Origin of the sequence: Pandoraea morbifera, assembly GCF_902459575.1 — a bacterium.
Taxonomy (GTDB): domain Bacteria; phylum Pseudomonadota; class Gammaproteobacteria; order Burkholderiales; family Burkholderiaceae; genus Pandoraea; species Pandoraea morbifera.
Map to the genome: position 1 here is coordinate 173,015 of NZ_CABPSD010000007.1, position 115,343 is coordinate 288,357.

Genomic DNA, 115,343 nt, shown 5'->3' on the forward strand with positions numbered 1-115,343 from the left:
GTGAACTCTTCCAGGAAGATCTGCATTTCCATGCGGGCGAGATTCTTGCCCATGCACTGGTGCGACCCGTAGCCAAACGTCAACTGATCGCTGGCGTTCTCGCGACGGATGTCGAACAGGTCGGCATCGGCGAAATGGGCTTCGTCATGATTGGCCGACGACGTGACGATGAGCAGCTTGGCGCCGGCGGCGATCTCGATGCCGCCGATGTTGACGTCCTTCGTCGCGAGGCGGCGCCACGCGGCGACAGAGCCGTTGTGACGCAGGCACTCCTCGACAGCGTTCGGAATGAGCGAGGGGTCTTCGCAGATCTCGCGCCACACGTCGGGGTGTTGCAGCAATAGCTTCATCGCGTTGGCGGTGGCGTTGGCGGTCGTCTCATGCGCGGCCACGATGCCTGCCATCATCATCGAGTGCAGATACGAATCGGTGACGACTTCCGGGTGTTCCTTCTGTTTGCGAATGCCATACTGCATCCAGCCCGGGCCGTCCGGGTTCTGACGCATCTTGTCGAGAATCTTGCCGGCGAGCTGCCAGAAGTTGCCTACCGCGTGCGCTACCGCCACCTGTTCTTCGGGCTTCGGACGCCCCCAGGTGTTGACCGTGTGCGCAATGGAGTACTCGCGCAGCTTGTCCATGTCTTCTTCCGGCACGCCGAGAAAGTGCAGGGCCACGGTGAGCGGCACTTCCCACAGCATCTGGTCGACGAGATCGGCGCGACCGTCGTTCACGAACCGGTCGACGTATTCGCGGGCGAGCTTCCGCACGAGGGGTTCGTGATGCCTGAGATGCTCCGGCGTGAACGGCTCCATCAGCACGCGGCGTCGCGGCATGTGCGCCGGTTCGTCTTCATTGACCAGCGTGCGATTGAGCGCGAAACCATAAGACGCGAGCACGGCGTTCGCTTCCGGCCCCGTCGGCGTGATCTTCTCCAGCGCGATCGAGGGGCTGAAGGTGATGTTGTCGCGGAAGATCGCCTTGATGTCGTCGTAGCGGGTCACCACCCAGTAGCCGAGCTTCGGGCTGTAGAACACCGGCTCCTGCTCGCGCGCCCAACGCACGTACTCGGGCGGATCCTGCTGGTAACCGTCCTCGAACGGATCGAACTCGGCGGCGCGTGCGCTGATCGGGCATCCGTTCGGGGCTTTTGCCGCCGTGGCCTGATGAAACGGGCAGGCGCCGGTATCGGCAGTGGGGGAACTCGTTTGACTCATCCGTTCACGCTCTCTCAGTCATGGGGGCGAAGTCGAGCCACGCAAACCCACGAAGGGCGCGCGGCGACACACGCGATATTTCAAGTGTAGAGGAGCGCTGCGTGGGCGGGCGGCGCGTGCGTGGCGGCACGCTCGCCCGGAAACGACACGGACGTCTCCTCGTCTCGATGGGATTCGCACGATGCATCGTCGCAGGCGTGTTCCCATTCTCTGTGGTTGTTAGGCGTAAATATAATACGCATTGCGTAAATTGGTGGACTGGGGTTAACCTTTAGAGCGAGCGGCATCGGCCAATCTCGATTTGCATCATAAAATCTCGCCGATGACGACAAGCAAACGACCCACAGCAGGCCGCCCGCGCAGCGCGGCGGCGTCTTCCCCGGTGACGAACCGTCTCGCGGCGTCGGGCAGTGAGCCCGTCGACGCGCCGCGCGAGCGCGGTCGCCGACAGCGAGTGCAGTCCGCCGAAACCGGCATGGTGGTACTCAAGGGACTGGCCCGGCTGGGCGGGCGCGCCAGCCTGACCGCCCTTGCCGCGCACGTCCAGCAAAGTCCCGCGAAGGTACATCGTTACCTGATGAGTCTGGTGGAGGAGGGGCTCGTCGCCCAGGATGCCGACTCGCAGCACTACTATCTGGGGCTCGAGGCCATGCTTATCGGCGTGGCCGCGATGCGCCAGGCGGATCCGGTGCGCGCGGCCGAACCCGGATTGGTGCGGTTGCGCGAAGCCTTCGACGTCACGTGCTTCATTGCCGTGATGGGCAACAAGGGGCCGACCATCGTGCGCTTCGAGGAGCCGGGGTTGCCGGTGACGATCAATGTGCGCATCGGCTCCGTGATGTCGGTCCTGTGGTCGGCGGCCGGACGCGTATTCCTTGGCCTGCTCGACGACCCTCAGGTGCTTGCCATGGCCGAGGCGGAACTGGCGCATGCCTCGCCGGATCAACGGGCGCTGCTCGACGCCGAGGAGCCCATCGGCGCACTGCGTGCCGCGGTGCGCGCGGCACAGGGCGCGAGCGTTCGCGATACGAACCTGACGGGCATCAGCGCACTCGCCGCACCGGTCTTCAATTACGACGGTCGGCTCGTCGGCGTGATCACGGCGCTGGGCGCGACGGGAGGATTCGATCCAAGCCTGGACGGCCCCATCGGCGAAGCCGTGCGCCGCGAAGCGCTCGCCGCCAGCCACGCGCTGGGTTACCGCCCGCCGCTGCCCGCCGGCGCCTGACGCTTCGGCGCGCGGAGGCCATGCGGCCGCCCGCGCGCCTTCGTCAGAGTTTCGGGCGGATCGCCACGATTCCCGGACGTCACCCCGTCACCCCCGCACCGCAGGTGCCCGGAAAGCATCGCACCTGACGAATCCGCCACGCTATATGGAATTTCCCACCCGGCGACCCTTCGTCTAACACGGCGTCTTGTGCTAACATTTGATAATGATTCTCATTATCAAATGAATGGCCGCCAATGACGGGAAGGCAGGACACGTCATGGGAGACCTCACCTGCGGAGGTCGCAAGTGTTGATGTTGAAACGAACCGTCGATCTGACGCCGTGCGTCGCTTCGATTCCGACGCCGTCCCTGACGTACGTGCCGTTGGGGCAGTTCGGGCAGGGCGACCGAAAGCTCACGGGCGACGCCCGTCATCGAGCGTTGGCGAGCAGCGACATGGCTGCGGCGGGCGCGGCGGGCGATGTCCGCGCGGGGGCGTCGCACTGCGAGTGTGGCGTCGACGAGCTGTGGTTGTGGCGTTTTTTGCTGGCTGGGCGTCCGTTCGGCGCTACGGGCGCGGCGGCGGGCGGCCCGGACGACGGCGCGACCTGGCTTTCGGCCGCAGAGCATTCGCTCGCACGGCGGTTGCCGCGCGCGCAAATGCGTCATCGTTTCCTGTCGGAGCGTATCGCCTTGCGATGGATCTTCGGTCGCTGGTTCCGATGCTCGCCGGCGCAGGCGCCTGTGCCGGCCGCCACGCCCGGGGTGTCGCGGCTGGCGTGCGACGGCCCGCACGGCAAGGTCTGGATCGACATGGCACATGCGGGTCTTTGGCTGTTCGTGGCAATGGGACAGGGGCCGCTCGCGCTGGCGGCGCACGCGCCGACGCCGGGCGGCCCCGACGCTGGCGAGGCCCGACCGGCGTCGCCAACGGCAGCGGCGCCGGAGACGTCGTCCGGCGGGGCCGATCCGTTGGCCGTGGCGCGCGACACGGCGCATCGTCTGTGCCTGGCAAGGCTCTCGGGCGAGGGAGATGTGTTGACGTCGAGCGCCGATGTGCCGTTGCTCGCGCATCCTTACGTGAGCGTGCCTTACGCGGGGCGCACCCGCTACCTGTATGACATGTCGGTCAGCTCGCGTCTGACCGTCGTGGCCGCGCGCGACCGCATCGTGCATCGCGTGCGGGCATTCGGTTGGCAAAACTGACGGAAATCTTTGGGAGACGACAACACCGCCGACACGGCGATGCCGGTGGAGAAAGGCAGGTGTCCTGAATTTGCGCTATTCTGGCCCGCTGTTTTGCCCAATGTCATCGACTTCCTGGAGAAGAAGCTCATGCGCCGTTGCTCGCGTCGTACGCTGGCGGCCGTTCTGGCCGCCCTTTCCCTGCCGATGGTGCCGTTCGCGGCGCATGCCAAGGCGCTCACCGTGTGCACTGAAGCGAGCCCCGAGGGCTTCGACGTCGTGCGCTACAACTCGCTGACCACCACCAACGCATCGGCCGACACGGTGTTCAACCGGCTGGTCGAGTTCGATGCGGCGCAGGCCAAGGTGGTGCCGAGCCTGGCGACGAAGTGGGAAGTGAGTCCCGACGGGCTGACCTACACGTTCACGTTGCGCCCGAACGTGAGCTTCCATAGCAACGAACACTTCAAGCCGACGCGCGCGTTCAATGCCGACGACGTCGTCTTCACCTTCGATCGCATGCTCAACGACAACGCGCCGTGGCACAAGCTCACGCCGTCCGGGTTCCCGCATGCGCAGTCGCTGTCGCTGGGCAAGCTGATCAAGTCGGTGCGCAAGGTCGACGATCACACCGTTCGCTTCACGCTCTCCGAGCCGGACGCCGTATTCCTCTCGATGCTGTCGATGGGCTTTGCGTCGATCTATTCGGCGGAGTATGCCGACAAGCTGGTGGTCCTCGACAAGACGGACGAGATTAATGCGAAGCCCATCGGGACCGGCCCGTTCATCCTGCGAAGCTATCAGAAGGACAGCGTGGTGCGCTACGACGCCAACAAGGCCTACTTCGGAGGCGCGCCCGCGTCGGAGCGTCTGATCTACACGATCGTGCCCGATCCGGCGGTGCGGGCGCAGAAGGTGAAGGTCGGCGAGTGCCAGATCGCCCTGTCGCCCAAGCCGCTCGACGTGCAGGCCGCGCGCGGCGACAAGGCCCTCAGGGTCGTGCAGTCCCCGGCATTCATGACGGCGTTCGTGGCGATCAACACGCAGCACAAGCCGCTGAACGACGTGCGCGTGCGTCAGGCGCTGAACCTGGCGTTCGACAAGCCGAACTACGTCAAGCAGGTCTTCGAGGGATCGGCCACGCCGGCGGCCAACGTCTACCCGCCGAACACATGGAGCTATGCAAGCCAGGTCGCCGATTATCCGCTGAACGTCGAGAAGGCGAAGAAGCTGCTCGCGGACGCGGGCTTCCCCAAGGGCTTCGAGACGACCATCTGGACACGTCCGGCCGGCAGCCTGCTCAACCCGAACCCGCGCGTGGGCGCCGAGATGCTGCAAAGCGATCTCGCGAAGATCGGCGTGAAGGCCCAGATCAAGACGGTGGAGTGGGGCGAGCTGATCCGACGCGGCAAGGCGGGCGAGCATGACCTGCTGTTCATGGGGTGGTCGGGGGACAACGGCGATCCGGACAATTTCCTCACGCCGCAATTCAGCTGCGCGGCCGTGACCTCGGGCACCAACTTCGCGCGCTTTTGCGACGCCAACCTCGACAAGCTGATCGCCGACGGCAAACGCACGCACGACTTGGCGGCGCGCACGGCGAAGTATCAGGCGGCACAAAAGATGATCAAGGACGACGCCCTGTGGATTCCGCTGGCGCATCCGGTCGCCGCGGTCATCACGCGTGCCGGTGTTTCGGGCTACCAGGTGAGCCCGTTCGGTCGTCAGTACTTTGCGACGGTGCAGGTGAAGTAACGGCGGGGTCGCGTGAGGCGAGCCCGAATGAAAAAGCCATGTCCGGCTACGGACATGGCTTTTTTCATGGCCGGACGTCGTGCGGCGGCGCCTGGACCGTCAGGCGTCGGGCGCGCTCTGCGCCTCGCCAATGCGATAGACCTGCGACAGATCCCACTCGCCCATGCCGCGCGCAACCGCGTCCTGGAGCAGCCGGCGTACTTCCGGCAGCACGCGCTGCACGGTCGCACTCGAATGCGCGAGTTCGGCAATCGCATCGAGGTCCTTGAGCATCACGCGTACAGTGCCGGTGGCATGCTCGGGCGGATTCACCATGCGCGGCCACAGCGTTTGAAGCAGTATCGAGTCGGCCCAGCCGCCCTGCAGCGCCATCGGCACGGCCACCGTATCGATGCCGTTGCGCCGGGCGAGCACATAGGCCTCCGCCAGCCCGGCGAGGGTGGTCGCCACAATGGCCTGATTCGCGAGCTTCGTGGTCTGTCCGGCGCCGATGTCGCCCATGCGCGTGACGCGCGAGGCAAACGCGCGCAACACGGGCGTCACGGCCTCGATCGCCTGCGCGGGCCCACCTGCCATGATGGCCAGCGTGCCCGCTTCGGCACCGCCCGTGCCCCCCGAGACCGGCGCGTCGATCCACACATTGCCGGTGGCCCTGGACCAGCGCGAGGCGAGCGTGCGCGTGAGCGCGGGCGACAACGTGGAGTGGTCGACGAGAAAGCGCGGCGGCGTGGTGGCGTGCACGAGGCCGTACTCGCCGAAGACCACGTCCTCCACGGCCTTGCCGTCACCGAGGCAGAGCAGCGCGATGTCGACGCTTTCCCCAAGCGCCCGGGGCGTGGCGCAGGCGATGGCGCCGGCATTGGTCAACGCCGGGAGTTTGCCGCTGGACCGATTCCAGACGGCGACATCGTGTCCGGCGGCGAGCAGGCGGCGCGTCATCGGTTCGCCCATGCGGCCGATGCCGCAAAATCCTACACGTAGGGTTGTCATCGTTTCGGTTCCTCCTGGGGCGACGCTTCGCCGAGCGAGGCTTCGTACGGCCAGTCGACGGCCCCCGAATGGGTCACGGCGCCGAACTTGGCCGGGCGTACGAGCGCTTCGTACTTCTCGAGTACGCCCCCCAGTCGTCCGCGCACGAACGGCTTCGCCTGCGCCGCGCGCGCTGCCAGCGCTTCGTCGGAGAGTTCGACGTCGAGCGTGCCCCGGATCGCGTCGATGTGGATGCGATCGCCGTCTCGCAGCAGGCGGATGGGACCGCCCGCCGCCGCTTCCGGGCCGACGTAGCCGATGCACATGCCGCGCGTGGCGCCCGAGAAACGGCCGTCGGTGAGCAGCGCGACTTTCTCGCCCATGCCCTGTCCGTAGATCGCCGCCGTCACGCTGAGCATCTCGCGCATTCCCGGGCCGCCTTTGGGGCCTTCGTTGCGGATCACGAGGACGTCGCCTTCGCGATAGGTGCCCGCGGACACCACCGCCATGCAGTCCTCTTCCGTCTCGAAAACACGTGCGGTGCCCGAGAACACCAGTTGCCTCAGACCGGCGGTCTTGAGCGCTGCGCCGTCGGGTGCGAGGTTGCCGCGCAGCACCACCAGCCCGGCATTGGGCGAGAGCGGCTCGGTGTGCGGTCTTACCACGCGGCCGTCGGGGCCGGGGAACGCGCGCAATGCGACCTCGAGCGTCTCGCCGCTTTGCGTAAGCGTGTCGCCATGAAGGTGTCCGCCCGCGAGCAGCGCGTTGAGCACGGCCGGCACGCCGCCGACGTGATGCAGGTCCACCGCGAGGTAGCGTCCGCCCGGCTGCATGTCGCCGATGAGCGGCGTGCGTGCGAGCACTTCGGAAACATCGTCGAGCGTGAATTCAATACCGGCTTCATGCGCGATGGCCGGGATGTGGAGCATTGCGTTGGTCGAGCCTCCGGTGGCGGCCACGGCGGCGCAGGCATTCTCGAGGCTCTTGCGCGTGACGAGGTGGCGTGGCAGCGGCCCGCCGTTGCGCAGCGCGCGCATGACGTGCTCGCCGGCGCGTCGGGCGATCGCAATGCGTTCGCTGTAGACCGCGGGCACCATCGCCGAGCCGAGCGGGGCGAGACCCAGCACCTCCGCTACCATGGCCATCGTATTGGCAGTGAACTGGCCCGGGCATGAGCCGGCGGTCGGGGTGCAACGCTTTTCGATGCCGCGCAGCGTCTGCGCGGACATGTCGCCTCGCTGCGCCGCGCCCACGGCCTCGATGGCGGTGAGGATGGTGGCTTGCGAGCCATCGGGCGCCACGCCGGGGAGCATGGCACCGCCAAACAGGAATACGCCCGGAACGTTCACACGCACCATGCCCATCAGAATGCCGGGCAGAGTCTTGTCGCAGCCCGCCACGCCCACGAGGGCGTCGTAGCAGTGGGCGCGCACGAACAGCTCGACGCTGTCGGCAATCGTCTCGCGCGAGACCAGCGAGAAGCGCATGCCCGAGTGATTCATCGAGGTACCGTCCGACACGGAAATCGCCGAGCCGCGAATCGGCACGCCGCCTCCGGCGGCTACACCCAGTCGGACGTTGTCCGAGATCTGGTTGAGCGACATTGAACAGGGCGTGTTCTCGCCGAAAGTGTCGACGATCGCGACGAACGGCCTGTCGATGGCGTCGTCGTCGAGTCCGGTAGCGCGTAGAAAGGCGCGGTGCGGCGTGCGTGTCACGCCTTCGGTGACGGTGCGCGAGCGGTGTTTGTGCAGATCTGTCATGGGGGGCTTCCTTGGGGCGCGATGCTCACGTGTTGAGCAGCAGGCCGTTTTCGATGGCGAGCACCTGGCCGGTCATCGCGGGCGCATGGGCGGCGAGGAACCAGGCCAGTTCGGCGATTTCCGACGGCTGCGACACGCGCTTGAGCGGTGCGTTGTCGCGCATGCCGTCGACCACACGGGCATAGGCGTCGTCCCCGAGCACGCGTCGCAGCAAGCCGTCGTCGACCATGCCCGGCGCGATCGCGTTCACGCGTACGTGCGGGGCGAGATTGCGGGCGAGCGAGAGCGTGAGCGAGTTCACCGCGCCCTTCGACGCCGCGTAGGCGATCGACGAACCAGTGCCGTTGAGCGACGCCAGTGACGAAATGTTGATGACGCTCGCCGACGCTGCGCTCGAGGCGCGCTCGCGCATGAGCGCAGCGGCCGCGCGCGTCATCTGGAACATACCGATGAGGTTCACGCGGTAGATGCGTTCGAACTCGGCTGCGTCGATGGCGTCGAGGTCGCCATGCGGGATCACCCGTGTGGTGCCGGCGCTGTTGACCAGGGCGTCGAGCCTGCCCCATTGTGCGGCCACCGCGTCGACCATGCGGCGGCATGCGGCGTCGTCGCCCACATCGGCGTCCACGACGAGCGTTTGCGTGCCGGCCTGGCGGCACTGGGCGGCCACGGCCTCGGCCGCCGCGCGGGTGCCGTCGTCGAAGTTGTTGATCGCCACGGCCCACCCGTCGCGCGCGAAGCGCAGGGCGGTCGCGGCGCCGATACCCGTGGCGGCACCGGTCACGAGGCAAACGGGCGCGCTCATGCCTGACCTCGTTGCGGCTTGAGCGAGAGTACGAGCAACGCGCCGGCGACGAGCGCGCAAGCCAGCACGATCATGCCTGGCAGCAGTTGCCCGGTGCTGTCCTTGAGATAGCCGATCACGTAGGGGCTGACGAAGCCGGCGAGATTGCCGGTCGAGTTGATGAGCGCGATGGCCGCGGCGGCGCCGGCACCGCTCATCATGGCCGTGGGAATGCCCCAGAACACCGGCGCGATCGAGTTGATGCCGATGGCGGCGACGATGAGCGCGGCGATCGACCACCACAGGTGTTGGGCGAGCAACACGGAGGCGAGCATGCCGGCGGCGCCCAGCAGGCAGCACACGGCCACGTGCACGCGGCGCTCGTTGCGTCGATCCGCATGGCCGGCCACGAGAATCATGGCCACCGCGCTGATGAGGGACGGTACCGCCGAGAGCAGGCCGATGTTGCCGAGATTGGCAACGCCCGCCGCGCGAATCATCGTCGGCATCCAGAACACGAGACCGTAATTGCCCATCGCGATGCAGAAATAGAGCAGGCCGAGCAGCCACACCTTGCCGTTGCCGAATACCTCGCGCACGCTGTGGCGCGCACGCGTGCCGTCGTCGGCGGCGAGATCCTGCGCGAGCATGCGCTTCTCGTCGGCGCTCAGCCACTTCACCGTCTCGATGCGATCCTGCAGCACGAAGAACGCCGCGACACCCACGGCAAGCGATGCGAGCCCTTCGATCAGAAACAGCCACTGCCAGCCCGCGAAGCCGTGCAACCCACCGAACTGCTGCATGATCCAGCCAGACAAGGGGCCGCCGATGGCGCCCGAGACCGGAATGGCCACCATGAACAGGGCAATGATCCGCGAGCGCTTGTTCGACGGAAACCACGTGGCCAGATACAGCACGATGCCGGGAAAGAATCCGGCTTCGGCCACGCCGAGCAGGAAGCGCAGCACGTAAAAAGATACCGGGCCCTGCGTGAACATCGTCAGGCACGAGATGATCGACCAGGTGACCATGATGCGCGCGATCCACATGCGCGCGCCCACGCGATGCAGGATCAGATTGCTCGGCACCTCGAAAATGAAGTAGCCCAGGAAGAACACACCCGCGCCGGCGCCATAGACGGTCTCCGAGAGAGAGAGGTCCGCGAGCATCTGCAACTTCGCGAAGCTTACGTTCACGCGGTCGATGTACGCGACGATGAACGCGAGGAACAAAAAGGGAATGATGTGCCAGGTCAGCTTGCGATACAGCGCGTCGCGCTGCATCGGGTCCAGCGCGGCGGGTGCGCCGGCGTGCGGCCGCGCGCCGCCGGAAAGGGACGTGCTCATGTAGGTTGTCTCCGAGGATGCGTGCCGTGGGGCACGTCGAATTATCTGGCAACGCGGCGTACGTTCGGTTATGCGCGAGGTCTTGGCGAGTGCCGGACAATTCACCCGGTGCCGACCGTCGTTGCTTCACGCGAATGCTGCGCGGGAATGCGGCACGACATCGCTGCTCGTTCAAAGAGTAAGGGGGTGACGGCCCCCGCGGCAAATCACACTTTGCGTGCGCGACATTACTATTTGGTTATGATTGGGGCGTCACTTCCTCTCTTCGCCGTCATGAACACGATCTCATCGGGCGCCACGCCCGGCGATTCGATGGAACGCTTTTTCCGCAGCGGCCTGAAGCTTGGGCACCTGCGCATTCTCGTCGCGCTAGGCGAACTGCGTCAGGTCACGCGCGTGGCTGCAGCGTTTCATGTCACGCAGCCCGCCATCTCCAAGCAGATCGCGGAGATCGAGGACGCCCTGGGGGCACCCGTCGTGCGGCGCGTGGGCAATGCCGTCGAATTGACCGGGATCGGGCGCGTGCTCATCGAGCGCGGCCGAGAGATCCTGCGGCAGATCGAACTTGCGAGACGCGACGTCAGCGCATTGACCGCCGGGACTGCCGGTCATGTGCGCTTCGGCGCCGTGGTCACGATCCCGCAACCGCTGATCGCGCATGCGGTCGAGCTGTTCACGCGTCGCGCCCCGAACGCTTCTTTCTCGTTCGTGGAGGCGACGCTGGATCGACTCCTGAAAATGATGGACGAAGGGAACCTCGATCTGGCGCTCGGGCGCAACCGCGTGACCGGGCACTTGCCGGTGATGCGCCATGAAGCGTTGCATCACGAGCCGTTCGTGTTCGTGGTGGGCGCTCGTCACGCGTTAGGCGGACCCGATACGCCAGTGGCATGGCACGACCTGCGGGACGTGCGCTGGATCACGCCGATGCGGGGCTCGCCGGCGTTCGCGACGATGGCGGAGATTCTGGCCGAGCACGGGGTGACCTTGCAACGCCCGGCCATCGAATCGAGCTCGCTGGCGCTCAATCTGTCGCTGCTGCGCGGCGGCGATTTCGTCTCGATACTGCCGCTCTCGCTCGCGCGCCGCTACGTGCAGCGCGGCACGATGCGCGTGCTGCCGTTGCCGCCGCTGGGACCGTTGGGCGAGGCAATTCTGTACTGGCGCGAAGACACGACAACGCCGGCCGCGCAGTTGTTCGCCGCCTGCCTGCGCGAATCGTCGGCAGAAGTGATCGACGCGAACTGATTCGCGTGAACGGGTTGCCTTGCACCGAAATGCTTGCCGGGCGTGGCGCCGAGGGACGTCGGCGCGTCGTGCATATGTCGTTGACGAGGCGTTGGCGCGGGGGCAGCGATGTCAGCGTTTCACGAACGATACATTTTCCGTACACCCTGTCCCGATGTCTCGGAAATTGAGTTATTAATTTCTTTTAAATCAATGGGTTGAGTCGTCTGGCACGGAATTCGCGTCTGTGAATCGCGTATGGCGACGCGCCAACCCGGAATTCCCGCAGGCTGTTGGCAAGGCTCCCCTGTGCATGCGAGCACGGGAGGGCTCGCTATTGCCCGCGAATTTGGCTGACGCGCCCACGCCGTAACGCTGAACCTTCTGGCGGGGTTCCGCGTGTTTCGGAATGAGATTGCGCGTGCGCGGGGAGGGGACCATGAAAGGGTTCAAGGCGACGATGGTGGGTGCGGCGGCGGTGGCCATGCTGTGCGGCATTTCGATCAATGTGTCATATGCTGCCGGAGGGGGTGGCGGACGTGGCGGCGGCGGTGGGATGGGTTTCGGCGGCGGGGGCTTCGGAGGGCTGGGAGCCTTCGGCGGACCCGGCGGACCCGGCGGCGGTGTAGGGATCGGCATCGGCGGCGCGGGCGGTTGCGGCTGCGGCGGCCACAGCGGTGGTGGTGGCGGTGGTGGTGGCGGTGGCGGTGGTGGCGGTGGTGGCGGTGGTGGCGGTGGTGGTGGCGGTGGTGGTGGCGGTGGTGGTGGTGGTGGTGGTGGTGGTGGTGGTGGTGGTGGTGGTGGTGGTGGTGGTGGCGGTGGCGGTGGCGGTGGCGGTGGCGGTGGCGGTGGTGGTGGTGGTGGCGGCGGTGGCACAGGCGGCGGCACTGGCGGTGGCACTGGTGGTGGTGGCGTCGGTGCGAGCAGCGGTGGCGGCGGTGGTGGTGTCGGCGGCCCGGGCGGTCGTGGTATCGGTGGTGCCGCGGGCGGAAACGGACTGGCCGCGTTCGGCGGTCCGAGCGGTTTCGGTGGCGGCGGGGGATGTTCGATGAACGGGCAGAACGGTGAGGAACCGTGCCCCTGAGCCAATGATTGGACGGTTGTCACGCGCAAGGCACGCGTGGGCTTCAGCCCTGTGGAAGGCATCTTGCAGGTTAATCGTCGGTTCCTGACGCGACCGGCTGGCGGCTTCGCCGCTTGCCGTGCCACCCCCCCGGCCCGTGATCAGGCTGTTCTCCCGGCGATGCGCCCCTTCGGTTGTCCGAAGGGGCGTTTTTTTGGGATGGCTTGAGCAGACCGCCGACAGCAGAGGGGATATGGAAATGCCGATTATGTATTTCGCGTAAACCCGCATCTGTGGCAGCATCGCGGGTCTGGGTGACGAAGGCGGCAGTGGGCCGCGCGTGGCCCCGTGGGCCCACCCGGCTCACACGATACTGAACGGGCGCCCATCAGGCGCCAGACAAGCAAAAGGAGAATTCGCACATGCTGTCCCGTCAACTGATCCACGCGATCCTCGGCGCCACGCTGGCCGTGGCTTCGCTCGGCGCCGCCGCCCAGACCGCCGACAAGCCCCTGAAGGTCGGCACGATGGCCGGCTCGGACGCCCAGATCTTCGAGGTCGTGAAGCAGGTCGCGCACAAGCGCGGCCTCGAAATCAAGATCATCGAGTTCAGTGACTACGCACAGCCCAACGCCGCGCTCGATGCCGGCGATCTGGACGCCAACGGCTTTCAGCACAAGCCGTTCCTCGACAGCCAGGTCAAGGATCGCGGCTACAAGATCGTGAGCGCGGGTCTCACCTACGTCTCGCCACTGGGCTTTTATTCCAGGAAGTACAAGTCGCTCAAGGATCTGCCCAACGGCGCGAAGGTCGGTATCCAGAACGACCCGTCGAACGGTAACCGCGCCCTGCTGTTGTTGCAGAAAGAGGGACTGATCAAGTTGCGCGCCGGCGCCGGCGTCGACGGCAAGAACGCCACGCCGCTCGATATTGCCGAGAATCCGAAGAAGCTGAAGATCGTCGAATTGGAAGCCGCGCAATTGCCGCGGGCATTGCCGGACCTCGACGCCGCATCCATCAACACCAACTTCGCGGCGCAGGCCGGTCTTGTGCCCAAGCGCGATGCGATTGCCATCGAGGACCTGAAGGGGCCTTATGCGAACCTGATCGCCGTGCGTGCGAAGGATGCGAACAAGCCCTGGGTCAAGCAACTGGTCGACGCGTACCACTCGGACGAAGTCAAGCAGTTCATCGACAAGCAGTTCAAGGGCGCGCTCATCGCTACGTGGTAAGCCGCGGCGCCGTGGCGTGCCGGGCACGCTGCGCGGCAGGCGTACAGAAAAACCGGGGCCCTGGCCCCGGTTTTTTCATATGCGCATCGTTTGCGACGCGTCGCGCACCACGTCGCTGGCATGAAAGCGTTTGACTAGAATGTAAGTGTCATTCCGACGCAGGGGGGAGATGGCCATGTCCATGCTCAACGTTTCGATGATGCTCGTGGCATTGCTCGTCGGCTTTGCCGTCGGCATGCTGGTCGACCATTTCTGGGTCACCCATCACGACGAGCCTGCCAATCACAAGCGACTCGACTGGCACGAGATGTGGGAGCGTATTCGTCACCAGCACTGATGCGGGCGTGTCGTCGGTCAGCCGCCGGGATGCTCGCGCAACTTTCGCCATAGTGTCGACCGGCTGATACCCAGCGCCTCGCAGGCGGCGCCCCGGTCGCCGCCGCAGGCCGCGAGCGTGGCGCGAATGCGTGCCAGTTCCTCGGCGGCGCGTCGGGCGCGCCCGGTCTGCGCCAGTGGCGCGGCGCCGGTCTGTCGCGCTCCGGGCTCGCCGATTTGCCGTCCACCGTCCGTGGGGGGAACATCGGGCGACGCCGGCATATCGATGCGCAGGGGGGCGCCACCCGCCGGATCGAGTTCCGGTGCAATCTCGACCAGCCGTGCGCGATCGATCTCACGCGCCTCCACCACATCGGCGCAGACGACCGCAATGCGCTCGAGCAGATTTTCCAGTTCGCGCACATTGCCGGGCCAGCGATACGTCGCGAGCAGCGGCAGCAGCGACACCTGCAGGGCATCGACGCTCATGCGCGCGCCAGCGCGCGCGAGCGCGCGCTCGAGAAAGAGCGGGGTAAGGCGTGGCAGGTCGTCCATGCGCTCGCGCAACGGCGGCAGCACCATGCGCAGGATGTTGAGCCGGTAATACAGGTCTTCGCGGAACAGACCGGCGGCCACCTGCTGCCGAAGGTCACGGTGCGTTGCGGCGATCACGCGCACGTCGCACGGCACCGGCTCGGTGGCGCCGAGCCGCAGCACCTCGCGCTCCTGCAGTACGCGCAGCAGGCGCGTTTGCAGCGGCATCGGCATTTCGCCGATTTCATCGAGAAAGATCGTGCCGTTGTGAGCCGTCTCGAACAGGCCGGCCTTGCCGCCGCGCCGCGCGCCGGAGAACGCTCCGTCTTCATAGCCGAAGAGCTCGCTCTCGAGCAGGGTCTCGGGAAATGCCGCGCAATTGATCGCCACGAAGGGGTAGTCGCGTCGTCGACTGGCGTTGTGAATGCCCTGCGCCAGCAATTCCTTGCCGGTGCCGCTCTCGCCATGCACGAGTACGGTCGAATCCGTTTGCGCATAGCGACGCGCCAGCGCACGTACCTGCGTCATCGCAACCGAGTCGCCGATCAGGTCGTCGAGCCGATAGCGTGCCACCAGGTGCCGCGGGCGGTGACGCGAGCGCAGCGAGCGGTCCACACGCGCAAACGCCTGCGAGTCCTGGCACGTGAGCAGTGCGCCCGTGAGCGTTCCCTGATCGAGCAGCGGGATACGGTTGACGACCCACGTCTTGCCCGCCATCGAGACGATCGCCTCGAGTTCGGCGCTCGCGCTCTCCAGGGTGCGCGAAATGTCCAGCGCGGGCGCGATGGCGTCGAGCGGGCGGCCGACGGCGTCGGTCGCGTTCACGCCTAGCATGCCGGCCATCGACGCGTTGATCGCCTCCACCCGGCCATCGAGGTCGACGGCAGCCACGCCTTCGTGCAGATGCCGGAGCACGGTGTCGAGACGCTCGCGCCGCTGCGCTTCGATACGTCCGAAGCGCGCGACTTCGAGCGACGTGTCGAACGCCGCGCGCACCGAGTCCTGCGAATACAGAAACACGCCCGTGAGCCCTGCGCGCTCGGCCAGTTCGGTCACCAGGCCGGGGCCGACGATGACCTCGACGCCTTCGTCGCGCAGTCGGTGCACGAGATCTTCGGCGTCATGCGCGTCGTGATAGGCATGCTGCGGGATGTCGAGATGAAACGCGCTCTTGAAGCGTTCGAACTCGGCGGCCGGGCGCGCGTACGACACCAGCGCGATGCGCGAGGCGGGTGACGGCGAGGGCAATGCGCGGCGCGCTCGGGCGAGCGCGTGCATGACATCGAAGCCGGTGACCTTGACAAGCACCACGGGCAGTGCGACGCGCTCGCGCAGGAACGCGCCGTTCGAGCCCGCCGCGACGATGCCGTCGACACTGCCCGCAGGCAACTGCGCCAGCGCGTCGATCACGGCTTCGTAGCCTTTATCGATGATCTGGACGTCGGCAACGGCCGCGTAATCGGGCACGATGTCGCGATAAAGTTCGCCGAGCTTGCTGATGCCCACCGCCCAGATCACCGGTTTCCTGACGGCGGTGACGGTCGACTGGGCAAGCGCGGCGCGCGGCAGCCCGCCGGGGGAGGACAGTGGGATCGGCACACGGGCGGGCAGTTCGGCGGCGTTCGGTTTCGGCATGGTGTGACTTGTGGAAAACGCTAGGACATCGCGTCAGCCTCGGCGCGTGGAATGCCGATAATCGTAGCATATTGAGATTAGGCGTTTCATTTTGTGTTTCAAATTGAAACGACATGCGACGCGATGATGACGCGGCGCACGAAGTTCGGCTTGACGCAAACGTCACATGCGCGAAGAATTTCCGTCGATAAATGAATACGTTAGGTGCTGGTGCGCCGCGTGCGGCGCCCGGCGCGATCGGCGTTCTCCGGCGCCTGGCACGCCCATTGCTTAAGAGAACCACCGCATTTCAACCCAGCGCGATCCGGCGGGCTCCGACCGATCGTCGCGCATGACACGACCGAGGGATTCAAGTGACGCAAACCATTCGTTCGGCCGGCGCCGCCTTCCGCGAGGCCGTCAAGACCGAGCAACCGTTGCAGGTTGTCGGTGCGATCAACGCCAATCACGCCCTGCTGGCCAAGGCGGCCGGCTTCAAGGCGATTTATCTGTCTGGCGGCGGCGTTGCGGCAGGCTCGCTCGGGTTGCCCGACCTGGGCATCTCCACGCTCGACGACGTGCTGACCGACGTGCGCCGCATCACGGACGTCTGCGACCTGCCGCTGCTGGTCGATGTCGACACCGGGTTCGGTCCGTCGGCGTTCAACATTGCACGTACCGTGCAGTCGCTCATCAAATTCGGCGCCGGCGCCATGCACATCGAGGATCAGGTCGGCGCGAAGCGTTGCGGCCACCGTCCGGGCAAGGCGATCGTGACGCAGCAGGAGATGGTCGATCGCATCAAGGCCGCGGTCGACGCGCGCACCGATGAGAACTTCGTCATCATGGCGCGTACGGATGCGTTGGCCGTGGAAGGCTTGCAGGCGGCCATCGATCGCGCTTGTGCCTGTGTGGAAGCCGGCGCCGACATGATCTTCCCGGAAGCGATGACGGAACTGCCGATGTATCGCCAGTTCGCTGATGCGGTGAAAGTGCCGGTGCTCGCCAACATCACCGAGTTCGGCTCGACGCCGCTCTTCACCGTGGAAGAGCTCAGGAGCGCGCAGGTCGGGCTGGTGCTGTATCCGTTGTCGGCGTTCCGCGCCATGAACAAGGCGGCCGAGAACGTGTACCACACGATTCGTCGTGACGGCACGCAAAAGGCCGTGCTCGACACCATGCAAACCCGCGCCGAGCTCTATGAGAGCATCGGCTATCACGCGTACGAGCAGAAGCTCGACGCGTTGTTCGCGCAACAGAAATAACCGAATCCCTGATCTGGAGGAATGAGCATGAGCGAGACGACTGCCACCGGCTTCAAGCCCAAGAAATCCGTCGCCCTGTCGGGCGTGACCGCCGGCAACACCGCCTTGTGTACGGTGGGCCGCTCGGGCAACGATCTGCACTATCGCGGCTATGACATCCTGGATCTGGCGCAGACCTCGGAGTTTGAGGAGATCGCCTATCTGCTGGTCTACGGCAAGCTGCCGACGGTGGCCGAACTGCGCGGCTACAAGGCCAAGCTCAAATCGCTGCGTGGCCTGCCGGCCGCAGTGAAGGAAGCCCTCGAGGCCGTGCCCGCCGCCGCGCACCCGATGGACGTGATGCGCACTGGCGTGTCCGTGCTCGGCACCGTGCTGCCCGAAAAGGACGATCACAACATTCCGGGGGCGCGCGACATCGCCGATCGCCTCATGGCGAGCCTGGGCTCGATGCTCCTGTACTGGTTCCACTACAGCCAGAATGGCGTGCGCATCGACGTCGAGACCGACGACGACAGCATCGGGGGCCACTTCCTGCATCTGCTGCACGGTCGGAAACCGTCCGACCAGTGGGTGCGCGCGATGCACACCTCGCTGATTCTGTACGCCGAGCATGAGTTCAACGCGTCGACCTTCACCGCACGCGTGATCGCGGGCACGGGTTCCGACATGCACTCGGCCATTACCGGCGCCATCGGTGCGCTACGCGGTCCGAAGCACGGCGGCGCCAACGAAGTGGCGTTCGAAGTGCAGAAGCGTTACGACTCGCCGGACGAGGCCGAGGCCGACATCCGCAAGCGCGTCGAGAACAAGGAAGTGATCATCGGCTTCGGTCACCCCGTCTATACGGTAAGCGACCCGCGCAACAAGGTCATCAAGGAAGTCGCGCATCAGTTGTCGAAAGATCAGCAGAACACGGCCATGTACGACATCGCCGAGCGTCTGGAGTCGGTCATGTGGGACGTCAAGAAGATGTTCCCGAACCTCGACTGGTTCAGCGCCGTGAGCTATCACATGATGGGCGTGCCGACCGCGATGTTCACGCCGCTGTTCGTGATCGCCCGTACGTCGGGTTGGAGCGCACACATCATCGAGCAGCGCATCGACAACAAGATCATTCGCCCGAGCGCCAACTACACCGGTCCGGAAGATCAGAAGTTCGTACCGATCGAGCAACGCTGAGCCGTCCATGAACACCGAATACCGCAAATCGCTGCCCGGCACGTCGCTTGATTACTTCGACGCCCGCGCTGCCGTCGAGGCCATCGCGCCGGGCGCCTACGACACCTTGCCCTACACGTCGCGCGTGCTCGCCGAGAACCTCGTGCGCCGGTGCGATCCGGCCACGCTGGCCGAGTCGCTCAGGCAACTGATCGAGCGACGCCGCGACCTCGACTTTCCGTGGTTTCCCGCCCGTGTGGTCTGCCACGACATTCTTGGGCAGACAGCGCTCGTCGACCTCGCCGGTCTGCGTGATGCGATTGCCGCGCAAGGGGGCGATCCGGCGCTCGTGAACCCGGTGGTGCCCACGCAACTGGTGGTCGATCACTCCCTGGCGGTGGAGTGCGGCGGTTTCGATCCGGATGCCTTCGCCAAGAACCGCGCCATCGAAGATCGCCGCAACGAAGACCGCTTCGACTTCATCAACTGGACGAAGAAGGCGTTTCGCAACGTCGACGTGATTCCGCCGGGCAACGGCATTCTTCACCAGATCAACCTGGAGCGCATGAGCCCGGTGATTCAGGTGACGGACGGCGTGGCGTATCCCGACACGCTCGTGGGCACCGATTCGCATACCCCGATGGTCGATGCCCTCGGCGTGATCGCCGTCGGCGTGGGCGGGCTCGAAGCGGAAAGCGTAATGCTCGGGCGTGCCTCGTGGATGCGTTTGCCGGACATCGTCGGCGTGGAGCTCACGGGCAAACCGCAGCCGGGCATCACCGCCACGGACATCGTGCTCGCGCTCACCGAATTCCTTCGCAAGGAAAAGGTGGTATCGACCTACCTCGAGTTCTACGGCGAGGGCGCGGCGAATCTCACCCTGGGCGATCGGGCCACGATCTCGAACATGGCCCCCGAGTTCGGTGCGACGGCGGCGATGTTCTACATCGACGCCCAGACCATCAAGTATCTGAAGCTCACCGGTCGCGATGACGCGCTCGTCGCGTTGGTCGAAACCTACGCCAGGCAGACCGGCCTGTGGGCCGACAGCCTGAAGACGGCGGTGTACGAGCGCGTGCTCCGGTTCGACTTGTCGAGCGTGGTGCGCAACATCGCGGGGCCGTCGAATCCGCACAAGCGCGTGCCCACGAGCGAGCTGGCCGCACGCGGTATCAGCGGCAAGGTGGAGAACGAGCCGGGGCGCATGCCCGATGGCGCGGTCATCATCGCCGCGATCACGAGCTGCACGAACACCAACAACCCGCGCAACATGATCGCGGCGGGGCTCTTCGCGCGCAATGCGAATCGCGCCGGCCTGGCGCGCAAGCCGTGGGTGAAAAGTTCGCTGGCCCCCGGATCGAAGGCCGTCACGCTGTATCTCGAAGCGGCGGGGCTGCTGCCTGAACTGGAGAAGCTCGGCTTCGGCGTGGTCGCGTACGCTTGCACGTCGTGCAACGGCATGTCGGGTGCGCTCGACCCGGCGATCCAGCAGGAGATCATCGAGCGCGACCTTTACGCGACCGCGGTGCTCTCGGGCAACCGCAACTTCGACGGCCGCATCCACCCGTACGCGAAGCAGGCGTTTCTCGCATCGCCGCCGCTGGTGGTGGCCTACGCCATTGCCGGCACGATCCGCTTCGACATCGAAAAAGACGTACTCGGCGTGGATGCCGACGGCAAGCCGCTGCGCCTGGCCGATCTGTGGCCGACCGACGAGGAGATCGATGCGATCGTCGCCAGCAGCGTCAAGCCGGAGCAGTTCCGACGCGTGTACGAGCCCATGTTCGCCGCATCGATGGAGCAGGGCGAGCGCGCCGAGCCGCTGTACGACTGGCGCGAGAAGAGTACCTACATTCGCCGTCCGCCCTACTGGGAAGGCGCCCTGGCCGGCGAGCGCACGCTTCGCGGCATGCGGGCGCTCGCCGTGCTGGGCGACAACATCACGACCGATCATCTCTCGCCGTCGAACGCCATCATGGCCGACAGCGCGGCGGGTGAGTATCTGGCGAAGATGGGCCTGCCGGAAGAGGACTTCAACTCGTACGCCACGCACCGCGGCGATCACCTGACGGCGCAACGCGCCACGTTCGCCAACCCGACGCTCAGAAACGAGATGGTCGTGGTCGACGGTCAGGTCAAGGCGGGCTCGCTCGCGCGCATCGAGCCCGAAGGCAAGATCACGCGCATGTGGGAAGCGATCGAGACTTACATGGCGCGCAAGCAGCCGCTCATCGTGATCGCCGGGGCCGACTACGGTCAGGGCTCGTCGCGGGACTGGGCGGCCAAGGGCGTGCGTCTGGCGGGCACCGAGGCGATCGTGGCGGAGGGCTTCGAGCGTATTCACCGCACCAACCTCGTGGGCATGGGTGTGTTGCCGCTCGAATTCAAGCCGGGCACCAACCGCAAGACGCTTGGCATCGACGGCAGCGAGACGTTCGACGTGATCGGCGAGCGCACGCCGCGCGCCGAGCTGACGCTGGTGATTCATCGGCGCAACGGCGAGCGTGTGGAGGTGCCCGTGACCTGCCGTCTCGATACGGCGGAGGAAGTCTCGATCTACGAGGCGGGCGGGGTGCTGCAGCGCTTCGCGCAGGACTTTCTGGAATCGTCGCAAGCGGCGGCCTGAGGAGAGACGTGATGGCGCATCAGCCACAAATCCGCATTCCCGCCACGTATATGCGCGGCGGCACCAGCAAGGGCGTGTTTTTCCGGCTTCAGGATCTGCCGCCCGCGGCGCAGATGCCGGGCGCGGCGCGCGACGCGCTGCTCATGCGCGTGATCGGCAGCCCCGACCCGTATGGCAAGCAGATCGACGGCATGGGCGGCGCCACGTCGAGCACGAGCAAGACGGTCATCATCGCGAAGAGCGAGCGGCCCGGGCACGATGTGGATTACCTGTTTGGGCAGGTCTCGATCGACTCGAAGTTCGTCGACTGGAGCGGCAATTGCGGCAATCTGTCGGCGGCCGTCGGCCCGTTCGCCATCAGTGGCGGACTGGTCGATCCGGCGCGGGTGCCGCGCGATGGCGTGGCCGTCGTGCGCATCTGGCAGGCGAACATCGGCAAGACGATCGTTGCGCACGTGCCGATGACCGACGGTGCCGTGCAGGAGACGGGAGATTTCGAGCTCGACGGCGTGACCTTTCCCGCCGCGGAAGTGCAACTGGAATTTCTCGACCCGGCCGCCGAGGAAGACGGTGAAGGCGGCGGGGCGATGTTCCCGACAGGCCAACTCGTCGACGACCTTGAAGTGCCCGGCGTGGGCACGTTCAAGGCCACGATGATCAATGCCGGCATTCCGACCATCTTCCTCAACGCGGAGGATATCGGCTACCGCGGCACGGAATTGCAGGACGCGATCAACGGCGACCCCAAGGCACTCGCGATGTTCGAGACGATCCGAGCGCACGGGGCGATTCGCATGGGACTGATCAAGGACGTGTCGGAGGCGGCTACCCGCCAGCACACGCCGAAGGTCGCGTTCGTGGCGAAGCCGGCGAGCTACACAGCGTCGAGCGGCAAGGTCGTCGACGCGGGCGACATCGACTTGCTGGTGCGCGCGCTGTCGATGGGCAAGCTGCATCACGCGATGATGGGCACGGCGGCGGTCTGCATCGGGGCTGCGGCCTCGATTCCTGGCACGCTCGTCAATCTGGCGGCCGGCGGCGGGGCGCGCAACGCCGTGCGCTTCGGGCATCCGTCGGGCACGCTGCGCGTGGGTGCCGAGGCGAAGGAAGTTGGCGGCGAATGGACGGTCACGAAGGCGATCATGAGCCGCAGCGCGCGCGTGTTGATGGAAGGATGGGTGCGCGTTCCCGGGGACGCGTTCTGAAGGTGAACCGCTGATGCGTTGACGGAGGTGGACAATGTCCTCAGGAATCTCGAACGTGCGCCCCGCACCCGACAAGGTTCTCACGGACATCGTCGACTACGTCCTCTCCTACGAGATCCGCAGCGATCTCGCCTTCGAGACCGCCCGCCTTTGTCTGATCGACACGCTTGGCTGTGGCTTCGAAGCGCTCTCCTATCCCGCCTGCACCAAATTGCTCGGGCCGATCGTGCCGGGCACGGTCGTGCCCAACGGCGCGAAGGTGCCCGGCACGCCGTATCAGCTCGACCCGGTACAGGCGGCGTTCAGCCTCGGGGCAATGATTCGCTGGCTCGACTTCAACGACACGTGGCTGGCGGCCGAGTGGGGTCATCCGTCCGATAACCTGGGTGGCATTCTGATGACCGCCGACTGGCTGTCGCGCACGGCCGTGGCGCAGGGGCTGCCCGCGCTCACGATGCGCCATGTGCTCGCCGCCATGATCAAGGCGCACGAAATCCAGGGCTGTCTCGCGCTGGAAAACGCGTTCAATCAGGTCGGGCTCGATCACGTGGTGCTGGTGAAGGTGGCGTCGACCGCGGTCGTTGGGGAAATGCTCGGTCTGTCGCGAGACGAAATGATCAATGCGCTATCGCTAGCGTTCGTCGACGGTCAGAGCCTGCGCACCTATAGGCATGCCCCCAACACCGGCAGCCGGAAGTCCTGGGCGGCGGGCGATGCGACCAGCCGTGCGGTGCGTCTCGCGCTCATGGCCCGCACCGGGGAAATGGGGTATCCGTCGGTACTCACGGCGAAGACGTGGGGCTTCTATGACGTGCTTTTCCACGGGCGGCCGTTTGCGTTCCAGCGACCCTATGGGACCTATGTCATGGAGAACGTGCTGTTCAAGGTCTCGTTTCCCGCCGAATTCCACGCGCAAACGGCCGCCGAGGCGGCGATGACGCTGCATGGTCGCCTGCAGGCGATGGGGCGCAGTGCGCAGGACATCGCCTCGGTCGTCATTCGCACGCATGCGGCGGCGATTCGCATCATCGACAAGCAGGGGCCGCTTGCCAATCCTGCCGACCGCGATCACTGCATCCAGTACATGGTGGCGGTGCCGCTGTTGTTCGGGCGGCTCACGGCCGACGACTACGAAGACGAGGTCGCGGCCGATCCGCGCATCGACGCGTTACGCGCGAAGATCGTCTGCCAGGAAGACCCGCAGTTCACTCGCGACTACCACGATCCGGACAAGCGCTCGATCGCCAACGGATTGACGGTGGCGCTCGCCGACGGTACCCGGCTCGACGAAGTGCTGGTGGAGTATCCGATTGGCCACAGGCGCCGTCGGGCGCAGGGCATGCCGCTGCTCGTGGAGAAATTCAAGACGAACCTCGCCCGGCGCTTCGCCGCGCGACAGCAGACGCGTATTCTGGACGTTGCGCTCGATCAGCAGCGACTCGAGGCCATGCCCGTGCACCAGTTCGTCGATTTGCTGGTGTGACGGGCGGGCGCGCCAGCGTGCCGCCGCGCCGTCGTCGAAGCGACGCGCGATGAGGAGAGACGAGACGCGGCGCGCGATGCACTCGATGTGATCGATTTGGGCAGCGGGGGCCTCACGCTTTGTGCGAGTACCGCAGGCGGGCCATCTGTTCGGCGCTGTCGGTCAGCAGTCCGGCGGCATCGGCGATGGCCTTTTCCAGCGTGGTCGGCCCGAAAGTCAGCGAGAAGCAACCGGAGAACACGCGCGAGAGGTTCTCGAGCGCACTGCGGTCGATGGCGCCGGACAGCAGGGAGGCCGTCGCCCCCGCCTTGATCGCAACTTGAGCGGCGATCATCGGGGTCTTGCCGGAGAGCGTCTGGCCGTCGCTGCGACCTTCGCCGGTGATGAGCCAGTCGGCGCCTTCCACCGCTTGCGGCAGTCCGACCCGCTCGGCCACGACCTCGGCGCCGGAACGGAACTGCGCGCCCAGCAGATGCAGGGCGAAGCCCAGTCCGCCCGCCGCACCGGCGCCAGCACGGCTGGCGGCCTCGTTGGCATTGAACGCGCGATGCGCATGTCCGGCGAAGTGCGCGATGGCGCGGTCGAGCGGTTCGATCTGCGCTTGGCTTACTCCCTTCTGCGGCCCGAAGATCGCCGTGGCGCCCTGCGTGCCGTTGAGCGGATTGTTCACATCGGACATGGCGATCAGTTCGCAGTCCTTCAGACGTGCGTCGAGACCGTTCAGATCGATGGAGGACACCCGGTGCAGGGCGGCGGGTACCGGCGGCACCACTTCGCCCGCGTCGTCGAGCAGTCGCGCACCGAGGCCGACGAGCAGGCCGGCGCCGCCGTCGTTCGTGCTGCTGCCCCCCAGGCCGATGAGCACGCGGCGCGCGCCGGTGTCGAGCAGGGCGCGCAGCAATTCGCCAAGGCCTACGGTCGTGCGCTCCGCCACGGGCGTCTGCATGCCGACCGGATCGGTGATGCTCACCACGTTGGCGCTCTCGAGCACACCGGTGCCGTCGGGCATCACGCCGTACTCGGCCGTCACCGACGCCTGACCCGCGCCGCGCACCGACAGCGGCACGCGGCGTCCGCCGGCCGAGAGCAGGGCGTCGAGCGTGCCCTCGCCGCCGTCGGCCATGGGGCGCAGTCGCAAATCGGCCTGCGGCACCGCTCGCGCGATGCCTGCGGCAATGGCGCGCGCCACTTCCGGCGCACTCAACGAACCTTTGAACGAATCGGGGGCGATGACGATGATCGGGGCTTGCGCGTTGCTGGACATGGAAATCGGGACAGTCGCAAAAATGGATACGGATTGGCGGCGCTCGCGCGCGCCACGGGTGCCAACATGCTTCGGCCCGCGTCGTTTTCGCTTGTGGCGTACCGACCGGACGGTCAATCCGGGGCCCGGTGGGCGGGGGGCGCTTCGGCTCGCGGCAGGATCGTGCGCGAGGCGCAGCGGCGCAGTGTGACAGAAACCAGCAATATACGCGATTCGGGCCAGCGCGCATTGCGCGAATTGCCATGCTATGAATAACACGAGTAAGATGAGCGCCAACTGGCGGTGCGCGGCAGACGATACGCCCGCGGTGCCAGCGCCGAATTCGGCAGGACTAACGAACATGACGGCGTGCGTTGCGGCCTGACACGGATGCATCAAGACATCGCGTGGCCGCAGCCATTGGGCGCCGCGACCAGATACCAGGTTGTCGTCACCAGGGCGCCCGCCCGCGCGGCCGGCGCCGAGCAAGCCGCGTGCGACAACCGTTTGCAAGCGTGGAGCAGGGCATGAACCGGGGAATGGACAGGATTTCCGTTACGATGCGCGGGACAACGCGCAGTGTTGCGGGGGCGCTGGCGCTGGCCATGTGGTTGGCCGGTTGCGCACCGACGGCACCCGTCGTGGCGAAGGACGAACCACCGCTGGGCAGCGTCGCCGACGTTGCACCGGAAAATGTAAAAGTCGAGACGTTGCCGGCCTATCGCGACACGGTCGAGGATGCTCGCGCGAACGGGGCGGTCTGGCAGGGGTCGTCCAAAAAGACGTATGTGCGTGTGAGCGCCTGCACGGCGCGACTGTGGAAGAAGCAACTGCCGTACGCTCGCCTGCAGCGAAGCAAGGCAGGTGCCGGCCAGACGCTGCAACTCTCTTCGTCCGAAGACGGCGTGCTCGCCATTCTCGACCTGGCGCCGCACCGACCGGGCAGCGAAGGCTCGCTCTATCTGGGTGCCACGGGCCCGCAATCGCTTGCCGACGCCGTGCGTCAGTGCCTCTGAGCCGGTCCTCGCGAATCGCCGGGGGATTCCAGCCCGGCGCGCGCGACACGCCCCTCCTCACCCGGTCGCGCGATCTCGCGCCACACTGAGCCAGCCCACCAGCCTACCGGACCAAGCGGATGGCCGCGCCGGCTGTCACGCTGCCGTCACCGACATGCCATACAACGGCGGGGTATCATGACGGCACACGCGCGGCCGCCCGGGCCGTGCGAAGGCTTTTACTGCGTGCGTTCCGATGTCCCATACCGAATCCGCCGAAACTGTCGCACCCGCCGGTGCCTCCGAGGCGCTCGCTGTCGGCGGCGACGCCGCGCCTGCTTCCCTTAACCCGCGTCAGGAAGCGCTCTTCGATGCGGTTCGACGTGACGGCTTTCTCACGGTCGACGAGCTCGCGGTGCGTTTCGACGTCACGCCGCAAACGATCCGTCGCGATATCAACTTTCTGGCCGAGCGCAAGTGGGTGCGGCGTTACCACGGCGGCGTGGGGTTGCCGGGCGGCGCGGAGAACGACGCCTACGACGCCCGCCAAACCCAGCGCGCCGACGAGAAGCGTCGTATCGCCGTGCGCCTTGCCGAGCAGATTCCCGATCACGCTTCGCTCTTCATCAACCTCGGCACCACGACCGAAGCGGTCGCGCGCGCGCTCTCGCGGCATCGCGGACTGCGCGTCATCACCAACAACCTGCACGTGGCGGCCATGATGAGCAGCTACGCGGATGCCGAGGTCATCATCACCGGCGGCGTCGTTCGCGCCCGGGACCAGGGCGTGACCGGCGAAGCGACACTCGATTTCATCCGTCAGTTCAAGGTCGATTTCGGCATCGTGGGCATCTCGGCCATCGATGCCGACGGCACGCTGCGTGACTTCGACTATCGCGAAGTGCGCGTCGCCGAGGCCATCATCGCGCATTCGCGCACCGTGTTTTTGGCCGCGGATCACAGCAAGTTCGGCCGCCCCGCGCTCGTCCGCCTGGGCCATTTGTCGCAAATCGACGCGCTTTTCACCGACCGCCCGGTGCCCCCGGGCATGGCACAGGTCATCGCCGAGGCCGGCACGCGGGTCCACGTGGCCGACGACGTCTGATCCCCGCCGCGGACTCGCGCATCAGCACCGCAAAATGCGCGAATCCGAAACTCAAATCGCGTGATATGTTAGAATTCGAACATTGATGTTCGTATGTGAACGCAATGCGGATACAAAACGAACGCCAAGCGAACATTTTCGAACTTTCACTGATTTGATGCTCATTTCCCGGGAGTGACGCCGTGCAGACACCCGCCCAATCGCCATCGGACAACCCGCTTACCCCGTACGACCTGCTGGTCGTGGGTGGGGGCATCAACGGCACGGGCATTGCGCGCGACGCGGCCGGGCGTGGCCTTCGCGTGCTGCTCGTCGAGCAGGACGACCTGGCCTCGCATACATCGTCCGCCAGCACCAAGCTGATTCACGGTGGGTTGCGCTATCTCGAGTATTACGAATTCGGTCTGGTGCGCAAGGCGTTGCAGGAGCGTGAGGTGTTGCTGCGCGCGGCACCGCACATCATGTGGCCGTTGCGCTTTGTCATGCCGCACATGCCGAATCTGCGCCCGGCGTGGCTGATTCGCGCGGGCCTGTTCCTGTACGATCATCTGGCACGACGCGAAATCCTGCCCGGCTCGCGCGGCATCGATCTGCGCCGGCATCCGGCCGGCGCGCCGCTGCGGCGCGATCTGACGCGCGGTTTCGTCTACTCCGACGGCTGGGTGCAGGACGCGCGCCTGGTCGTGCTCAATGCGCAGGATGCCGCCGAGCGCGGCGCGACGATCCTGACTCGCGCGCGGCTCATCGGCGCCGAGCGCGGCGACACGCTGTGGACCGCCCAGCTGGAAACCCCGGAAGGCACGCATCAGACCGTGCGCGCGAGGGCCATCGTCAATGCGGCGGGACCGTGGGTCGGACATTTGCTGGGTGACGTGCTCCGCCAGCAGGCAACGCACCGCGTGCGCATGGTCAAGGGCAGTCACATCGTCACGCGCAAGCTGTTCGATCACGATCACGCCTATATCTTCCAGAACCCCGACAAGCGCATCATTTTTGCGATTCCGTACGAGGGTGAGTTCACGCTGATCGGCACGACCGATATCGAATACCACGGCGACCCGGCAAAGGTGGCGATCGACGACGAAGAGATCGCCTACCTCTGCAAGTCGGCGAGCGAATATTTCACCAAGGCAATCGCGCCGGCCGACGTCGTATGGACTTACGCGGGTGTGCGTCCGCTGATGGAGGAGGATGTCTCGAATCCGTCGGCCGTCACGCGCGACTACACGCTCGAACTCGACGCCCCGGTCAGTCGCGCGCCGCTGCTCTCGGTCTTCGGGGGCAAGATCACGACCTACCGCCGCCTGGCCGAGGAGGCCATGTCGCACCTGCGAGGCCCTCTCGGGTTCACGCACGGCGACTGGACGGCGGGGGCACCGCTGCCGGGCGGCGACATGGGGCAGCCGGACGCCGGCGCCTTCGCGGCGTCGCTACAGGCGCAGCTGCCGTGGTTGCCTCCGACGCTCGCGCAGCGCTATGCGCACACGTACGGCACGCGCACGCACGTCCTCATTGGCGACGCCAATTCGCTCGACGGTCTGGGCGAGTGTGTCTGCGGCGATCTCTACGACGCCGAGCTTCGCTATCTTGTGCAGTACGAATGGGCGTGCACCCCGCAGGACGTGCTGTGGCGTCGCACCAAGCTTGGCCTGCATGTCGGTCCGCAAGGCGAGGCGCGCGTGCGGGAATGGTTCGCGCAGCATAGGGAAATGGCCGCCTGAGTGCCGTTACCAGCGAAGAGACAGGAGACAAGCACGATGGCAGGGGGCAAGTACATCCTCGCGTTCGATCAGGGCACCACCAGTTCCCGGGCGCTGCTGTTCGATCGGGACGGCCGCGTCGTGTCGACCGCGCAGAAAGAGTTTCGCCAGATTTATCCGCATCCGGGCTGGGTCGAACACGACCCGCGCGAGATCTGGGCAACCCAGGCTGGCGTTGCCGCCGAGGCGCTCACGCATGCCGGTGTCGGTGGGGGCGATATCGCCGCCATCGGGATCACCAACCAGCGAGAGACGACCCTCGTGTGGGACCGGCGGACGGGCGAGCCCGTGTACAACGCGATCGTCTGGCAGGACCGTCGCACGGCGGACTTCTGCGACGGTCTGCGCGCAGACGGCCATGAGGCGCTCGTCGCGAGCCGCACCGGTCTGCGGGTCGACGCCTACTTCTCAGGCAGCAAGGTGCGCTGGATTCTCGACAACGTCGACGGCGCGCGCGACGCGGCCGAAGCCGGGCATCTCGCGTTCGGCACGGTCGACAGCTGGCTCGTGTGGCATCTCACGGGCGGCAGGCTGCACGTGACCGACGTGTCGAATGCGTCGCGCACCATGCTTTTCAACATTCACTCGCTCCAGTGGGACGACGAACTGCTTGCGCTGCTCGGCGTGCCGCGCACCATGTTGCCGGACGTGCGTTCGTCGAGCGAAGTGTACGGTCACACGGCGACGCCGCTGTTTTCCGCGTCGGTGCCGATTGCCGGCATCGCGGGCGATCAGCAGGCGGCGCTCTTCGGCCAGATGTGTCTCGCGCCGGGCATGGTGAAGAACACGTATGGCACCGGTTGCTTCATGGTGATGAACACCGGCGACAAGCCGCAGGTGTCGAGCCACAACCTGCTCACGACCGTGGCCTGGAAGATCGGCGACCGTGTGGACTACGCGCTGGAGGGCAGCATCTTCATCGGCGGCGCGGTGGTTCAGTGGTTACGCGACGGACTGGGCATCATCCGACATTCGCGCGACGTCGAGGCGCTCGCGACCAGCGTGCCCGACGCCGACGGCGTGGTACTCGTTCCCGCCTTCGCCGGTCTTGGCGCACCGCACTGGCAGCCGCGCGCGCGCGGCACGCTGTTCGGCGCCACGCGCGGCACGACGGCCGCGCATGTGGCGCGTGCGGCACTCGACAGCATCGCCTTCCAGACGCTCGATGTGCTGCGTGCGATGGAAGCCGATGCGGGCATGCGTGTGGCCGAGCTGCGCGTCGACGGCGGGGCGGCCGCGAACGATCTGCTCATGCAGTGGCAGGCGGACCTGCTCGGCGCGGATGTCGTGCGGCCGGAGGTCATCGAAACGACGGCCGCCGGGGCTGCTTATCTGGCGGGGCTGGCGGTCGGCTTCTGGCCGGATATCGACACGCTCGAACGTCAGTGGAAACTCCAGCGACGCTTCTCTCGTCATCTGTCCGAGGACGAGATCGCGCGGGCGGTGAGCCGTTGGCAGCGCGCGGTACGGGCGGCGAAGTACTGGGCGGAAGACACCTGAGCGAGCGCCGTCGTCAGCGCAACGCCCGGCCCGGTGCGACGTGGCGGCGATCGCCGGCGGCATCGTGACGCCGGTGTCGCCAGCTCGCGCATCGTTCGCGCGGATGGCGCCGGGCCGATTTCGCCGGGCTCGCCGGTGAGAGCGAGCGGGCGCAGGGACTCAGGGCGCAAGGCCCGGTTCGGCGCATTTGCATGATCCCCTCCCTGACGGTGTCGGCCGTCGATTTCCAGCCTGAGGTGCAATCCATCCGCGCTCGGGGCGCTCCCGGCGAAGGATAGGCATCGGGCGTGCCGGGGCCATGTGGCGTTCATGGCTTGAATCCCGAGACAGTCGACTCAGCGAAGAGGCTTCCCCGAGAGCGGACGGCTTGCCCCATGCTTTATGCGAGAAGCATGCCAATCGATGCAAGCCAATGAATTCAATGGGGAATTCACCATTCGAAACGCGTGGGTCGCCAGGGTGCGCGCGAAAACGTTTCAGGATTGAAAGGCTGCCTGGGCGGCTCGCGGAAAATGTTGCATCGCAGGGATTCGATTGCCGAAGGGGCAAGCGGCGAGAAGGGCAATACCGTATCGGTGACGGCAAATTAGGCAATGGACTTGACAGTCAATGCCGGCGGGCATTTGCGCCGTCGGCAGGTGACTTATACAAAGGGTTATCAACAGATGCTGTGGATATCCTTGGGGGGCTGTCGTGCGGCAAGCCCGCCCCGGTCGAGAGACCGGAACGGGCGGGTGGGGCATCGCGGCGTCAGGCGGCCGGTGCGTTGCCGATGGTGAAGGCGATCTCGCCGACGCCCGCAACCCCTGCGCTCACCTTGTCGCCGGGCTCGAGCGGTCCCACGCCGGCCGGCGTGCCCGTGAAGATCAGGTCGCCCGGAGCCAGCCGGACGCTGCGCGAGATCTCGGCGATGAGATCGGGAACGGACCAGATCAGTTCGTTGAGGTCGCCCGTCTGACGATTCTCGCCGTTCACGTCCAGCCACACGCGGCCTTCCTTCGGATGGCCGACCTGCGCCACCGCGTGCAGGGGGCCGCACGGCGCCGAGGCGTCGAACGCCTTGCCCCAGTCCCACGGGCGGCGCGTGTCCTTGGCCTGCTGTTGCAGGTCACGACGGGTGAGGTCCACACCGACGCCATATCCCCAGACCAGCGACAGCGCCTGGCTTGCGTCGACGTTCTCGCCCGGCGCGCCGATGGCCACCACCAGCTCGATTTCGTGATGCAGCTCGCGGGTGAGCGGCGGGTAGGGCAGCGTGCCGCTGGCGGGCACCACGGCGTCGGCCGGCTTCATGAAGAAGAAGGGCGGCTCGCGGTCCGGATTGCTGCCCATCTCGCGCGCGTGGGCGGCGTAGTTACGGCCGACGCAGAATACGCGGCGCACGGGAAAGCGGGCATCGCTGCCCGCCACGGCGACGGACGCCTGGGGCGGCGCCGAAATGACGAATTGGCTCATGAGAAGACTCGGGTCCGGTATGCAACAAAAGCGGAAACAACAACCAATCAAACGGCATGGGCGCTGCCGATCGACAGCGCCTCGAATTACTTGGCAAAAACCTGCGACATGTCTGCAAACGCCTTGAACTCCAACGCGTTGCCCGCCGGATCGTAAAAGAACAGCGTGGCTTGCTCGCCCACCTGGCCGGCGAAGCGGATGTGAGGCTCGATCACGAAGCGCGTGCCCGCCGCGCGAAGCCGGTCGGCGAGCCCGTGCCATGCGGGCATGTCAAGGATAACGCCGAAATGCGGCACCGGTACTTCGTCCCCGTCGACCGGATTGGTGATGCGCCTGCCGGCATCGTCCGGCGAGAGGTGGGCGACCAGTTGATGGCCGAAGAAGTCGAAGTCGATCCAGTGGTCCGAGCTACGGCCTTCCGCACAGCCCATCACGCCACCATAGAAGCGGCGCGCGGCTTCGAGGTCGTCGACCGGAAACGCAAGGTGAAAGAGTGGTGTTGCCATGCAGGACTCCCGTGCAATGTGGGGTTGGATCGCAAACGCGCCCGGGGGGCGAAGCGGGTCATCCCCGCTGGCTTCGTCGCGCGACGTAGTTTTGCGGTAAATTCTATCCATCGATAAAAATAATAAGAAACGAATAATTCGGCGACTCAGTCACAAAATTTTCGATCAATGATCCGATATCTCAAAACCTTCGTCACGGCAGCCGAAACCGCGTCGTTTTCGGCGGCGGGGGCGCGTCTCGGGTTGACGCAGTCGGCGGTCAGCGCCCAGATCCAGCGCCTGGAAGACGATCTCGGCGTTGCGCTGTTCGAGCGCACCGGTCGTGCCGTGTCGCTGTCCGACGACGGCCGCCGTTTGCTCGCACAGGCGCAAGGCGTGATCGCGGGGTATCAGGCCATGCGTGGTGAGGCGGGCGCGCGCGACGCACAGGCGGCGCTCGCGCCGATCCACGTCGGCGCGATCCTGACGGTACAACTGGGGTTGTTGCCGGGCGCCGTGCAACGATGGACGGCACTGGGCGCGATGCCGCACCTGAACATCGTGCCGGGCATGTCGGTACAGTTGCTCGCGCAACTCGACGCCCGGGAGCTCGATCTGGCGGTCATGATCCGGCCGCGTATCGGCGTGCCCGCCGACATGAAGTGGCTCACGCTGATGCAAGAGCCCTACGTGGCGATCGCCCCGAAGGGCACGCGCGGCGACGTCGCGCATTGGGCCGGGTCGTTGCCGTTCGTGCGCTACAACCGGCGCTCGTATGGTGGCGACCTTGTGGAGCGTTACCTGAAGCGTCACCGGCTGTGGGTGCGTGAGGGGGTAGAGCTCGACGAGCCTGAAGTGATTCTTCGCATGGTGCGTGCGCGACTCGGGTGGTCGATCGTGCCGGCCACGCTCATTGGCTTGCCCTCGCACGGCAACGCGGCGGACAAGCCGACGCGAACCGGCGTTCAGGTATTGCCGCTCGTGGGTGAGCCGCTCACGCGAGAACTGGGGGTGCTCGCGCGTCAGTCGGCACTCAAGCGCGCGCCGGTCGCCACGCTGATGAAATGCCTCACCGAGGCGGCGCACTCGCTGGGTTAGACGGGCGGACGAGCTCGGGCGCGGCGACTACCGCATCGCCGGGTGCCGCGGTGATCGGTGCGCCGCCCAGGGCCTGCCACAACGCCGCCGTGTCGCTCAGGCGTGCGCCCTGGGCGTCGAGCCGGGCGCGTGTGGCATCGAGCGCCTGACGCTGGGCGTCGAGCAGTGCGAGATGGCTGATGCCGCCGGCCCGGTAGCGCTCGCGTGCGATCCGGTAGGCGGTCTCCGCGCGCTGTGCCGCGTCTGCGCGTGCGGCGAGCGTGGCCGCATCGGCTTCGAGCGCCCGCATCGCGTCGGCCACCTGCGCGAGGCCGAGTAGCACGGTGTCCTGATACGACGCGAGCGCGGCATCGTAAGCCGCCACGGCCGCGCGCCGCTGGGCGCGCAACTCGCCGCCGCGAAAGAGCGGCTGCAGCAGGTTCATGCCGATACTCCAGATGTTGATGCCGTCGCCCAGATCGGCCGTGCGCATGCGCTGCGTGCCGAAGCTGCCCGATAGCGTGAACTGAGGATACAGGTTGGCGGTGGCCACGCCGACATCGGCGCTGGCCTTGTGCAGCATCGCCTCGGATGCCCGGATGTCGGGCCGTCGCCGCGCGAGCGTCGAAGGCAGGCCAACGGGCACCGTCCGCGGCAACTGCAGCGTTGCGAGGTCGATGGTGGGTGAGGTGAATGCCCCTGGCGGCTGGCCGAGCCACCGAGCGAGTTGATGATCGTACTGGGCGATCTGCGCGCTCAGGGCGGGGAGTTGCGCTTCCGTTTGCGCGACGAGCGCCGCTTGATTCTGCACGTCGAGCGTGGCGACGCCGCCGGCGCGCTCACGCGCTTGCGTGATGTCGAGCTGGACCCGTTGCGCGGCCAGCATGCCTTCGAGCGCGGCGCGTTGCGCACGGACGCTGGCCTGCCGCAATGCGGTGGTGACCACGTTGCCGGCGAGCGAGAGGCGCGCCGCATCGAGTTCGAAACGCTGATAGTCGACCTGCGCGGCGAGCGATTCGAGGGCGCGTCGGTTGCCGCCGAAGACATCGAGCGTATACGAGATGTTCACGCTCGCGTTGTAAAGCGTGAATGGGCCGGGGCTCGGTACGCTTGTGATGCCGAATGACGCAAGATCGACCTGTTCGCGCGTGCCGGAGAGTTTCAGGTCCGCCGACGGCAGCAAGCGCGCTCCCGCCTGCGCGCGATAGTTCTCCTGCGCCTCGCGCAGCTTCGCCTCGGCCTGCCGGAGCGTGGGACTGTCGGCAAGCGCCTGCGCGACGAGTGCGTTCAGCGGGGGCGAGCCGAAGCGCGTCCACCAGTCTGCCGGCACGTCGACATCGGTGGCGAACGTCTGCGCCTCTCCCTGGGAGGTGGGCAGGGCACGCGCCTGCGCCGTCGCCGTGGGTTGCCTCTCGCTCGTGTATTGCGCGGTGGCGGGCGCGTTGGGCGCACGGAAGTCGGGGCCTACCGCGCAGGCTGACAGGGCGGCAGTCAATCCGAGCGCGAAGGTGCCGATGCGCGGGCGGCGCGGCACGGGCCATCGGCAAGCGCGTGTGACTCGCATAGGGGCCTCAGTCGAGCGTTCGTTTGTAGAACTTCACGGCCACCGCCATGAGCACGGCGGAGAACACCAGCAGCGGCCACAGGTCGTGCCAGGCGTCGCCCCAGCCATTCCCTTTGAGCAAAATGCCGCGAACGAGCCGATTGAAGTAGGTGAGCGGCAGCAGGTTGCCGATCGCTTGCGCCCAGGCCGGCATGCCGCCGAACGGGAACATGAAGCCCGAGAGCAGCATGCTGGGCAGGAAGTAGAACACGGTGAGCTGCATGGCCTGCAGCTGGTTGTCGGCGAACGACGAGAGGGCGATGCCGACGGTCAGATTCGCCGCGATGAACACGAGCGCGGACAGGTAGATCGCGACGACGCTGCCTTGGAACGGTACATGAAAGACGAAGCGCGCGGCAATGAGGATGATGCTCGCCTGAATCAGCCCGATGGCGACGTACGGCACGATCTTGCCCGTGATGACCTCGATGGGGAGCACCGGCGTGGCGAGCAGGTTCTCCATGGTGCCGCGCTCGCGCTCGCGCACGATGGCCAGGCCGGTCATCATCGCGAGTGTCATCGTGAGGATCACGCCCATCAGGCCCGGAATGATGTTGTACTGGGTGATGCCCTCGGCGTTGTACATGCGGTGCACCTGCACGTCGAACCCGCCCGGCGTGCCGGCCAGCGGCGCCAGCGCGCCGGTCAGGTCTTTCTGCGCGACGGATTGCGCGATCGCCGGCAGCGCGCCGAGCGCGGAGGCCATGGCCATCGGATCGGTCGCGTCGGCTTCGACGAGCACCGCGGGCCGCTCGCCTCGTAGCAGACGCCGCGTAAAGTCGGCCGGAACATTGAGCACGAATTGCACGCGGCCCTGCGCCAGCGCCGTACGTCCGGCGGCCTCGTCGGTCAGCGTCTCGGTGAAGCGGAAATACCCCGAGTGCTCCATCGCGGCCACGAGGCTGCGCGTGAATTCGCTCTGATCCTGAAGGATGACGGCCGTGGGCATGTGTTTCGGATCGGAGTTGATGGCAAAGCCAAACAACGCCAGTTGCACGAGCGGCACGCCCACGATCATGGCGAACGTGACGCGGTCGCGCCGCAATTGCAGGAACTCCTTGCACACGATGCTCCACCAGCGCGCGATCGAAAAGCCCAGCGGCGTGCTCATGCCCCGTCTCCGAAGTTGTCCCTCGCGTGACTCATCAGATAGATGAATACATCCTCCAGACTCGTGTCGATCGGGGCGGCGTAAAGGCCGCGCTCACGCGCCAGACGCTGCAGCAACTGCGCCAGCGCGTCGGCGTCCGGTCCGCTCACGTGCAGGGCGTTGCCGAAGGCAACGGTCTGTGCAACGGCGGGCTGCTCGCGCAGTTCGCGTGACAAGTCGACGAGGTTCTCGCCATGCACTGTCCACGTGGCCAGACGCTGGGCGGCGATGACCTCGTCGGCGGTGCCCTGCGCGAGCAGTTCCCCGTATGAGATGTAGGCAAGTTTGTGACAGCGCTCGGCCTCGTCCATGTAGTGAGTGCTGACGAGTACCGAGATCCCTCGCGCGGCGAGCGCGTGGAGTTCTTCCCAGAAGTCGCGTCGCGCGGTGGGATCCACGCCCGCGGTCGGCTCGTCGAGCAGCAGCACGCGCGGCTCGTGCAACATGCATGCGGCCAGGGCCAGGCGTTGCTTCCATCCGCCCGAGAGCGAACCGGTCAACTGTTTTGCGCGCGCCTTGAGCCCGAGCCCTTCGATGGCGCGATCGACGGCTTCGCGGCGGTTTGCCATACCGTAGACGCGCGCGACGAAGTCGAGATTCTCGCGAATCGTCAAATCTTCCCAATACGAGAAACGTTGCGTCATGTAGCCCACGTGCCGCTTGATCTGTGCGCTCTCGCGCACGATGTCGTAGCCGAGACACGTGCCGGAGCCGCCGTCGGGCGTGAGCAGGCCGCACATCATGCGGATGCAGGTCGTCTTGCCGCTGCCGTTTGGCCCGAGAAAGCCGAAGATCTCTCCGCGCCGGACTTGCAGCGAGACGTTTTTCACGACGTGCTTGTCCCCGAAATGCTTGTCCAGGCCGCGAACGTCGATGGCGAGGTCGTGCCCGCCATGCCCGTCCGGCGATTCGCGCATGTCCGGCATGCCCGGCGAGGTGGCGCCCGGATTCATGGGCGGCTCACCTGCACGGGCTGGCCGGGGTTGAGCTTCGCGGCGTCGGCCACGGCGGGACGGGCTTCGATCATGTACACGAGCTTGTCGCGCGTGTCGTTGCTGTAGATGACGGGCGGCGTGTATTCGGCCTGCGCGGCGATATAAGTGATGCGTGCGTCGATGCCGGCGCCGCATCCGTCGCAGGCGATGTGAACTGTCTGTCCGGCCCGTAGCGTGCCGAGCGAGGGTTCGGGCACGAAGAATCGCACCTTGATGTTGCCTGGCGGCAGCAGGCGCACGACGGGGCTGCCGGCGCCAACCCATTCGCCCACACGATACATCGTGTCGTACACGCGCGCCGCTGCGCCGGCGACCGGGTGCTTCTGCGCGAGCTGCCAGTCGGCCTGCGCGAGCGAGGCGCGTGCGGCGTCGACCTGTGCCGCTTGCGCCTGGCGCTGGGCCGCGCGCCCGGGCAGGTGTGCCACGGCCAGGCTGCTCTGCAATTCCTGTACGCGCGCGATGCTGCTGCGCGCTTCGGCGCGGCTCGCGTCGAGTTGTTCGCGGGAAATGCCGCCCGCGGCATATTGCGCCTGATCGCGGTCGAATTGCGCGACCGACTTGTCGCGCGTGGCGACGGCCTGTTTGAGTTGCGCGTTCGAGACGGCGATTTCGTCGGGCCGCTTGCCGGTCTCGAGATCGCGTAACTGTGCTTCGGCGTTGGCGAGCGTATCGCGCGCATGGGCTTGCGCGGCTCGTTCATAGGTGGATTCGAGCGCGAAGAGCGCATCGCCGGCTTTCACCTGCTGGCCGCGCGCCACCGAAAGGGTTTGCAAGGTGCCGGCCTGCGACGAGGCGACATTGACAAACTCGCCTTCGACGTAACCCTGCCATGGCTTGACGGCGCGATCGCCGCAGCCGGCAAGCAAGGCGAGCGTGGACAGGGTGGCAAGGCGGATCGCGAGATTGCCCGGGATAGTGCACATGCGGGGGATGGCCGGCATGACGCGCCTCGTGCGTTGCGGTTCGTTGCGAAGTGGGGGTGCAGGGTTGCGACGGCTTGCTGTCACATTAGCGCATAATCGGCGGCCACGGCAATCGGTGGCGACGCAGGCATGCCGCAGCGAGTGCCTTGCGCACCGTGGGGGCATCGATGCGCATGCGGGGACTCTCTGCTATTGTGCGCACATGTCCGGCAGCGCACGGGGCGCGCGAGCGGCACCGGCGCAGCGCACCGGACCTCATGCAAGGAGCTTGATTCATATGTCTCACGACACGTTCGACGAAAACGACTGGAAGCGATTCCTCAAACATATCGGCGAAGACCCGAACCGCCCCGGCCTTCACGAAACCCCGGCGCGGGTGCAGAAGGCGTGGCGTCAATGGACCGCGGGCTACGATCAGGATCCGGCCGAAGTGCTCAAGGTCTTCGAGGACGGCGCTGAACAGTACAACGAGCTGATCGTCGTGCGCGGCATTCCCGTGTACAGCCACTGCGAACATCACCTCGCGCCGTTCTTCGGCAAGGCGACCATTGGCTACCTGCCCAACGGCAAGATCGTCGGACTCTCCAAGCTCACGCGTCTGGTCGACTGCTTCGCCCGCCGTCTGCAAGTGCAGGAGCGCCTGACCACGCAGGTCGCCGAAGCGCTCATGACCCACTTGCAACCCAAGGCGGTGGGCGTGGTGGTGTCGTGCCGTCACATGTGCATGGAAAGCCGGGGCATTCGCACGGCGGGCGAGGAAACGGTGACTTCGGCCATGCTTGGCGAGTTGCAGCCGAACCTCGCATTGCGCACCGAATTTCTCGCGCTCGCCCGCGACAAGTAATCGCGCCGCGCGCCGACGTCCCCTGAAAGACAAGGCGCCGGACGCATGCTTGCGCCGGCGCTTTGTTTCAGTTGTCGAAGTGATTCGACCGTGTCCGGCTATCGGCCATAACGCGCGACGATGGTCGAGCCGTTGAGGGTGTGCCCGGCGAGCGCCACGGCGAGTCCGGAAGCGTCCAGTCCTGGCGGGAGGCGTCCCGGATCGAGATCGGTCGCCGTCACGGTGATGATGTAGTGATGCGGCGAATCGCCGACCGGCGGGCAGGCCCCGCGATACAACGTCGCACCGCTCACGTTCTTGCCCACGGTAATGTGATCGCCCGACTGGTTGCCCGCACCGGCGGCGAGCGACGAGGCGGTCGCCGGAATGTTGTACGCAAGCCAATGCACGACGCCGCCACCTTTTGCCCCGTCGGGGTCTTTCATCGTGACGACTACGCTCCGGGTGGCTTGCGGAAGGTTTTTCCACTCGATCGGCGGGCTGACGTTCTGACCGCCGCAATCCCCGAGGCCCGCATGAATCGCCGGCAGCATGCCGCCGTCGGCGAACGCGGGTGAGGAAACACTCATTCCCTCGGCACGTGCCACGCCGGCGCCCGAGGCGAACGTCGCGGCCAGGACCGCGGCGGCGACGACGTTCAGGCGCCGTATACCGCGCGTCGGATGCGCAGAGCAAAGTCCATTCATTAGCATGCCTCCTATTTGGCAGATGCGATGATGAGCTTGAATGGTAGTGCAAGCAGGGCGGTCCCGGCCACCCCCGCGCACCACAGGACAACGAACCATCCCCAGCGAATCATGGCGAGTTGCCAGGCGCCGCGCGCGACGCTTCGCTCGCGCTGCCTGCGCACGCCGGGGCGCACGAGATCAGTGATAGTGCGCATCGTGAGCCACCTTGCCGCGAAAGACCCAGTACGCCAGCATCGTATAGCCAAGGATCACGGGAATGATGAACGCCGCACCCCACATCGTGAACGACAGACTCGAGTGCGGGGCCGCCGCATCCCACAGGGTGACGCCCGGCAGGATCGCGTACGGATAGGCGCTGATAAGCAACCCGCTGTAGCCGAGAAACACCAGCCCGATCGCGAGCCAGAAGGGCGTGGCGTCGTGCGCGCGGCGCAGTACGCGTCGCATCATGAGCGCGGTACCCGCCACGAGGAACGGCACCGGCAGGCAACGCCAGAACCAAGCGTCGTCGAACCAGCGTTGCGCGACCATGGGTACCCGCAGCGGCGTCCACAGCGAGACGACGGCCATGACGGCGACCAACGTCATCGTCAGCGGCCACGCAAGCTGGCGCAGTCGGCGTTGCAGGTCGCCTTCGGTCTTGCCGATGAGCCAGCATGCACCGAGCAGCGCGTACGTCACCAGCAGGCCGAGACCCGTGAAGAGGTTGAATGCGGTGAGCCATCCGAAGGCGTCGCCTGAAAACTGGCCGTTCTCCACCGGGATACCGGACAGATAGGCGCCGAGCGCGACACCCTGAAAGAACGTGGCGCCGGCCGACCCGCCGATGAACGCCAGATCCCACCACTGTCGGGTGCGGCGTGACTTGCCGCGAATCTCGAACGCCACGCCCCGGAAGATCAGGCACACCAGCATGAGCACGAGCGGCAAGTACAGGGCGGAGAGCAGCACCGAATACACCATGGGAAACGCGGCGAGCAGGCCGGCGCCGCCCAGTACGAGCCAGGTTTCGTTGCCGTCCCACACTGGCGCGACCGAATTCATCATCGTGTCGCGCTCGCGTGCGTCGGGGAAGAATGGGAAGAGAATGCCGATGCCGAGGTCGAAGCCGTCGAGCACGACATAGAGAAAGAGGCCGAGCGCGATGATGGCGGCCCAGGCTAAGGTCAGATCCATGAGAGGTCTCGCAAGGTTCAGTGTCGTCGGTGGTGCGAAGCGCGGTCAGAGCGCGCGGGCCGTGTCGGTATCCATGCGTGCGGACAAGCCTGACATCGCCGGCGCGGCCAGCACGGCCTGCGGCACGCGGCGCTCGTCGTGCGCGGCGCCGGACTCGCTCGATTCGTTCGATGCGTCGCCGGACAGTGCCGGGCCGCCACGCAGAATCTTCAGCAGGTAGTACACGCCGGTGCCGAACACGAGGAAGTACGCGAGCACAAGCACGAGCAACGAGACTTGCACCTGCTGAGCGCTCACCGGCGACATGGCGTTTGCGGTGCGCATCACGCCATACACGACCCATGGCTGGCGTCCGGCCTCAGTGGTGACCCAGCCCGCGAGCAGGGCGACGAAGCCGGTGGGCGAGAGCAGCAGCATGGTGCGGGCGAAGCCGCGCGAGGTGAAGAGCATGCCGCGACGGCGTAGCCACAGGGCAGCCAGCGCCGCGGCGATCATGGCCACGCCCAGGCCGACCATGATTCGGAAGCTCCAGAACACGAGCGGTACGTTGGGGCGTTCGTCCTTCGGGAATTCCTTCAGGCCGCGAATTTCGCCATCCCAACTATGCGTGAGGATCAAGCTGGCCAGATGCGGTACCTCGATGGCGTAGCGGGTGGTCTCGGCCTGCATGTCGGGCCAGCCGAACAGGTTGAGCGGCGTGCCGCCGGACTTCGTTTCCCAGAGGCCTTCCATCGCGGCGAGCTTCGCGGGCTGGTGTTCTCGGGTGTTGAGCCCGTGCAGGTCGCCGACGAAAGCCTGCAGCGGCGCGAAGATCAACAGCAGCCACATGGCCATCGAGAACATGGTCTTCACGGCAGGATCGCGGCGTCCGCGCAGCAGATGCCAGGCGCCCGTGCCCGCCACGACGAGGGCGGCAACCACGAACGCGGCGATGCTCATGTGCGCAAGACGGTAAGGAAAGGACGGATTGAAAATCACCTCCCACCAGGAGAGCACCACGACACGACCGTTGACGATCTCGAAGCCTTGCGGCGTTTGCATCCAGCTGTTCGACGCCAGGATCCAGAACGTGGAAATCAGCGTGCCGAGTGCCACGCACAGGGTCGCGGCGAAGTGCGCCCGAGGACTCACGCGGTTCCAGCCGAACAGCATGATGCCGAGAAAGCCCGCTTCGAGGAAGAACGCGGTCATGACCTCATAGGTCAGCAGCGGACCGGTCACCGCGCCCGCGAAGCTCGAGAAGCCCGACCAGTTGGTGCCGAACTGATACGCCATGACCACGCCCGAGACCACCCCCATGCCGAAGCACACCGCGAAGGCCTTCGACCAGAAGCGGCACAGATTGAGATAGTGCTGTCGACGTGTTTTCAGCCAAAGCCCTTCGAGCACCGCGATGAAGCTGGCAAGGCCAATGGAGACGGCGGGGAAAACGATGTGAAACGAGACCGTGAACGCGAATTGCAGGCGCGCGAGGTCGAGGGCTTCCGAAACGGCAGTCATGTTGCGCTCTATATATGCAAATAAACCCTGTCTTGTATGGTGTCGATGACATCCAAACACCATTTGTTTGCCTGCATATTAGGCGTTGCTGCAGCGCAGTACGCGTGACAAGTCGTCACATGTGGCGCATTGACGCGCCACCGCCTGCGACGATCGGTGGCGATACATGTATGTTTTCGAAAGGAATTTTGTGCGCGTCAGATGCGACGCCATGTCGCATGGTGGCGAACAAGGCCTGGCATGGCTTCAGCTGAGCAATCCGGCGGCGATATTGATCGACAGGCCCAGCACGGCGAGATTGAAGAAAAACGAGAGGATGGCCTGCGCGAGCGCCGCGCGTCGCATGCGGCGCGACTTGAGCGAGACGTCGGCAGTTTGCGACGCGACCGCGATGGTGAACGAGAAGTACAGGAAGTCCCAGTAATCCGGATCGCAGTCGCGGTCGGGCCAGCCCAGCGCGTAAGGCGTTTCGGTGTCCGTGAAGTACAGGCGTGCGTAATGCAGCGTGTAGATCGTGGGCACCAGGAACCATCCGGCGACGAGGGTGCCTGCGGCAAACAGCACGTGCTCGGAAGCGTGTTGCGAGCCGCCTGCCTTGGCGCTCGCAAGAATATGGACGATCGCCGCCACACTGGCGATGGCCGACAGGCTCACCAGCGTTAGCACGAGGGCGGCGCTCTGGTCTTCCTGCTCGGCAAAGCGCTCGATGCTGCGTCTGGGCGACGTGACCATCATGAACCAGATCATCGCGAGATAAGACCAGGCGCCGGCGTTCCATCCGATCAGGGTGCGCGTGATGGGCGTGAATTCGCCGCTCACGGCCACCTGGACGAACAGTCCGGCGATCACGCCGATGGCGATGGCGATCAGCAGGCGGGGATGAAAGCGCAGCAAATGCGGAAAGAACTTGGCGTTCATGGGCAGCGCCGGAGCGAAAAGGTGCGAACGTTTCGATTATCCACGAAGGTCACGTCGAGCAGGACTTGCGACGGTACTTTCGTGAGTCAGAAGGCTGCATGGATCGTCGCGTGGGGCGCGATGGCGGCGGACAGCCAGCGCGCCACGAGATCGCGCAGACGCCGAAATCCGGCATGAAAGATAGGCATCGATGGCGCACGCAATTGGTGCGCCGCCGCATCGAGATGCGGCACGACACCCTCAAGCGGAACACGAATGCCGCCTTGCCCCGTGCCCCGGGACGCGCGGCGGCCGGTCCGGCTCAGGGGCGTCCATGTCGCGAAGACCGGCGTCGACAGGGCCGCAACGCCATTCGGGACGCCCGCCCGTCGCAGCGCTGGCACGCCACTTGCTAGTCCCTGTGCAAGGCCAAAGGCGGCCGAGTGAAGACAAGCGAATTTTCTGCACCGCACGCATGACCCTGCGAGAGCGGGGATTTCGGGGCAACGGCGTCCCGAAGCCAAAGGCCTGTTCGTCAGGTACTCGGCTTCGGGGCGCTTTTTTTTGGCATACGAACACGAGGGTTCCCATGAGCACGCTCACGCAATCGTTGAAAAGTGGCAACTGGCGCGCGCTGGTTGCGTGTTTTCTGTACTTCGACACCGGCTTCACGGTCTGGGTGATGCTCGGCCCTCTGGCCCCGTTCATCGGCAAGGACATTGCGATGACCCCGGCGCAAACCGGCTTTCTCGTGGCGGTGCCGGTGCTGGGCGCGGCGATTCTGCGCGTCACGCTCGGCAACCTCTACCAGGCGTGCGACGGTCGCAAGATCGCCCTGATGGGCCTGACGCTTTCGGCGATTCCGTCGGTGGTGCTGCTGCTCATGCCGGGTACGCCGTCGTACACGCTGCTGCTCGTACTCGGCGTGTTCCTCGGCGTGGGGGGCGCTAGCTTCGCGGTGGCGCTGCCAATGGCCGGAAGCAACTATCCCCCCAAGGTACAGGGGCTGGTGCTGGGGCTCGCCGCCGCCGGCAACGTGGGCGCCGTGCTCGACGGATTCATGTTCCCCGGACTGGCTGAGCACTTCGGTTGGGCGCGCGCCGCCGGCGCCGCGCTGCCGCTGCTCGCGCTCGCCGCGGTGGCGCTGGTGTTCTGGGCGAAGGATCTGGGGATGAAGTCGGGGAGCGCTCCGCGTGCGTTCACCAGCTTCTTCATCACGGTATTCGGCCTGATCGCGCTCGTGCTCTGCGTGCACGCGGGCGCGTTCGGCGAAGGCAAGGCCGGCGTGCTGCTGCTGCCCGTGCTCGGGGCGCTGCTCGCCATCGCCGTGCTGCCGCGCCACTATCGCGGCGTGCTGGCCGAGCGCGACACGTGGGTGATCATGCTCGTCTACAGCATCACGTTCGGCGGCTTCGTGGGCATGTCCTCGTACGTCACGACACTGCTCATCTCGCTGTACGGCATGCCGCGCATCGAAGCCGGCCTGTTCATGTCGCTGCTGGCCTTCCTCGGTGCCCTGGTGCGTCCGATCGGTGGACTCGTCGCCGACCGGATCTCCGGCGTGCGCGCGCTCGTGCTGCTGCTCGCGGCGATCTCCGCGATCGACTTTGTGTTTGCCGCATGGATGCCGCCGCAAGGCGCCGGGATCGCGCTGCTCGTGCTCGTCTACCTGTGCTTCGGGCTGGGCAACGGCGCGACGTTCCAGCTCGTGCCGCAACGCTGGCAAGGCAAGACGGGGCTCATGTCGGGCATCATCGGCGCGGCCGGTGGCATCGGCGGTTTCTACCTGCCGGTCATCATGGGCATTGCCAAGGAATCGACGGGCAGCTACCAGATGGGCTTTGCGACCTTTGGCGCGCTGGCGGCGCTTGCCTTCGTACTGGTCGCGGCACTTCGCACGCACTGGCTGTCGTGGGCACTTCCGAAGGACGTCGCCGGCGGCGCGGTGCTCGCGGGGGGCGTCGCGCACGTGGAGTGAGGTGCACGCCTGGCGACTACACGGCCCGTCGATGCCCGCTCGGGGGGCGACGGTCCAAGCCACGCGCGACGGACGGGTTCTGGATGGCGCGGGGCGCTTCGCATAGACTGTCGGGCAACATCGAAATCCCGCAGGAGTCATCATGCGTCTGGGCGTCCCCAGCCTCTCGGCGTTGCAGGCCTTCGAGGCCAGCGCCCGTCATCAGAATTTCGCTCAGGCCGCACTGGAACTCGCGCTCACGCACGGCGCGGTTTGCAAGCGCGTGGGAGAACTGGAGAAGCATCTGGGTGTGGCGCTGTTCGAGCGTGTCAAGCAGCGGCTCGTGCTCACGCCCGCCGGCGCCGAATACGCCAAGCGCATTCGCGTGCACCTCGACCAGATCCGGCGCGACACGCTCGACGTGGTGCGGCAGGGCCGAGAGACGGCGCTGGAAATCGCCGTCGGGGTGACGTTCGCCGCGCAGTGGCTCATTCCCCGGCTCGACGATTTTTACGCGAACACGCGCGACGTCCGCCTGCATATCCTCGGACGCGATCAACCTGTGTTCTTCGACGACTGCGCGTTCGACGCGACGATCTACTTCAGCACACGCCTGTGGCCCGGCATGCCCGGCAAGGCCCTCGTCACCGACGATTCGCTACTGCTCGTGGCCGCGCCGCGTCTGCTCGACGGCCGCTCGTCGCTATCGCTCGAGGACATTGCCGCCGCGTCGTGGATCTGTGCGCGCGACCTGCCGCGCGTATGGGATGACTGGCTCGCGTCGCTATGCCTGCCGCCCTCCGCCGAGATTCGGCCACAACGCAGTGCGCAGCGCTACGACATGTTCATCATGGCGATCAACGCGGCGGTTGCCGGTCTCGGCGTGGCGTTACTCCCGCGCGTGCTGATCGAGCGGGAACTGGCCAGCGGCGCGTTGGTGCAGGCCCATGCGCATACGTTGGCCAATCCGCAGACAATCTACTTTTCCCATCCCGCGCAGCGCAGCGACTGGGCGCCGCTACGCCAGTTCGATGCGTGGCTGCGTCGCGCGGTCGAGGCCTATCGCGCCAGTCGCGTTGCGTATGCCGACAATTCGGGGCTTTCGCGCAACACCTGTTCATAGAGCCCCTGAAAGCCGAGCCATGCCACGTAGTCCGAGCCGAGCAGACGGAAGACTTCGCGGGCCTCGGCATCGGGCAGCACTTCCAGCGGTCCCGCGGCTTCCGCGAGCAACTGTACCTGCGCGCATCGCTCCATCGCGAGAAAGCGATAGGCCGCGGCATCGACAGACGAACCGACGGTGAGCAGCCCATGGTTGAGCAGCACCGCGGCGCGCTTGTGTCCCATGGTCCGCGCAATGCGACGCCCTTCCTCGGCGCCCAGCACGAGCACGTCGCCGCGAAACAGCACATGGTCGTCGTGGAACAGGCAGGCCTCCTGATTGATCGGCGCCAGTTCGCGAGCGCGCGCGGAGAATGCGCGGCCGTGGGTCGTGTGCGTATGGGCAGCCGCGGTGACATGGGGCAGCGTGGCGTGAATGCCCGCGTGGATCGCCATGGCGGCGGCATTGACGGGACCGTCGCCATGGTGCAAGCCGCCGGCTTCGTCGACCAGGATCAGGTCGTCCGGGTGGATCGAGGAGAAGTGCTGCGCGTAGCGATTGACCCAGAAGCGGTCGGCGAACTCGGGGTCTCGCACGGTGATGTGTCCCGCGATGCCCTCGGCCAGGCCAAAGCGGGCGAAGATCCGAAACGCGACGGCCAGACGCAGTTTCCGGTCGGCGCGCGCCTCGTCGAATGTCTCGAAGATGCGCGGCTTGGGCAGGGCGGCACCGAGCGGCGTGGGAATGGCAAAGGCATCGTGCGGCGAGGTCATGATCGCTCCGTGTGGCAGGGCGCCGGGCGTGCCGCATGCGCCATCGATGGCGACGCGGTGCATCGGCAGGGCAACCCATTGTCTCCGGGCGATGAACACGCCGTCCATCGACGAAAAGTCACGGGTCATGCACCGCGCGCCAGACCGTGCGTCCGCGCCCTTAACGGTCCGGCTGGAACAATCCGTTGAGCGTGGCCCCACTGGCCGCACCGTCGAACCCGTCGAAGCGACCTTCGGCGAGCGCCTGTGCCGCGTGCATGAAGCCTCCCCAGGCCGCACGGGCAAGGGCGCCGCCTACGCTGACACGCCTCACGCCGAGATCGGCCAGGTCCTGCAACGTGAACGGCGAGGTCGCGCCCACCAGGACATTGACCGGTTTGGGCGCGACGGCCGTCACCACCGTGCGAATCTGTTCGGCCGACTGAATACCTGGCGCATAAAGACAGTCGGCGCCCGCGTCGGCATAGGCCTTCAGGCGGGCGACGGTATCGTCCAGGTCCGGCACGCCGGCGAAGAAATTCTCCGCGCGTCCGACGAGCAGCGTGTCGCCGCCGGTCTCGTCGATCGCCTGTCGCGCGGCCCTCAGTCGTGCCACCGCCTCGTCGATGGGGAACAGCGGGGCGTTGATGTCGCCGGTCGAGTCTTCGATTGACAAGCCTGCGACGCCGGTCGCCACGGCCATCTTCACGCTGTGCGCCACCTCGTCGGGCGTGCTGCCGAAGCCGCTCTCGAAGTCCGCGTTTACCGGCAGGTCGGTGGCATCCACGAGCGTGCGCAAATGCGCCAGCACGCTGTCGCGCGTCACCCCATTGTCGGGACGGCCTGTCGACCAGGCGAATCCGGAGCTGGTCGAGGCGATGGCCCGGAAGCCGGCGCGTTCAAGATACCGGGCACTGCCGACGTCCCACGGATTGGGGATGACAAAGCAACCGGCCAGATGAAGTTCGCGAAACGCGGCGCGTTTTTCGGCAATGCTGCGGGGCATGATTCGTCTCCTTGGAGGGGCGCAATGCCGTTCGGGCTGCGCTCGAGATGCCCGATCATCGCGGTTTTGCGGCGCACTCGCAAGGCACCCCCCGAATGCGACTCCGACATTGACGACTGATAGACGGTATTCGTGGGGCGCGGCGGGCGACGCTTGGGCGAGGTCTGTGTAACTTCCGGTAACAGTCTGTTGAACCAACGATGGAATAACCGCGCTTAAATTGGCGTTATGCCAACATCAGCCTCTGTCTTTTCAGGATGTCCGACGTGAATTCCCCCACTCCAACCGCACCTTCCACGTCCGTGCCGAAGTCCGGCATCGCGTTGTACGAGGACGAGAAGTACACGCGTGTCGCCATGGTGCTGCATTGGGCGGTGGCGTTGCTCATGCTGGGCAATGTCGCCATCGGCCAGACGATTGCGCTGCTCTCCGACGCTACCCTCGAAAAGATCGACGTGCGTTTCTGGATCGACCTCCATAAATCCATCGGCATTACCGTGCTCGGCCTGGCGATGTTGCGCGTCGTCTGGCGCCTGACGCACCGTCCGCCGCCACTGTCGCAAGTCTTTGCCTCGTGGGAGCGCGCATCGGCGCATGCGGTGCACTGGATGCTCTACCTGTTGATCCTCGCGCTGCCGTTCACCGGCTGGGCTCACGACTCCGCCTGGGTGGCGGCGTCCACGCACCCGCTGGTGCTGTTCGGCGTGGTGCCGTTTCCCCGCATGGGGTGGCTCATGAGCATGAACGAGGCGAGCAAGAACTATTGGCACGATTTGCTGGGGAACGTACATGCGTATTGCGCATATGCGCTGTACGCACTGCTGGCATTGCACGTCGGCGCGGCGCTGAAGCATCAATGGATCGACCGTCATTCCGTGCTTCGCAGGATGTTGCCGTGAGCGTCTGCGAGCCGAACGACGCGGCGACCGGCGCAGCGATGGGCGTGCCGCATGCCGTCGACACCGCGCGTCTGGACGCGGCCCGTGCGCGATGCTCGCCACGTTTCGCGCGCTTTCGTACACCGCTGGCCAGCGGTGTCATGCATGTCGGCGTGGGCGCGCTGTGGTGCCTGCTGTTCGCGCAGGCCTTCTTCCTCAGGGGGGTGTTGGCATGGGGAACGGGGGTAGCCTACGTGGTGTACGACACGGTGTTGCTGGCGTTCGTGTTCCTTCAGGCGTGGCGCCTGATGCGCCCCGATCCCGATGCTGCCGCGATGGCAATGCCGACCTTCAGCGGCACTGACGCGCGACTCACGCTCGGGGTCGTGATCGCGGCGCATAACGAGGCGGCGGCGCTGCCAGTCATGTTGCGCGCGCTCATGGCGGGGCGGCGTGTTCCGGACGCGATCGTCATTGCCGACGACGGCTCGCGCGACGGCACGCCCGCGTTGCTCGCGGAGCACTACGGGCTGACCGATCCGGGCGAAGGTCGTCTGAGCGCCCCCAGCGCCACATTTCCGAACCTGCGCTGGCTTCGCCTGCCGCACGGCGGCAAGGCGCGGGCGCTGAACGCCGCATGGGTGGGCATGACGACCGACATTGTGATGACGGTCGACGCTGACACGTTGCTTGCGCCCGGCGCTTGCGCGGCGATGTACGATGCATTCGCACGGCGTGGGCACCTGGTTGCCGCCACCGGCGTGCTCACGCCGGTTTGCGGGACTTCGCCCGGTGCCCGTGTCCTGCAGTTCTTCCAGACGTATGAGTACATTCGCAACTTCATTTCCCGTTTCGCGTGGATGCGCGTCGATGGCTTGCTGCTGATCTCGGGCGCGTTCGCGTGTTTTCGCCGTGACGCGGTCCTGGCAGTGGGCGGGTTCGACCCGGCGTGCCTGGTCGAAGACTACGAACTCATCCACCGGCTGCGTCGCTATTCGGCCGATCATGATCTGGGCTGGGATGTGCGCGTCGTGGGCGCCGCTCAGGCGATCAGCGACGCGCCCGGTACGCTCGCGAGCTTCCTGCGCCAGCGTCGCCGGTGGTTCGCGGGGTTCCTGCAAACGCAGTACTGGTACCGCGACATGGTGGGCAACGGGCGCTACGGCAATCTGGGACGCCTGATGCTGCCGGTCAAGGCCTTCGACACGTTGCAGCCCATCTATGGGCTGAGTGCCTTCGCGCTGCTCGTGGCGTTCGTCTTTCGTGGGCACGCGAACGTGGTGTTGCCGGTCTCGGGCATCATTCTCGGCAAGATCGGCATCGATCTCGGCTTTCATCTGTGGTCTGTCCACGCTTACCGGCGCTGGACCGGAAGCCGCACCGGCACAAGCTTCGGGCTGGCCTTCGTGGCGGCCCTGCTCGAGCCGTTCTCGTTCCAGTTGATGCGCCATGCCGGCGCGGCGCTCGGGTGGGGGCACTTTCTCACCGGGCGCCGGCGGTGGGGCGTTCAGGTGCGACGAGGTATCCTGTCGGGCGAACGCGAGGCAACGGTGTCTCGCGACAACTCAATTCCCGATTAGCGCCTCGAGCGTGCATTTCCCGATGATTGGAACCTTCAAGCGGTGGACGGCGGTGGGCGTGCTTGGCGGCCTGTTGAGCGTGGCCGGGTGCAGCACGCCCCTGCGCACGCCATCCGGGCCGGATTACGCGGCCATGGGCGGCGCGGCGGAAGTGCGCGGCGACTGGGACACCGCGCGACGCGACTTTGGGCAGGCTGTGCTCGTGGCCGATCAATCCGGATGGCCTGCCTCGCAGCGCGCCGCCATGCATTACGACTACGGGCGCGCGCTGGGCGTGACGTGTTACTACGCGGAAGCCGAGCGCGAACTGAGTCTCGCCTACGATCTCGACATTCTCACGAACCGCTATCGCTATCCGGCGCTCATCGAGCTGGCGCGTTTGTCACTGACTCAGCGCCAGTTTGCGCAGTCCGCGAAATATTTCGGACGGGCACTCGCAACGCTCGATCGCATCGACGCGTCTCGCCATGCACCGTTCGCATACGTGGAACTGCTCGACGACTACGCGCTGGCGCTCGGTGGCGCGGGCGACCCGGAGGGTGCGGCGCACATGATCGACCGCGCCGCGAAGGTTCGTGCGAGGCTCGACGTCGCGGACCAGCGGCAGGCGACTTCGCGCACGCCATACGGTACGCGGTGCGCGAAGGTGGCCGGGGCGGACGAATCGACGTCGGCGGCGGGGCGGACACGATGAACCATTTGCGTGTTTCCCTTGAGCACCTGAACGATTTCGACGAGATCGTCGACGTGCGCACGCCGCTCGAGTTCGACGATGACCACATTCCTGGCGCGATCAACACGCCAGTGCTCAGCAACGAGGAGCGCGTCACCGTCGGCACCCTGTACAAGCAGGTTTCGCCGTTCGACGCCTCGCGGGTCGGCGCGGCCATGGTCGCGCGCAACATCGCCCATCATCTCGATACGACGTTCTCGGGCCGGCCGCGCAACTGGCGGCCGCTTGTCTATTGCTGGCGCGGCGGCACGCGCTCGGCGTCGATGACGTTGATGATGAACATGATCGGCTGGCGCGCCCGTCAGCTCGAAGGCGGCTATAAGACGTACCGGCGCGACGTGGTGGCCGCGCTCGATGCGCTGCCCCCCAGGCTCGACTACGTTGTGCTTGCCGGGCACACCGGCAGCGGCAAGACGCGTCTGCTGCATGCACTGGCCGATGCCGGGGCGCAGGCGCTCGATCTCGAAGGGCTGGCGCGGCATCGCGGTTCGCTGCTGGGTGCGGTGCCCGACCGGCCGCAGCCGTCGCAGAAATCGTTCGATACGGCGTTGGTGTCGGTGTTGCGGGGCTTCGATCCCGCGCGGCCGGTATTCGTCGAGGCGGAAAGCCGCCGCATCGGTCTGATTTCGCTGCCGGAATCGCTGATGACCTCGCTGCGCACCACGGCGGCGTGCGTCGAGGTGAACGTCGCGCGCGACGAACGCGTGGATCTGTTGATGGAGGAATATGGCCATCTGCTCGCGCAGCCGGACGACTTTCGCGCGAAGTTGCTGAGGCTGGTGCCGTTGCATGGGCGTGCCGTGATCGACCAGTGGCTGACGTTGCTCGAGCGGGGGGATCACCGGGCACTGTCGGAGGCGCTCATTGTGAGGCACTACGACCCGGCATATTCCCGCAGCTCGCGCAAGATGTTGCAGGGGCTCGCAAAAGCCGTAACGTTTACGTTTCACCCATTGGCGCAAGACCTGCGCGCGCAGGCGCAGGCGTTGCTCGCGATCGCTTTGCCGGCAGGCAGGTCCGAGTCTGCAGCGGCGCCGGCGGCGTCGGGCGGGGATGGTTGAGAGACGGCTCGGCGGCACCGAAATACACGCCGGCTCCGACCGCGTCGGAGCCGGCGAGGCCGTGAGCGGCGGCCGATGTACCGGTGCGTGCCTTGCCGAGTTTGCGGTCGTTGGCGCTGACCGGGCACGCAGCCTGCCTAATCGCGGAACATCCCTTTGCGAATGATGGCGTGCACGCCCCAGTTCCCGTTCACGACCTGCGTCACGCCGAAATCGACGGAGATCGAGAGGATCGCGGTAGCTTCGTCTTCGGTGAGGTGCTTGACCTGCATGAGAAATCGGCGGGCCTTCAGGAAGGCGTCGCGAAGCGCGCTGTCGAGCGTCGATTTCATGTAGATCTGGCTCTGGGCCTTCTGGCCGAGTTCGGCCAGGTGGTTGGGCGAGCTGAAGCCGTGAATGATCCACTCCGTGGGCGTTTCGACGAGCGGGTAGGTCAGATCGGCATACGGCGCGCACGCCTCGATGGCGGCCTTCTTGTGGAGGATCAACTGGACGTTGCCGGTCAATGAGCATTCGATGGCGGTGCCACCCAGTTCGGCGTCGCCCTGCGACGCATGCGGGTCGCCGATCGACAGCAGCGCGCCGGGCACGGCGACCTTGAGGAACACGCTCGCGCCGCGCGTCACGCGCCAATTGTCGAGATTGCCCGCGTAACTCGAGGGCGGGATCGAATCGATCAGGCCGTCCTGCGCCGGTGCCACGGCCAGCACGCCGAAGTGCGGGCGCAGCGGAATCTCCACGTTCCTGAGTGTGCGGTAGTTCTTCGTGATGCGGGTGTGATCGACCGGTACCCCCGGGTAGTCGATGGTCGGATGCACAACGCCAAACGGGTCTTGCTGCGGTGTCCAGCGAAAGCTGTAGAGGGCGCGGGCCACATCGCGGTCGCCGTCTTCGTGACAGTCGATCTCGAACACGGTCACGACTTCGCGCTCGCGCGGCAGCGTGAGCATGTCCTGATAGTGAAAGCCCCACCATGTCGACGCATGACTGCCGAACGCCTTGCCCGCGTAGTCGGGGTTGGCACTCGGCCGCGGGCGCAGATCGAGGATGCGGACCTCCAGCACGTCGCCGGGCATGGCGTCCTCCACGGCGATCGGGCCGGTGCAGATGTGCACGCCGAACCCCTCGCCGGCGCCGCGTCCGTACACGGAGGCATCCATCGGGCCGGCGCCGCGACGATCCACATTCTTCTGCGTGGCGGTCCAGTGGAACACGCTCTGCGCGCCCGGATCACCCTGGATCATGCGCTCCCAGTCGTCGGTCGCGTGCTGCGTCAACGTTTCGACGGTCACCGTGTCCCCTGAGCGCACGGTCAAGGCCGGCGGCAGGTCGTGGCTCAAATAGCCCCAATGCACGGTATCGCATGTGGCGCGCAGGTAATGGTGCCGGCCGTCGTCGTGCGGCACGGCACGGTACGGATCGACATCGCCCGCGCCGGGTACTTCGACGTCTTGGTTCTCGTCGTTGCCCACACGTTGTGCGGCGCGCGCGACAGCCTGCGCGCGTTGGGCGATTCCGGCCGGCACGTCGGGATGTCCGCGTGAGATGCGCGCACGTTCCGGCAGCGCCCTCGCGCGCATTGCCTGGTCGCGGCTGGCTTTCGGCGACAGCCCGAACCGCTCGCGAAACGCCTGGCTGAAATACGACGGATCGTTGAAGCCCCATCGGTAGCAGATATCGGAGACCGACAACCGGTCGTAGGCCGGATTGTGCAAGTCGGCAAAACAGCGCTGCAACCGGCTGTGTCGCAGATACGACGAGAAGCTGTGACCGGACCCTTCGAACAGCTTGCGCAGATACCGTTCCGAGACGTGTTCGTCCCGAGCGATGGCACACAGGGAGAGGTCGGGCTCGGCAAGGCGAGCCTGAATGCGATGGCAGATGCGCTCGAACGCAATGGCGCGGGAGGTTGACAGTCCCGCGGCGGCCGGCGGTTTGACGGCGGCCAGCGCCGACGCAAGGCATTCGAGGATAACGCTCTCCACCGGCGCGAGCGCATGCGGGTCGGCGCCCTGCACCGATTCGAGCCTGGCAGCCAGGCCGCCGAGCAGTCCGCCGAAGAGCGCCGCGACGCTCGCGGGCAGCTTGCACGTGTGCACGGGTGGCGCACTGCCAAGGCGCGGCGCGATCAGCGCGTGCCGCACGTGCACGCAGACGAGACGAAATGGGGTGTTCGCCACCAGGTCGGCGCTGTCCGTGCCGGGAATGCAGGTGATGTCGCCTGCCGCAAGCCGCTCGCAGGCGGCGGTGCCCGGTCCGGACAACTCGGCCTGACCGTCGAGCAGCATGATGAGCAGGAAGCCCCGCTCGCCGCCTGCGCGCGCGGTGACGATCTGCGGCGTCGACGCAACGACGGACAGTTCGATACCTGCCGGTGTGCGATGCGTGAGCAACGTGCCATGCAATGGCTGCCCTGGCGAGGGCGAGCGAAAGTGCAGGCGCGCGTCCAGCAGACGCGCCTGCCAGGCCGGCCCGCGCTGATCGTGGGCGTATGACTCGGTGGAAAAGTGCGCGCGATCCAAAACCCGGCCTCCTTCGGAAAGTGCCTGCGACGCAGCCCCGGCACCGATGTCCTGCGCAAACACATTCGGCGCCGGGGGACGCCATTCAGGCGTCAATAGTGCAAGGGTGTCAGCCGATCTGCAACTGCCCTCGCATGGCGGCGACGAAGACGAAGCCGATGAACGTGCCGACGATGGCGAAGATGCCACCCAGCACGTTTGGCGCCGGAATCGGTGCGCGCACGCTCGTGTAGAGCACACCCGTCACCAGTCCCACGGCCGCGGCTTGCAGTTCGGTGGCGCCCAGCGTGATTTCGACCATGGCAACCTCCTCACGAAGCACGGGCCGGACCCACGCCGGGCGAGCCGTCGGCCGGTGGACGTCCGAAGGTGACCGAGCGGCGCCAGGCATTGACTACCAGATAACCCAGGTACGTGAAGATGATGGCAAAAATGCCGCCGAGCACGTTCGGGGCGGGAATCGGCAAATCGAGCCAGGAATAGAGCGTGCCGGTCACCAGACCGACGATCAGGGCGACAAGCTCGTTGCGCCCGACATAGACATATTGCATGGAAGGACCTCCTGTTGACGCGGGCGGGGACGGCCCGCCAGCGACCTTCAAGACTTCGACGATTTGGGCGGGAACATGCTGCGCGGCATGGTGCAGTGCACGCCTTGGGTGCCGTCGACCACCTGCGTGACCCCGAAGTCCGCGGCCACGCTCATGAGCGAGTAGGCGTCGTCACGCGACAGGCCCTGCTGCTCCGTGAGCAGATGGATCATGTCGCGCGCGGCATTCTTGCCCGCTTCGTCCAGATCCTGATGGAAGCCGTGCACGATCCAGGCGTCGGGCGTTTCCAGCAGTGGCGACGGGAATTCGAAGTCCTTGCGCAGCACGATCTGGAACAACACGTTGAGCGACGCCTCGATGGCGGTGCCGCTGATCTCGCCGTCGCCCTGCGAGATGTGGGGGTCGCCGATGGAGAAGAGGCCGCCGTCGACCTGAACCCTGTAATACATGGTCGCGCCGGCGCCGATACGCCAGTTGTCGATGTTGCCGCCATGCAGGCCGGGCTCGACCGTCGACACGCGGCCCTGGGCGTCAGGGGCGACGCCCGCCGTTCCCAGGTGCGGCCGCACCGGTACGCGCACGCCGGCGAGTGCCGGTTCCTTGCAGCATTCGCGATGATCGACGAGCTTGCCCGGCGTGGTCAGCTTGCCCGGATAGTCGAATGCGAACAGGGCGTGGGCCGTGTTCGAACGGTTGTCCAGCTCGTAGATCGTTACGCGCTCCTTCTTGAAATCCTCATACAACTGCCCCCAGTGCGCGGCAACGTTGGCACCGAAGCGAAAGCGCGGAATCATCTGGAGGTAGCGCACTTCGAGCATGTCGCCCGGCTTGGCACCTTCCACATGGATCGGGCCGGTCATGATGTGCACGCCGGGATTGCGATCCTCGTGGGGAATCTTTTCGTAGATGGCGCGAACGGCGTCGTCCATCATGAGATCGGGCGCGTCGCCCGCATGATGGGTGACCGCCTCGGCGCGGATGAAGTCTCCGCTCTTGATGGTCAGAGCCGGTTTCTGGGTCGCGTTGAAGTAGCCCCAGTGCACTGTCTCGGGCGTTGCGCGAAGGTCGTGAAGCATGCCGTGTCTCCTGAGAATTTTTGTCTGACTGCCGCAAACCGTGTTCACGGTGAAGTCATGGTAGTGCCCGACAAAAATGCATAATTAGGAGCGTTTGACACCTTCTCTATTGCTGGGAGGAACTAACGTTTACCCCCGATGCCACCGATGTCCCGATCGGCAGCGAGCGGCCGTGCGCCACCTGGGCGCCCGCCACCCGCCACCCGCAAATTCCCATCGGTGCCCATCGGTACCCATCGGTTCCCGCCGCTGCGCCGGCACCATGCGCGGCTCAGTCCTGCCCGATGTGGGCGGGGGCGTCCGGATCGTACACGGCGTAGAGCTTGGTGTAGCCCTTCGATTCGAACACGCCGCTCCAGCCCTTGGGGAGCGTAACGGCATCGCCCGGGCCGGCTTCGACCACGGTGCCGTCGCGCGACGTGAACCGGGCGCCGCCCGAGAGGAAGACGAGCAGTTCGGTGTATGGATACCCGGGCGTGGCGCGAACCTCCTCGCGCACCGGCCCCGACTGGAACACACCCGTCTGGAAGACCCGGTCGCCGGAGGTGTAGGACGTGACGTCCACGGTGTCGTTGCCGTCTTCGCTGTCGTGCACGGCGTCTTCCCGTTCGAAGATCGGGCCCACGAGTGCCTGCCGGCTCAGTTTGACGGGATGCAGCGGCTCGGCGCCGGCAGGGGGTGTCAATACCGAGCACAGCGCCAACATGGACAGCGCGGCAGCGCTCAGGCGCGCCGCTTTACGGGTACTGCGTTGCAACATAGGGTTGTCTCTCTTGTTTCTCTTGTTTCTCTTGTCTGTCGAAGTCCCGGCGACGCGGGCCGGGCGAGAGCTTATCAATCGGGCGGCGCGACAGGCAAGGGCTGTTTGGCGAGCGCTTGCGTGCGCGCTTCGGATGGGGGGCGTGGCGCCGGTGCCGGGGGCGGATCGACCCTGGGTTTCAGGCGCCGAATTGGGCGATCATCCGCTGCTTCGTATACGCCACGAAGGCCGTCGCCAGTTGCGACGGCGGGTGCTGGTTCGACGTGACGAGCGAGAAGCTCGAGTGCACCGTCGGCTCGAACGGCTTGACGACTACGCGCTGCGCCGCATAAGTGGCGGTGATCTGGTCGATGATCGCCACGCCGGCGCCGTGCTCCACAAGCACGCAGATCGCCGCCGACAACTGCGACTCCGCCGTCATGATCCGGTCGATCTGGCGCTCGGCGAAGATCCGGTCGATGTACATGCGCCCGTCGAACTCCTTCGGATAGGACACGAACGACTCGTTGAGCAGGTCTTCCGGGTAAATCACATCGCGAGAGGCCAACCGGTGCCCGCGCGGCAGGATGCAGCGCATGGGCGCGCGATGCAGCGGTTCGATGTCCACGCCCGCGTGCGTGAGCGGATGGGCGATGAAGCCCACGTCGCACCGCCGCCCGACCACCATGTCCACCACGATGCTCGACGCATGGATGAGCAGCGTGGTGCTGATGCCGGGGTGCTCGCGCATGAACCCGGTGAGCGCGGTCGGCAGAAACTCGAGCGCGAGCGCGGGCGCTCCGGCGATGTGCAGCGAGCCGCGCCGCAACGATTTGATTTGCTCGGCCGTCTGCGCAATGCGATCGATCCCGGCGAACGAACGCTCCACCTCTTCGAATAGCACCATCGCCTCGGGTGTTGGGTTCAACCGGCCGTTGATCCGATCGAATAAGGAAAACCCTACGTCGGTCTCCAGGTCGTTGATCAGGCGCGTGACCGCCGGCTGCGAGATATGAAGCATGTCCGCCGCGCGCGTGACCGTCTGGCGCAGGATCAGCGCACGAAATGCCTCCAGTTGCCGAATCTTCATCGAATCCTCGCAACGCACCCCCATAACATTTGCGTATGGATGGGTAAAAAAATGTGATTTGACCGTGGGCGAGTCGAAAACGACCCTACGAAAACAACGCAATAGTTCGAGTTTTTTTGTAATGCCGGCCCATAACATCACATAACACCGCTTCACGCAAGGAGCCTCTCGATGAAGACTGTCGTTCCCCAAACCCTTCGCAAACTCGGTCGCGCCGCCGCCCTGTCGGCTGGCGTGGCTGCATTCATGTTCGGCGCTTGCCCCGCCCAGGCCGACACCACGCTTTATGTCGGCGCCTACGGCGGCTCGTTCGAGCAGATGCTCAAGAAAGACGTCATTCCGGGCTTTGAAAAGGCGAACCCCGGCACGAAGGTGGTGATCGTGCCCGGCGATTCGACCACGACGCTCGCGAAGCTTCAGGCACAGAAGGGCAAGGCCGGCATGGACGTGGTTTTCCTCGATGACGGCCCGATGTACCAGGCGATCCAGATGGGGTTCTGCGGCAAGCTCGCCGACGCGCCCGTCTATCACGATCTGTACGACATCGCGAAGTTCAAGAGCGGCAACGCGGTGGCCGCGGGGCTGATCGCCACGGGCATCGCCTACAACACGCGTCTGTTCCAGGCCAAGGGCTGGCCCGCGCCGACCTCGTGGAAGGAACTGTCGGACCCGAAGTACAAGGGCAAGCTCGTGATGCCGAGCATCAAGAACACCTATGGCCTTCATGCGCTGATCGTCGAGTCGAAGCTCAACGGCGGCAGCGATGCCAACGTCGAGCCGGGCTTCCGCGAGATGGAAAAGATCGCACCGAACGTGCTGTCGTTCGATCCGTCGCCGGGCAAGATCGCCGAGCTGTTCCAGTCTGACGAGGTTGCGATCGCCGTATGGGGCAACGGCCGCGTCCAGGCCTTGCGCCAGCAGGGCATTCCGGTGGAGTTCGTCTACCCGAAGGAGGGCGCCGTTGCGCTCGCCATGGGCATGTGCGTGGTGGACAAGTCGGCCAACGACGCGCTCGCGCAGAAGTTCGTGCAGATGATTCTCACCCCGCAGACCCAGGCGCTGCTCGCCGAGAGCCAGGGCGTGGCGCCGTCCAACAAGAAGACGCAGTTGTCGATGGCGGTGGCCGCGCGCGTGCCTTCGCCGGCGCAGATCGACAAGCTCGTGCGCGTCGACTGGGACGTCGTGAACGCCAAGCGCGCGGAATGGACGCAGCGCTGGAACCGCCAGATCGAGCGCTGAGCGCAAGGAGACCCCAGGCGTCATGAGCACCCGCACCCCATATTTGCGTCTCGAGCAACTCGGCAAGCGTTACGCTGAAACGACGGCGGTCGAAGGCGTCGACCTGTCGATCGCGCAGGGGGAGTTCGTCTCCCTGCTCGGTCCGTCCGGCTGTGGCAAGACGACCACCCTGCAGATGATCGCCGGCTTCGTGGCACCGAGCACCGGTCGCATTCTGCTCGAAGGTCGCGATCTCACGCCGGTGCCGCCGGAAAAGCGCGGGCTCGGCATCGTGTTTCAGAGCTACGCGCTGTTCCCGCACATGACCGTGGCGCAGAACGTGGCGTTCGGTCTGGACATGCGCCGCGTGGATCCGGGCGAGAAGCGGCGTCGCGTGCAGGACGCGCTGGAGCTGGTGCATCTCGGTGCGCACGCTGGCCGCTACCCGCGCGAGCTCTCGGGTGGGCAGCGTCAGCGTGTGGCGCTGGCTCGGGCGCTGGTCATCGCACCACCGGTGCTGCTGCTCGACGAGCCCCTGTCCAACCTCGACGCGAAGTTGCGCGAGCAGATGCAGGACGAGTTGCGCGCGATTCAGCGCCAGGTCGGCACGACGACCATCATGGTCACGCACGATCAGGCCGAGGCGCTCGCGATCAGCGATCGGGTGGTGTTGCTCAATGCCGGCCGGGTGGTTCGCATCGACACGCCGCATGAGGTCTACGAAGACCCGCGCGCCACGTTTGCCGCGCATTTCATCGGGCAGACCAATCTCATCACCGGTCAACTCGACGTGCGCGGCGACGTGGCGGTGCTCGACGCTCAGGGGCATCGACTCGCCATCCCGGCCGCGCATGTGACGGCAGCGGGCGGACCGGCCACGTTCAGCCTGCGGCCCGAGCGCATCCGTCTCACGCCGGCGACGGCGGGTCGGGTGGCCGGGCGGGTGGGGCAGCGCAGCTTCCATGGCAATCACTGGGTAATCACGGTGTCGACGGCGCTTGGTGAGTTGCGTGTGCTCGTGTCCAACGACGGCGTGGCGGCCGCCAACGATGGCGACGCCGTCGGGCTCGACTGGGCCGACGACGCGCTGCGTCTCGTGCGGGAGGGCGCATGAACGCCGCAACCTCCACGCCTCCGGGCACGCCCGCCGTGCGCCAAGGAAAGGCGACGCCGACGGTCTCGCCCGAGGCTGCCGGCCAGCGTCGCGCCGCATGGGCACTGGTCATGCCCGCCACCCTGTACTTTCTCGTGCTGCTGGCGGTGCCGCTGGTGCTCACGTTCGTGCTGAGCCTGCACGGCTTCGATCCGAACAGCGGCGGCATCCTGCCCACGGTGTCGCTGCAGCATTACGTCGACATTCTCACCGACAGCTACTTTTACGAAATCTTCCTGCGCACGTTGCTCCTTTCGGCAGGCGTGACGCTGCTTTGCGTGCTGATCGGCGTGCCGGAGGCGTACTTCCTCTTTCGCATGCGCGATCCGTGGCGCTCGCTGTGCCTCGTGCTGGTGCTCGGGCCGCTGCTGATCTCCGTCGTGGTGCGCACGCTGGGCTGGTCGATCCTGCTGGGCCGCGAGGGGTTGGTGAACCTGGTACTCACCAAGCTCGGACTGACCGCGCATCCCATGCAGATGCTGTTCACGATGGGCGCGGTCACGGTGGCACTCGTGCATGTGCTCGTGCCGCTCATGGTGTTGTCGGTGTGGACCTCGCTCACGCGGCTCGACCCCGCGGTCTCGCACGCGGCGCGCTCGCTGGGCGCGGGGCGGGCGACCGTGATGTGGCGCGTCGTGTTGCCGCAGATCACGCCGGGCATCCTGTCGGGCAGTCTCATCGTGTTCGCCCTGACGGCCAGCGCGTTTGCCACGCCGGCACTTATCGGTGGCCGCCGCCTGAAGGTCGTGGCGACCACGGCGTACGACGAGTTCCTCGGCACGCTGAACTGGCCGCTTGGGGCCGCCATCGCCATCGTGCTGCTGATTGTCAATGTGGCGATCATCAGCGGGTACAACCGTGCGCTCGAAAAGCGCTTCACGCGCCGGCTCGGCTGAGGGAGGGACGATGAGCCGACAAGATCCTCAGTACGACCGCAATGGTCTCGGGGCCATGGTGTTCCATGGACTCTTCCTGCTATTCATCCTGGCGCCGCTGGTCGTGGTCTGCCTGGTCGCCTTCACGCCCGACAACTTCCTGTCGATCCCGACACATCGTTTCTCGCTGCGCTGGTTCGCTTCGCTCATGGACGACGAGGACTTCCAGTCGGCGTTGCGCACCAGCCTGTGGCTCGGGGTGGCGTCGGCGAGCGTGTCGACCGCGCTGGCCGTACCTGCGGCGATGGGGCTTGCGCGCTACCGCTTCCCGGGGCGCGACGCGATCAATTCGTTCCTGCTCTCGCCGCTGATGATTCCGCCGGTGGTGCTGGGCATTGCGTTCCTGCGACTGTTCACTTTGCTCGACATGGGCGGATCGTTCGCGAGTCTGGTGGCGTGCCATGCGTTGCTGATCTTCCCTTACGCGTTGCGCCTGGTCATGGCGGCGCTGGTGGGGCAGGCGGACGAAGCCGAACGCGCGGCGCGCTCGCTCGGGGCGGGGCGCTGGACCACATTTCGTCGCATCACGCTGCCGGCGATCCTGCCGGGGGTCGCGGGCGGGTGGGTACTGGCGTTCATCAACAGCTTCGACGAGTTGACGGCCACGATCTTCGTGACATCGCCCACGACGATCACGCTGCCGGTGCGCATCTACATGAACATGAGCGAGACGGTCGATCCGAGCGTGGCGGCGATCTCCACGTTGCTCATCGGGTTGACGCTGGCGGTGATGCTGGTGCTCGACCGCATCTACGGATTGAACAAGGTTCTGGTTGGAAATCACTAAAACATGCAAAAGACATACGATATCGCCGTCATTGGCGGCGGCCTCGTCGGCATGGCGATTGCCTACGGGCTCGCCAAGCGCGGACAACGCGTGATCGTGTGCGATGGCGAAGACAATTCGCTGCGCGCCGCGCGAGGCAACTTCGGGCTTGTCTGGGTGCAGGGCAAGGGTGCCACGTGCACCGATTACGCCCGCTGGTCGCTGCACTCGGCCAACACCTGGCAGGGGTTCGCCGACGAGTTGTTCGCCCGCACCGGCGTGTCCGTCGGGTTCGAGCGGCCCGGCGGCTTCAATATCGCGCAAACGCCCGAAGAACTGGCGATCAAGGTCGAGAGCATGCGCAAGCTGCAGGAGGCGGAGCCCGCGCTCGCGTACGACGTGCTCGATCACGATGCGCTGGCCGAGCGGCTTCCGGCGATCGGCGCCGACGTGGCCGGCGCCATCTATTCGCCCAACGACGGCCATGTAAGCCCGCTCTATACGCTGCGAGCACTGTTCGACGCATTCGAGCGGGCCGGCGGCGAGTATGCGCCGAACGTGCGCGTGACCGACATTCGTCAGATCGGCAGTGCGTTTCGCGTGAGCATGGGCGACATGTCGCTCGAGGCCGGGCGTGTGGTGCTCGCCGCCGGCCTCGGCAATCGCGAGCTCGCCCCGATGGTGGGGCTCTCGGCGCCCGTCAAGCCGCTGCGCGGACAGATTCTCGTCACCGAACGGGTCAGGCGATTTCTCGACTACCCCACGATCTATGTGCGGCAGACGGTCGAGGGTTCGGTCATGTTGGGCGACTCGGCCGAAGACGTCGGCTTCAACGACGGCGTAACACCGGATGTGCTCGCCGATATCGCCCGTCGCGGCATTGCGCCCTTTCCGATTCTCAAGAACGTGCGCGTGGTGCGCGCGTGGGGAGCCCTGCGTGTGATGACGGCCGACGGTCTGCCGATCTACGAGGCATCCGAGGCTTGCCCCGGTGCCTATCTCGCGACCTGCCATAGCGGCGTGACGCTTGCCGCCGCGCACTGTGAAACCATCGCGCCCTGGATTCTCGGCGCCGAGCGTCCCGCGCTTCTGGATCATTTCTATGCCAAACGTTTCGCTGCTTAAGTCGCTGGCGCGCAAGGATCGCGCGACCGTGCGAATGTATATCGAAGGCACGCCGATCGACGTGCCGGCCGATTTGAACGTGGCCGCCGCATTGCTGTTCTCCGGCGTGACGGCGTGCCGGACCACCCCGGTGAGCGGTAGCGATCGTGCACCGTTCTGCATGATGGGCGTGTGCTTCGACTGTCTCGTCGAGATCGATGGCGTGCCGAACCGGCAGGGTTGCATGACGCCCGTGCGTGAAGGCATGCAGGTGCGCCGCATGGATGGCGCGAGGAGCGTGGCATGAGCGTGAAACCTGTGGATTTGTTGGTAATCGGGGCCGGACCGGCAGGGTTGGCGGCTGCGCTCGAGGCGAAGCGTCACGGACTCTCGCCGCTCGTCGTCGATGAGAACGCGCTGCCCGGTGGGCAGATCTACCGCAGCGTCAGCCGCTCGCCGCTGGCCGACCCCGGGGTGCTCGGGCCCGACTATCTGCATGGGCGTGCGCTCGTCGATGCGTTCACGTCGGCAGGCATCGACTATTGGCCGCAGACGCTCGCCTGGCAGATCGGCGCCGACAAGCGCGTGTCAGTCACGCGACAGAGCGCGGGCGGCGGCACGTTGCAGATCCAGGCGGGTGCCATTGTGCTCGCCGGTGGCGCCCAGGAGCGGCCGTTCCCGATTCCCGGCTGGACGCTGCCCGGCGTGATGGGGGTGGGGGCGGCGCAAACGCTGCTCAAGGCATCGGCACTTGTGCCGGACACGCCTGCCGTGCTGGCGGGATGCGGGCCGCTCCTTTACCTGTTCGCATGGCAACTGATCAACGCGGGCGTGCCCGTGCGGGCCATTCTCGACACGGCGCAGGCCGGCGGCCGACGCGAGGCCTTGCGTCATGCCGGCGGGGCGCTCAAGGCGCCGTCGTACCTCATGAAAGGATTCAAACTGCTGCGCGCGATCCGTGCGGCGGGCGTGCAGCACGTGAAGCACGTCGAGTCGCTGCGCGTGAACGGAACGCAGCGGGCCGAGAGCATCGAGTATGTCGCGGGCGGGCGAACGCTGCGAATCGAGACGTCACTGGTGCTGTTGCATCAGGGCGTGATCCCGAACACGCAGGTCACACGCTCCATCGGTTGCGAGCACCTGTGGGACGAAGCGCAGTTGTGCTGGCGACCGATGACGGACGCCTGGGGCGAGACCAGCCTGCCGGGCATATTCGTGGCGGGCGACGGCGCGGGCATCTCGGGGGCGCTGGCTGCGGAACCGTCCGGGCGACTGGCCGCGATCCAGGCCGCTGTGAAGCTCGGCAGGCTCGACGGGGCAAAGCGCGACTCGCGGGCGCTCACCTTGCGTCGTGAACTGGCCTCGCACACTGCCATTCGCCCGTTCCTCGATGCACTCTATCGTCCGGCGGACACCTTCCGCGCCCCGCCCGACGACAGCACGATCGTGTGCCGATGCGAGGAGGTGACGGCGGGCGACGTGCGGCGGATGGCGAAGCTCGGTTGCGTTGGTCCGAATCAGACGAAGATATTCTCGCGGTGCGGCATGGGGCCATGCCAGGGCCGCTTCTGCGGGCTGACAGTGGCAGAATTGCTGGCGCAGTCGCAGGGACGTGCGGTGCCCGACGTGGGCTATTACCGCATTCGTCCACCGATCAAGCCGGTCACGCTCGGCGAGCTCGCCGTGGCGGTCGACGCGCCCGAACTGCTGAGCGAGCGGGCAGGTTTCCCCAAGTGAGCGAGGCGGCGTGGCCGCCGCGCGCTTACGCTTTTCATTCCTTTTGGAGATGTGGTCAATGAGCGATATTCAGCGCCATCATACGAACGCACGGATGAGCCGTGTCGTGGTGCATAACGGTACGGTATACATCGGCGGCCAGACGGCGGACGATCGCAGCCAGGACATCACGGGCCAGACGCAACAGGTGCTGGCGAAGATCGACGGCTATCTCAAGGATGCGGGCATCGACAAGTCGCGTCTGCTCTCGGCGCAGGTCTGGCTCAAGGACATCGAATCGGACTTCGCGGGCATGAACGCCGTGTGGGATGCGTGGACCAGCCCCGGCAATGCGCCCACGCGTGCGACAGTGGAGTCGCGTCTCGCAGCACCGGACCTGCTGGTCGAGATTGCCGTGATCGCCGCGGCGAAGTAATGGCGCAGACGCATCTTCGATGCGTTGCCGGGCCCGCAGCGTGCTGCGGGCTTTTTTTCGCCTAATGGGTCTGCATGGGGCTGCATGGCGCCGGGACGAGCCCACCGTCGACTCCGCCGGAGGGAGGCGAGAAGCGGCAGGGGCGTGGAGGGCGTGGGGGGGCGGAGAGGGCATCGAGGGCGCGCCCGCTACATCCCGAATTCACGAAGTCCTTCGAGGTCGAGAATCGTCAGGACACCGTAATCCACCTTCACGAGTCCGGCCTGCTCCAGTACCTTGAGCGCGAGGTTCACCCGCTGGCGCGACACCCCCGCCAGATAGCTCAGTTCCTCCTGTGAAATCTGGACCGTGTTGTCGTCGGACGGATAGAGGTTCGGGTTGAACATCGACGACAGTGAGCGCGCGACGCGCGCGTCGGTATCGAGCAGGCGCTCGTGTTCCACGGCCGCGATGAACTGGCCGAGGCGCTCGTTGAGTTGAAGCGTCAGGAACCGGTTGAACGGGATGCTCGTGTCGAGCAGCCAGTCGAACGTGGCAATCGGCATGTGCGCGACGACCGAGTCGCGTAACGCCATCACGTCGTACTTGCGATTCTCGCGCTTGAGCACGGATCCCTCACCGAACCACGCGCCGGCCGGCACGCCGGTAAACGTCACGGACTTGCCGCTCGCCGAGGCCGTCGCAATCTTCACCAGTCCTTCGATGACACCGAACCAGGCGTGCGACGGGTCACCCTTGCGACACACATACGCACCGCTCTCCACCGGCCGCACCTGAATTTCGGCGACCACGCGACGGCGCTGCTCCGGTGTCAGTCCTTGCGCCCATGCGCTGCGCTGCAGCAGGGTTTCGAGTGACATATAGGGACTTTCCCTTGATTGTCGTCCTGGTGACAAATCCGCCGTGGGTCATGAGGTATCTTCGCCTTGCCTGACGACGGCCGGGCCCACTCTCAAGGCGCTGCCGCACGGCGCCGAAGCACCAGTATAGAAGCTGCCCGCGGCCGGGCAAAGCCGTCGCCGAATCGCAGTCTGCGTCAGATCAATTCGAATCGAAGAGGCGTCGACCACAGACGCCCATAGCGTTAGGGATGCGTGCCGGAAAGCCTCACGTGCACGCGCGCCGACCGAGCCACGCCACTCCCCCTCGACAAGCGTCGAATGGTGGCGAGACACAGGAGACAGGCATGCAGGAGCGGACCACCTTCCCGCGGTTGTTGCTGGCGCACGCCGCAACGCGCGGCACCCGCACGGCGTATCGGGAGAAAGATCTGGGGATCTGGCAGTGCTGGAGCTGGCAGGAAGCCGCACAGGAAGTTCGCATGCTGGCGTGCGCGCTGGCCGCCGCCGGCTTTCGGCGGGGTGACAATCTCGCCATCGTGGGCAACAATCGTGTGCGTTTGTACTGGGCCATGACAGCCGCGCAAGCGCTTGGCGGCGTGGCCGTGCCGTTGTACCAGGATGCGGTCGCCGCGGAAATGGCGCACGTGCTCCAGGATGCCGAAATCGATTTCGCCGTCGTGGAAGACCAGGAGCAGGTCGACAAGTTGCTGGAACTGCGCGATCAGTTGCCGCGACTGTCGAACATCATCTACGAAGATCCGCGAGGCCTGCGCGGCTACGACGCCCCGGGTCTGCGCGCTTACGAAGCCGCGCTCGAGCAGGGGCGCGAGTTCAACGCCCGGCATCCCCGCTTTTTCGACGATGCGGTGGCCGCCGGCGACCCCGACGATACCGCCACCATCCTTTACACCTCGGGCACGACGGGCAAGCCCAAGGGGGTGTGCCATTCGCATGCCGGGCTTATCGGCGCGGCGTATCACGGCAGCACCTTCGATCGGCTTGGCCCGGGCGACGAAGTGTTGTCCTATCTGCCGATGGCATGGGTCGGGGACCATCTCTTCTCTTACGCGCAGGCGCTCGTGGCGGGTTTCACGGTCAATTGCCCGGAGTCGCCCGACACCATCGCCACCGACATGCGCGAGATTGGCCCGACCTACTACTTCGCGCCGCCGCGGGTCTATGAGAACGTGCTCACGCAAGTGATGATCCGCATGGAGGACGCGAGTCGCCTCAAGCGAAAGATGTTCTTGCACTTCATGGACGTGGCCAACCGTTGCGGCGCGGCAGTGCTCGACCGCCGTCCGGTCGCGCTGCTTGATCGCATGCAGTACGCGATCGGCAATCTCTGCGTGTACGGCCCGCTTCGCAACACGCTCGGCATGAGCCGGATTCGCACCGCCTACACGGCGGGCGAGGCCATCGGCCCCGACCTGTTTCGCTTCTATCGCGCCATCGGCGTGAACCTCAAGCAGTTCTACGGGCAGACGGAGACGTGCGCTTACGTTTGCCTGCAGCCGGATCGCCAGGTGCGATTCGATAGCGTCGGGCCGGTTGCCCCGGGCATGGAAATCAAGATCGGGGAAAGCGGCGAGGTGCTGGTGCGCGGCGTGGGACTGCTCAAGGAGTACTACAAGCGCCCCGACGCCACGCGCGAGGCCCTGGACGACGCAGGCTACTTCCGCACGGGCGACGCCGGCATCATCGATGACGACGGCCACCTGCGCATCATCGATCGCGCGAAGGACGTCGGCAGGCTCGCCTGCGGCTCGCTCTTCGCACCGAAGTACATCGAGAACAAGCTCAAGTTCTTCTCCTACATCAAGGAGGCGGTGGCGTTCGGCGACGGACGCGACGGCGTGTGTGCCTTCATCAATATCGACTTTGACGCCGTGGGCAACTGGGCGGAGCGGCAGAACCTCGCTTATGCCGGCTACATCGACCTGGCCACCCATGCCCGCGTGGCCGAATTGATCCTCGGTTGCGTGGAATCCGTGAACGCGGATCTTGCCCGGGAAGCCGCCTTTTCGTCCGCGCAGATTCGGCGCTTCGTGATCCTGCACAAGGAACTCGATCCCGATGACGACGAGCTCACTCGCACGCGCAAGGTGCGACGCGCATTCATCGCCCAGAAGTACGAGGTATTGGTCGATGCGTTCTATTCCGGCAAGTCGACGCAGTTCATCGAAACGCGCGTGAAGTTCGAGGACGGGCGCGAGGGCAGCGTGAGCGCCACGCTGGCGATTCATCCGGCGCGCGTGATCGGCGCCCGAGCCCCCGCCGACGATCCTGCGCCTGAGAAGTTGCGCTGCGCGGCCTGACGCTCTCGCGCGTCGCCCCGACCGAACCCGCTCCGGTTTCATCCCGGCACACTGCAGGAGATGGCATGAATGACAACCGCAAGACCGGCGACGTACTGCTTGATTTGCAGCACATCAGCCTGTCGTTTGGTGGCGTCAAGGCGCTCACGGACATTTCGTTCGACGTTCGCGAGCACGAGATCCGCGCGATCATCGGCCCGAACGGCGCAGGCAAGAGTTCCATGCTCAATGTGATCAACGGCGTGTATCACCCGCAACAAGGCGCGATCGTCTTTCGCGGACAGCCGCGCCAGCGCATGCATCCGACCTCGGCGGCCCGCCACGGCGTGGCCCGCACGTTCCAGAACATCGCCTTGTTCAAGGGCATGACGGTGCTCGACAACATCATGACGGGGCGAAACACCCGCATGCGCGCCGGGTTGCTCGCCAGCGCCATCTGGTGGGGCAAGGCGCGCGAGGAAGAAATGGCGAACCGCGCCAAGGTCGAGGAGATCATCGACTTCCTCGAGATTCAGCACATCCGCAAGACCCCGGTGGGACGTTTGCCGTACGGCCTGCAAAAGCGTGTCGAACTGGCGCGCGCGTTGGCCGCCGAGCCCGAGTTGCTTCTGCTCGACGAGCCCATGGCGGGCATGAACCTCGAGGAGAAGCGCGACATGTGCCGCTTCATTCTGGAAGTCAATGAAGAGTTCGGCACCACCATCGTGCTGATCGAGCACGACATGGGCGTAGTGATGGATATCTCCGATCGCGTGGTGGTGCTCGACTACGGGAAGAAGATCGGCGACGGCTCGCCCGACGAGGTGCGGTCCGATCCGGAAGTCGTTCGCGCCTATCTCGGCGCCGCGCATGGCCTGCCGGCCGCGGCCTGAGACGGATCGGGAAACGTGTCGGCCCGCGCAAGCAGATCGAATCCGGGCGAAACAACGCAGAAGCCGAGCGGAAGCCAGGCGGGTAGCCCACGCATTGGATGACGGCGCCGGGCGTGGGTAAATGGGGAGACATCGATGCAGTTCTTTCTGGAAATTCTGATCGGCGGGTTGCTCTCCGGGGTGATGTACTCCCTGGTGGCGCTCGGCTTCGTGCTGATCTTCAAGGCGTCGGGCGTATTCAACTTCGCGCAGGGCGCGATGGTGTACTTCGCGGCGCTGTCCGTGGTCGGCCTAATGGAGCACGGGCTGCCGCTGTGGGCCGCGGCCGTCGGGGCGTTCGCGGTGATGGTTCTGATGAGCGTTGCGACAGAGCGCTTCGTGCTGCGCAAGCTGGTGAACCAGTCGCCCATCACGCTCTTCATGGCCACCATTGGCCTGTCGTTCTTCCTCGAGGGGCTCGCACCGCTGCTGTGGGGCAACGAGGTGCGTCCGCTCTCGCTGGGCATCGTGGACGAGCCGATCGCGTCGATCCTGGATTCGACCGGCATCCTCGTGAGCCGCTTCGATCTGGCGGCCGCCGCGATCGCGGCGGTGCTGGTGGCGCTACTCGCACTGTTTTTCCGGGCCACCAGCATTGGCCGGGCGCTGCGCGCGGTGGCCGACGATCACCAGGCGGCGCTCTCGCTCGGCATTCCGCTGCAACGCATCTGGGTCGTGGTGTGGAGCGTGTCGGGTTTCGTCGCACTGGTCGCCGGCATGCTCTGGGGGTCGCGCAACGGCGTGCAGTTCGCGCTTACGATGACGGCGCTCAAGGCCCTGCCTGTCCTGATTCTTGGCGGATTCACGTCGATTCCGGGCGCGATTGTCGGCGGGTTGATCATCGGTGCGGCCGAGAAGCTTGCCGAGATTTACGTGCCGCAACTGCTGCAGAGCCAGTTCGGCGGGAACTTCGGCGGCATCGAAGGCTGGTTCCCGTACGTCTTCGCGCTGCTGTTCCTGCTCGTTCGCCCGGAAGGGTTGTTCGGGGAGCGGCACATCGATCGCGTTTGATTGTCGACATCGACCACGCATCAACCAACATCGCAGGGGCCAGACATGTTTTATCGCGAAGCGGGGCAGTTCAAGACCACATACGAGGCGGACAGCCAGATCTTCCCGATCCGCCAGGACCGGCTGACAATTGGCGCGGTGCTGGCCGTGGCGTTCGGCGTGCTGCCGTGGATCGCCTCGGAATATTGGCTCACGGCCATTCTCGTGCCCTTCCTCGTGTTCTCGCTCGCGGCGCTGGGGCTGAACATCCTCACCGGGTATGCGGGACAGTTGTCGCTCGGTACGGCGGCGTTCATGGCGGTGGGGGCCTACGCGTCGTATAACTTCCAGTTGCGCATCGAGGGCATGCCGATCCTGGGGTCGTTCGCGCTCGGCGGGGTCTGCGCGGCGCTGGTGGGCATTGCGTTCGGTCTGCCGTCGCTGCGCATCAAGGGTTTCTATCTTGCCGTCGCCACGCTCGCCGCGCAGTTCTTCGTGCTCTGGGTGCTGACGAAATTCCCCTGGCTTTCCAACAACAGCTCGTCGGGGGTGATCACCGCGCAGAAGATCTCGATGTTCGGGTTCGACGTCGACACGCCGGTGCGCAAATACCTCTTCGTGCTGGGCGTGGTCACGCTCATGGCGCTCGTGGCGAAGAATCTGGTGCGCTCGCACATCGGCCGCGCCTGGATGGCGGTGCGCGACATGGACGTGGCGGCCGAGGTCATTGGCATTCCGCTCATGCGGGTGAAGCTGCTCGCGTTCGCCGTGAGCTCGTTCTACTGCGGTGTGGCCGGTGCGCTCTACGCCTATTGCTATCTGGGCTCGGTCGAACCGGATGGCTTTTCGCTCGACCTGTCGTTTCGCATCCTGTTCATGATCATCATCGGCGGGGTGGGGAGCATTCTCGGCAGCTTTCTTGGCGCGGCCTTCATTCTGCTGCTGCCCATTCTGCTCGACAGCACCTTGCCTCCCGTTGCCGCTTTCCTGCACTTGCCCTTTACCAACGCCACCGTCTCGCACATTCAGTTGATGGTGTTCGGCGGTCTCATCATCTTTTTCCTGATCGTCGAGCCGCACGGGCTGGCGCGGCTTTGGCAAATCGCCAAGGAGAAGCTGCGCATCTGGCCTTTTCCGCACTGAAGTCCGCCCGGACGGCGCGCGAGACATCGCGCGTTGCCGGCGCACGTTTTGCCACAGATAAAACCACAGACGGAGACACAGCATGAACACGAAACAGTTGACGGCATCGTTGGGCATGGCGCTCGTGCTCGGCATGGGCGCGGCGGGGACGTCGTTTGCCCAGTCAAATGACCAGTTCATTGCACTCGCGGATTACCGCGTCGGTCCTTATGGCGCAAACGGTCAGTCGTTCTACGGAGGGTTCATCGACTATTTGCAGTACGTGAACATGAAGAACGGCGGTGTGAACGGTGTGAAGCTCACGTGGGAAGAGTGCGAGACCGAGTACAACAACGCCAAGGGCGTGGAGTGCTACGAGCGCCTCAAGGGCAAGAATCCGGTGACCAAGGGGACCGCCTATCACACGATGGCCACCGGGATCTCGTATGCGCTGATCGACAAGACGGCCACCGACCAGGTGCCGCTCGTGATGATGGGCTACGGCCGTACCGACGCCGTGGACGGCTCCGTGTTTCCGTGGGCTTTCCCGCTGGTCACGACCTATCAGATGCAGGCGTCGGCCATCATCAAGTTCCTCGCCGACAAGAATGGCGGCTCGCTCGCCGGCAAGAAGATTGTCTACCTCTATCACGACTCGGCTTACGGCAAGGAGCCGATCGTGGCGATGCAGGCCGAATCGAAGATTCATAAATTTACATTGGTGGAGATTCCGGTGGCGCATCCGGGCAACGAGCAGGGGGCGCAGTGGCTGCGCATTCGTCAGGAGAACCCCGACTACGTGGTCTTTTGGGGGTGGGGTGTGATGAACCAGACGGCGCTCAAGGCCGCGCAGAAGGTTGGCTATCCGCGCGAGAAGATCATCGGCAGCTGGTGGGCCGGCTCGGAGGAAGACACGATTCCCGCCGGTCCGGCCGCCAAGGGCTACATGAGCGCCACGTGGAACGTGGCGGGCAAGCAGGTGCCGTTGATCGCCGACATCGAGAAGGTGGTCTACGGCGCGGGCAAGGGCAACATGCAGGACCCGTCGAAGGTCGGCTCGGTACTCTATAACCGGGGCGTGTCCGCCGCGGTTGCCACCGTCGAGGCGCTGAACACTGCGCAGAACAAGTTCGGCAAAGGCAAGGTGATGACGCCCGTTCAAGTGCGCTGGGCATTCGAAAACCTGAATATCGACGCCACCCGGCTCAAGGCGATCGGCGCGACCGGCCTGCTGCCCGACATCAAGACGAGCTGCGAGGATCACGAGGGGTCCGGCAAGGTTCGTATCCAGCAATGGGACGGCGCCAAGTGGGTCATGGTGTCCGACTGGATCGAGGGCAATCGCCGTCTGATTCACCCGCTGTTCGAGGCGTCGGCCAAGCAATATGCCAAGGAGAAGGGCATTACGCCGGCCTGCTACAAGATGTGACCGACGCCGTCGCCCGCACCGGCAGCGGGGCCGAGCACCACGGCGTGGGCGACGTGCGCGCGACAGGCAGGGTCGCCATCATCGGGACCCGGTGGCAACGATTTCGGAGTCAGGCATGGAAGCGAGTTTGCGCGTCAACAATATCGAAGTCATCTACGACCACGTGATTCTGGTGCTCAAGGGCGTGTCGCTGACCGTGCCCGAGGGCAAGATCGTGGCGCTGCTCGGCGCCAACGGCGCGGGCAAAAGCACGACGCTCAAGGCGATTTCCAACCTGCTGCATGCCGAGCGCGGCGAGGTGACGAAGGGCACCATCGACTATCGCGGTGAACGGGTCGAGAAGCTCTCGCCCAACGGGCTGGTCAAGCGCGGCGTGATTCAGGTGATGGAGGGGCGTCACTGCTTCGGGCATTTGACGATCGAGGAAAACCTGCTCACGGGCGCCTATGTCAGGCACGCGTCGCGCGGTGCGCAGCAACAGGCGCTGGAGCGCATCTACGCGTACTTTCCGCGTCTCAAGACGCGCCGCAAGTCGCAGGCCGGTTACACGTCGGGCGGGGAACAGCAGATGTGCGCGATCGGGCGCGCCATGATGGCTCAGCCGTCGATGATTCTGCTCGATGAGCCATCGATGGGACTCGCGCCGCAGATCGTGGAAGAGATCTTCACGATCGTGCGCGACCTGAATCAGCGCGAACGCGTGAGCTTCCTGTTGGCCGAGCAGAACACCATGGCGGCGCTGCGTTATGCGGACTACGGATACATCCTCGAGAACGGGCGCGTGGTGATGGACGGCGACGCAGCGTCGCTGCGCGACAACGAAGACGTGAAGGAATTCTATCTGGGCATTGCCAAGGACGGCGCCAGCAGCGCGGGCAGCTTCCGCAACGTCAAGAGCTACCGTCGACGCAAGCGCTGGATTGCCTAGGCGCCCTGGCAAGCGGCGCGATGCACACGACAGACCGTTAATCCCCAACGAATTTCCGTCTCTATGAACGACTACTTCGACACGCTGGAAACCCGTGCGCCGGAGGTTCGCGAGAAGGCGCTGCTGGCGGCGTTGCCCGCACAGGTCTCGCACGCGCGCGCGCACGCGGCCTATTTTTCGCAAGTGCTCGGCGATGTCGATCCGGCGGCGGTCGTCTCTCGCGCCGCGCTCGCCGCGCTGCCCGTCACACGTAAATCGGATTTGTCGGCGTTCCAGCGACGTCATCCGCCGCTGGGTGGACTGAATGCGACCCCGATCGGCGCGCTCGCGCACGTCTACCAATCGCCGGGCCCGATCTACGAACCGGACGGTCGGGGCAGCGACTGGTGGCGCTTCGCGCGTGCCATGTTTGCTGCGGGGCTGCGCCCGGGGGATCTCGTCTACAACACCTATTCCTATCACTTCACCCCTGCGGGCATGATGATCGAGACGGGGGCGGCGAGGCTGGGATGCTGTGTATTTCCGGCCGGCGTAGGGCAGACGGAGTTGCAGCTCGAGGCGATACGCCATCTGATGCCGGTGGCCTATGCGGGCACACCGTCGTTCCTGAAGATCCTGATCGAGAAGAGCGAGGCTGCCGGCGTCGACATCGGTTGCATCCGTCGCGCGACCCTCTCGGGCGAGGCATTGCCGCCGTCGTTGCGCGCGTGGTTCAACGGCCGCGGCATTACCGCGCGTCAGTTGTACGGCACGGCGGATCTGGGGCTGATCGCTTTCGAGAGTGACGCGCAGGCGGGGTTGATCGTCGACGAGAACGTGTTGGTAGAGCTGGTCGAGCCGGGCGGAACGACGCCGGTGCCGGATGGCGAGATCGGCGAAGTGGTCGTGACGAACTTCAATCCCGACTACCCGCTGATCCGGTTTGCCACCGGCGATCTCTCGGCGATAGCGCCTGGTGTCAGCCCGTGTGGGCGCACGAATATGCGTTTGAAGGGATGGTTGGGACGGGCCGACCAGACGGTCAAGGTGCGAGGCATGTTCGTGCACCCCGGCCAGATCGGCGAGATCGGGAAGCGGTACCCGGAGCTGGCGCGCGTTCGCTTGCGCGTGGAGGGACGCGTCGGCGAGGATCGCATGCGGCTGCTGTGCGAGATGAGCGAGGCCCCGCCGGATGGGTTGGCGGCGCGCGTTCAGGAGACGCTGCGCGACGTGACCCGCCTGCGCGGCGAAGTCGACTTCGTGGCGTTGGGCTCGCTGCCGGCCGACGGCAAGCTCGTGGAGGACGCCCGAGCCTACGATTGACTCGCCCCCCGGTGGGCCGCCGAATGATACTCGGGCGCTCGCGCGGGATCCGTTAGGGCGGCGTTTCGTGGATCCGCATGATTGGCTGTGCGCCGGAGGGGATTTCGTTAGAATCTGCTTTCGATGTTCGTATTCGCCAATTATCGGAGGCTGATGTGCCAGGACTACTTCCCGATGTCGACCGCGAGGGACTCCTCGAATATTCCGTCGTGTACACCGACCGGTCGATCAACCACATGTCGCAGCGCTTTCAGGGCGTCATGCGCGACATTTCCGATGGCCTGAAACGGGTCTACAACGCGAATTCGGTCATCGTCGTGCCGGGCAGTGGGACTTTCGGCATGGAGGCCGTTGCCCGCCAATTTGCGACGAACAAGAAGTGCCTCGTCATTCGAAACGGCTGGTTCAGCTTCCGCTGGTCGCAGATTTTCGACATGGGCGGTATTCCGTCCGAGACCGTCGTGCTCAAGGCGCGGCCGGTCGAGTCGGGCAGGCAGGCGGCCTATGCGCCCGCGCCGATCGACGAGGTCGTGGCCGCGATCAAGGCGAACAAGCCGGACCTGGTGTTCGCCCCGCACGTGGAAACCGCCTCGGGCATGATGTTGCCCGACGACTATCTGCGCGCCGTCGCCGATGCCGTGCATGCCGTTGGCGGCATGTTCGTCCTCGATTGCATTGCATCGGGCACCGTGTGGGTCGACATGAAAGCGGTTGGTGTGGACGTGCTGATCAGTGCGCCGCAAAAGGGGTGGAGTGCTTCGCCCTGTTGCGCGCTGGTGATGCTCGGTGCCCTGGCGCGCGAGCGCATCGAGGGCACGACGAGCACGAGTTTCGCCTGCGATCTTCGCCAGTGGCTGCAGATCATGGAAGCCTACGAGAAGGGCGGCTTCGCCTATCACGCCACCATGCCCACGGACAGCCTCGCGGTATTGCGCGACGTCATCAAGGAAACCGAAGCTTACGGACTGGAGAAGGTGCGGGCCGAGCAGTTGGAACTCGGCAAGCGCATTCGCGCATTGCTCGCGGCCAGGGGGTTCCGCAGCGTGGCCGCCGAAGGTTTTCAGGCGCCGGGGGTCGTGGTGAGCTACACCGACGACGATGGCATCCGCACCGGCAAGAAATTCGCCGACGCCGGCTTGCAGATTGCAGCGGGCGTACCGCTTCGCGTCGACGAGCCGGAGGACTTCAAGACGTTCCGCATCGGCCTGTTCGGTCTGGACAAGCTCCATGACGTGGAGGGCGCGGTGGCGCGATTCGCCAAGGCATTGGACAGCGTCGCCTAATTGCCGCCGGACGCGCAAATCCTTGAGCTTGCGCGGCCGGTCCATGGTTGCTCTTCCCGTGAAAGGGATGTCCGCCAAACCGACGGCGGGCATCCCTTTTTTCATGTCTCGGCCCTTTTTGGCAAGCGAACCGGGGCGACGGTCGTGCAGGCGCTGCCGCGCAAGCGGGAAGACGACGACCTTCGTGACGGTGTTCACGACGTCTCGGGCGCCCCCTGGTGGATCGCTTCGCAGGCATGACAGCACTGCCTTCGAGCGCCCCCCCCCGATCCCTTTGTCCAGCTCCTACCATGCCCGCCGATTGGCGGGCATTTTCATTGGCGCGGCGCTGACGCATTATTTTTTTCCTTTGACACTTTATTTTCGTTTACATAGTTTACTGAAACATAAGTTCCAAAAAAGCAGGATGCCCTCGTGAAACGCGCGACGCAAACAGCGCAAGCGGCGCAGACGATGGCAGCATGCTGGGACCCGCAACTTTGCGCCCGCCGGAAACGGATGGGCCGATTGGAAAACACCATGAACGGCACGCTTCAAGACCGCATCCTGCAACTGCAAGACGACTTCACGCCAAGCGAGAAACGTCTTGCGGATGTGACGCTGGCGCACTTGTCGCAATTGGCGTCGTATTCCGCGACCGAGCTCGCGGAGATGGCGGAAGTCTCGAAGGCCTCGGCGGCGCGCTTCTTCAAGCGCTTGGGCTACGAGACGTTCAACGAATTGCGCACCCGCATGCGCGAGGACGCCGACCACGGGTCGCCGCTCTTCGCGCTGGCGGGCATCTCCACGCCCGAGACGGCGGGCGATACGCCGGAAGGCGCCATGGGCGCGCATCTGGCGGCCGACCTTCAGAACCTTGCGCATACGTTCGAGCGCATTGCCGCGACCGACCTGGACCGTGCCGTGGAGATCGGCGCGAATGCCCGGCGCGTATTCATCGCGGGCTTTCGCAACGGCCGCGTGCTCGCCCAGTACATGTGGGCATTGCTCACGCAGGTGCGAGACGGCGTGCTGCTGGTGCCCGGCGCTGGCCTGAACCTGGCGGAAGACCTGGCCGACATGTGCGCCGATGACGTGCTCGTCGTCATGGATTTCCGTCGCCGCGTCACGCTGCTGCGTCCCATGGTCGAACACGCCAATCGCATCGGCGCCCGCGTGGTGATCCTCACCGATCCGACTGCCACCGAACTGCCGGCGCGCAGCGACATCGTGCTGCGCTGCGTGAACCGCACCTCGGGCATGTTCGATTCCTACGTTGCGGCGATGAGCGTCATCAACCACTTTTGCACACGCCTTGGGCTGGCCCTTGGCGATGCGGCGCGCGAGCGGCTTGCCCACATCGAGCGCCTGCACGACGACTACGGCGACTTGCGCCGCTAGCCGGTATCGATACCGACAGATCCACTCAGAAACCGAGGAGCACGTATGACCCACCCCCTTCCCGATCTGCGCCTGCAGTGTTTCGCGAACCCGGCCGTTGAGCCCGGGGCGCGCTATGACGACGCGCGTCGCGCCATTCTGGGCGGCGACGCGTTTGCCACCGCCGCGCGTGAAATCACTCGCTGGCCGGGCTATGCCGAGACGCCGCTCGTCGCACTCGACGGGCTGGCGCGCGCGGCGGGCGTGGCGCAGATTCGTTACAAGGACGAGGCGGGACGCTTCGGCCTGGGAAGCTTCAAGGCGCTGGGTGGGGCATATGCCGTGAGTCGCCTGCTGATCCGCGAAATCGAAGCCCGCACGGGGCAACAGGGCGTGAGCGTGGCCGACCTGCTCTCGGGACGCTTCGCCGATCTGACCGGCACGCTGTGCGTGACGTGCGCCACCGATGGAAACCACGGGCGCTCGGTGGCATGGGGGGCGCAGCGCTTCGGCTGCCAGTGCGTGATCTACGTGCATGCGACCGTCAGCCAGGGGCGCGTCGATGCCATTGCGCATTACGGTGCCGAGGTCGTGCGCACGACGGGCAACTACGACGATGCGGTGCGCCAGGCCGCCGACGATGCTTCGCGCCTGGGCCGCTTCGTGGTGTCGGACACGTCGTACCCCGGCTACATGGAGGTACCCAAGGACGTGATGCAGGGCTACGCCGTCATGGCTGACGAAGCGCTGCGTCAATTCCGCGACGCGACGGGGCAACTGCCGACGCACGTATTTCTGCAAGGCGGCGTGGGCGGCCTGGCTGCTGCCGTGCTCGCCCATTTCTGGGAAACGCTCGAAGCGCGCGGCGAGGCGCGTCCGCGATTCGTTGTGGTCGAGCCGGACAAGGCTGCATGTCTTTACGAGAGCGCGCGCGCCGGGGAGCCGGTGGCGGTGCACGGCGAGCTCGATACCGTGATGGCCGGGTTGGCCTGTGGCGAGGTGTCGTTGCTGGCGTGGGAGATCCTGCGTCCGGGCGCGCACGCGTTTCTGACCATCGACGATGCCTCTGCGCTCGAGACGATGCGCATGCTCGCGCAAGGCCGCTTTGGCGACGCGCCGATGGTCGCCGGCGAATCGGCCGTGGCCGGGCTGGCCGGGTGCCTGGGCGCTGCCGCCGACGCGCACGCGCGGGCCGAACTGGGTCTCGATGCCTCGAGCCGCGTGCTGGTCTTCGGCAGCGAAGGCGCCACGGATCCGGTGTTGTTCGAGACGATCGTCGGCATGCCTGCCGAAGCCGTGACGGCCGCGGCCGTCAAGCGGGCCGCGTAAGCGATCAAGCGATCAAGCGATCACGCGCACCAACGCACGAATGCATTAGCGAATTCAGGGCACGAACGCATCATGAGCATGCTTTTCAACACTTCCGGGGCCGGCGCAGTGGCGGTGGACCCGAATACGGCGCCGGTCCCCCGTATCGACTTGCCGCGCCTGCTCGGGCGTATCGCCGCGCTGGCGCAAGTCGGCGCGATCGATGGAGGCGGTTGCTGCCGCCTGGCGCTGAGCGATGCCGACGGCGAAGGTCGCCGTCTCGTCGAGGGCTGGATGCGCGAGCTCGGGCTCGCGGTGAGCGTGGACGCCATCGGCAATGTCGTGGGTGTGCGCGCGGGAAGCGAGGCCGGCCCGCCTGTGATGACCGGCTCGCACATCGACACGGTTCGAACCGGCGGGCGATACGACGGCAACCTCGGCGTGCTCGCCGGCCTGGAGGTCATTGCGGCGCTCAACGATGCAGGCATCGTCACGCGTCGCCCGCTCGCGGTGGCCTTCTTCACGAACGAGGAGGGTGCCCGCTTCTCGCCGGACATGATGGGCAGTCTCGTCTACGTGGGCGGCATGCCGCTCAACGAAGCGCTCGATACGGTGGGGATCGACGGCACGTCCGTGCGCGAGAACCTCACGCGCATCGGGTTCGACGGCACGCATCCGGTCGGTGCTCCCGACGTCCACGCGTTCGTCGAACTGCATGTGGAACAGGGGCCGGTGCTGGAGCATGAGGGCATCACGATCGGCGCGGTCACGGGCGTGCAGGGCATTCACTGGACCGAGTTCACGGTCGAGGGCGTCTCGAATCATGCCGGTACCACGCCCATGCGCATGCGTCATGACGCGGGCCATGCCGCCTACGCGATCGCCGCGTACGCACGCGACGTGGCGCGCGAACTGGGGGGCGCACAGTTGGCGACCGTTGGCCATGTCTCGGTATCGCCCAATCTGGTGAACGTGATTCCGAACCGCGCCGTCTTCACCGTCGACCTGCGCAACACCGACGCCGACGCGCTCGCCGAGGCCGTGCGCCGTGTCTTCGCGAAGGCCGACGCGGTGGCCGAGGCCGAGGGCGTTCGCATCAAACGACGCTCGCTCGCCGATTTCGCCCCGGTGCGGTTCGACGAGCGCATCGTCGACCGGGTGGAGGCGCTCGCGCGCGAGCGCGGGCACTCGGTGCGCCGCATGCCCAGTGGCGCGGGGCACGACGCGCAGATGCTCGCGCGGGTTTGCCCGGCCGGGATGATTTTCGTGCCGAGCGTGAAGGGCCTGTCGCACAACGTTGCCGAATTCACCCACGACGCCGATATCGACGCCGGGGCCAATCTGCTGCTTGCGCTCATGACGGAACTCGCCGCCTGAACCCGTCGCAGTCGCAACACCCCTGGAGGAGGCGTCCGGAGCGCCGGACGCACAGGGTTTCAATGAGATTCATCAAGGAGATAACGTCATGTCCCGTATCGTCAACGTCGCCGCCGCGCAGCTCGGACCGATCCAGCGCGCCGATTCCCGCGCCGACGTGATGGAGCGCTTGCTCGCTCACCTGCACAACGCACACGCGATGGGCTGCCATCTCGTCGTTTTCCCCGAACTGGCGCTCACGACCTTCTTTCCGCGCTGGTACATGGAAGATCCGGCCGAGATCGATGCCTTTTACGAGCGCGAGATGCCCGGCCCGCAGACGCAGGTGCTGTTCGACACGGCCAGACGCCTGGGCATCGGGTTCTATCTCGGCTATGCGGAAATCGCGCTCGACGACGCCGGTTGTCCGCATCGCTTCAATACCTCGATTCTGGTCGGCGCCGACGGTGGCATCATCGGCAAGTATCGCAAGGTGCACCTGCCGGGCCATGCGGAAAACGAACCATGGCGCGCGTTCCAGCACCTGGAGAAGTACTACTTCGAACCTGGCGATGCGTTCGGCGTGTGGCGCGGCTTCGGCGGCGTGATGGGCATGGCCCTGTGCAATGACCGTCGCTGGTCGGAGACCTATCGCGTGATGGGCCTGCAGGGCGTCGAGATGATCCTGCTCGGCTACAACACGCCGGTTCACAATCCGCCCGCGCCGGAGCACGACGATCTGTCGATGTTCCACAACCAGTTGGTCATGCAGGCCGGGGCGTACCAGAACGGCACGTGGGTGGTCGGTGTGGCCAAGGCGGGCAAGGAAGAGGGCTGCGAGATGATCGGCGGGAGCTGCATCATCGCGCCGTCAGGCGAAGTGGTGGCCGCCTGTTCGACCAAGGGCGACGAGCTCGCCATCGCGCGCTGCGACCTCGATCTGTGCAACTCGTACAAGAGCACGACCTTCAATTTTGCAAAACACCGCCGTCCGGAGGCGTATCGCATGATCGTCGAACGACGCGGCGCCGTGGTTCCGCAGGCGTGAGCGCCCGCGCCCAGGGCGCAGGACGCGCAGGCGTCTGAGACGGAGGCACGCGGCAGGCACCGCGCGGCCTCCCGGTTCATCCCAACCCCCATCACAGCCATGCAGGCCGCGAGGCCCGCAGGGGAACGTGTTGCCCGAAGCTTATGCCGAAGTCTTCGTGCGCATCACGTCTGGCCAACAGTTCGTCACGATATTCTTTCGCGCTGGAGCCTATGATGAAAAACGCACCGTCCCCTGCATCACTTGCGGGCAACTCGCCCGGCCAACCCATGCAAGCCGATTCCCGTGTCCTGAGCGACGCCGCCGACACTGCCCTGTACCGCCGCGTGGCATGGCGGCTGGTGCCGTTCCTGATGCTCTGCTACGTCGCCGCGTTCCTCGACCGGGTCAACGTCGGCTTCGCCAAGCTGCAGATGCTCGACGATCTCGGCTTCTCCGAGACGGTGTACGGCCTCGGCGCCGGCATCTTCTTCATCGGCTACTTCCTGTTCGAAGTGCCGAGCAACGTGCTGATGCATCGCATCGGCGCCAAGAAGACCCTTGCACGCATCATGATCCTGTGGGGCCTCATTTCCGCGGCCATGGCTTTCACGCAGACGCCGACCCAGTTCTACGTGCTGCGCTTCCTGCTCGGCGCGGCCGAAGCGGGCTTCTATCCCGGCATCATCCTGTACCTCACGTACTGGTTTCCGTCGGCCCGTCGCGGCCAGATCGTGGCGATCTTCATGACTGCCGTGCCGTTCGCGGGCATTCTCGGCGGGCCGCTCTCGGGCTGGATCATGCAGTCGTTCCATATGGGCCATGGCTTTGCGGGCTGGCAGTGGATGTTCGTCATCGAAGCCGTGCCCTCCATGGTGCTGGGCGCCGCGGTCTTGTTCTACCTGGATGACCGCATTGCCGATGCACGTTGGCTCACCGACGCGGAGAAAGCGCGCCTGGCGCACAACGTTGCCGCAGAGACGCGCGAGAAGACCGAACACGTGTCGCTGTGGAAGCTGCTGCAGGATCGTCGCGTGCTGCACATGGCGCTGATCTGCTACTGCACGGTGTCGAGCCTGTCGGGCCTGGCATTCTGGATTCCCTCGGTGATCAAGTCGACCGGCGTGAAGTCTCTGCTCGAAATCGGTCTTCTGACCGCGGTGCCCAACGCGTGCGCGGTTGTGTCGATGGTGCTGGTGTGCCGTCATTCGGACAAGACGCGCGAGCGCCGCTGGCACATGGTGATTCCGTTCGTCGTGGGCGGCGTCGGGCTCATCCTGTCGACACTGTTCGGCCATAACCCGCCGGTCGCCGTGGCGATGCTCTCGGTGGCCGCGGCCGGTTGCATGGTCTGCTCGCCGCTCTTCTGGAGTCTGCCGACGGCCTTCCTCGAGGGGCGCAGTGCGGCCGCGGGCATTGCCGGCATCAACGCCTTCGCCGGACTGGCCGCCTTTGTCAGCCCTTACGTCATCGGGTGGATCAAGGACACGACCGGCTCGACCGACTGGGGCATGTACTTCCTTGCGAGCTTCGCCTTCATCGGCGCCATTCTGGTGCTGCGCGTGCCGGCCCGTCTGGTCAATCGCTGAGCCGAAGGAGAGGCAACGTCATGACGATCGATGTCATTGCGCTGACGCAGGAAATGGTGCGCACGCCGAGTCTCTCGGGCGACGAGGCTGGCATGGCGGCGCTGGTCGAAGCGCGCATGCGCGAGCTCGGCTTCGACGAGATACATCGCGACGGGAACGGGTCGGTGCTGGGCCTGATCGGGCCGGCGGGCACGGATGTCGCCGTGCTCTTCGACGGCCACATGGACGTGGTGCCGGTGGTCGGCGACTGGTCGGTCTCGCCGTTCGGCGGCGAGATCCGCGATGGCCGCCTTCATGGGCGCGGCAGCACCGACATGAAGGGTGGCATCGCGGCCGCCATGTGCGGCGCGGCGCAAGCGGCGGCGACCGGGCGGCTCACCCGCCGCGTGGCGGTGTCGGCGAGTGTGATGGAGGAGGTGATCGAAGGCTTCGCGCTGGCGCCGGTGCTCGACCGGTGCGCGCCTGCCGCCGTGATCATTTGCGAGCCGTCGAAGCTCCAGATCAAGTCGGGGCAGAAGGGGCGCATGGAGATGCTTCTGACGTTCGAGGGCACGCCCGCACATGCGGCGTCGCCCGAGGTCGGCGTCAATCCGTTGCACGCGGCGGCACGCGCCCTGATCGCCTTGCAGGATCTGCCGTTGCCAACGCACGCGTCGCTGGGCGACGCCCTGCTGGTGCCCACGGACATCGTTTCCACGCCGTACCCGTCGATATCGATGATACCGACGGCGACGACGATTCGCTTCGACCGCCGCACGCTCCCGGGCGAAACGTCGCAGGACGTGATCTCGGCGATCGAGGCGCGCTTGCGCGCTGAAGGCCTGACGCGCTTCACGCTCGCGGTCACGGGCGACAAGGTGAGGACGTTCACGGGGTGCTGCGCGAGACCATTTCGCTGGTTGCCGGCGTGGCAGATCGCCGACGACCATGCGTTGGTCTCGGCGGCCGGGCGCGCGGCGCAGGCGGCGGGGCGAGTGGCAACACTCGGGACGTGGCGCTTTTGTACCAACGGATCGGAATCGGCCGGGCGACGCGGTATTCCCACCATCGGGCTCGGGCCGGGCAACGAGGAGGATGCGCACACCATCGACGAGTCGATCGCCCTGGAGCAACTCGAAGGGGCGCGCGACATTTACCGAGAGCTCGTGCTCGAGCTGGCGACGGGGTGAGGTCGCGCTAATGTGTGACGTCGGTTCCGCCGGCAGGCGGACCGGATTGCCGCCACGAACACAGGCTGAAACGAAAATGGCGCCGCGAACAGAACGTTCGCGGCGCCATTTGCTTTGGCTACGGGGTGGCAGCGGCCTGACGCGACGGCGTGGAACCCACGCCGCGCCTCAGCCGGGTGCTCAGGCCTGCACCGTGTCGGCGACGGCCTTGAAGTCCTCGATCTGATCGAAGTTCATGTACTTGTAAATCTTGTCGCCGTTGGTGTTGATCACGCCGATGTCCGCCATGTACTCCTCCTTGGACGGGATCTTGCCAAGTCGCGAGCAGATCGCCGCCAGTTCCGCCGAGCCGAGATACACATTCGTGTTCTTGCCCAGACGGTTGGGGAAGTTACGGGTCGACGTCGACATGACGGTCGCGCCTTCGCGCACTTGAGCCTGGTTACCCATGCACAGCGAGCAGCCCGGCATTTCCGTGCGGGCACCAGCCGTACCGAACACACCGTAGTGACCTTCTTCCGTCAGTTGCTTCTGGTCCATCTTCGTCGGCGGCGCGACCCAGAGCTTGACCGGAATGTCGCGCTTGCCTTCGAGCAGCTTCGACGCGGCCCGGAAGTGACCAATGTTGGTCATGCACGAGCCAATGAACACTTCGTCGATCTTGGCGCCAGCGACGTCGGACAACGTCTTCACGTCGTCCGGGTCGTTCGGGCAGGCCACGATCGGCTCATGGATGTCGGCCAGATCGATCTCGATCACGGCAGCATACTCGGCGTCGGCATCCGGCGAGAGCAGCTTCGGATCGGCCAGCCACTGCTCCATTGCCGTGATACGGCGTTGCAGGCTGCGCGGATCCTGGTAGCCCTGCGCGATCATCCACTTCAGCAGCGTGACGTTGCTGTTGAGGTACTCGATGATCGGCTCCTTGTTCAGATGCACCGTGCAACCGGCGGCCGAGCGCTCTGCCGAGGCATCCGACAGCTCGAACGCTTGCTCGACCTTCAGGTCGGGCAGGCCCTCGATCTCGAGGATGCGGCCCGAGAAGATGTTCTTCTTGCCTTGCTTGGCAACGGTCAGCAGCCCCTGCTTGATGGCATACAGCGGAATCGCGTTGACGAGATCGCGCAGCGTGACGCCCGGCTGCATCTTGCCCTTGAAGCGCACCAGTACCGATTCCGGCATGTCCAGCGGCATGGTGCCGGTGGCGGCCGCGAAGGCAACCAGGCCCGAACCGGCCGGGAAGCTGATGCCGATCGGGAAGCGGGTGTGCGAGTCGCCGCCCGTGCCGACGGTGTCGGGCAGCAGCATGCGGTTCAGCCACGAGTGAATCACGCCATCGCCCGGGCGCAGCGCGATACCGCCGCGCGTGGCAATGAAGTTCGGCAGCGTCTGATGCGTCTTCACGTCGACCGGCTTCGGATACGCGGCGGTGTGGCAGAACGACTGCATCACGAGGTCGGCCGAGAAGCCGAGGCACGCCAGATCCTTGAGTTCGTCGCGGGTCATCGGACCCGTGGTGTCCTGCGAGCCCACCGACGTCATCTTCGGCTCACAATAGGTCCCCGGACGGACCCCTTGTCCTTCGGGCAGACCGCAGGCACGGCCGACCATCTTTTGCGCGAGCGAGAAACCCTTGCCGCTATCGGCCGGTTGCTGCGCCAGGCGGAACAGCGTGGACGGCGGCAGACCCAGCGCTTCGCGGGCCTTGGCCGTCAGGCCGCGACCGATGATCAGCGGGATACGGCCGCCGGCGCGCACTTCGTCGAACAGCACGTCGGACTTGACCTGGAATTCGGCGATCACTTCGCCGTTCTTCAGGGCCTTGCCCTCGTACGGACGCAGCTCGACCACATCGCCCATTTCCATCTTCGACACGTCGAGCTCGATCGGCAGCGCGCCGGCGTCTTCCATCGTGTTGTAGAAGATCGGAGCGATCTTGCTGCCCAGGCACACACCACCGAAGCGCTTGTTCGGAATGAACGGGATGTCCTGGCCCGTGAACCACAGCACCGAGTTGGTGGCGGACTTGCGCGAGGAACCCGTGCCCACCACATCACCCACATAGGCGACGAGATGGCCCTTTTCCTTGAGCGATTCGATGAACTTGACCGGGCCGCGCTTGCCGTCTTCTTCCGGGGTGATGCCCGGACGCGCGTTCTTGAGCATGGCGAGCGCGTGCAGCGGGATGTCCGGGCGGGTCGTGGCGTCCGGGGCCGGCGAGAGGTCGTCGGTGTTGGTTTCGCCCGGCACCTTGAACACGGTGATGGTCAGGCTTTGCGGCACTTCCGGGCGGCTCGTGAACCACTCGGCGTCGGCCCAGCTTTGCAGCACGGCGCGGGCGTTGGCATTGCCCTTGTCAGCCAGTTCCTTCACGTCGTGGAACTGATCGAACATCAGCAGGGTGTTCTTCAGCGCGTCGGCCGCGACCGTGCCGACTTCGGCATCGGACAGCAGTTCGATCAGCGGCTGGATGTTGTAGCCGCCCAGCATGGTGCCGAGCAGTTCGGTGGCGCGGGCGCGCGAGATGAGCGAGCAGGCGGTTTCGCCCTTGGCCACGGCGGCCAGGAAACCGGCCTTCACGCGGGCGGCTTCGTCCACGCCCGCGGGCACGCGATGCGTGATGAGGTCGAGCAGCGTTTGCGCTTCGCCGGCAGGCGGGTTGATCAGCAACTCGACCAGTTCAGCGGTCTGCTGCGCCGTCAGCGGCAGGGGGGGAATACCAAGCGCGGCGCGGGCGGCCACGTGAGCACGATAGTTTTCGAGCATGAGAAGACCTGCAGGTGGTGCGTTTCGGGGGAGGGTGTCAGACCTCCAAGGCTTTTTCCAATACTGCTTTTGCCCGAGATTTTAGTCCCTATGCCAGGTGCGGTCAAATGTCTTATGTCTTATATAAGAGTTGAGGCTGTAGTGGAAGGCGCGATGAGCTGTGACAGAAACCGCTCGCATCGGGCGATTTCGGCCAGCGCCACGAATTCGTCGGGCTGATGAGCCTGTTCGATGCTGCCGGGGCCGCAGACCACCGTCGGGATGCCGGCGCGCTGGAAGAAGCCGGCCTCCGTGCCGTAGGAGACCTTGCGGGCGGCGGTGTCGCGCGTGAGGGCGTGCATCAACTGCACGAAGGGTGCCGACGCGGTCGCCTGCATCGACGGCGGAGCGGCGATCTTCGTGAACCGGATGGTGGCGTGCGGGTGCGCGCGTGCCATTTCCGGAATGAGGGTCTGCGCGGCGAACGCCTCGATCCGGGCGAACACGGCGTCGGCATCGACACCGGGCAGGTTCCGGTATTCGAAGACAAATTCGCACGCGGCGGGAATCGTGTTCAGGGCGATCCCCCCTGAGATCGTGCCGGTCTGCGCCGTGCTGAACGGGACATCGAAACCGTCGTCGTAGGGGCCGCTGGCCGCAAAGGCGTCCGCAATATCGCGAATATAGCAAATCAGGCGCGCCGCATACTCGATGGCATTGACCCCGCGCGGCGTGAGCGACGAATGCGCCGCATGCCCGTGAACGCAGCAACGGTAGATGTTGATGCCCTTGTGCGCGACGATCACGCGCATGTCGGTCGGTTCGCCGACGACGCAGCCCTGCGGCCGGATATCGCGGCGCGCCATGGCGGCGAGCATGGGGGAGACCCCGAGGCACCCGACTTCCTCGTCGTAAGAGAAGGCGAGATGGACCGGTACCCCGGGCGGCGTGGCGCACCACGTCGGCACCCGACTCATGACCGTGCCGATGAATCCCTTCATGTCGCACGCCCCGCGCCCATACAGGCGGCCGTCTCGTACCGTCGGCGCGAACGGCGGACTCTGCCAGTCCTGGCCATCGACCGGCACCACGTCGGTATGCCCGGACAGCACGATGCCGCCTTGCGTGCGGCCGTCGCTCGCCGGCAGGGTGGCGAAGAGGTTGGCCTTGGCGCCGCTCGCGTCGTAGTCGAGCCAGGCATGCACCCCGTGGGAGCGGAGGTCGTCGCGAAGCACTTCGATCAGGCCGAGATTTGACCGGCGGCTTGTCGTATCGATCGCGATGAGGCGCGAGATCCATTCGACGGCGGCGCTCGACGCCGGTTGCGCCCGTTCGTCGCGACGCGGAGCGGTGTCGGTGTCGGCGAAAGGTGGGATGGGTCTGGACGATGGCATGGGGTGTTCCCTTGGCGGGCCTCAGATCAATGCCGAGTGCGCTGTCTCGCGCGAGAGCCGCGATGCGACGAAGCTTGCGAGCGCCCCGGCGGCGATGTACCAGGTGAGCGAGAGCACGTTGCCCGTGGTTCCGATGAGCCATGTCGCGACGAAAGGGGCGAAGCCGCCGAAGATCGTGACGGAAACGTTGTAACTCAGCGAGATGGAGGTGGTGCGCACCGCGGCGGGATACAGCTCGACCTGCCAGGCAGGGGCGGGTCCCGTCATCATGGCCATGAAGGTGGCGAGCAGGCAGAGCGCACCGAGTACCGGCAGCGTGTGCGGATAAGCGGACATGAGGGCGAACAGCGGATACGTGCCGACGAGAACGCACAGTGCACCGGCGCTCATGAGCGGACGACGGCCCCAGCGATCGGACAGTCGCCCCATCACCGGTGACAGAACCATGAAGCAGGCGATCTGCAGGCTTACGGCGGCGAGCGCCTCGCTCGCGGGCAGCCCCAACGTGCGCGTCAGGTAGATCGGCATGTACAACAGGTAGAGATAGTTGGTGACGGTCCAGCCGACCGTGAAGAGGCTGCCGATGCCAAGGGCGCGGCGCTGCTCGCGCAGTGCGGTGCGAATGGGCGACGACGGAGGCGTCCTGGCTCGCGCGTCGCCGCGAGGCGGCTCTTCGACGTTGCGCCGCAGCCAGAAACCGAAGGTGCCGATGACGACTGCACCCAGCACGAACGGCATGCGCCATCCCCAGTCGTTCAGGGCTTGCGTCGACATGAACCAGGTCATGACGCCGGCGGTGAGCGAGCCCAGCAGCAGCGCGACGGCAAGGCTGGCCTGCTGCCAGCTGCCGTACAGTCCGCGGCGGTTTGCGGGCGCGTATTCGACGATGAAACTCGTGGCACCTCCCCATTCGCCGCCGGACGCGAAGCCCTGCAATACGCGCGCGATCACGATCGATATCGATGCGTACACGCCCGCCGTGTCGAACGCGGGCGTCAGGCCGATCATCGCCGTGCCGATCGCCATGAGCAGGATCACGACGAGCAGGGCGGCCTTGCGGCCCGCACGATCGCCGTATGCGCCGAGAACGGCCGCTCCCACGGGGCGCGCAACGAAGCCCACGCCGAACGTGGCGATCGCGACGAGAAACGACGTCGATTCGCTGGCCGCCGGGAAAAAGTGATGGGCGATTTGCGGCGAGAAGTAGGCATAGAGCACGAAGTCGTACCACTCGAGGATGTTGCCGAGCGAGGCGGCCACGACCGCCCGTCTGGCCTGTGCGCGCGTTGCGCGGCGTGTATCCGTCGGGCATGGCATATCGGCGGCGCCGGCGTGGCCCGCGATGTCGGCGATACCGGCGGGAGGAGGGGGGTCGGCCGGCGCGGCGCCGTGTGGCCAGTTGTCATGCGCATGCGAAGGGTTCGAGTTCATGAGGCAACCTGATGAGTGGACAGGGAGGTACGCCCGTGAAGGGACAGGCCGTCTCCGAGGCTCGGACCGGCGCTGGCGATACGGGTAGGGGAATTCGGCCGGCGTTTTCGCCTGCTCTGCCGCGCGAGGGGCCCAAGGCTCAATGGCGGCCGACGGCTGCCGATGGCAACGGATGGCGCGCGACGACCTCGGCGGTGCTAATGGCGCATCGATCGGAACGCGTCGACGACCCGGTCGAGATCGGCGTCGGTCAGCGCGAGGGACGCCTGCAGCCGCAAACGGGCCTGCCCCTCGGGAACGACCGGGTACGAGAACGCCTGCGCCAGAATGCCGCGCTGCGCGAGCGCCGACGCGGCTGCCTGGGCACGTGCCGAAGTGCCGAAGCGAACCGGCACGATCGGATGGTCGCCAGGGATGACATCGAAGCCCGCCGCTGTCAGGCGCTCGCGCAAATGGACGCTCATCGCGCGCAGGCGCGCGAAGTCGATCTGACCTCGTTCGATCAGCTCCAGGGCGCGAAGCGCGGCGGCGGCGATCGCCGGCATCAAGGCATTGGAGAACAGGTAGGGGCGTCCGAACTGGCGCAGCGTGTCGATCACGGCATTCGGGCCCGCCACGAATCCGCCTGCCGCGCCACCCAGCGCCTTGCCGAGCGTACCGACGAAAACGTCGACGGCGGTGGTTTGCGCCTGCGCCTGGGCGGTTCCGCGGCCTGTCTCGCCGATGACGCCGATGCCGTGCGAGTCGTCCACGACGAAGAGCGCCTGGCGTTCGCGACACAGCGCGGCCAGGGCCTGGAGCGGTGCCTGCGTGCCGTCCATGGAGAACACGCCGTCGCTCACCAGCAGCCGCGCGCTGGCGTCGTTCGCGTCGTCGAAGGCTTGCGTGGCGCTGTCGATGTCGCGATGCGCGTAACGAAAGCGGGCGGCCCGGCTCAGGCGTATGCCGTCGATGATGCTCGCATGATTGAGCGCGTCGGAGAGCACGGCGTCCTCATCGCACAACAGCGCCTCGAACAGCGCGCCGTTGGCGTCGAAGGCCGAAGGGAACAGCGCGCACGCCTGGGTGCCGAGAAAGTCTGCCAGCCGTTGCTCCAGTTCCCAATGGAGCGCATGCGTGCCGCTGATGAAGCGAACCGAGGCCATGCCCAGGCCAAAGCGCGAGACGGCTTCCTTCGCTGCCTCGACAATGCGGGCGTCGCCAGCCAACCCGAGGTAATTGTTGGCGCACAGATTGAGATACCCGCGCGGTGCCTCGGCGGCGCTCGTGTGCGCGGTGATGCGACCGCCCTGCGGCGAGCCGATCGCGATCTCGCGCTTGAGGGCGTGCCGCTCGACGAGCGCTTGCCGGCGTGCTTCGAGACGGGAGCGCAGCGCCTCAGCGAACACGATCCGCCCCGTCGTAGTCGACCGCCAGCGTCCAGGCCGGATCGTCGTGCCAATCCCAGTAGGTGCGAAAGATCTTCCGGGTCAGCTCGCCCGGCATGCCATCGCCGACGGCGACGTCGTTCAGGCGCGTGACCGGCATGATGCCGCCTGCGGTCGACGTAATGAAGATCTCGTCGGCGTGACGCAGTTGCGCTTCGCTCACGTTGCCCGCGTGCACTTCGATACCGAGTCGTTCGGCAATGTCGAACACCGTGCGGCGGGTGATGCCATGCAGAACGCCGCGCTCGGGCGTATACAGGGCGCCTTCCTTGACTGCGAAGATGTTGAAGCCCGGGCCTTCGGCAACATTGCCGTCCATGTCCTTGATGACGACGGTCTCCGCGCCGGCGTCGAACCCCTGGAATTGGGCGGTGACCAGATCGAGCCAGTGGTAGTTCTTGATCTGCGGGTCCACCGACTCCGGCGGGATCCGACGTACGGTATCGATCAGGTGCAGATGCAATCCTTCCTTGAGTTGCCGGGCGTTGGCCACCGAACCGTAGGGCACGGCGAACGCGACGAACTGGTTCGCGGCGTCGCGCGGGTCGCGGCTGAATGTCGGCGACAGGCCGCGCGTGCACAGCATCTCGACATAGGCGTTACGCAGCCCCGAGCGCCGGACGCACTCGACGAGGATGTCGCGCAGCGCGTCGTCGTCGTACGCCACTCGCAAGCGCAGCTTCTCGAGCGAGCGCCGGAATCTCGCAATATGCAAATCCAGTCGGAAGAACCTGCCATTCCATACGTGCACGGTGTCGTAGGTCACGTCGGAGTGCAGCAACCCCCAGTCGAGCACGGAGATGCGGGCCTCGGACATGGGAAGGTACTGGCCGGCCATGAAAGCCGTGCCGGCGGGGTAGGTCAGACCGTCGATGCGGCCAACGTCGGGGCGGGTCATCACGTCTCTCACAGAGGTTGAGGAAAGTAGTCGACCTGTGCGGCGAAGGCCGCGCGGTGCGACTCGAAGACCGTGCGGTGCACGACGGCGTTTTCGCCGACGGCGCGATCGAACGAGAGCTTGCCGTCGAGATGGTCGATCTCGTGTTGCAGCAGTTCGGATTCCGGGCGGCCGAGCGCCTCCCGGAGATGCCGCTCGCCACGCATGTCCAGAAAGCGAACGGAGATCGACGCGAAGCGCGCCACCCGCACGAGCATGTCCGGAAAGCACATGCAGTCGTCCCAGAGCGTCATGCGTTCGCTGCTGGTCCACACGATCTCCGGGTTGACGATGACCTCGGGCCATCCCGGCATGGCCAGTCCGATCATGCGTTTGCGGATGCCGATTTGCGGCGCGGCAATGGCGCGACCGAAACCGTGTTCGGCCCGGAACGCCCGGATCGCCTCGCCCAGCGCGCTCGCTTCGCGTACCACGACGGGGTCGTCGAGACAGGTGACCTCGGCGGCCACTTCGCGTAGCGCGGGCGATCCGACGCGCAGAATGTCGAGACTCATTTCGATACCTCGGTCAAAGCCATTTTCTTGCCTTCCTTGTAAGTGGAGATGGTCGCGGCCGGCTGGCGCAGATCGCCGTGCTCGTCAAATGCGATCTGACCCGTGACACCGCTGAACGACACGTGGTGCAGCGCTTGCACGATTTTGTCGGGGGCCGTCGATTGCGCGGCGACGGCGGCGCGATAAATCGCGGTCATGGCGTCGTAGGCGTAGGGAGCATAGAGCTGGACCGGTTCGCCGTACTTCTGGCGGAACTTCGCGGCGAACGCCGCGCCGCCCGGCATCTTGGCGAGGCTGCGTCCCCCGTCGGCACAGAAGAGATTGCCGTCGAGCGCGGGGCCCGCCAGCCGGATCATCTCGGCGGTGCAAAGTCCGTCGCCGCCGACCAGTGGCGCGGCAATCGAATATTGACGCATTTGCTTGAGCATCGGCCCGCCCTGGGCATCCATGCCGCCGAAGAAAATGGCGTCCGGGTTTTCACGTTTGACGCGGGTCAGCACGGCCGAGAAGTCGAACGCCTTGTCGGTGGAGTACTCGCGCGCCACGATCTTCGCCCCGGCCTTTTCCGCCTGGCGGGCAAAGACTTCGGCGATGCCCTGTCCGTAGGCGGTACGGTCGTCGATGACGGCGATGCGCCGCGCACGCAACTGCGTGGCGACGTATTGCGAGAGGGCCTGCCCAAGGTAATCGTCATTGGCCAGCATGCGGAACGTGGTGTCGAAACCCAGGCGCGTGAATTCGGGGTTGGTGGCGGACGGCGTGAGCTCGGCGATGTGTTGCTGAGCGTAGATGCGTGCCACCGCGATGGAGGTACCGGAGTTCTGATGGCCGATCACGGCACTCACGCGGTTGTCGGCGAAGCGCTGCGCCACGGTGGTGGCGATGCGCGGGTCGGCGCCGTCGTCCTGCGCGTCGAGCGCGAACTGGACCGGCTTGCCGCCGATGACGGGGTGCGTGGCATTGATCTCGTCCATCGCCAGGCGAATGCCGCGCTCGCTGTCCTTGCCGAAGTGCGCCTGAGCGCCCGTGAGCGCGCCGGCATAGCCGATGGTCACCACCGTTTGCGCGTGGGCGCTCAGGGTGCAAAGCATGGCCGCGGCGGCGGCAGCAAGGGCTTTCGGGAACATGATTTTCTCCATGGAATCGATCGGGTGGCGATGCTACGATTCTAGGGACCGGTCACGAAATTCAATTTTCGCGCGGACCATGTTTGCTTAACCGGATTTCTTTTTTCAGGGTGTTTGCGAAATATGAGCCAGAACCCCGCCACGCCACTCGACGAGTACGACCTGCGCATTCTTTCGCTGCTGCAAGTCGATAACCAGATCAGCAATCAGGCGCTGGCCGCCGAGGTGAATCTGAGTCCGCCAGCCTGCCTGAGGCGGGTGAGGCGGCTGCGCGAAGAGAAGTACATCCAGAAGGACATTTCGGTCGTGGATCCCAACAAGGTGGGGCTGCCTATCATGATGTGGGTGTTGGTCCAGGTCGAGCGCGAGCGGATCGACCTGCTCGATGATTTCAAGCGGTTCCTTCAGTCCGTGCCGGAAGTGATGCAGTGTTATGTCGTCACGGGGCGCGCGGATTTCGCGATGATGATCGCCGTGCGCGACATCGACCATTACGAAGCCTTTGCGACGCGCGTCTTTCGTCAGAATCCGAATATTCGGCACTTCGAGACAATGGTCGTGATGTCACGCGTGAAGTTCGGCATGTCGCTGCCGCTTGACGAAGCGCGCGAGTGAGCGGCACGTCGGGCCACGCTCGGGCGTGTGTCGATCGCGGCCTGCGCGGGGCGGGCGTGGATTAGTACGGTTTTCTGGATGATCCATCCAGATTCACGTTGTTTATGCCGGAACACCGAGTGTCTACATTGGAGTCTCCCCTTTATCAAGGAGCATTTCATGGCAGACCACGCAATTCAGGGCAAGGTGGTATTGATCGCCGGTGGCGCGAAGAATCTCGGTGGGCTGATCGCCCGCGATCTGGCACGGCACGGCGCCAAGGCCATTGCGATCCATTACAACAGCGCGGCGAGCGCGGCGTCGGCACAGGAGACGGTTGCCGCGGTCCAGGCCCTGGGGGCCAGGGCGGTGGCGTTTCAGGCGGATTTGAGTGCGGCGTCGGCCGTCGAGGCCCTCTTTCGCGATGCCACCGATGCGGTCGGACGTCCGGATATCGCGATCAACACCGTGGGCAAGGTGCTCAAGAAGCCCCTTGTTGAGATCACCGAAGCGGAATACGACGAGATGAGCGCGGTCAACGCGAAGGCCGCCTTCTTCTTCCTGAAGGAAGCGGGCAAGCATGTGAACGATCATGGCAAGATCGTCACGTTGGTGACCTCGCTGCTCGGCGCATTCACGCCGTTCTATGCGTCGTATGCCGGAACCAAGGCGCCGGTGGAGCATTTCACCCGCGCGGCGGCCAAGGAGTTCGGTGCGCGCGGCATCTCGGTGACTGCCGTGGGACCGGGGCCGATGGACACGCCGTTCTTCTACCCCGCCGAGGGCGAGGATGCCGTGGCGTATCACAAGACGGCAGCCGCGTTGTCACCGTTCAGCAAGACAGGACTGACCGACATCGAGGACGTCGTGCCGTTCATTCGCCACCTGGTAAGCGATGGATGGTGGATCACCGGTCAGACGATCCTCATCAATGGCGGCTACACGACCAAGTGAGTGCGTGCCCGGTCCGTGATCGCGGGACGCACACGACGGCGGCGCGAACTGAGGTTCGGGCACGGGCCGTCGTGCCGGCGCTCATTCGGGGCCGGGGCGGATCGATTGGGGCGTGATAAAAGGCGGACATGGATAGATTCGATCGATACCGGATCTTCGTGAAAGTGGCGGAGATGGGCAGCTTCATCAAGGCGGCGCACGCATTGGAGGTGCCGCGCGCGTCCGTGTCCGCCGCGATTGCGCAGTTGGAAGCGCAGGTCGGCACACGCGTGCTGCATCGAACCACTCGGCGGGTCACGCTCACCGCCGACGGCACGCAACTGCTCGAGCGCGTACGGGGATTGCTGGCCGACGCCGAGGAAATCGACCTGTTGTTTCACGCCAGCCAGCGCCAGGTATCCGGCCAGTTGCAGATCGACGTTCCCAGCCGGATCGCGCGTCGGCTCATCGCGCCGGCGCTGCCGACGCTGCTGCGCCGGCATCCGCGCCTGCGCCTGATGCTGCGATCGAGCGATCGTGCCGTCGATCTGGTCCAGGAGGGCGTGGACTGTGCGGTACGCGTGGGCCTGTTGCACGACAGCAGTCTGGTCGTGCGGGCGCTGGGCGCGATTTCGCTGATCAACTGTGCAAGTCCCGGCTATCTCGAGGAATTCGGCACCCCCCGTCGCCCGGAGGACCTGCTCGCCGGGCATTGGGCCGTCGGGTACGCGTCGCCGACAACCGGGCGCGAGTTGCCCTGGGAGTATCGCGACGAAGGCGGCGTGGCGCGTGCCCTCGACGTTCCCAGCCAGGTGGTGACCAACAATGCCGAAAACTACATCGCATGTTGTCGCGCGGGCCTGGGGCTGATCCAGATTCCGCGTTTCGATGTGCAATATCTGCTCGATTCCGGCGAACTGGTCGAGGTCATGCCCGAAGCTCGCGCGGCGCCCATGCCGGTCTCGTTGCTTTACCCGCACCGCCGCCAACGCTCGCGGCGCCTGACCGTCTTTCTCGACTGGTTCGAGGCGCTGATGCAGCCGCATCTGGAGGCGTGACTTTCTCGCCCGTCAAGGGGGCGGCGAGCCCGGCGAACCCGGGCGAACGAGGGTGGCGAATTACCTTCCTTTGTATTACATTCGGTGTCCGATGCGCCCGACTATGCGGTCGCGTCGTCCCAGCGCTCGACAATTTCAATTCGAACGGCATCTCAGAGCACTGGTGTTCGAGAACTGCCGTACTGCGGGGGAAAGGCCGAATCTTCTCGGTCGCCGGTCGCCATGCACGGCGCGAAACGAGAGGATACCCGTGGTCTCACGCAAGCTCAGGCGCGCATCGCGCCGTGTCAACTCCGTCCAGCCCCCGTCCCCGACGCCCGCACCGCATGACATCCGCCATCCATTGCCGTGGCCGACGTGGCATCCCATGGGGGCCCGAATCGTTCGCACTGCAACCAGTACGGCGGTCGCACTGGCGCTCGCGGGGACCGCGCCGTCCCTATGGGCCGCCGGGACTTGTACCGTCAGCGACATCAGCGGCTGTGGTGCGGCGGGCGGCGACGGTGCCTCGGGGCGCGGCGGTCCGGGCGGCGCCGGCAACGGCCAGGGCGGCGGTTCAAGTACGCTTGATTCGAGCAGCGTGACGGTGCAGGTCCCCGGGGGGTGGGCGACACAGGGTACCGGCGGCACCGGGGCGGCCGGCGACGGCGGCGCGTCATCGGGCGCAGCGCCTGCGCTGGTCGAGGTCTCCGACAACGTTGGGATCAACGCGCCGCTTCTCGGCACCGCCGGCGCCGCCGGGGCCGGCGGCACCAATTTTGCGTCCGGCGGGAACGGCGGCAACGCAGGACTCTATTACACGGGCAACAACATCACCGTCTCGTCGGGAGGCGGGATCTTCGGCGGCGCGGGTGGGCAGGGCGGTAACGCCTCGGCAGGCGTCGGCAACGGCGGCGGCGGCGGCGGTGGCGGGGCCGGGATGATCTCTGCCGGTGTCGTGGCATCGATCAGCAATTCGGGGACGATTTCTGGCGGCGATGGCGGTACCGGAGGCTCGGGCGGCTTCAGCGGCGGCGGTGGCGCTGGCGGGGATGGGATATTGTCGCTCGGGGGATACGCCAACATTGTCAACGTCGGCACGATCTCGGGCGGTGCCGGAGGTGCGGCCGGTAGCGCGACTCTCGCTGGTGGCACGGCTGGCAGCGGTGGCATCGGCGTCAATCTCGCAGGAACACACAACTCGGTCGCCAACGTCGGGACGATCTCGGGCGGTGCGGGTCTGGTGGGCGGCGTTGGCGTGCGCACGCGCGGCATGGACTTCATCACCAACGCCGGCCTGATCACCGGTGGGGCCTCCACCGGCGGCGCGCCGCGAGCCGCGGCGATCGAGTTCGGCGGCCTGAACAACGGCCTGAATCTGCTTACCGGCTCGGCGATTCTCGGCGACCTGCTGTTCGATGCGGGTGCGAGCGCGACCATCAGCGCCAGAAACGCGGGGCTGACGTTGAACAATGCCGTCGTGCTCAGCGACGCGGCGTCGAATGTGATCTTCTCCACCGCGACGAACAGCCTGACGATGTCGGGCGTGGTCTCCGGCGCGGGCGCGCTGACGCTCGGGGGGATCGCCTCGACGACGTTGACGCTCACGTCGGCCAACACTTACACCGGCGCCACCACGATCAACAGCGGCACGCTGGCCCTGTCGGGCAGCGGCAGTGTCGCCGCTTCGTCCGGGGTCACCGTCGTCGGCGTGGGCGGCGTGGGGGGCGTGTTCGACATTTCGGGCGTGAGCGCCGGTGCGTCGATCCAGGCGCTTTCCGGGGGTGGCGCCGTGCAGCTCGGCAGCCAGACGCTATCGCTTACCAACGCGGCTGGAACCTTCGACGGTGTCATCGGCGGCACCGGTGGCATACGTCTTGCCGGCGGCACACAGACGCTCACTGGCGTGAACACCTACTCGGGTGCCACCATGATCAACAACGGGGCGGTGCTGGCACTGAGCGGTGGCGCGAGCATCGCGTCGTCGAGCGGTGTGGCGAACAGCGGCACGCTCGATATTTCCGCCACGACGAATGGCGCCTCGCTGACGGCGCTGACCGGGCCTGGCTCGGTCGCGCTCGGGGCGCGCACGCTGACGCTCACGAATGCGTCGGGTGTATTCTCCGGCGCGATCGGCGGCACGGGCGGTTTGACGCTGAACGGCGGCACGCAGACGCTGGCCGGCGCCAACAGCTACACCGGCGCGACCACGATCAACGGCGGCACGCTGGCACTGGCGGCGGGCGGACAGTTGTCGTCGGCCACGACCCTCTCCCTGGTCGGCAGCGGCGCGACATTCGATGCGTCCGGCGCGGGCGCGCAGACGCTCTCCGGCCTGTCCGGAGGGGCAGGCACAAGCGTCGCCATTGGCACGAGCACCCTGACGCTCGATACAGGCACCAATACAACGTATGCCGGCGCACTCACCGGCAGCGGCGCCTTCGTCAAACAGGGGGCCGGCATGCTCGTGCTCAATGGCGCGAGCAATGGATTCACCGGGGCGACCACCGTGGGTGCGGGCACGCTCGAGGTCGGCGATGCCGGTCACGAGAGCGCGGTGCTGGGCGGCAACGTGGCAGTCGGTTCGCAGGGCACGCTGCGCGGTCACGGCACGATTCTGGGCAGCGTGACCAACGGCGGGATCGTGGCGCCGGGCGGTTCCATCGGTACGCTGAGTGTTGGCGGCAACTACACGCAGGCGTCGAACGCGACGCTGGCCATCGAGGTGAGTCCGACAGTGGCGTCGTTGCTCAAGGTGTCGGGCAGCGCGACGTTGAATGGCGTGCTCGCCATCACATACGATCCGGGCACCTACCGGTCGACGCGCTACACCGTGCTGAGCGCCGCGAACGGTGTGAGCGGACGCTTCTCTTCGGTAACCGAAGCGTTGTCCGCCGGTGCCGACCTCGGCAATCTGCGTTCCGCCCTGAGCTACGGCGCGAACGACGTGACGCTCGCGCTCAACGCGCCGGGGACAGCGGATCCCGGGGCCATCGACCCGTCCGGAGGCGTTGTCATCGCGCCGAAGAACACCAGCATTTTCACGGCCTTGGGGACCGCTTCGCTGATGAACGCCCAGTCGGCGACGGCGGCGGTCCTCGACCAGGCCACGCGACGCACTGTGGGGACTGGACTGGCTACCGGCGACGCAGCCTCTGGCGGCCCTTCGGTCTGGGCGAGTGCGACGGGACTTCACGGCCGTCTGTCAGGTTCCGACGGTCAGCCCGGTTTTCAGGAGAACCGTTACGGCTTCCTTGCGGGCGCGCAAAAGCGCGTGGAGCGCAACACGTTCGGGCTGGCCGGCGGCTATTCTCACGCCGATCTCTCGGAGACCGGCACGGCGAACTCGGGCACGATCGACACGCTGCGGCTAGCCGCGTACGCCAGTCGCGAAATGGGGCCGATCGACGTTGCGGCAACGGTAGGCTACGGGCTCGATTTCCTGTCGCAAAAACGCCCCTTCGCGGGCATCGGAACCGCGCAAGGGGATCATGTCGGACAGGAGTTCACGGCGGCGGCGCAGATGAGCGCGCCGATGTCGATTGCCGGGATGGTCGTCACGCCGCGCGCCGGCCTGCGCTACGCCTATTTTCATGCGAACGGTTTCGACGAAAGCGATGCGGGCGGGCAGAATCTTCGCGTAGGCACGGACAATACCCGCAGCCTTCAGCCGTTCGTGGGCGTGACGCTCGACAAGGCGTTCGGAGATGCGCTGCGGCCGATGCACGTGCAGGTTCGCGCGGCCTATGCACATGAGTTGCTCGATGCCGGACGGGCTATTACCGTCGCGTCGCAGGACGGCACGATCTTCGTTGCACCGGGTACGCATCTGGCGCGCGGCTATCTGACGCTCGGTGCCAGCTTCGGTATAACGCTCGCCAGGCACCTGGACGTCTCGCTCGCGTACGACGCCCTCGTCAACACCGCACGGGCGTCAGCGCAGGCGGGAAGCCTGAAGGTGACCTACCGGTTCTGAGCGCAACCGGTCGGTCAAGGGGCGGCGAACCCACGGCCGGTGTCGCCCCGGTGTCGCGGCTCAGAGCGACAGACTTTCCATGATCGGCGGGAAGATCGCCTTGCCGGCGGCGTCGTCGTTGGCATGTTGCATCTGCGCAATCAGCCGGCGCTTGTTTTCCTTGCTCCGGTACGTGTGTTCAAGCACCAGCGCCGACGCGCGCGCCGCTTCGCGGCGCTTGATGGCGGTACAGATGTCCTCGTGGTCGGCCTGCGCGCGCACGACCAAGGCGGTTTCCACCGCCGAGCGCTCCGGCGGCAGAATCACGGACCCGGGACCGACGAACGGCGTCGCATTGTTCTTGTCCATCGCATTCGACAACGCACGGCTGCCAGCGCCCTCGGCAATCGCTTCATGAAACCGGCGGTTGACCTCCGCCCACGCGTGCGCATCGATCGAAGTGCACCCGTCGCGGCCATCAGGCGCCTGCGCGCCAAGTCCGGCGTCTATCAATCTACGACCGTCCTCGACGATCGCTTCGAGCGCGCGCACCCGTGCTTCCGACCAGTGGCGCTCGATCAATAACCGAACCGCCATCGCCTCCAGCGTGCCGCGCACCTCTACGGCGTCGAGAATTTCCTCCAACGAGAACCCGCGTACGCGAAACCCGCGCGATGGCAACCGTTCCAGGATGCCCTCACGCTCGAGTTCGGCCAGCGCCAGACGCAGCGGCGTGCGCGAGACATTCAGCCGCTCGGTGAACTGCAATTCGACGATGCGCTCTCCCGCGCGTAACTCGCCGGACAGAATCAGATCCCGCATTTGCGAGATCACGCGGTCGATCTGGGTGCTCATGTTGGCATCTGGAATCAGGTTATCCGCATTCTAATGCATGCAATCAGGCTGTGTCATTGCATGCATTAAGGTAAACACCAAGCCTAAAACTGCAATATTTTGCTTATATTGCATGCAAAGAGGTTTTCAACAGCATGCAATGCCGCGTGGCGACGCAGGCACGTCGAGAAGCCGCCCGCGGGGCGACACCGCATGCCGGACCCGTCGGTCAAGCTCGGGACGCACTGAAGCGCCGTACTCGCGGCGACACGGGGCGACGGCAGTCAAGACAACAGAATGGGACAGGAGATACGTCATGCAACAGCTCAGCACGCTCGCCACCGAAGCTGCGCGCCCCGTGGGTGGGCCCGCCGGGAAGGCCCGAAGGCGGGCGTTGGTCGCCGGTATCGCGGGTAACGTACTCGAGTGGTACGACTTCGGTGTCTACGGATTTCTTGCCGCCACGCTGGGCAGGCATTTCTTCCCGTCGACCGATCAATACGCCGCGCTGCTAGCGACGTTCGGCGTGTTTGGCGTGGGTTTCGTCGCGCGTCCGGTCGGAAGTGTGGTGCTCGGCCGCATTGCGGACATCAAAGGCCGCAAATCCGTGCTCACGCTTACGGTGATGCTCATGGCGATGAGTACCGTCGCCATCGGATTGCTGCCGTCGTATGCGTCCATTGGACTTTGGGCGCCGGTAATGCTGGTGGTGGCGCGATTCGTGCAGGGCTTCTCGGCCGGCGGGGAGTGGGGCAGTGCGTCGACGTTTCTGTATGAATGGGCCGGCAAGGGCCGTCAGGGATTCGTGGGCGCGTTTCAGCAATCGACCATCGGCGCGGGGCTGTTGCTTGCCGCTGCCGTGGCCGGACTGCTGAGCGTTGTGCTCTCGCCTACGGACATGAGCAATTGGGGCTGGCGCATTCCTTTCCTGCTGGGGGCGATACTGGGACCCGTGGGTGCGTTCATGCGTCGCAATGTCGATGAATCGCCCGACTTCGAGAAGTCGGGCGCGAGCGAAGCGCCCGCCATGCCGACGGCCACCTTCGTGCGTCGCGTGATCCAGACGTTCGCCTTCGGCGTGTTCTGGGGGGGCGGTGCTTACATGGTGCTCGTCTACATGGCGTCGTTCGCGCACACCTATGCGTCGATCGGCCATGTCCAGGCGCTGTGGAGCAGTTCGCTGGCGCTATTCATTTTTGCCGTGTTCTCGCCGGTGATGGGGGCGGTGTCCGATCGCATCGGGCGCAAGCCGCTTGTCATCGTCAGTTGTCTTCTGTTCGCGTTTGCCGCCTATCCGGCGTATGGGTTGCTGCTTGGCCGGCCGTCCCTCGTCAGCCTGATGCTGGTGCAGGGGTTGATGGCGCTGGCCTACACGTTGTTCACCGGGCCGGGCCCTGCGCTGGTCTCCGAAATGTTCCCAACGCGCGTGCGGGCGACCGGCGTATCGATCGGCATCGGACTCTCCGCGGTCATGGGTGGTTTTGCACCGATGATCGCGACCTGGCTGATCCGGAACACCGGCAATCCGCAAAGCGCCGGGTGGTTGCTTTCCGGCTTTGCGGCGATCTCCTTCGTCGCGATTCTCACGATACCCGCGTCGCGTCGCGCCTGACGTCGACGCCGGCCGAATTCCTCATTGGAGCCTTCATGACCGACTTTTCCGATCTCCGTCATTCCGTACCCGACGGTGTTCCTCACTATGACCAACCGCCGCTCAAACAAACGCGACCGCCTCGTTGCCCGCCCTTCGTGGACGTGACCCAAAGCGATCAGTTGCTGCCTTACCTGGAGCACGTGGCGCGCCGCCCGTACAACCACGGACTGAACGCGTGCTGGGACCTGAAGGCGGGCGAACGCGTCTTGCTGCGTGTCGACAACTGGCACAGCGAACTGACGATCCAGGCGTGTCAGAAGATTCTCGAGAAGTACAAGGTCAAGTACGAAATTCAGAAGATCGACCGCGGCCCCATCAAGGAATGGGTGGGCGCGGACGAGGTCGAGTATTACCTGTTCCGCACCCGGGAGCTGGCCGAATGGATGGACATGTGGGAGACGGAGGAGAAGAACCAGAAGTACGACAAGATCCTCATGGGTTACGGCGGGCCGGTGCTCGCGGAACGGCTGATCAAGATTCAGCGCATGCCGTTCATCACGCCCGAGATTCTCGCGTCGCCGGCGCATGCGATGCCGATCGAAGTCATCAACGCCATCGATCGATGGACCTGGGAGCGCATTCGATCGGCGCGGCGTGCGCGCATCACGGACCCGGAAGGCACCGACATCTCCTTCACGAACCACGACGAGTACTGGGACAGGAACCGCGAGTTCTACTCGCCGGAGCTGACGGCGCGCACATGGCAGGGCAACGAGCACTTCGGCAAGACGTACCTGCCGGGTCACATTTGCGGGCGTCCGTGGATGTTTCATCCGTTCAAGGAAGACGGCACGGGGGTGATTGCCGGTACCACCAATCACATCGCGCCGTGCGACTGGACGCAACTCATCGTGGAGCGCTCCAGGATCGTGCAGATCAATGCCGGCGGGCAGTTCGGCGACAAGTTACGCGACGTGATGGAGCGCACGAAGGATATTCAGTATCCCGGCTTTCCCGACAAGGGAATCATGCATTGGTGGGAAGCGTCGATCGGCACCAATCCGCACGTGCATCGTCCGCGCAAGGACTTTCCGTCCGGCTTCGTCAATTGTCTGTACGAGCGCGTTCGCTCCGGCGTGATTCACATGGGGTTCGGCACGATCATCTCGTCGATGACGGAGCGTGAGGCCGCGCGCATGGGGCATCTGGTTGGACACTGGCATTTGCATCTCTATTTCCCGACGTACACCACCGAGCGCTCGGGCGATAACGAGACGATCATCGAGAACGGACGCCTTCTGGCACTCGACGACCCGAAGATTCGCGCGTTGTGTTCGAAGTATGGCGATCCGGACCTGTGGCTCGACGAGAGCTGGAATCCGGCGGTACCCGGCATCAACATGCGGGGTGACTTTTGGCAGCACTACGCCAGGGCCCCGTTGCATTGGGTGAAGACGGAGCTCGAGGTATGTCGTCACTACCATCCGCAGTTCATGGCGATGGTGGAGGCCGACGGGAAGTACTGCCAGGGCGAAGGCGCCCGCTGGTGGAAGGGGGGCTGCTGCGAACACAGCGGCGTTTCGGCACCGGTGCTGCCGGGCAATTGCTGCGATACCGGGCTTGTCACGCAACCGGATGCGGGGGCGCATGGGGCACGGGCACGTGAGGCTGTTGCGCTCGAGACGGCCACCTCGTCGCATGGCTGCTGTGGCGGGCACGATTGAGACCGAGCGACGCGCGAGGGGCGGTCGGCGGGGGCTGTTCGTCGTATCCCGGGCCACGCTGACACTCGTGACAGTGGCGCTCTGTGCCGCGGAATTGCGGGGCGTCGGCGCGGCGCTTTATCTCGCGCAGTGCCCGCACGACGTTCCCACGAATGCGGTCGGGTGGTTGGCGATCTGGCTCGACCACTGGCGGGCATTGCCGGTGGGCATGTCGGCCATGGCGGTGCAGTGTCTGTGCCACGCGGTGTGGCACCGTCGCGAAGGTGCGTGGCTCGCGGGTCTGCGTACGGTGGCGATGTTGATCCCGATGCCGCTGGTGTGCGAGGTCGCCGCGGCCGTTATGGGGGGCGGTTCGTCGTGGCCCGGCACGCTCGGTTATGTGCTGTCGATGCAGATCGCCATGCTGGCAAGCGATGCCGCCATCGGCATGGCCCGTGCTGACGCGTGAGGACCGTGCGACGTCGCTCTCACGATGCGCACAGCCCGGATCACATGAATCGCCGGGAGGGTAAACGGGGCTGGAAGGGCCGGCTCAATCGACGATGAATAGCCTTGCGCCCGATTTCGTATAAGACTGATGCGCTTCCGCCCCGTCTCCTACCTGGTAGCTCATGCCTGGCGTCAGGACGAACTTGCGCCCGTCCTCGAGCGTGGTTTCCAGTTCGCCCTCGAGGCAAAAGAGAATGTGACCCTTGTGGCACCAATGATCCGCCAGATAGCCGGGCGAGTATTCCACCATCCGCACGCGGATTTGATTCGGCGCCTCACCAAAATGACGGGTGCGCCAGTAGGCGACGCCGGTTTCCCCACGGTGTTCGGTTTTCTCGACGTCCGCCCATTGCGTCGTGCCGAACGCAAATGCATCCATTTTCATTCTGTAGCCTCCGGTTGATATCGCGAGCGCGTGCGTTCGTGCCTGAGCGAACGCGTCGCGCGGACGTCACGCTGCGTTTCATTCGATCGATTCGCGACGACAGAGATTACTACACGAATGCTGCGCCGGCTCTCGGCCGGTCGGAGAATACGCACGATCTTGCGAGATGACGATGTTGCGTTGTCCGTCGGTCTTGCCAATGGGCGAATGTCGTAGCGCGTAGTCGGTGAGTGCCCGCCGAGGATGTCGTCGAACGGCGGGCGCTCACGCAAACTCAGACGTACGGTGCCAGGCCGTTGCCGAGCGACCAATTGGCTTTTTCCACCTCGATCAGACTGACGAAAACGTCCTCCGGCCGAATGCCGGGGCTTTGGCTGAGCAACTCCGCGGTCCGTTTGAACAGCGCCAACTTCTGGTCGAGGGTTCTCGTGTTGTTGGCGGTGATCTGGATGAAGACGAGATCGTCGCTTCGGGCGATGCCGAGATACGATGGGCTGTAGCGGAAGTTTGCGGCATCGTGCTCAGTGATCGTCATGAATTGATCGTCTTCGGGCACGTTGAACGTTTCGTGCATTGCGCGACAAACGTTGTCGAGGATGGCCTGTCTGTAGGCTTCCGACTTTCCGGCGCGTAATGCGACATGGGCGAGTGGCATCGGGGGCTCCTTTTTGCGTGAGGGGTCAGCGGGAAGCCAAAGATTAAGGGCTATCTGTTATATTGAAAATCTATTAATATGAATTTCAAAGATAAGAATTTGAAATGATTCAACGTCCTCTCGATCTTGATGCCGTCCAGGCTTTTGTTCACATTGCGGAGCTCGGCAGCTTTACGCGTGCGGCGGAAGCGATGGGGGCGACGCAGGCCGCTGTCAGTTTGAAGCTGCAACGACTGGAGGAAAGGCTCGGCTGCCGGTTGGTCGAGCGCACGCCGCGGCATGTCGAGTTGTCGTCGCAGGGGCTTTCGTTCCTCGAAAATGCCCGAGAACTGCTGGAGGTTCACAATCGCGCGCTTGCCGGGTTTGCGCAGCGTCGGCAGCGTCTTGTTATCGGGATCAGCGACCATGTCGCGGGGCCGGATCTTCCGTCGTTGATCGCGCGCATGAATGCGCAGAATCCGCAGTTGCTGATTGAGATTCGGATTGGTTCGTCCGGTGATTTGCTTCAACGGTTCGACCGGCGGGAGCTCGACGCGGTGATCGTTCGTTTTCACGCGGATCGAAGCGACGGAGAAACGTTGGCGGACGAGACATTCGGATGGTTCGCTGCGCCGACGTGGGAGCCTCGTGCAGGCGAGCCCTTGCCGCTCGTCACGCTGGCCGAGCCGTGCGGCGTGCGCGCGATGGCAGGTCAGGCGCTCGATGCGGCGGGGGTGCCGTGGACCGAGGCGTTCGTTGGCGGCGGCGTTGCAGCCGCTGCGGCGGCCGTCGTGGCCGGGCTTGGCGTTGCGGCATTGGCGCCTCGGATGTTGCCTATGGGCGCCGTGGACGTTGGCGCGAGGCTTGGGCTTCCGGATCTGCCGCGGTTGCCGGTGGTGCTTCACTCCCGGGTGAGCGACAGCCGACAGCGCGACGCCCTCGCCACGCTCGCCGCGGCGTTCAGGAGCGTGGTGCGGAGGTGAGGGACGGGGCGGCGCGCACGCCGTTCGGACCGAAACCGGTGGTGGCGCAAACGTATGCGACGATCAATGACCGCGAATGCCAGTGAGGGCTACCGAGAAAACCTGGCGGAGGCGGTGTCCGTCCGGAAGCCGTCTGCTGCTATCTCACTGAATAATTTGTACTTTAACTTCGCGGAAGTTTGCTACGGCTCATCGATTCGCAACAAATTTGGATAACCAATTGATTGCCGAATTGATAAAACGGGGGGATGCTGATCTCTGGTTGTGATGCGCTCGTCACGCGCAATCAGAATTGGGCGGTCAGCGAGAATCCGACCGTAGTTCGAGCGGTCTGAAAGTGCGTTGGCTTATAGATTGGGGTGCCGGCAAAGATTTCGCCGGCGACGAAACCGAAGGGGAGCTTGGTATTGCCGCGAACGCCAATAACTGCGCCCGCAAGCTGTGTCCCTGCCAAGTATTGCGCGTTGGGGCCGCTGACACGCCCATAATCCGCACCGACGAAGAGCGATACGCCGGACGCCGCAAGCGCCCACTGTAATTCGTTGCGCCAGTAAAAGCCCTTTTCCGCAGCAAGAGACGATTCACCGTCAAACCCGCGAACGGTATAGCGGCTGCCGATACTCATGTCGTCAATGTAATGCAGCACATCGCTAGTGAATTGCCCGTGAAATGTCGTGACGTAGCGAAGTGGCAATTGACCGAGCGGAAGTGACAGGTTGGCATCGAGTACGGCCATGTTAAAGCGGTACGTCGGCATGCCGGGCAAGGCAAAGTCCGGTGCTGCGCCCAGCCCTGCGACGCTTTGTCGATATGAAATGCTGCCGTCGAATTGCCCGACACCGATGTAGTGCCGGTCCACGAGTGCGAACTCGATGAACGTATTGTTCCGGTACTGCTGTTCGATTTCAGTGTCTTCGAGAAAACTTCGTCCAAAGCGCTTGCTAAGGCGGACTTGCGCGCTCAACACGTTGCTTTGGCTACGCTGAATCACGCGGGACAGTTTGAAGTCGAGGTTCTGCGACTGTCCGCGAGTTAAGAAGATGTCGTTCACGCCGGAGATCTGCTGGCTGTACCGGTTGGCATATGCTGCCAGCGTGGCAGTCCAATATCCCCACGGTATCGAGTAGAAGGCACTCCACCCATTCGAGCCGAAGCGCTTGTCGGCGAAGGCAAGGTCGTGCGTTGCTCCCAGGCTCAGGATGTCGTTTAGTCCCAGCGGATTGTCGATGCCGAGTGCCAGGCTTCCTTGCAGTTTACCGGTATCGCGAGAGCCCGAATTGTCGATCGATGCCACTACGCTCCATCGCTTCGAACGTTTCACCTCAATGACGACGTCGCTTTCACCGGGTGACTCCGTCGGCACGATCTGCATGGTCACGTCCTGACTGGCGACGCGTTTCATTTGCTCGAGTCCCTGTTCGAGATCGCGCAGTTCGAGGAGATCGCCGGGGCGTGCCGGGAACGCCGATCGCCAGGTGCCATATTGCGACGCATCGGAAAACCGAATGCCTCCGATGGTGCCGGGAACGAGCACGAGCTGAAACTCGCCGCTTGTCAGGTCCTGCTCGGGGACGAGAACGCGCGTTGTCACATAGCCCTTGGCCAAGATCGCTTTGGTAAGACCTGCGGTTATCGCAGCGACGCCTTCGCGGCCAACACACTCACCCCGGTAGTGCGCGAGCCAGTTCGTCGCGAAGGCAAACGGATCGAGTGGAAGTGATGACGCGCCGGCGGTTTTTGCACGCTGCGGGAGCGTCTCTGGAACGTGCAGAGAAAACGTCTTCACCGGGAAGCAAGGGGACTCCACAGGAAGTGCCGGAAATCCGTCTGTCGCGGGGAGCGCCGAGCGCACCGTTGGTGTGTTGACTGCCGCAGCGCGCTCCTGCGCCTGACGTTGCTGCTCGAGAAGTTGTTGCTGGCGCGCATTCGAAGCAGCCGCATCGATGGCCGGCGCAGGCGGTGTTTGTGCCGGTGCTTCGAAAGACAGCGGGAGGTAAAGCAGAGCCAAAGCCAGACGACAGAGCTTTGCGGGCGACCAACGTGATGCGAAGTTCATTAGCAGGCAGCTGAAGAGGAATCACTGACACAAGACGAGCGTCGACCCGACCCGAAGTTGTGGGACGAACATCGATATCAGAGGCAGGGGAGGGTGTGTCCAACCGGTCGACCTTGGATCAGGTGTCGATGTGCATTGGATTCCCCGGCGAAACTAGTTCGAATTATTAGTTTTTTCCGATTCTACCGATATTGGGTAATTTTCGAAAGATAGTTTTGCATAACGAAATAATATCGAAAAATTTAGTAATATTCGGCATGCGAAGTTTGTAACGATAGAAGTGGGACACCGGGCAAAGACCCTAACAAAAAGCAGTCGTACAAAGATCAGATGGAAATTCACGCGAATCGGCGCGCGAGGGGCGCGCTTCGGGGAAACTCATTCGAATTTGGGCTTCAGCATAGCCTGGTACGTGCGCTGGTGCTTGCGCAAATCATTGCTCCGATTTCGGTTCGAGCGCAGGTTGTCGCGGCACCGGGTGGCCCGAATGTTTTGCAAACCTCTAATGGTCTGCAGCAGATCAATATCACCACGCCCACCGCTGCGGGCGTATCAAAAAACGTCTATTCGCAGTTCGATGTGCCGCGTCAGGGCGTTATCCTGAACAACTCGCCGACAATTGTGAACACGCAGCAGGCGGGCTACGTCAACGGCAACCCCAATCTCGCTCGCGATCAGGCGGCGCGTGTGATTCTGAATCAGGTCAACAGTAATTCGCCGAGTCAACTGCGTGGTTATCTCGAGGTCGCCGGCAAGGCGGCGCAGGTCGTTGTGGCCAACAGCGCTGGCATCATGGTGGACGGCGGGGGCTTCATTAACACCACACGAGCAGTGCTCACGACCGGCGCTCCGATCATGGGCGCTGACGGCAACCTCTCCGGGTATCAGGTCAACGGCGGTCGATTGACGATTCAAGGTGACGGGTTGAATGCAGGCAATGTCGATCAGGTAGATCTCATCGCACGTGCCGTGCAGGTCAACGCAGCCTTACACGCGAAGCAACTCAATGTGGTGACGGGCACGAATCGCGTCGATCACGAAAGTCTTGCCGTCCAGAAGATAGCGGGCGACGGTGCGGCTCCGGACGTTTCCATTGACGTCGGCCAGTTGGGCGGCATGTATGCGCAACGCATTTTCCTTGTCGGGACAGAGAACGGCGTCGGCGTTTCGAACAAGGGCGTGATCGCGGCACAAGCCGGTGATTTGACGCTGACGACGCAGGGCAAACTCGTCAATAGCGGCAAGACTGAGACCAGTGGCAGTCTCTCCATCGACGCTCGGGACGGTGTCGATAACCCCGGCACCTTGTATGCTGCTGGGAATGCCGAGTTGCGCACGGGTGGAGCGCTCCAGAACGGCGGTCAGTTGAGCGCCGCAGGCAACGTTTCGGCGCAGGCCGCGAGCGTCGCGTCGAATGGCACGTTGGGTGCCGGTATCGACGCGAATGGTCAGGCGACGCTCGCGGGCAGTCTGAGCGTCACCGCCTCCGGCAAGGTGGTGGCAACGGGCCGTAATGTCGCCCGAGGGGATCTGATCGTGACCGGTGGTGCGCTGGATCTGTCGGGCAGCCGGACAGACGCCACCGGGGGGCTCACGCTCCTGTCGCAGGCGGGGGATGTCGACATTCAACGCGCCATCGTCTCGGCGGCGACGGCGTTGAAGATCACCTCCGCACAGCATCTGCTGAACGCGATTGGCAATCTGAGCGCTGACACCATCACGCTGGCGGCGATCGGTCGGATCGACAACCGCGACGCGCAGTCAGTCGCTACATCCCGACTCGATGTCACGGGCACGGATATCGACAACGCTCGCGGATTGTTGCAATCGGGCGGGAAGCTGAAGATCAAGGGCACCTCGCTGGACAACTCGGCGGGTCGGGTTGTTTCGCTGGCGGGCGATGACTCGAGCATCGAGGTCGACGGCGAACTTCGCAATGGAGGCGGCACCACAGCGAACGGCAATACGGGCGGCGTGATCGGGGGCAACGGCGATCTCAGAATCCATGCCGATTCGATGGTCAATTCGGCACAGATCGTCGCAGGCAAAGCACTGAGCCTGACCGGACGACAGTTGGACAACACAGGAGGGACCGTTTCCGGTGAGCGCATGGACGCTACGCTGAGCGGCGCGCTGATCAACCGTCAAGGGACGGTTTCGGCGGCGACATCCACGCTCCAGGTCGGCAGCCTGAACAATAAGGACGGGCTGGTTGAAGCCGATACGCTATCGCTCACGGCCACGGGCAACGTCTCGAATGCCGGTGGTCAGATCAAGCAGTATGGTCAGACAGGGCAGACGATAAAGGTCGGCGGCATCTTCGATAACACCGCTGGCAACGTGGTGTCGAATGCAGGCAACCTGACGCTCGACGTCGTCGATCTGACAAACGATGGCGGCAAGGTCAGTCATCTCGGGAATGGTGCGCTGAACGTCCTCGCGAGCGGCGGGTTCACCAACGCTTCGGGCATTCTCGGCAGCCTCGGCGCGCTGACCATGGCGGCGGCGCGCATCGACAACACGGCTGGCGAGCTGAGTGCAGTCGACACCGCGACGCTCACGTCGTCGTCAGACATCCGCAACCGGGACGGTGCAAAGATCTACGGAGCGAAGGGCCTGACTGTCACGGCGACGCGCGACGTCGACAACGCGGCAGGTTCAATGCAAGCCGCGGGCAATGTGAAGGTAGACACCAAGGGAACGCTGACGAACACCGGCGGGCGCGTCAGTGCCAATGGCGCACACGACACGCTGACCGTGACAGCGGGTAGCGTCGCCAACGCTTCAGGGCAGATCACGAACGCTGGCGACGGAGACACTACGCTCACCGCCGTGGGCAGCGTCGGCAACGCTGGCGGAACGCTGGGTGGCAATGGCGGGCTGGCGGTAACGGCGGCGTCGCTGAGCAACGTGTCCGGCGGGAAGGTGATTGGTGGCGGTGCGCTGATGCTCGGTGTTAGCGGCTTGATCGACAACACGGGTGGACGTGTGTTCGGCGGTGCGTCGCTGACGGTGACGAAGGCGAGCGCCAGCGTGGTCAATACGGGCGGTACCCTCGAGAGTGCGGGCGACGTCGCCCTTCAGGTCGCATCGTTGAGCAATGCCGGTGGCGTCATCCGTTCGAATCAAGATGTCGGTTTGAGCGGCGTGATGAGCGGCGCGGGCCAGATGACGGCCGGACGTAACCTGACGCTGGCGGCGATTGGCGATTATGTGAACTCGTCGGCCAACCTTTTGCGTGCCGATGGCGTGCTAACGCTGACGTCCACGGGCCGATTGACCAACACCGGTGCATTCAGCGCCCCCGGAACACTGGACATTCACGCGGCCGAGATCGTCAACGCAGCAGGCGGCGGCTTCAATGCGACGACGACGCGCCTGAGTGCAGACGGCCTGTTCTCCAATTTGGGCAGCATTAGTGGAGACACGGTTCGGCTTCAGGCGGGCAGCTTCGTCAACACCAATGCGGTGCTGGGCAACGACGTACAGATCAATGCGGCCGATATAGAGAACAACGGCGTGGCCGCCGTCATGGGCGGCGCGCGGCGACTCGCGCTGTATGCGACGAACACCGTATCGAACTACGATGGCGCAATGCTGTACAGCATGGGTGATATCGAAATCGGGCGCGACGGCACACGCGACGGCGCCGGTCTGCTTGCCAATCAAATTGCGGTGCTGAACAACCGTTCGGCGAACATCATCGCCGACGGCAATCTCGACATTGCGGCGCGTGCAGTGAACAACATGCGTACGAGCATCGTGACGCAGCCGGGAACGCCGGAAACCACCACGAAGAGTTACAGCTTGTACACCGCGGGGCTGATCGGCGGAACAGAAACGCAATCGCACACCAGCCTGACCTTCAAAGAGTGGAACTGGGGGGCGGGCGCAGCCCCTATCTCATCGGCGCTCCTGCAACACCTTGCCGTGCCAATCACGGTCGACGTGCCGAAGTCGCAAGTGACGAACCTGAACGCGACCGCTCAGACGTTTAGTTTGACAACGCCGCTCGAAGAGTCGTACCAGGACCTCACGACTGCGGGTCAGGGGCCTTGCGATGACCACGGTCAATGCCAGTCGACGACCAAAACGCGGGAAGTGGGTAAGAATCCCACGCAGTACTACAACAATATCGTCGACAACGGGGCGACATATCGCATCACGTTCTGGCCGGACTGGGATCCGAATACGATGATCCGTCCGGATCAGGCGATCTCGCGTGGCGATCTGGGCATCGATCAGCGTGACTACAACGAGATCGTGCGCAACGTGACCACGACGCGCACGCGGGATCAGCTTATCAGTGCGTCGCCGGAAGCCAAGTTGCAGGCGCAAGGCGCGATTCGGATCAATGCCGATGGCGGCGCTATCAATAACCAATCGTCGACGATGACGGCTGGCCGTGATCTGATTCGCCGTGCGCAGGGTGGCACGGTCAACGATGTGGGCATTCTTCTGCAGGAGACGGTGACGCAAACTCAGACGTCGACCTTCTACTGGCATCAAAAGTCCGGCGGAGACAGCGAACAGCTTGACGTCGCGTACCCGGTCACGCCGCTGCCGCCGATCACGCTGGCATCGTTGCCAGCGATTGCGCTCGGCGGGCAGTCGGTACAGTCGTCGGGGCAGAGCATCACCGTTTCGAGCGTCGATCGCTCAGGCAACACCGTCGGCAGTGCGGGCGTGACGGGTGGTAACGCCACGGGCACACAGCTCGGCAATTTGTCGGGCGGTGTGGTGAACCGCCAGACGCTGGGTTCGTCTGCGCAGGCGATTCCCGGCCTGACGCTCCCTCGTAACGGACTCTTCCAGTTGCACACGACGCCGGGGCAGACCTTCCTGGTCGCGACGGATCCTCGCTTCACCAACTACGGAAAGTTCATCTCCAGCGACTACATGCTCACTGGACTGAATCTCGATCCTCAGACAACGCAAAAGCGCATCGGTGATGGATTCTACGAAACGCAGCTGGTGCGCGATCAGATCACGGCGTTGACCGGCAAGACGCTGCTGGCTGGCTACACCAACTATCTCGACGAGTACACCGCACTACTCAACAACGGCGTGACCTACGGCAAGCAGTTTGGGTTGAGCGTGGGCGTAGGGCTGTCAGATGCGCAAATGAAGCAACTGACCAGCGACATGGTGTGGCTGGTCTCTCAGGACGTCACGTTACCCGACGGCTCGGTGCAATCCGTGCTCGTGCCGCAGGTGTATCTGGCGCAGGCCAATACCATCGATCTCACGAACACGGGTGCGTTGGTCTCGGGCGGCAGCGTGAAGCTCGCTGCGACTGGCGACATCAAGAACAGTGGCCAGATCGTCAGCGACACGGCGACGACGATTCTTGGTGATGCCATCGTCAACCTCGGCGTCATTGGCAGCGGTGGCACGACGGCGCTGTCGTCGCTCGGTGATATCCGCAACACCGGTGGGCGCATCGGCGGCAAGGACGTCGTGGTGCAGGCCGGTCGTGACCTCATCAACGAGTCCACCACGTTGACCCAGAAGGCAGGGACGGACAACGGCGGTAGTTTTACATCGTCGGCGTCGGCCACAGGTATCGGTGCGGTGGGCATTATCTCCGGATCGAACAGCGTCACGGCAGTGGCTGCGCGCGACGTCACCCTCAATGCGGGCGCGATCGCCAGCGATGGCGGTGTGGTGGTCGCGGCGGGGCGCGACATCAACGTCAACACGTTGACGGTCGGCCAGTCGCAGACCGTCGGCACGACCGACGGACAGAACGGAGGGAACGACGTCATCGTGCAGAACGTCGGAAGTGCGATCTCCGCTGGCGGCAATCTGACGACGGTGTCAGGGCGCGACACCAAGTTGAGCGGGACGACTGTTGCCGCAGGCGGCAATGCGACGGTACTCGCGGGCAATGATG

General features: G+C 65.4%; 94 protein-coding genes (2 of these 94 running past the window's edge). 54 read left to right on the plus strand and 40 right to left on the minus strand.

Annotated features, from left to right (window positions below):
- Positions 1–1,214 carry the 5' portion of a cytochrome P450/oxidoreductase gene (locus PMO31116_RS13715; protein ID WP_150567200.1) on the minus strand. It extends 1,132 nt beyond the left edge of the window, so the window shows 1,214 of its 2,346 coding nt (coding positions 1–1,214); its start codon is at positions 1,212–1,214; its stop codon lies beyond the left edge, outside the window.
- 322 nt (positions 1,215–1,536) lie between these two features.
- On the opposite strand from PMO31116_RS13715, the gene PMO31116_RS13720 reads away from it, so the two are divergent.
- The 3 genes from PMO31116_RS13720 to PMO31116_RS13730 all read left to right on the plus strand — a co-directional run bounded on the left by PMO31116_RS13720 (position 1,537) and on the right by PMO31116_RS13730 (position 5,364).
- Positions 1,537–2,442: an IclR family transcriptional regulator gene (locus PMO31116_RS13720; RefSeq protein ID WP_150567201.1), complete on the plus strand. Its 906-nt coding sequence runs from the start codon at positions 1,537–1,539 to the stop codon at positions 2,440–2,442.
- A 294-nt stretch (positions 2,443–2,736) separates the two neighbouring features.
- Positions 2,737–3,630, plus strand: coding sequence for a 4'-phosphopantetheinyl transferase family protein (locus PMO31116_RS13725; RefSeq protein ID WP_150567202.1), 894 nt, complete (start codon positions 2,737–2,739; stop codon positions 3,628–3,630).
- A 129-nt stretch (positions 3,631–3,759) separates the two neighbouring features.
- Positions 3,760–5,364: an ABC transporter substrate-binding protein gene (locus PMO31116_RS13730; protein ID WP_150567282.1), complete on the plus strand. Its 1,605-nt coding sequence runs from the start codon at positions 3,760–3,762 to the stop codon at positions 5,362–5,364.
- Positions 5,365–5,463: 99 nt separating this feature from the next.
- Here the strand turns inward: PMO31116_RS13730 and PMO31116_RS13735 are convergent, their stop codons facing one another.
- From PMO31116_RS13735 to PMO31116_RS13750, 4 genes are read right to left on the minus strand one after another with little or no spacing between them, the layout of a single operon-like run.
- A complete protein-coding gene (locus tag PMO31116_RS13735) occupies positions 5,464–6,354 on the minus strand; it encodes an NAD(P)-dependent oxidoreductase (RefSeq protein ID WP_150567203.1) in 891 nt (296 codons plus the stop codon).
- Positions 6,351–8,096 (minus strand): dihydroxy-acid dehydratase, encoded by a 1,746-nt coding sequence (ilvD, locus tag PMO31116_RS13740; RefSeq protein ID WP_150567204.1) that lies wholly within the window; start codon positions 8,094–8,096, stop codon positions 6,351–6,353. The genes PMO31116_RS13735 and ilvD overlap by 4 nt, the downstream gene beginning before the upstream one ends.
- 25 nt (positions 8,097–8,121) lie before the next feature.
- Complete coding sequence (locus PMO31116_RS13745; protein ID WP_150567205.1) at positions 8,122–8,901, minus strand: SDR family NAD(P)-dependent oxidoreductase; 780 nt, start codon at positions 8,899–8,901, stop codon at positions 8,122–8,124.
- A complete protein-coding gene (locus tag PMO31116_RS13750) occupies positions 8,898–10,226 on the minus strand; it encodes an MFS transporter (protein ID WP_150567206.1) in 1,329 nt (442 codons plus the stop codon). Before PMO31116_RS13750 ends, PMO31116_RS13745 begins: the two co-directional genes overlap by 4 nt.
- A 312-nt stretch (positions 10,227–10,538) precedes the next feature.
- Between PMO31116_RS13750 and PMO31116_RS13755 the strand changes: the two genes are divergently transcribed.
- Positions 10,539–11,474, plus strand: a complete 936-nt coding sequence (locus PMO31116_RS13755; RefSeq protein ID WP_246185282.1) for a LysR family transcriptional regulator — start codon at positions 10,539–10,541, stop codon at positions 11,472–11,474.
- Positions 11,475–11,964: 490 nt separating this feature from the next.
- On the opposite strand, the gene PMO31116_RS23720 is transcribed toward PMO31116_RS13755, so the two are convergent.
- Positions 11,965–12,819 (minus strand): hypothetical protein, encoded by an 855-nt coding sequence (locus PMO31116_RS23720; RefSeq protein ID WP_174971294.1) that lies wholly within the window; start codon positions 12,817–12,819, stop codon positions 11,965–11,967.
- Positions 12,820–12,938: 119 nt separating this feature from the next.
- On the opposite strand from PMO31116_RS23720, the gene PMO31116_RS13765 reads away from it, so the two are divergent.
- Positions 12,939–13,748: a MetQ/NlpA family ABC transporter substrate-binding protein gene (locus PMO31116_RS13765; RefSeq protein ID WP_023595338.1), complete on the plus strand. Its 810-nt coding sequence runs from the start codon at positions 12,939–12,941 to the stop codon at positions 13,746–13,748.
- A gap of 175 nt (positions 13,749–13,923) precedes the next feature.
- Positions 13,924–14,085 (plus strand): hypothetical protein, encoded by a 162-nt coding sequence (locus tag PMO31116_RS23725; RefSeq protein WP_023595339.1) that lies wholly within the window; start codon positions 13,924–13,926, stop codon positions 14,083–14,085.
- Between the two features lie 17 nt (positions 14,086–14,102).
- Here PMO31116_RS23725 and prpR read toward each other — a convergent pair whose 3' ends face one another.
- The gene (gene prpR, locus PMO31116_RS13770) at positions 14,103–16,232 is read right to left on the minus strand and encodes a propionate catabolism operon regulatory protein PrpR (protein WP_174971298.1); all 2,130 of its coding nucleotides are present in this window, start codon (positions 16,230–16,232) and stop codon (positions 14,103–14,105) included.
- A gap of 353 nt (positions 16,233–16,585) precedes the next feature.
- Between prpR and prpB the strand changes: the two genes are divergently transcribed.
- From prpB to PMO31116_RS13795, 5 genes are read left to right on the plus strand one after another with little or no spacing between them, the layout of a single operon-like run.
- On the plus strand, positions 16,586–17,476 hold the full coding sequence (gene prpB, locus PMO31116_RS13775; protein WP_023595342.1) for a methylisocitrate lyase: 891 nt from the start codon (positions 16,586–16,588) through the stop codon (positions 17,474–17,476).
- A 27-nt stretch (positions 17,477–17,503) separates the two neighbouring features.
- Positions 17,504–18,655, plus strand: a complete 1,152-nt coding sequence (gene prpC / locus PMO31116_RS13780; protein WP_023595343.1) for a bifunctional 2-methylcitrate synthase/citrate synthase — start codon at positions 17,504–17,506, stop codon at positions 18,653–18,655.
- Positions 18,656–18,662: 7 nt separating this feature from the next.
- Entirely contained in the window at positions 18,663–21,260 is a 2,598-nt protein-coding gene (gene acnD, locus PMO31116_RS13785; protein ID WP_150567207.1) for a Fe/S-dependent 2-methylisocitrate dehydratase AcnD, read from the plus strand.
- Positions 21,261–21,271: 11 nt separating this feature from the next.
- Positions 21,272–22,465 (plus strand): 2-methylaconitate cis-trans isomerase PrpF, encoded by a 1,194-nt coding sequence (gene prpF / locus PMO31116_RS13790; protein ID WP_150567208.1) that lies wholly within the window; start codon positions 21,272–21,274, stop codon positions 22,463–22,465.
- A gap of 34 nt (positions 22,466–22,499) precedes the next feature.
- On the plus strand, positions 22,500–23,948 hold the full coding sequence (locus tag PMO31116_RS13795) for a bifunctional 2-methylcitrate dehydratase/aconitate hydratase (protein ID WP_150567209.1): 1,449 nt from the start codon (positions 22,500–22,502) through the stop codon (positions 23,946–23,948).
- A gap of 112 nt (positions 23,949–24,060) precedes the next feature.
- Here PMO31116_RS13795 and PMO31116_RS13800 read toward each other — a convergent pair whose 3' ends face one another.
- A complete protein-coding gene (locus PMO31116_RS13800; RefSeq protein ID WP_150567210.1) occupies positions 24,061–25,212 on the minus strand; it encodes a glycerate kinase in 1,152 nt (383 codons plus the stop codon).
- A gap of 473 nt (positions 25,213–25,685) precedes the next feature.
- Here PMO31116_RS13800 and PMO31116_RS13805 point away from each other — a divergent pair, with 473 nt between their 5' ends.
- The 4 genes from PMO31116_RS13805 (at position 25,686) to glpK (ending at position 30,551) form a co-directional block, all read left to right on the plus strand.
- On the plus strand, positions 25,686–26,207 hold the full coding sequence (locus PMO31116_RS13805; RefSeq protein WP_150567211.1) for a hypothetical protein: 522 nt from the start codon (positions 25,686–25,688) through the stop codon (positions 26,205–26,207).
- Positions 26,208–26,442: 235 nt separating this feature from the next.
- Entirely contained in the window at positions 26,443–27,291 is an 849-nt protein-coding gene (locus PMO31116_RS13810) for a DeoR/GlpR family DNA-binding transcription regulator (protein WP_246185283.1), read from the plus strand.
- 182 nt (positions 27,292–27,473) lie between these two features.
- Positions 27,474–29,012, plus strand: coding sequence for a glycerol-3-phosphate dehydrogenase (gene glpD / locus PMO31116_RS13815; protein WP_150567212.1), 1,539 nt, complete (start codon positions 27,474–27,476; stop codon positions 29,010–29,012).
- 36 nt (positions 29,013–29,048) lie between these two features.
- A complete protein-coding gene (gene glpK, locus PMO31116_RS13820) occupies positions 29,049–30,551 on the plus strand; it encodes a glycerol kinase GlpK (protein WP_150567213.1) in 1,503 nt (500 codons plus the stop codon).
- 750 nt (positions 30,552–31,301) lie between these two features.
- Here the strand turns inward: glpK and PMO31116_RS13825 are convergent.
- Together PMO31116_RS13825 and PMO31116_RS13830 are read right to left on the minus strand one after the other, a co-directional pair.
- Entirely contained in the window at positions 31,302–32,006 is a 705-nt protein-coding gene (locus PMO31116_RS13825; protein ID WP_150567214.1) for a fumarylacetoacetate hydrolase family protein, read from the minus strand.
- An 86-nt stretch (positions 32,007–32,092) separates the two neighbouring features.
- A complete protein-coding gene (locus PMO31116_RS13830; RefSeq protein ID WP_150567215.1) occupies positions 32,093–32,512 on the minus strand; it encodes a VOC family protein in 420 nt (139 codons plus the stop codon).
- Positions 32,513–32,680: 168 nt separating this feature from the next.
- Between PMO31116_RS13830 and PMO31116_RS13835 the strand changes: the two genes are divergently transcribed.
- Positions 32,681–33,589 carry a LysR family transcriptional regulator gene (locus tag PMO31116_RS13835; protein WP_150567216.1) on the plus strand — a complete coding sequence of 303 codons (909 nt, stop codon included), beginning with the start codon at positions 32,681–32,683 and terminating at the stop codon, positions 33,587–33,589.
- Here the strand turns inward: PMO31116_RS13835 and PMO31116_RS13840 are convergent.
- From PMO31116_RS13840 to PMO31116_RS13855, 4 genes are read right to left on the minus strand one after another with little or no spacing between them, the layout of a single operon-like run.
- Positions 33,561–35,132 (minus strand): efflux transporter outer membrane subunit, encoded by a 1,572-nt coding sequence (locus PMO31116_RS13840; protein ID WP_150567217.1) that lies wholly within the window; start codon positions 35,130–35,132, stop codon positions 33,561–33,563. The genes PMO31116_RS13835 and PMO31116_RS13840 overlap by 29 nt on opposite strands.
- 7 nt (positions 35,133–35,139) lie before the next feature.
- On the minus strand, positions 35,140–36,282 hold the full coding sequence (locus tag PMO31116_RS13845; RefSeq protein WP_150567218.1) for an ABC transporter permease: 1,143 nt from the start codon (positions 36,280–36,282) through the stop codon (positions 35,140–35,142).
- Positions 36,279–37,238 (minus strand): ABC transporter ATP-binding protein, encoded by a 960-nt coding sequence (locus PMO31116_RS13850; protein ID WP_174971318.1) that lies wholly within the window; start codon positions 37,236–37,238, stop codon positions 36,279–36,281. The genes PMO31116_RS13845 and PMO31116_RS13850 overlap by 4 nt, the downstream gene beginning before the upstream one ends.
- Positions 37,239–37,270: 32 nt before the next feature.
- Positions 37,271–38,257: an HlyD family secretion protein gene (locus PMO31116_RS13855; protein WP_425494793.1), complete on the minus strand. Its 987-nt coding sequence runs from the start codon at positions 38,255–38,257 to the stop codon at positions 37,271–37,273.
- A 259-nt stretch (positions 38,258–38,516) separates the two neighbouring features.
- Here PMO31116_RS13855 and folE point away from each other — a divergent pair, with 259 nt between their 5' ends.
- Complete coding sequence (gene folE, locus PMO31116_RS13860; protein WP_044458260.1) at positions 38,517–39,083, plus strand: GTP cyclohydrolase I FolE; 567 nt, start codon at positions 38,517–38,519, stop codon at positions 39,081–39,083.
- Between the two features lie 98 nt (positions 39,084–39,181).
- Here the strand turns inward: folE and PMO31116_RS13865 are convergent, their stop codons facing one another.
- From PMO31116_RS13865 to PMO31116_RS23730, 6 genes are all read right to left on the minus strand, one after another.
- Positions 39,182–39,769: a YbhB/YbcL family Raf kinase inhibitor-like protein gene (locus PMO31116_RS13865; RefSeq protein WP_150567219.1), complete on the minus strand. Its 588-nt coding sequence runs from the start codon at positions 39,767–39,769 to the stop codon at positions 39,182–39,184.
- Positions 39,770–39,780: 11 nt separating this feature from the next.
- Entirely contained in the window at positions 39,781–39,966 is a 186-nt protein-coding gene (locus tag PMO31116_RS13870; protein ID WP_150567220.1) for a hypothetical protein, read from the minus strand.
- Entirely contained in the window at positions 39,950–40,948 is a 999-nt protein-coding gene (gene cydB / locus PMO31116_RS13875; protein ID WP_150567221.1) for a cytochrome d ubiquinol oxidase subunit II, read from the minus strand. Before cydB ends, PMO31116_RS13870 begins: the two co-directional genes overlap by 17 nt.
- Positions 40,949–40,993: 45 nt before the next feature.
- Complete coding sequence (locus PMO31116_RS13880) at positions 40,994–42,448, minus strand: cytochrome ubiquinol oxidase subunit I (RefSeq protein ID WP_150567222.1); 1,455 nt, start codon at positions 42,446–42,448, stop codon at positions 40,994–40,996.
- Between the two features lie 246 nt (positions 42,449–42,694).
- Positions 42,695–43,366, minus strand: coding sequence for a DUF1345 domain-containing protein (locus PMO31116_RS13885; protein WP_150567223.1), 672 nt, complete (start codon positions 43,364–43,366; stop codon positions 42,695–42,697).
- Positions 43,367–43,452: 86 nt separating this feature from the next.
- Positions 43,453–43,599: a hypothetical protein gene (locus PMO31116_RS23730; protein WP_023871690.1), complete on the minus strand. Its 147-nt coding sequence runs from the start codon at positions 43,597–43,599 to the stop codon at positions 43,453–43,455.
- Between the two features lie 335 nt (positions 43,600–43,934).
- Here PMO31116_RS23730 and PMO31116_RS13890 point away from each other — a divergent pair, with 335 nt between their 5' ends.
- Positions 43,935–45,323 (plus strand): MFS transporter, encoded by a 1,389-nt coding sequence (locus PMO31116_RS13890; protein WP_150567224.1) that lies wholly within the window; start codon positions 43,935–43,937, stop codon positions 45,321–45,323.
- A gap of 142 nt (positions 45,324–45,465) precedes the next feature.
- Positions 45,466–46,425 (plus strand): LysR substrate-binding domain-containing protein, encoded by a 960-nt coding sequence (locus tag PMO31116_RS13895; RefSeq protein WP_150567225.1) that lies wholly within the window; start codon positions 45,466–45,468, stop codon positions 46,423–46,425.
- Here PMO31116_RS13895 and PMO31116_RS13900 read toward each other — a convergent pair.
- Both PMO31116_RS13900 and PMO31116_RS13905 read right to left on the minus strand, forming a co-directional pair.
- Complete coding sequence (locus PMO31116_RS13900; RefSeq protein WP_246185284.1) at positions 46,362–47,306, minus strand: class II aldolase/adducin family protein; 945 nt, start codon at positions 47,304–47,306, stop codon at positions 46,362–46,364. The two genes, PMO31116_RS13895 and PMO31116_RS13900, sit on opposite strands and share 64 nt — an antisense overlap.
- 31 nt (positions 47,307–47,337) lie before the next feature.
- Positions 47,338–48,162 (minus strand): isocitrate lyase/PEP mutase family protein, encoded by an 825-nt coding sequence (locus tag PMO31116_RS13905; RefSeq protein ID WP_150567226.1) that lies wholly within the window; start codon positions 48,160–48,162, stop codon positions 47,338–47,340.
- 356 nt (positions 48,163–48,518) lie between these two features.
- Here PMO31116_RS13905 and PMO31116_RS13910 point away from each other — a divergent pair, with 356 nt between their 5' ends.
- From PMO31116_RS13910 to mnmH, 4 genes are read left to right on the plus strand one after another with little or no spacing between them, the layout of a single operon-like run.
- The gene (locus PMO31116_RS13910; protein WP_246185293.1) at positions 48,519–49,061 is read left to right on the plus strand and encodes a cytochrome b; all 543 of its coding nucleotides are present in this window, start codon (positions 48,519–48,521) and stop codon (positions 49,059–49,061) included.
- A gap of 38 nt (positions 49,062–49,099) precedes the next feature.
- Positions 49,100–50,620, plus strand: a complete 1,521-nt coding sequence (locus tag PMO31116_RS13915) for a glycosyltransferase family 2 protein (protein WP_150567287.1) — start codon at positions 49,100–49,102, stop codon at positions 50,618–50,620.
- A 22-nt stretch (positions 50,621–50,642) separates the two neighbouring features.
- Positions 50,643–51,314, plus strand: coding sequence for a hypothetical protein (locus PMO31116_RS13920; RefSeq protein WP_150567228.1), 672 nt, complete (start codon positions 50,643–50,645; stop codon positions 51,312–51,314).
- Positions 51,311–52,414 carry a tRNA 2-selenouridine(34) synthase MnmH gene (gene mnmH, locus PMO31116_RS13925; protein ID WP_150567229.1) on the plus strand — a complete coding sequence of 368 codons (1,104 nt, stop codon included), beginning with the start codon at positions 51,311–51,313 and terminating at the stop codon, positions 52,412–52,414. Before PMO31116_RS13920 ends, mnmH begins: the two co-directional genes overlap by 4 nt.
- Before the next feature lie 137 nt (positions 52,415–52,551).
- Here mnmH and PMO31116_RS13930 read toward each other — a convergent pair whose 3' ends face one another.
- From PMO31116_RS13930 to PMO31116_RS13955, 6 genes are all read right to left on the minus strand, one after another.
- Positions 52,552–54,936 carry an acetamidase/formamidase family protein gene (locus PMO31116_RS13930; RefSeq protein WP_150567230.1) on the minus strand — a complete coding sequence of 795 codons (2,385 nt, stop codon included), beginning with the start codon at positions 54,934–54,936 and terminating at the stop codon, positions 52,552–52,554.
- Positions 54,937–55,045: 109 nt separating this feature from the next.
- Positions 55,046–55,237, minus strand: a complete 192-nt coding sequence (locus PMO31116_RS13935; protein WP_150567231.1) for a DUF1427 family protein — start codon at positions 55,235–55,237, stop codon at positions 55,046–55,048.
- Between the two features lie 10 nt (positions 55,238–55,247).
- Entirely contained in the window at positions 55,248–55,487 is a 240-nt protein-coding gene (locus tag PMO31116_RS13940; protein ID WP_150567232.1) for a XapX domain-containing protein, read from the minus strand.
- Positions 55,488–55,534: 47 nt separating this feature from the next.
- Positions 55,535–56,563: an acetamidase/formamidase family protein gene (locus PMO31116_RS13945; protein WP_150567233.1), complete on the minus strand. Its 1,029-nt coding sequence runs from the start codon at positions 56,561–56,563 to the stop codon at positions 55,535–55,537.
- A 271-nt stretch (positions 56,564–56,834) separates the two neighbouring features.
- Positions 56,835–57,323, minus strand: coding sequence for a cupin domain-containing protein (locus tag PMO31116_RS13950; RefSeq protein ID WP_150567234.1), 489 nt, complete (start codon positions 57,321–57,323; stop codon positions 56,835–56,837).
- Between the two features lie 178 nt (positions 57,324–57,501).
- A complete protein-coding gene (locus PMO31116_RS13955; RefSeq protein WP_174971302.1) occupies positions 57,502–58,392 on the minus strand; it encodes a LysR substrate-binding domain-containing protein in 891 nt (296 codons plus the stop codon).
- Positions 58,393–58,563: 171 nt separating this feature from the next.
- Here PMO31116_RS13955 and PMO31116_RS13960 point away from each other — a divergent pair, with 171 nt between their 5' ends.
- Genes PMO31116_RS13960 through PMO31116_RS13995 form a run of 8 tightly spaced genes read left to right on the plus strand, consistent with a single transcriptional unit; the run spans position 58,564 to position 65,720 of the window.
- A complete protein-coding gene (locus tag PMO31116_RS13960; RefSeq protein WP_150567236.1) occupies positions 58,564–59,631 on the plus strand; it encodes an ABC transporter substrate-binding protein in 1,068 nt (355 codons plus the stop codon).
- 22 nt (positions 59,632–59,653) lie between these two features.
- Entirely contained in the window at positions 59,654–60,724 is a 1,071-nt protein-coding gene (locus tag PMO31116_RS13965; protein ID WP_150567237.1) for an ABC transporter ATP-binding protein, read from the plus strand.
- Positions 60,721–61,659, plus strand: a complete 939-nt coding sequence (locus tag PMO31116_RS13970) for an ABC transporter permease (protein ID WP_425494794.1) — start codon at positions 60,721–60,723, stop codon at positions 61,657–61,659. The genes PMO31116_RS13965 and PMO31116_RS13970 overlap by 4 nt, the downstream gene beginning before the upstream one ends.
- Positions 61,660–61,669: 10 nt before the next feature.
- Positions 61,670–62,485: an ABC transporter permease gene (locus tag PMO31116_RS13975; protein ID WP_150567238.1), complete on the plus strand. Its 816-nt coding sequence runs from the start codon at positions 61,670–61,672 to the stop codon at positions 62,483–62,485.
- A gap of 3 nt (positions 62,486–62,488) precedes the next feature.
- Positions 62,489–63,589, plus strand: a complete 1,101-nt coding sequence (locus PMO31116_RS13980; protein ID WP_150567239.1) for an NAD(P)/FAD-dependent oxidoreductase — start codon at positions 62,489–62,491, stop codon at positions 63,587–63,589.
- Positions 63,567–63,875: a (2Fe-2S)-binding protein gene (locus tag PMO31116_RS13985; protein ID WP_150567240.1), complete on the plus strand. Its 309-nt coding sequence runs from the start codon at positions 63,567–63,569 to the stop codon at positions 63,873–63,875. Before PMO31116_RS13980 ends, PMO31116_RS13985 begins: the two co-directional genes overlap by 23 nt.
- Complete coding sequence (locus tag PMO31116_RS13990) at positions 63,872–65,305, plus strand: FAD/NAD(P)-dependent oxidoreductase (RefSeq protein ID WP_150567241.1); 1,434 nt, start codon at positions 63,872–63,874, stop codon at positions 65,303–65,305. The genes PMO31116_RS13985 and PMO31116_RS13990 overlap by 4 nt, the downstream gene beginning before the upstream one ends.
- A 58-nt stretch (positions 65,306–65,363) precedes the next feature.
- Positions 65,364–65,720: a RidA family protein gene (locus PMO31116_RS13995; protein WP_150567242.1), complete on the plus strand. Its 357-nt coding sequence runs from the start codon at positions 65,364–65,366 to the stop codon at positions 65,718–65,720.
- 188 nt (positions 65,721–65,908) lie between these two features.
- On the opposite strand, the gene panV is transcribed toward PMO31116_RS13995, so the two are convergent.
- Positions 65,909–66,580, minus strand: a complete 672-nt coding sequence (gene panV / locus PMO31116_RS14000) for a pandorabactin biosynthesis transcriptional regulator PanV (protein WP_023595389.1) — start codon at positions 66,578–66,580, stop codon at positions 65,909–65,911.
- 326 nt (positions 66,581–66,906) lie between these two features.
- Between panV and PMO31116_RS14005 the strand changes: the two genes are divergently transcribed.
- From PMO31116_RS14005 to PMO31116_RS14070, 14 genes are all read left to right on the plus strand, one after another.
- Entirely contained in the window at positions 66,907–68,880 is a 1,974-nt protein-coding gene (locus PMO31116_RS14005; RefSeq protein WP_150567243.1) for an AMP-dependent synthetase/ligase, read from the plus strand.
- Positions 68,881–68,945: 65 nt separating this feature from the next.
- A complete protein-coding gene (locus PMO31116_RS14010) occupies positions 68,946–69,752 on the plus strand; it encodes an ABC transporter ATP-binding protein (protein ID WP_150567244.1) in 807 nt (268 codons plus the stop codon).
- Between the two features lie 135 nt (positions 69,753–69,887).
- On the plus strand, positions 69,888–70,802 hold the full coding sequence (locus tag PMO31116_RS14015; RefSeq protein WP_150567245.1) for a branched-chain amino acid ABC transporter permease: 915 nt from the start codon (positions 69,888–69,890) through the stop codon (positions 70,800–70,802).
- A 45-nt stretch (positions 70,803–70,847) separates the two neighbouring features.
- Positions 70,848–71,924, plus strand: coding sequence for a branched-chain amino acid ABC transporter permease (locus tag PMO31116_RS14020; RefSeq protein WP_150567246.1), 1,077 nt, complete (start codon positions 70,848–70,850; stop codon positions 71,922–71,924).
- Positions 71,925–72,039: 115 nt separating this feature from the next.
- Positions 72,040–73,332: an ABC transporter substrate-binding protein gene (locus PMO31116_RS14025; RefSeq protein ID WP_246185294.1), complete on the plus strand. Its 1,293-nt coding sequence runs from the start codon at positions 72,040–72,042 to the stop codon at positions 73,330–73,332.
- A gap of 115 nt (positions 73,333–73,447) precedes the next feature.
- Entirely contained in the window at positions 73,448–74,260 is an 813-nt protein-coding gene (locus PMO31116_RS14030) for an ABC transporter ATP-binding protein (protein WP_150567248.1), read from the plus strand.
- 63 nt (positions 74,261–74,323) lie between these two features.
- Complete coding sequence (locus tag PMO31116_RS14035) at positions 74,324–75,562, plus strand: phenylacetate--CoA ligase family protein (RefSeq protein WP_150567249.1); 1,239 nt, start codon at positions 74,324–74,326, stop codon at positions 75,560–75,562.
- Positions 75,563–75,717: 155 nt separating this feature from the next.
- Positions 75,718–76,845, plus strand: a complete 1,128-nt coding sequence (locus PMO31116_RS14040) for an aminotransferase class V-fold PLP-dependent enzyme (protein WP_150567250.1) — start codon at positions 75,718–75,720, stop codon at positions 76,843–76,845.
- Between the two features lie 519 nt (positions 76,846–77,364).
- Positions 77,365–78,225, plus strand: a complete 861-nt coding sequence (locus PMO31116_RS14045) for a MurR/RpiR family transcriptional regulator (protein WP_150567251.1) — start codon at positions 77,365–77,367, stop codon at positions 78,223–78,225.
- A gap of 45 nt (positions 78,226–78,270) precedes the next feature.
- Positions 78,271–79,533, plus strand: a complete 1,263-nt coding sequence (locus PMO31116_RS14050) for a diaminopropionate ammonia-lyase (protein WP_150567252.1) — start codon at positions 78,271–78,273, stop codon at positions 79,531–79,533.
- 78 nt (positions 79,534–79,611) lie between these two features.
- Positions 79,612–80,889, plus strand: a complete 1,278-nt coding sequence (locus PMO31116_RS14055) for a Zn-dependent hydrolase (protein ID WP_150567289.1) — start codon at positions 79,612–79,614, stop codon at positions 80,887–80,889.
- Between the two features lie 88 nt (positions 80,890–80,977).
- Positions 80,978–81,916, plus strand: coding sequence for an N-carbamoyl-D-amino-acid hydrolase (locus PMO31116_RS14060; RefSeq protein WP_023595402.1), 939 nt, complete (start codon positions 80,978–80,980; stop codon positions 81,914–81,916).
- Between the two features lie 269 nt (positions 81,917–82,185).
- Positions 82,186–83,484, plus strand: coding sequence for an MFS transporter (locus PMO31116_RS14065; protein ID WP_246185286.1), 1,299 nt, complete (start codon positions 82,186–82,188; stop codon positions 83,482–83,484).
- 20 nt (positions 83,485–83,504) lie between these two features.
- Positions 83,505–84,653, plus strand: coding sequence for a YgeY family selenium metabolism-linked hydrolase (locus PMO31116_RS14070; RefSeq protein ID WP_150567253.1), 1,149 nt, complete (start codon positions 83,505–83,507; stop codon positions 84,651–84,653).
- A 180-nt stretch (positions 84,654–84,833) separates the two neighbouring features.
- On the opposite strand, the gene acnB is transcribed toward PMO31116_RS14070, so the two are convergent.
- From acnB to PMO31116_RS14105, 7 genes are all read right to left on the minus strand, one after another.
- Positions 84,834–87,419 carry a bifunctional aconitate hydratase 2/2-methylisocitrate dehydratase gene (gene acnB, locus PMO31116_RS14075; protein ID WP_150567254.1) on the minus strand — a complete coding sequence of 862 codons (2,586 nt, stop codon included), beginning with the start codon at positions 87,417–87,419 and terminating at the stop codon, positions 84,834–84,836.
- Between the two features lie 119 nt (positions 87,420–87,538).
- Positions 87,539–88,792, minus strand: coding sequence for an acetylornithine deacetylase (argE, locus tag PMO31116_RS14080; RefSeq protein ID WP_150567255.1), 1,254 nt, complete (start codon positions 88,790–88,792; stop codon positions 87,539–87,541).
- A 21-nt stretch (positions 88,793–88,813) separates the two neighbouring features.
- On the minus strand, positions 88,814–90,223 hold the full coding sequence (locus PMO31116_RS14085) for an MFS transporter (RefSeq protein WP_150567256.1): 1,410 nt from the start codon (positions 90,221–90,223) through the stop codon (positions 88,814–88,816).
- 197 nt (positions 90,224–90,420) lie between these two features.
- Positions 90,421–91,611 carry a glycine C-acetyltransferase gene (locus PMO31116_RS14090; RefSeq protein WP_174971305.1) on the minus strand — a complete coding sequence of 397 codons (1,191 nt, stop codon included), beginning with the start codon at positions 91,609–91,611 and terminating at the stop codon, positions 90,421–90,423.
- Entirely contained in the window at positions 91,601–92,548 is a 948-nt protein-coding gene (locus PMO31116_RS24095; RefSeq protein WP_150567258.1) for an aminotransferase class IV, read from the minus strand. Before PMO31116_RS24095 ends, PMO31116_RS14090 begins: the two co-directional genes overlap by 11 nt.
- An 8-nt stretch (positions 92,549–92,556) precedes the next feature.
- Positions 92,557–93,102, minus strand: coding sequence for a peptide deformylase (locus tag PMO31116_RS24100; protein WP_150567259.1), 546 nt, complete (start codon positions 93,100–93,102; stop codon positions 92,557–92,559).
- Complete coding sequence (locus PMO31116_RS14105) at positions 93,099–94,229, minus strand: branched-chain amino acid ABC transporter substrate-binding protein (protein ID WP_217424748.1); 1,131 nt, start codon at positions 94,227–94,229, stop codon at positions 93,099–93,101. Before PMO31116_RS14105 ends, PMO31116_RS24100 begins: the two co-directional genes overlap by 4 nt.
- A gap of 123 nt (positions 94,230–94,352) precedes the next feature.
- Here PMO31116_RS14105 and PMO31116_RS14110 point away from each other — a divergent pair, with 123 nt between their 5' ends.
- From PMO31116_RS14110 to PMO31116_RS14125, 4 genes are all read left to right on the plus strand, one after another.
- Positions 94,353–94,844, plus strand: a complete 492-nt coding sequence (locus PMO31116_RS14110) for an Lrp/AsnC family transcriptional regulator (RefSeq protein WP_150567261.1) — start codon at positions 94,353–94,355, stop codon at positions 94,842–94,844.
- 159 nt (positions 94,845–95,003) lie between these two features.
- Positions 95,004–95,777 (plus strand): SDR family oxidoreductase, encoded by a 774-nt coding sequence (locus PMO31116_RS14115; protein ID WP_150567262.1) that lies wholly within the window; start codon positions 95,004–95,006, stop codon positions 95,775–95,777.
- Between the two features lie 128 nt (positions 95,778–95,905).
- Positions 95,906–96,814, plus strand: coding sequence for a LysR family transcriptional regulator (locus tag PMO31116_RS14120; protein WP_150567263.1), 909 nt, complete (start codon positions 95,906–95,908; stop codon positions 96,812–96,814).
- Positions 96,815–97,181: 367 nt separating this feature from the next.
- Positions 97,182–100,769 (plus strand): autotransporter outer membrane beta-barrel domain-containing protein, encoded by a 3,588-nt coding sequence (locus PMO31116_RS14125; RefSeq protein WP_150567264.1) that lies wholly within the window; start codon positions 97,182–97,184, stop codon positions 100,767–100,769.
- Positions 100,770–100,829: 60 nt separating this feature from the next.
- On the opposite strand, the gene PMO31116_RS14130 is transcribed toward PMO31116_RS14125, so the two are convergent.
- Positions 100,830–101,603 carry a GntR family transcriptional regulator gene (locus PMO31116_RS14130; RefSeq protein WP_150567265.1) on the minus strand — a complete coding sequence of 258 codons (774 nt, stop codon included), beginning with the start codon at positions 101,601–101,603 and terminating at the stop codon, positions 100,830–100,832.
- A gap of 295 nt (positions 101,604–101,898) precedes the next feature.
- Between PMO31116_RS14130 and PMO31116_RS14135 the strand changes: the two genes are divergently transcribed.
- Genes PMO31116_RS14135 through PMO31116_RS14145 form a run of 3 tightly spaced genes read left to right on the plus strand, consistent with a single transcriptional unit; the run spans position 101,899 to position 105,348 of the window.
- Positions 101,899–103,194 (plus strand): MFS transporter, encoded by a 1,296-nt coding sequence (locus PMO31116_RS14135; RefSeq protein WP_174971308.1) that lies wholly within the window; start codon positions 101,899–101,901, stop codon positions 103,192–103,194.
- 35 nt (positions 103,195–103,229) lie between these two features.
- Positions 103,230–104,900, plus strand: a complete 1,671-nt coding sequence (locus tag PMO31116_RS14140; protein ID WP_246185287.1) for a hypothetical protein — start codon at positions 103,230–103,232, stop codon at positions 104,898–104,900.
- Complete coding sequence (locus PMO31116_RS14145; RefSeq protein ID WP_150567267.1) at positions 104,875–105,348, plus strand: hypothetical protein; 474 nt, start codon at positions 104,875–104,877, stop codon at positions 105,346–105,348. The genes PMO31116_RS14140 and PMO31116_RS14145 overlap by 26 nt, the downstream gene beginning before the upstream one ends.
- A gap of 84 nt (positions 105,349–105,432) precedes the next feature.
- On the opposite strand, the gene PMO31116_RS14150 is transcribed toward PMO31116_RS14145, so the two are convergent.
- On the minus strand, positions 105,433–105,774 hold the full coding sequence (locus tag PMO31116_RS14150) for a DHCW motif cupin fold protein (protein ID WP_023595414.1): 342 nt from the start codon (positions 105,772–105,774) through the stop codon (positions 105,433–105,435).
- Between the two features lie 274 nt (positions 105,775–106,048).
- Positions 106,049–106,429 carry a tautomerase family protein gene (locus PMO31116_RS14155; RefSeq protein ID WP_063598264.1) on the minus strand — a complete coding sequence of 127 codons (381 nt, stop codon included), beginning with the start codon at positions 106,427–106,429 and terminating at the stop codon, positions 106,049–106,051.
- Between the two features lie 104 nt (positions 106,430–106,533).
- On the opposite strand from PMO31116_RS14155, the gene PMO31116_RS14160 reads away from it, so the two are divergent.
- On the plus strand, positions 106,534–107,391 hold the full coding sequence (locus PMO31116_RS14160; protein ID WP_141571912.1) for a LysR family transcriptional regulator: 858 nt from the start codon (positions 106,534–106,536) through the stop codon (positions 107,389–107,391).
- A 286-nt stretch (positions 107,392–107,677) separates the two neighbouring features.
- Here PMO31116_RS14160 and PMO31116_RS14165 read toward each other — a convergent pair whose 3' ends face one another.
- Positions 107,678–109,447, minus strand: coding sequence for a ShlB/FhaC/HecB family hemolysin secretion/activation protein (locus PMO31116_RS14165; protein ID WP_150567268.1), 1,770 nt, complete (start codon positions 109,445–109,447; stop codon positions 107,678–107,680).
- 330 nt (positions 109,448–109,777) lie between these two features.
- Between PMO31116_RS14165 and PMO31116_RS14170 the strand changes: the two genes are divergently transcribed.
- Positions 109,778–115,343, plus strand: the 5' portion of a protein-coding gene (locus PMO31116_RS14170; RefSeq protein ID WP_150567269.1) for a hemagglutinin repeat-containing protein. 3,467 nt of this gene lie beyond the right edge of the window; the window shows 5,566 of its 9,033 coding nt (coding positions 1–5,566); it begins with the start codon at positions 109,778–109,780; its stop codon lies off the right edge, out of view.

Excerpts from the sequence above, each read along its gene's own strand:
- PMO31116_RS13720 (WP_150567201.1), top strand. The coding sequence starts at position 1,537 with ATGACGACAAGCAAACGACCCACAGCAGGCCGCCCGCGCAGCGCGGCG.
- PMO31116_RS13725 (WP_150567202.1), top strand. The coding sequence starts at position 2,737 with ATGTTGAAACGAACCGTCGATCTGACGCCGTGCGTCGCTTCGATTCCG.
- PMO31116_RS13730 (WP_150567282.1), top strand. The coding sequence starts at position 3,760 with ATGCGCCGTTGCTCGCGTCGTACGCTGGCGGCCGTTCTGGCCGCCCTT.
- PMO31116_RS13735 (WP_150567203.1), bottom strand. The coding sequence starts at position 6,354 with ATGACAACCCTACGTGTAGGATTTTGCGGCATCGGCCGCATGGGCGAA.
- ilvD (WP_150567204.1), bottom strand. The coding sequence starts at position 8,096 with ATGACAGATCTGCACAAACACCGCTCGCGCACCGTCACCGAAGGCGTG.
- PMO31116_RS13745 (WP_150567205.1), bottom strand. The coding sequence starts at position 8,901 with ATGAGCGCGCCCGTTTGCCTCGTGACCGGTGCCGCCACGGGTATCGGC.
- PMO31116_RS13750 (WP_150567206.1), bottom strand. The coding sequence starts at position 10,226 with ATGAGCACGTCCCTTTCCGGCGGCGCGCGGCCGCACGCCGGCGCACCC.
- PMO31116_RS13755 (WP_246185282.1), top strand. The coding sequence starts at position 10,539 with ATGGAACGCTTTTTCCGCAGCGGCCTGAAGCTTGGGCACCTGCGCATT.
- PMO31116_RS23720 (WP_174971294.1), bottom strand. The coding sequence starts at position 12,819 with ATGCTGCCACAGATGCGGGTTTACGCGAAATACATAATCGGCATTTCC.
- PMO31116_RS13765 (WP_023595338.1), top strand. The coding sequence starts at position 12,939 with ATGCTGTCCCGTCAACTGATCCACGCGATCCTCGGCGCCACGCTGGCC.
- PMO31116_RS23725 (WP_023595339.1), top strand. The coding sequence starts at position 13,924 with ATGTCCATGCTCAACGTTTCGATGATGCTCGTGGCATTGCTCGTCGGC.
- prpR (WP_174971298.1), bottom strand. The coding sequence starts at position 16,232 with ATGCCGAAACCGAACGCCGCCGAACTGCCCGCCCGTGTGCCGATCCCA.
- prpC (WP_023595343.1), top strand. The coding sequence starts at position 17,504 with ATGAGCGAGACGACTGCCACCGGCTTCAAGCCCAAGAAATCCGTCGCC.
- acnD (WP_150567207.1), top strand. The coding sequence starts at position 18,663 with ATGAACACCGAATACCGCAAATCGCTGCCCGGCACGTCGCTTGATTAC.
- prpF (WP_150567208.1), top strand. The coding sequence starts at position 21,272 with ATGGCGCATCAGCCACAAATCCGCATTCCCGCCACGTATATGCGCGGC.
- PMO31116_RS13795 (WP_150567209.1), top strand. The coding sequence starts at position 22,500 with ATGTCCTCAGGAATCTCGAACGTGCGCCCCGCACCCGACAAGGTTCTC.
- PMO31116_RS13800 (WP_150567210.1), bottom strand. The coding sequence starts at position 25,212 with ATGTCCAGCAACGCGCAAGCCCCGATCATCGTCATCGCCCCCGATTCG.
- PMO31116_RS13810 (WP_246185283.1), top strand. The coding sequence starts at position 26,443 with ATGTCCCATACCGAATCCGCCGAAACTGTCGCACCCGCCGGTGCCTCC.
- glpK (WP_150567213.1), top strand. The coding sequence starts at position 29,049 with ATGGCAGGGGGCAAGTACATCCTCGCGTTCGATCAGGGCACCACCAGT.
- PMO31116_RS13825 (WP_150567214.1), bottom strand. The coding sequence starts at position 32,006 with ATGAGCCAATTCGTCATTTCGGCGCCGCCCCAGGCGTCCGTCGCCGTG.
- PMO31116_RS13830 (WP_150567215.1), bottom strand. The coding sequence starts at position 32,512 with ATGGCAACACCACTCTTTCACCTTGCGTTTCCGGTCGACGACCTCGAA.
- PMO31116_RS13835 (WP_150567216.1), top strand. The coding sequence starts at position 32,681 with ATGATCCGATATCTCAAAACCTTCGTCACGGCAGCCGAAACCGCGTCG.
- PMO31116_RS13840 (WP_150567217.1), bottom strand. The coding sequence starts at position 35,132 with ATGCGAGTCACACGCGCTTGCCGATGGCCCGTGCCGCGCCGCCCGCGC.
- PMO31116_RS13845 (WP_150567218.1), bottom strand. The coding sequence starts at position 36,282 with ATGAGCACGCCGCTGGGCTTTTCGATCGCGCGCTGGTGGAGCATCGTG.
- PMO31116_RS13850 (WP_174971318.1), bottom strand. The coding sequence starts at position 37,238 with ATGCGCGAATCGCCGGACGGGCATGGCGGGCACGACCTCGCCATCGAC.
- PMO31116_RS13855 (WP_425494793.1), bottom strand. The coding sequence starts at position 38,257 with ATGCCGGCCATCCCCCGCATGTGCACTATCCCGGGCAATCTCGCGATC.
- folE (WP_044458260.1), top strand. The coding sequence starts at position 38,517 with ATGTCTCACGACACGTTCGACGAAAACGACTGGAAGCGATTCCTCAAA.
- PMO31116_RS13865 (WP_150567219.1), bottom strand. The coding sequence starts at position 39,769 with ATGAATGGACTTTGCTCTGCGCATCCGACGCGCGGTATACGGCGCCTG.
- PMO31116_RS13870 (WP_150567220.1), bottom strand. The coding sequence starts at position 39,966 with ATGCGCACTATCACTGATCTCGTGCGCCCCGGCGTGCGCAGGCAGCGC.
- cydB (WP_150567221.1), bottom strand. The coding sequence starts at position 40,948 with ATGGATCTGACCTTAGCCTGGGCCGCCATCATCGCGCTCGGCCTCTTT.
- PMO31116_RS13880 (WP_150567222.1), bottom strand. The coding sequence starts at position 42,448 with ATGACTGCCGTTTCGGAAGCCCTCGACCTCGCGCGCCTGCAATTCGCG.
- PMO31116_RS13885 (WP_150567223.1), bottom strand. The coding sequence starts at position 43,366 with ATGAACGCCAAGTTCTTTCCGCATTTGCTGCGCTTTCATCCCCGCCTG.
- PMO31116_RS13890 (WP_150567224.1), top strand. The coding sequence starts at position 43,935 with ATGAGCACGCTCACGCAATCGTTGAAAAGTGGCAACTGGCGCGCGCTG.
- PMO31116_RS13895 (WP_150567225.1), top strand. The coding sequence starts at position 45,466 with ATGCGTCTGGGCGTCCCCAGCCTCTCGGCGTTGCAGGCCTTCGAGGCC.
- PMO31116_RS13900 (WP_246185284.1), bottom strand. The coding sequence starts at position 47,306 with ATGACCCGTGACTTTTCGTCGATGGACGGCGTGTTCATCGCCCGGAGA.
- PMO31116_RS13905 (WP_150567226.1), bottom strand. The coding sequence starts at position 48,162 with ATGCCCCGCAGCATTGCCGAAAAACGCGCCGCGTTTCGCGAACTTCAT.
- PMO31116_RS13910 (WP_246185293.1), top strand. The coding sequence starts at position 48,519 with ATGGTGCTGCATTGGGCGGTGGCGTTGCTCATGCTGGGCAATGTCGCC.
- PMO31116_RS13915 (WP_150567287.1), top strand. The coding sequence starts at position 49,100 with ATGGGCGTGCCGCATGCCGTCGACACCGCGCGTCTGGACGCGGCCCGT.
- PMO31116_RS13920 (WP_150567228.1), top strand. The coding sequence starts at position 50,643 with ATGATTGGAACCTTCAAGCGGTGGACGGCGGTGGGCGTGCTTGGCGGC.
- mnmH (WP_150567229.1), top strand. The coding sequence starts at position 51,311 with ATGAACCATTTGCGTGTTTCCCTTGAGCACCTGAACGATTTCGACGAG.
- PMO31116_RS13935 (WP_150567231.1), bottom strand. The coding sequence starts at position 55,237 with ATGGTCGAAATCACGCTGGGCGCCACCGAACTGCAAGCCGCGGCCGTG.
- PMO31116_RS13940 (WP_150567232.1), bottom strand. The coding sequence starts at position 55,487 with ATGCAATATGTCTATGTCGGGCGCAACGAGCTTGTCGCCCTGATCGTC.
- PMO31116_RS13945 (WP_150567233.1), bottom strand. The coding sequence starts at position 56,563 with ATGCTTCACGACCTTCGCGCAACGCCCGAGACAGTGCACTGGGGCTAC.
- PMO31116_RS13950 (WP_150567234.1), bottom strand. The coding sequence starts at position 57,323 with ATGTTGCAACGCAGTACCCGTAAAGCGGCGCGCCTGAGCGCTGCCGCG.
- PMO31116_RS13955 (WP_174971302.1), bottom strand. The coding sequence starts at position 58,392 with ATGAAGATTCGGCAACTGGAGGCATTTCGTGCGCTGATCCTGCGCCAG.
- PMO31116_RS13960 (WP_150567236.1), top strand. The coding sequence starts at position 58,564 with ATGAAGACTGTCGTTCCCCAAACCCTTCGCAAACTCGGTCGCGCCGCC.
- PMO31116_RS13965 (WP_150567237.1), top strand. The coding sequence starts at position 59,654 with ATGAGCACCCGCACCCCATATTTGCGTCTCGAGCAACTCGGCAAGCGT.
- PMO31116_RS13970 (WP_425494794.1), top strand. The coding sequence starts at position 60,721 with ATGAACGCCGCAACCTCCACGCCTCCGGGCACGCCCGCCGTGCGCCAA.
- PMO31116_RS13975 (WP_150567238.1), top strand. The coding sequence starts at position 61,670 with ATGAGCCGACAAGATCCTCAGTACGACCGCAATGGTCTCGGGGCCATG.
- PMO31116_RS13980 (WP_150567239.1), top strand. The coding sequence starts at position 62,489 with ATGCAAAAGACATACGATATCGCCGTCATTGGCGGCGGCCTCGTCGGC.
- PMO31116_RS13985 (WP_150567240.1), top strand. The coding sequence starts at position 63,567 with ATGCCAAACGTTTCGCTGCTTAAGTCGCTGGCGCGCAAGGATCGCGCG.
- PMO31116_RS13990 (WP_150567241.1), top strand. The coding sequence starts at position 63,872 with ATGAGCGTGAAACCTGTGGATTTGTTGGTAATCGGGGCCGGACCGGCA.
- PMO31116_RS13995 (WP_150567242.1), top strand. The coding sequence starts at position 65,364 with ATGAGCGATATTCAGCGCCATCATACGAACGCACGGATGAGCCGTGTC.
- panV (WP_023595389.1), bottom strand. The coding sequence starts at position 66,580 with ATGTCACTCGAAACCCTGCTGCAGCGCAGCGCATGGGCGCAAGGACTG.
- PMO31116_RS14005 (WP_150567243.1), top strand. The coding sequence starts at position 66,907 with ATGCAGGAGCGGACCACCTTCCCGCGGTTGTTGCTGGCGCACGCCGCA.
- PMO31116_RS14010 (WP_150567244.1), top strand. The coding sequence starts at position 68,946 with ATGAATGACAACCGCAAGACCGGCGACGTACTGCTTGATTTGCAGCAC.
- PMO31116_RS14015 (WP_150567245.1), top strand. The coding sequence starts at position 69,888 with ATGCAGTTCTTTCTGGAAATTCTGATCGGCGGGTTGCTCTCCGGGGTG.
- PMO31116_RS14020 (WP_150567246.1), top strand. The coding sequence starts at position 70,848 with ATGTTTTATCGCGAAGCGGGGCAGTTCAAGACCACATACGAGGCGGAC.
- PMO31116_RS14025 (WP_246185294.1), top strand. The coding sequence starts at position 72,040 with ATGGCGCTCGTGCTCGGCATGGGCGCGGCGGGGACGTCGTTTGCCCAG.
- PMO31116_RS14030 (WP_150567248.1), top strand. The coding sequence starts at position 73,448 with ATGGAAGCGAGTTTGCGCGTCAACAATATCGAAGTCATCTACGACCAC.
- PMO31116_RS14035 (WP_150567249.1), top strand. The coding sequence starts at position 74,324 with ATGAACGACTACTTCGACACGCTGGAAACCCGTGCGCCGGAGGTTCGC.
- PMO31116_RS14045 (WP_150567251.1), top strand. The coding sequence starts at position 77,365 with ATGAACGGCACGCTTCAAGACCGCATCCTGCAACTGCAAGACGACTTC.
- PMO31116_RS14050 (WP_150567252.1), top strand. The coding sequence starts at position 78,271 with ATGACCCACCCCCTTCCCGATCTGCGCCTGCAGTGTTTCGCGAACCCG.
- PMO31116_RS14055 (WP_150567289.1), top strand. The coding sequence starts at position 79,612 with ATGCTTTTCAACACTTCCGGGGCCGGCGCAGTGGCGGTGGACCCGAAT.
- PMO31116_RS14060 (WP_023595402.1), top strand. The coding sequence starts at position 80,978 with ATGTCCCGTATCGTCAACGTCGCCGCCGCGCAGCTCGGACCGATCCAG.
- PMO31116_RS14065 (WP_246185286.1), top strand. The coding sequence starts at position 82,186 with ATGCAAGCCGATTCCCGTGTCCTGAGCGACGCCGCCGACACTGCCCTG.
- PMO31116_RS14070 (WP_150567253.1), top strand. The coding sequence starts at position 83,505 with ATGACGATCGATGTCATTGCGCTGACGCAGGAAATGGTGCGCACGCCG.
- acnB (WP_150567254.1), bottom strand. The coding sequence starts at position 87,419 with ATGCTCGAAAACTATCGTGCTCACGTGGCCGCCCGCGCCGCGCTTGGT.
- argE (WP_150567255.1), bottom strand. The coding sequence starts at position 88,792 with ATGCCATCGTCCAGACCCATCCCACCTTTCGCCGACACCGACACCGCT.
- PMO31116_RS14085 (WP_150567256.1), bottom strand. The coding sequence starts at position 90,223 with ATGAACTCGAACCCTTCGCATGCGCATGACAACTGGCCACACGGCGCC.
- PMO31116_RS24095 (WP_150567258.1), bottom strand. The coding sequence starts at position 92,548 with ATGACCCGCCCCGACGTTGGCCGCATCGACGGTCTGACCTACCCCGCC.
- PMO31116_RS24100 (WP_150567259.1), bottom strand. The coding sequence starts at position 93,102 with ATGAGTCTCGACATTCTGCGCGTCGGATCGCCCGCGCTACGCGAAGTG.
- PMO31116_RS14105 (WP_217424748.1), bottom strand. The coding sequence starts at position 94,229 with ATGTTCCCGAAAGCCCTTGCTGCCGCCGCCGCGGCCATGCTTTGCACC.
- PMO31116_RS14110 (WP_150567261.1), top strand. The coding sequence starts at position 94,353 with ATGAGCCAGAACCCCGCCACGCCACTCGACGAGTACGACCTGCGCATT.
- PMO31116_RS14115 (WP_150567262.1), top strand. The coding sequence starts at position 95,004 with ATGGCAGACCACGCAATTCAGGGCAAGGTGGTATTGATCGCCGGTGGC.
- PMO31116_RS14120 (WP_150567263.1), top strand. The coding sequence starts at position 95,906 with ATGGATAGATTCGATCGATACCGGATCTTCGTGAAAGTGGCGGAGATG.
- PMO31116_RS14125 (WP_150567264.1), top strand. The coding sequence starts at position 97,182 with ATGGGGGCCCGAATCGTTCGCACTGCAACCAGTACGGCGGTCGCACTG.
- PMO31116_RS14130 (WP_150567265.1), bottom strand. The coding sequence starts at position 101,603 with ATGAGCACCCAGATCGACCGCGTGATCTCGCAAATGCGGGATCTGATT.
- PMO31116_RS14135 (WP_174971308.1), top strand. The coding sequence starts at position 101,899 with ATGCAACAGCTCAGCACGCTCGCCACCGAAGCTGCGCGCCCCGTGGGT.
- PMO31116_RS14140 (WP_246185287.1), top strand. The coding sequence starts at position 103,230 with ATGACCGACTTTTCCGATCTCCGTCATTCCGTACCCGACGGTGTTCCT.
- PMO31116_RS14145 (WP_150567267.1), top strand. The coding sequence starts at position 104,875 with ATGGCTGCTGTGGCGGGCACGATTGAGACCGAGCGACGCGCGAGGGGC.
- PMO31116_RS14150 (WP_023595414.1), bottom strand. The coding sequence starts at position 105,774 with ATGAAAATGGATGCATTTGCGTTCGGCACGACGCAATGGGCGGACGTC.
- PMO31116_RS14155 (WP_063598264.1), bottom strand. The coding sequence starts at position 106,429 with ATGCCACTCGCCCATGTCGCATTACGCGCCGGAAAGTCGGAAGCCTAC.
- PMO31116_RS14160 (WP_141571912.1), top strand. The coding sequence starts at position 106,534 with ATGATTCAACGTCCTCTCGATCTTGATGCCGTCCAGGCTTTTGTTCAC.
- PMO31116_RS14165 (WP_150567268.1), bottom strand. The coding sequence starts at position 109,447 with ATGAACTTCGCATCACGTTGGTCGCCCGCAAAGCTCTGTCGTCTGGCT.